The 115343-nt window shown below is 35.8% G+C and carries 102 protein-coding genes and 1 pseudogene (2 of these 103 running past the window's edge); 29 read left to right on the top strand and 74 right to left on the bottom strand.

Annotated features, from left to right (window positions below; genetic code table 11):
• Together ACTJJF_RS10700 and ACTJJF_RS10695 are read left to right on the top strand one after the other, a co-directional pair.
• Nucleotides 1–2375, top strand: partial view of a choice-of-anchor I family protein gene (locus ACTJJF_RS10700; RefSeq protein WP_440699645.1) — the 3' portion only. It extends 664 nt beyond the left edge of the window; only the last 2375 of its 3039 coding nucleotides appear in the window; its start codon lies off the left edge, out of view; it ends in the stop codon at nucleotides 2373–2375.
• A gap of 170 nt (nucleotides 2376–2545) precedes the next feature.
• A complete protein-coding gene (locus ACTJJF_RS10695) occupies nucleotides 2546–2938 on the top strand; it encodes a DUF3060 domain-containing protein (RefSeq protein ID WP_440699644.1) in 393 nt (130 codons plus the stop codon).
• A gap of 226 nt (nucleotides 2939–3164) precedes the next feature.
• On the opposite strand, the gene ACTJJF_RS10690 is transcribed toward ACTJJF_RS10695, so the two are convergent.
• The 3 genes from ACTJJF_RS10690 to ACTJJF_RS10680 all read right to left on the bottom strand — a co-directional run bounded on the left by ACTJJF_RS10690 (nucleotide 3165) and on the right by ACTJJF_RS10680 (nucleotide 5726).
• Complete coding sequence (locus ACTJJF_RS10690; RefSeq protein ID WP_045500144.1) at nucleotides 3165–3413, bottom strand: NifU family protein; 249 nt, start codon at nucleotides 3411–3413, stop codon at nucleotides 3165–3167.
• 45 nt (nucleotides 3414–3458) lie between these two features.
• A complete protein-coding gene (locus tag ACTJJF_RS10685; RefSeq protein ID WP_065398914.1) occupies nucleotides 3459–4568 on the bottom strand; it encodes an Mrp/NBP35 family ATP-binding protein in 1110 nt (369 codons plus the stop codon).
• A 237-nt stretch (nucleotides 4569–4805) separates the two neighbouring features.
• Nucleotides 4806–5726, bottom strand: a complete 921-nt coding sequence (locus ACTJJF_RS10680; protein ID WP_440699643.1) for a hypothetical protein — start codon at nucleotides 5724–5726, stop codon at nucleotides 4806–4808.
• Nucleotides 5727–5936: 210 nt separating this feature from the next.
• Here ACTJJF_RS10680 and ACTJJF_RS10675 point away from each other — a divergent pair, with 210 nt between their 5' ends.
• The 3 genes from ACTJJF_RS10675 to ACTJJF_RS10665 all read left to right on the top strand — a co-directional run bounded on the left by ACTJJF_RS10675 (nucleotide 5937) and on the right by ACTJJF_RS10665 (nucleotide 10202).
• On the top strand, nucleotides 5937–6392 hold the full coding sequence (locus ACTJJF_RS10675; protein ID WP_440699642.1) for a hypothetical protein: 456 nt from the start codon (nucleotides 5937–5939) through the stop codon (nucleotides 6390–6392).
• Between the two features lie 224 nt (nucleotides 6393–6616).
• Complete coding sequence (locus ACTJJF_RS10670; protein ID WP_440699641.1) at nucleotides 6617–9418, top strand: GH92 family glycosyl hydrolase; 2802 nt, start codon at nucleotides 6617–6619, stop codon at nucleotides 9416–9418.
• A 16-nt stretch (nucleotides 9419–9434) separates the two neighbouring features.
• The gene (locus tag ACTJJF_RS10665) at nucleotides 9435–10202 is read left to right on the top strand and encodes a hypothetical protein (protein WP_440699640.1); all 768 of its coding nucleotides are present in this window, start codon (nucleotides 9435–9437) and stop codon (nucleotides 10200–10202) included.
• 48 nt (nucleotides 10203–10250) lie between these two features.
• On the opposite strand, the gene ACTJJF_RS10660 is transcribed toward ACTJJF_RS10665, so the two are convergent.
• Nucleotides 10251–10973 carry a phytanoyl-CoA dioxygenase family protein gene (locus tag ACTJJF_RS10660; RefSeq protein WP_440699639.1) on the bottom strand — a complete coding sequence of 241 codons (723 nt, stop codon included), beginning with the start codon at nucleotides 10971–10973 and terminating at the stop codon, nucleotides 10251–10253.
• Nucleotides 10974–10976: 3 nt separating this feature from the next.
• The gene (locus ACTJJF_RS10655) at nucleotides 10977–12227 is read right to left on the bottom strand and encodes a dicarboxylate/amino acid:cation symporter (protein ID WP_312302324.1); all 1251 of its coding nucleotides are present in this window, start codon (nucleotides 12225–12227) and stop codon (nucleotides 10977–10979) included.
• Between the two features lie 222 nt (nucleotides 12228–12449).
• On the opposite strand from ACTJJF_RS10655, the gene ACTJJF_RS10650 reads away from it, so the two are divergent.
• From ACTJJF_RS10650 to ACTJJF_RS10635, 4 genes are all read left to right on the top strand, one after another.
• A complete protein-coding gene (locus ACTJJF_RS10650) occupies nucleotides 12450–12938 on the top strand; it encodes a BON domain-containing protein (RefSeq protein WP_065398921.1) in 489 nt (162 codons plus the stop codon).
• Between the two features lie 6 nt (nucleotides 12939–12944).
• Complete coding sequence (locus tag ACTJJF_RS10645; protein WP_312302329.1) at nucleotides 12945–13364, top strand: SH3 domain-containing protein; 420 nt, start codon at nucleotides 12945–12947, stop codon at nucleotides 13362–13364.
• A 92-nt stretch (nucleotides 13365–13456) separates the two neighbouring features.
• On the top strand, nucleotides 13457–16174 hold the full coding sequence (locus ACTJJF_RS10640) for a TonB-dependent receptor (protein WP_440699638.1): 2718 nt from the start codon (nucleotides 13457–13459) through the stop codon (nucleotides 16172–16174).
• A gap of 141 nt (nucleotides 16175–16315) precedes the next feature.
• Nucleotides 16316–18175: a CocE/NonD family hydrolase gene (locus ACTJJF_RS10635; RefSeq protein ID WP_440699637.1), complete on the top strand. Its 1860-nt coding sequence runs from the start codon at nucleotides 16316–16318 to the stop codon at nucleotides 18173–18175.
• A gap of 161 nt (nucleotides 18176–18336) precedes the next feature.
• Here the strand turns inward: ACTJJF_RS10635 and ACTJJF_RS10630 are convergent, their stop codons facing one another.
• The 5 genes from ACTJJF_RS10630 to ACTJJF_RS10610 form a co-directional block, all read right to left on the bottom strand.
• Nucleotides 18337–18948, bottom strand: coding sequence for an alpha-ketoglutarate-dependent dioxygenase AlkB family protein (locus tag ACTJJF_RS10630; protein ID WP_312302337.1), 612 nt, complete (start codon nucleotides 18946–18948; stop codon nucleotides 18337–18339).
• A gap of 165 nt (nucleotides 18949–19113) precedes the next feature.
• Entirely contained in the window at nucleotides 19114–20415 is a 1302-nt protein-coding gene (locus ACTJJF_RS10625) for a toxin-antitoxin system YwqK family antitoxin (protein ID WP_440699636.1), read from the bottom strand.
• Between the two features lie 128 nt (nucleotides 20416–20543).
• Entirely contained in the window at nucleotides 20544–21386 is an 843-nt protein-coding gene (locus tag ACTJJF_RS10620) for a bifunctional helix-turn-helix domain-containing protein/methylated-DNA--[protein]-cysteine S-methyltransferase (RefSeq protein ID WP_440699635.1), read from the bottom strand.
• 69 nt (nucleotides 21387–21455) lie between these two features.
• A complete protein-coding gene (gene speB, locus ACTJJF_RS10615; RefSeq protein WP_312302345.1) occupies nucleotides 21456–22316 on the bottom strand; it encodes an agmatinase in 861 nt (286 codons plus the stop codon).
• A 75-nt stretch (nucleotides 22317–22391) separates the two neighbouring features.
• The gene (locus ACTJJF_RS10610; protein WP_440699634.1) at nucleotides 22392–24086 is read right to left on the bottom strand and encodes a T9SS type A sorting domain-containing protein; all 1695 of its coding nucleotides are present in this window, start codon (nucleotides 24084–24086) and stop codon (nucleotides 22392–22394) included.
• 174 nt (nucleotides 24087–24260) lie between these two features.
• Here ACTJJF_RS10610 and ACTJJF_RS10605 point away from each other — a divergent pair, with 174 nt between their 5' ends.
• Complete coding sequence (locus tag ACTJJF_RS10605) at nucleotides 24261–24920, top strand: HAD family hydrolase (RefSeq protein ID WP_440699633.1); 660 nt, start codon at nucleotides 24261–24263, stop codon at nucleotides 24918–24920.
• 204 nt (nucleotides 24921–25124) lie between these two features.
• Here ACTJJF_RS10605 and ACTJJF_RS10600 read toward each other — a convergent pair whose 3' ends face one another.
• The 6 genes from ACTJJF_RS10600 to ACTJJF_RS10575 form a co-directional block, all read right to left on the bottom strand.
• Nucleotides 25125–26519, bottom strand: a complete 1395-nt coding sequence (locus ACTJJF_RS10600; RefSeq protein WP_312302350.1) for an arginine decarboxylase — start codon at nucleotides 26517–26519, stop codon at nucleotides 25125–25127.
• Nucleotides 26520–26641: 122 nt separating this feature from the next.
• Nucleotides 26642–27517, bottom strand: coding sequence for a tyrosine-protein phosphatase (locus ACTJJF_RS10595; protein WP_440699632.1), 876 nt, complete (start codon nucleotides 27515–27517; stop codon nucleotides 26642–26644).
• A gap of 225 nt (nucleotides 27518–27742) precedes the next feature.
• Nucleotides 27743–28372, bottom strand: a complete 630-nt coding sequence (locus ACTJJF_RS10590; RefSeq protein WP_312302354.1) for a thiamine diphosphokinase — start codon at nucleotides 28370–28372, stop codon at nucleotides 27743–27745.
• Nucleotides 28362–28931 (bottom strand): cob(I)yrinic acid a,c-diamide adenosyltransferase, encoded by a 570-nt coding sequence (locus tag ACTJJF_RS10585; protein WP_312302357.1) that lies wholly within the window; start codon nucleotides 28929–28931, stop codon nucleotides 28362–28364. Before ACTJJF_RS10585 ends, ACTJJF_RS10590 begins: the two co-directional genes overlap by 11 nt.
• 190 nt (nucleotides 28932–29121) lie before the next feature.
• Nucleotides 29122–31542 carry a TonB-dependent receptor plug domain-containing protein gene (locus ACTJJF_RS10580; RefSeq protein ID WP_440699631.1) on the bottom strand — a complete coding sequence of 807 codons (2421 nt, stop codon included), beginning with the start codon at nucleotides 31540–31542 and terminating at the stop codon, nucleotides 29122–29124.
• 346 nt (nucleotides 31543–31888) lie between these two features.
• Nucleotides 31889–32473 (bottom strand): hypothetical protein, encoded by a 585-nt coding sequence (locus tag ACTJJF_RS10575; protein ID WP_440699630.1) that lies wholly within the window; start codon nucleotides 32471–32473, stop codon nucleotides 31889–31891.
• Nucleotides 32474–32644: 171 nt separating this feature from the next.
• Between ACTJJF_RS10575 and ACTJJF_RS10570 the strand changes: the two genes are divergently transcribed.
• Nucleotides 32645–33136, top strand: a complete 492-nt coding sequence (locus tag ACTJJF_RS10570; protein WP_440699629.1) for a DinB family protein — start codon at nucleotides 32645–32647, stop codon at nucleotides 33134–33136.
• Between the two features lie 107 nt (nucleotides 33137–33243).
• On the opposite strand, the gene ACTJJF_RS10565 is transcribed toward ACTJJF_RS10570, so the two are convergent.
• The 3 genes and pseudogenes from ACTJJF_RS10565 to lptB form a co-directional block, all read right to left on the bottom strand.
• Nucleotides 33244–34194: a helix-turn-helix transcriptional regulator gene (locus tag ACTJJF_RS10565; protein ID WP_440699628.1), complete on the bottom strand. Its 951-nt coding sequence runs from the start codon at nucleotides 34192–34194 to the stop codon at nucleotides 33244–33246.
• Between the two features lie 62 nt (nucleotides 34195–34256).
• Complete coding sequence (locus tag ACTJJF_RS10560; RefSeq protein WP_312302421.1) at nucleotides 34257–35984, bottom strand: ABC transporter ATP-binding protein; 1728 nt, start codon at nucleotides 35982–35984, stop codon at nucleotides 34257–34259.
• A gap of 504 nt (nucleotides 35985–36488) precedes the next feature.
• A pseudogene (gene lptB / locus ACTJJF_RS10555) lies at nucleotides 36489–37214 on the bottom strand (LPS export ABC transporter ATP-binding protein); the annotation flags it as partial.
• Between the two features lie 154 nt (nucleotides 37215–37368).
• On the opposite strand from lptB, the gene ACTJJF_RS10550 reads away from it, so the two are divergent.
• The 3 genes from ACTJJF_RS10550 to ACTJJF_RS10540 all read left to right on the top strand — a co-directional run bounded on the left by ACTJJF_RS10550 (nucleotide 37369) and on the right by ACTJJF_RS10540 (nucleotide 38701).
• A complete protein-coding gene (locus tag ACTJJF_RS10550) occupies nucleotides 37369–37662 on the top strand; it encodes a TM2 domain-containing protein (protein WP_440699627.1) in 294 nt (97 codons plus the stop codon).
• 73 nt (nucleotides 37663–37735) lie between these two features.
• Nucleotides 37736–38464, top strand: a complete 729-nt coding sequence (locus tag ACTJJF_RS10545) for a hypothetical protein (RefSeq protein WP_440699626.1) — start codon at nucleotides 37736–37738, stop codon at nucleotides 38462–38464.
• 48 nt (nucleotides 38465–38512) lie between these two features.
• Nucleotides 38513–38701, top strand: a complete 189-nt coding sequence (locus tag ACTJJF_RS10540) for a bacteriocin (protein WP_312302380.1) — start codon at nucleotides 38513–38515, stop codon at nucleotides 38699–38701.
• Nucleotides 38702–38812: 111 nt separating this feature from the next.
• On the opposite strand, the gene hemB is transcribed toward ACTJJF_RS10540, so the two are convergent.
• Nucleotides 38813–39802 carry a porphobilinogen synthase gene (gene hemB, locus ACTJJF_RS10535; protein ID WP_440699625.1) on the bottom strand — a complete coding sequence of 330 codons (990 nt, stop codon included), beginning with the start codon at nucleotides 39800–39802 and terminating at the stop codon, nucleotides 38813–38815.
• A 117-nt stretch (nucleotides 39803–39919) separates the two neighbouring features.
• Here hemB and ACTJJF_RS10530 point away from each other — a divergent pair, with 117 nt between their 5' ends.
• The 3 genes from ACTJJF_RS10530 to ACTJJF_RS10520 all read left to right on the top strand — a co-directional run bounded on the left by ACTJJF_RS10530 (nucleotide 39920) and on the right by ACTJJF_RS10520 (nucleotide 42601).
• A complete protein-coding gene (locus ACTJJF_RS10530) occupies nucleotides 39920–40270 on the top strand; it encodes a T9SS type A sorting domain-containing protein (protein WP_312302387.1) in 351 nt (116 codons plus the stop codon).
• Nucleotides 40271–40375: 105 nt separating this feature from the next.
• On the top strand, nucleotides 40376–41287 hold the full coding sequence (locus ACTJJF_RS10525; RefSeq protein WP_312302390.1) for an ABC transporter ATP-binding protein: 912 nt from the start codon (nucleotides 40376–40378) through the stop codon (nucleotides 41285–41287).
• A gap of 3 nt (nucleotides 41288–41290) precedes the next feature.
• Entirely contained in the window at nucleotides 41291–42601 is a 1311-nt protein-coding gene (locus tag ACTJJF_RS10520) for an ABC transporter permease (RefSeq protein ID WP_440699624.1), read from the top strand.
• 240 nt (nucleotides 42602–42841) lie between these two features.
• Here ACTJJF_RS10520 and ACTJJF_RS10515 read toward each other — a convergent pair whose 3' ends face one another.
• The 9 genes from ACTJJF_RS10515 to ACTJJF_RS10475 all read right to left on the bottom strand — a co-directional run bounded on the left by ACTJJF_RS10515 (nucleotide 42842) and on the right by ACTJJF_RS10475 (nucleotide 50916).
• Entirely contained in the window at nucleotides 42842–43513 is a 672-nt protein-coding gene (locus tag ACTJJF_RS10515; protein ID WP_440699623.1) for a porin family protein, read from the bottom strand.
• 16 nt (nucleotides 43514–43529) lie between these two features.
• Nucleotides 43530–44402, bottom strand: coding sequence for a succinate--CoA ligase subunit alpha (gene sucD, locus ACTJJF_RS10510; protein ID WP_034735515.1), 873 nt, complete (start codon nucleotides 44400–44402; stop codon nucleotides 43530–43532).
• 90 nt (nucleotides 44403–44492) lie between these two features.
• Entirely contained in the window at nucleotides 44493–45395 is a 903-nt protein-coding gene (locus ACTJJF_RS10505; RefSeq protein ID WP_276163102.1) for a UDP-3-O-(3-hydroxymyristoyl)glucosamine N-acyltransferase, read from the bottom strand.
• 67 nt (nucleotides 45396–45462) lie between these two features.
• Nucleotides 45463–46029, bottom strand: a complete 567-nt coding sequence (gene efp / locus ACTJJF_RS10500) for an elongation factor P (RefSeq protein ID WP_065398948.1) — start codon at nucleotides 46027–46029, stop codon at nucleotides 45463–45465.
• A 26-nt stretch (nucleotides 46030–46055) separates the two neighbouring features.
• On the bottom strand, nucleotides 46056–46406 hold the full coding sequence (locus ACTJJF_RS10495; RefSeq protein WP_440699622.1) for a hypothetical protein: 351 nt from the start codon (nucleotides 46404–46406) through the stop codon (nucleotides 46056–46058).
• A gap of 1 nt (nucleotide 46407) precedes the next feature.
• Nucleotides 46408–47196 carry an acyl-ACP--UDP-N-acetylglucosamine O-acyltransferase gene (lpxA, locus tag ACTJJF_RS10490; protein ID WP_047095900.1) on the bottom strand — a complete coding sequence of 263 codons (789 nt, stop codon included), beginning with the start codon at nucleotides 47194–47196 and terminating at the stop codon, nucleotides 46408–46410.
• Nucleotides 47197–48594, bottom strand: coding sequence for a bifunctional UDP-3-O-[3-hydroxymyristoyl] N-acetylglucosamine deacetylase/3-hydroxyacyl-ACP dehydratase (locus tag ACTJJF_RS10485; protein ID WP_312302408.1), 1398 nt, complete (start codon nucleotides 48592–48594; stop codon nucleotides 47197–47199). It lies immediately after the preceding gene.
• The gene (lpxD, locus tag ACTJJF_RS10480) at nucleotides 48587–49618 is read right to left on the bottom strand and encodes a UDP-3-O-(3-hydroxymyristoyl)glucosamine N-acyltransferase (protein WP_312302410.1); all 1032 of its coding nucleotides are present in this window, start codon (nucleotides 49616–49618) and stop codon (nucleotides 48587–48589) included. Before lpxD ends, ACTJJF_RS10485 begins: the two co-directional genes overlap by 8 nt.
• A gap of 71 nt (nucleotides 49619–49689) precedes the next feature.
• Nucleotides 49690–50916 carry an HD domain-containing protein gene (locus tag ACTJJF_RS10475; protein WP_440699621.1) on the bottom strand — a complete coding sequence of 409 codons (1227 nt, stop codon included), beginning with the start codon at nucleotides 50914–50916 and terminating at the stop codon, nucleotides 49690–49692.
• Between the two features lie 235 nt (nucleotides 50917–51151).
• On the opposite strand from ACTJJF_RS10475, the gene ACTJJF_RS10470 reads away from it, so the two are divergent.
• The 4 genes from ACTJJF_RS10470 to ACTJJF_RS10455 all read left to right on the top strand — a co-directional run bounded on the left by ACTJJF_RS10470 (nucleotide 51152) and on the right by ACTJJF_RS10455 (nucleotide 55821).
• Nucleotides 51152–52792 (top strand): S41 family peptidase, encoded by a 1641-nt coding sequence (locus ACTJJF_RS10470; protein ID WP_440699620.1) that lies wholly within the window; start codon nucleotides 51152–51154, stop codon nucleotides 52790–52792.
• Nucleotides 52793–52924: 132 nt separating this feature from the next.
• Nucleotides 52925–54469: a bifunctional response regulator/alkaline phosphatase family protein gene (locus tag ACTJJF_RS10465; RefSeq protein WP_065398954.1), complete on the top strand. Its 1545-nt coding sequence runs from the start codon at nucleotides 52925–52927 to the stop codon at nucleotides 54467–54469.
• Between the two features lie 122 nt (nucleotides 54470–54591).
• On the top strand, nucleotides 54592–54969 hold the full coding sequence (locus ACTJJF_RS10460; protein WP_440699619.1) for an MliC family protein: 378 nt from the start codon (nucleotides 54592–54594) through the stop codon (nucleotides 54967–54969).
• Between the two features lie 87 nt (nucleotides 54970–55056).
• Nucleotides 55057–55821 carry an exodeoxyribonuclease III gene (locus ACTJJF_RS10455; RefSeq protein WP_312304203.1) on the top strand — a complete coding sequence of 255 codons (765 nt, stop codon included), beginning with the start codon at nucleotides 55057–55059 and terminating at the stop codon, nucleotides 55819–55821.
• Nucleotides 55822–55890: 69 nt separating this feature from the next.
• Here the strand turns inward: ACTJJF_RS10455 and ACTJJF_RS10450 are convergent, their stop codons facing one another.
• The 39 genes from ACTJJF_RS10450 to ACTJJF_RS10260 all read right to left on the bottom strand — a co-directional run bounded on the left by ACTJJF_RS10450 (nucleotide 55891) and on the right by ACTJJF_RS10260 (nucleotide 99750).
• The gene (locus tag ACTJJF_RS10450) at nucleotides 55891–56262 is read right to left on the bottom strand and encodes a septal ring lytic transglycosylase RlpA family protein (protein ID WP_065398957.1); all 372 of its coding nucleotides are present in this window, start codon (nucleotides 56260–56262) and stop codon (nucleotides 55891–55893) included.
• A 727-nt stretch (nucleotides 56263–56989) separates the two neighbouring features.
• Complete coding sequence (locus ACTJJF_RS10445; protein ID WP_312304207.1) at nucleotides 56990–57721, bottom strand: hypothetical protein; 732 nt, start codon at nucleotides 57719–57721, stop codon at nucleotides 56990–56992.
• 2 nt (nucleotides 57722–57723) lie between these two features.
• On the bottom strand, nucleotides 57724–58464 hold the full coding sequence (locus ACTJJF_RS10440; protein ID WP_440699618.1) for a hypothetical protein: 741 nt from the start codon (nucleotides 58462–58464) through the stop codon (nucleotides 57724–57726).
• 371 nt (nucleotides 58465–58835) lie between these two features.
• Entirely contained in the window at nucleotides 58836–60137 is a 1302-nt protein-coding gene (gene rimO, locus ACTJJF_RS10435) for a 30S ribosomal protein S12 methylthiotransferase RimO (RefSeq protein WP_440699617.1), read from the bottom strand.
• Nucleotides 60138–60231: 94 nt separating this feature from the next.
• Nucleotides 60232–60777 carry a dTDP-4-dehydrorhamnose 3,5-epimerase gene (rfbC, locus tag ACTJJF_RS10430; RefSeq protein ID WP_065398960.1) on the bottom strand — a complete coding sequence of 182 codons (546 nt, stop codon included), beginning with the start codon at nucleotides 60775–60777 and terminating at the stop codon, nucleotides 60232–60234.
• Between the two features lie 20 nt (nucleotides 60778–60797).
• The gene (locus tag ACTJJF_RS10425; RefSeq protein WP_440699616.1) at nucleotides 60798–61760 is read right to left on the bottom strand and encodes an MraY family glycosyltransferase; all 963 of its coding nucleotides are present in this window, start codon (nucleotides 61758–61760) and stop codon (nucleotides 60798–60800) included.
• Nucleotides 61760–62659 (bottom strand): NAD-dependent epimerase/dehydratase family protein, encoded by a 900-nt coding sequence (locus tag ACTJJF_RS10420; protein ID WP_440699615.1) that lies wholly within the window; start codon nucleotides 62657–62659, stop codon nucleotides 61760–61762. Before ACTJJF_RS10420 ends, ACTJJF_RS10425 begins: the two co-directional genes overlap by 1 nt.
• A complete protein-coding gene (locus ACTJJF_RS10415) occupies nucleotides 62656–63912 on the bottom strand; it encodes a glycosyltransferase family 4 protein (RefSeq protein ID WP_440699614.1) in 1257 nt (418 codons plus the stop codon). Before ACTJJF_RS10415 ends, ACTJJF_RS10420 begins: the two co-directional genes overlap by 4 nt.
• Entirely contained in the window at nucleotides 63869–64717 is an 849-nt protein-coding gene (locus tag ACTJJF_RS10410) for a polysaccharide deacetylase family protein (protein WP_440699613.1), read from the bottom strand. Before ACTJJF_RS10410 ends, ACTJJF_RS10415 begins: the two co-directional genes overlap by 44 nt.
• Nucleotides 64714–65496, bottom strand: coding sequence for a methionyl-tRNA formyltransferase (locus tag ACTJJF_RS10405; RefSeq protein ID WP_440699612.1), 783 nt, complete (start codon nucleotides 65494–65496; stop codon nucleotides 64714–64716). The genes ACTJJF_RS10410 and ACTJJF_RS10405 overlap by 4 nt, the downstream gene beginning before the upstream one ends.
• A gap of 6 nt (nucleotides 65497–65502) precedes the next feature.
• Nucleotides 65503–66636 carry a non-hydrolyzing UDP-N-acetylglucosamine 2-epimerase gene (gene wecB, locus ACTJJF_RS10400; RefSeq protein ID WP_440699611.1) on the bottom strand — a complete coding sequence of 378 codons (1134 nt, stop codon included), beginning with the start codon at nucleotides 66634–66636 and terminating at the stop codon, nucleotides 65503–65505.
• Entirely contained in the window at nucleotides 66584–67798 is a 1215-nt protein-coding gene (locus ACTJJF_RS10395) for an O-antigen ligase family protein (RefSeq protein WP_440699610.1), read from the bottom strand. The genes wecB and ACTJJF_RS10395 overlap by 53 nt, the downstream gene beginning before the upstream one ends.
• Nucleotides 67799–67800: 2 nt before the next feature.
• Nucleotides 67801–68919: a polysaccharide biosynthesis C-terminal domain-containing protein gene (locus ACTJJF_RS10390; RefSeq protein WP_440699609.1), complete on the bottom strand. Its 1119-nt coding sequence runs from the start codon at nucleotides 68917–68919 to the stop codon at nucleotides 67801–67803.
• A gap of 1 nt (nucleotide 68920) precedes the next feature.
• Entirely contained in the window at nucleotides 68921–69343 is a 423-nt protein-coding gene (locus ACTJJF_RS10385) for a WxcM-like domain-containing protein (RefSeq protein WP_440699608.1), read from the bottom strand.
• A 13-nt stretch (nucleotides 69344–69356) separates the two neighbouring features.
• On the bottom strand, nucleotides 69357–70391 hold the full coding sequence (locus ACTJJF_RS10380) for a polysaccharide biosynthesis protein (RefSeq protein ID WP_440699607.1): 1035 nt from the start codon (nucleotides 70389–70391) through the stop codon (nucleotides 69357–69359).
• A 4-nt stretch (nucleotides 70392–70395) separates the two neighbouring features.
• Nucleotides 70396–72201, bottom strand: coding sequence for an asparagine synthase (glutamine-hydrolyzing) (gene asnB / locus ACTJJF_RS10375; RefSeq protein WP_440699606.1), 1806 nt, complete (start codon nucleotides 72199–72201; stop codon nucleotides 70396–70398).
• Between the two features lie 3 nt (nucleotides 72202–72204).
• On the bottom strand, nucleotides 72205–72975 hold the full coding sequence (locus ACTJJF_RS10370) for an AglZ/HisF2 family acetamidino modification protein (RefSeq protein ID WP_440699605.1): 771 nt from the start codon (nucleotides 72973–72975) through the stop codon (nucleotides 72205–72207).
• Nucleotides 72969–73586 carry an imidazole glycerol phosphate synthase subunit HisH gene (gene hisH / locus ACTJJF_RS10365; protein WP_440699604.1) on the bottom strand — a complete coding sequence of 206 codons (618 nt, stop codon included), beginning with the start codon at nucleotides 73584–73586 and terminating at the stop codon, nucleotides 72969–72971. The genes ACTJJF_RS10370 and hisH overlap by 7 nt, the downstream gene beginning before the upstream one ends.
• A 4-nt stretch (nucleotides 73587–73590) precedes the next feature.
• On the bottom strand, nucleotides 73591–74739 hold the full coding sequence (locus ACTJJF_RS10360) for an N-acetyl sugar amidotransferase (protein WP_440699603.1): 1149 nt from the start codon (nucleotides 74737–74739) through the stop codon (nucleotides 73591–73593).
• 151 nt (nucleotides 74740–74890) lie between these two features.
• A complete protein-coding gene (locus tag ACTJJF_RS10355) occupies nucleotides 74891–76375 on the bottom strand; it encodes a right-handed parallel beta-helix repeat-containing protein (protein ID WP_440699602.1) in 1485 nt (494 codons plus the stop codon).
• A complete protein-coding gene (locus ACTJJF_RS10350) occupies nucleotides 76368–76982 on the bottom strand; it encodes a CatB-related O-acetyltransferase (protein ID WP_440699601.1) in 615 nt (204 codons plus the stop codon). The genes ACTJJF_RS10355 and ACTJJF_RS10350 overlap by 8 nt, the downstream gene beginning before the upstream one ends.
• A gap of 5 nt (nucleotides 76983–76987) precedes the next feature.
• Nucleotides 76988–78157, bottom strand: coding sequence for a glycosyltransferase family 4 protein (locus tag ACTJJF_RS10345; RefSeq protein ID WP_440699600.1), 1170 nt, complete (start codon nucleotides 78155–78157; stop codon nucleotides 76988–76990).
• 1 nt (nucleotide 78158) lies between these two features.
• The gene (locus tag ACTJJF_RS10340) at nucleotides 78159–79172 is read right to left on the bottom strand and encodes a hypothetical protein (protein WP_440699599.1); all 1014 of its coding nucleotides are present in this window, start codon (nucleotides 79170–79172) and stop codon (nucleotides 78159–78161) included.
• A 238-nt stretch (nucleotides 79173–79410) separates the two neighbouring features.
• On the bottom strand, nucleotides 79411–80613 hold the full coding sequence (locus ACTJJF_RS10335; RefSeq protein WP_440699598.1) for an oligosaccharide flippase family protein: 1203 nt from the start codon (nucleotides 80611–80613) through the stop codon (nucleotides 79411–79413).
• Nucleotides 80606–81301, bottom strand: a complete 696-nt coding sequence (locus ACTJJF_RS10330; protein ID WP_440699597.1) for a CatB-related O-acetyltransferase — start codon at nucleotides 81299–81301, stop codon at nucleotides 80606–80608. The genes ACTJJF_RS10335 and ACTJJF_RS10330 overlap by 8 nt, the downstream gene beginning before the upstream one ends.
• 4 nt (nucleotides 81302–81305) lie before the next feature.
• Nucleotides 81306–82286 (bottom strand): Gfo/Idh/MocA family protein, encoded by a 981-nt coding sequence (locus tag ACTJJF_RS10325; RefSeq protein ID WP_440699596.1) that lies wholly within the window; start codon nucleotides 82284–82286, stop codon nucleotides 81306–81308.
• Nucleotides 82287–82581: 295 nt separating this feature from the next.
• The gene (locus tag ACTJJF_RS10320; protein ID WP_440699595.1) at nucleotides 82582–83874 is read right to left on the bottom strand and encodes a nucleotide sugar dehydrogenase; all 1293 of its coding nucleotides are present in this window, start codon (nucleotides 83872–83874) and stop codon (nucleotides 82582–82584) included.
• 2 nt (nucleotides 83875–83876) lie between these two features.
• Complete coding sequence (locus tag ACTJJF_RS10315; RefSeq protein WP_440699594.1) at nucleotides 83877–86273, bottom strand: GumC family protein; 2397 nt, start codon at nucleotides 86271–86273, stop codon at nucleotides 83877–83879.
• A 7-nt stretch (nucleotides 86274–86280) separates the two neighbouring features.
• The gene (locus ACTJJF_RS10310; protein WP_440699593.1) at nucleotides 86281–87099 is read right to left on the bottom strand and encodes a polysaccharide biosynthesis/export family protein; all 819 of its coding nucleotides are present in this window, start codon (nucleotides 87097–87099) and stop codon (nucleotides 86281–86283) included.
• A gap of 35 nt (nucleotides 87100–87134) precedes the next feature.
• Nucleotides 87135–89063, bottom strand: a complete 1929-nt coding sequence (locus ACTJJF_RS10305) for a polysaccharide biosynthesis protein (RefSeq protein ID WP_440699592.1) — start codon at nucleotides 89061–89063, stop codon at nucleotides 87135–87137.
• Between the two features lie 123 nt (nucleotides 89064–89186).
• The gene (locus ACTJJF_RS10300) at nucleotides 89187–90287 is read right to left on the bottom strand and encodes a DegT/DnrJ/EryC1/StrS family aminotransferase (protein WP_440699682.1); all 1101 of its coding nucleotides are present in this window, start codon (nucleotides 90285–90287) and stop codon (nucleotides 89187–89189) included.
• 54 nt (nucleotides 90288–90341) lie between these two features.
• The gene (locus tag ACTJJF_RS10295; RefSeq protein WP_312304272.1) at nucleotides 90342–90800 is read right to left on the bottom strand and encodes a regulatory protein RecX; all 459 of its coding nucleotides are present in this window, start codon (nucleotides 90798–90800) and stop codon (nucleotides 90342–90344) included.
• Nucleotides 90801–90855: 55 nt separating this feature from the next.
• Nucleotides 90856–92121, bottom strand: a complete 1266-nt coding sequence (gene glyA / locus ACTJJF_RS10290) for a serine hydroxymethyltransferase (protein ID WP_440699591.1) — start codon at nucleotides 92119–92121, stop codon at nucleotides 90856–90858.
• 151 nt (nucleotides 92122–92272) lie between these two features.
• Complete coding sequence (locus ACTJJF_RS10285) at nucleotides 92273–93178, bottom strand: NAD(P)/FAD-dependent oxidoreductase (RefSeq protein ID WP_440699590.1); 906 nt, start codon at nucleotides 93176–93178, stop codon at nucleotides 92273–92275.
• Between the two features lie 137 nt (nucleotides 93179–93315).
• Nucleotides 93316–94842, bottom strand: a complete 1527-nt coding sequence (locus ACTJJF_RS10280; protein WP_440699589.1) for a glycosyltransferase family 39 protein — start codon at nucleotides 94840–94842, stop codon at nucleotides 93316–93318.
• Between the two features lie 220 nt (nucleotides 94843–95062).
• On the bottom strand, nucleotides 95063–96274 hold the full coding sequence (locus tag ACTJJF_RS10275; protein WP_312304279.1) for an efflux RND transporter periplasmic adaptor subunit: 1212 nt from the start codon (nucleotides 96272–96274) through the stop codon (nucleotides 95063–95065).
• A gap of 123 nt (nucleotides 96275–96397) precedes the next feature.
• Nucleotides 96398–97669 (bottom strand): ABC transporter permease, encoded by a 1272-nt coding sequence (locus ACTJJF_RS10270; protein ID WP_312304281.1) that lies wholly within the window; start codon nucleotides 97667–97669, stop codon nucleotides 96398–96400.
• Between the two features lie 70 nt (nucleotides 97670–97739).
• Nucleotides 97740–98969, bottom strand: coding sequence for an ABC transporter permease (locus ACTJJF_RS10265; protein WP_440699588.1), 1230 nt, complete (start codon nucleotides 98967–98969; stop codon nucleotides 97740–97742).
• A gap of 91 nt (nucleotides 98970–99060) precedes the next feature.
• Nucleotides 99061–99750 (bottom strand): ABC transporter ATP-binding protein, encoded by a 690-nt coding sequence (locus tag ACTJJF_RS10260; protein ID WP_312304285.1) that lies wholly within the window; start codon nucleotides 99748–99750, stop codon nucleotides 99061–99063.
• A 424-nt stretch (nucleotides 99751–100174) separates the two neighbouring features.
• Here ACTJJF_RS10260 and ACTJJF_RS10255 point away from each other — a divergent pair, with 424 nt between their 5' ends.
• The 6 genes from ACTJJF_RS10255 (at nucleotide 100175) to ACTJJF_RS10230 (ending at nucleotide 107013) form a co-directional block, all read left to right on the top strand.
• Nucleotides 100175–101149: a ribonucleotide-diphosphate reductase subunit beta gene (locus ACTJJF_RS10255; protein ID WP_076352612.1), complete on the top strand. Its 975-nt coding sequence runs from the start codon at nucleotides 100175–100177 to the stop codon at nucleotides 101147–101149.
• Nucleotides 101150–101272: 123 nt separating this feature from the next.
• Nucleotides 101273–101563, top strand: coding sequence for a hypothetical protein (locus tag ACTJJF_RS10250; RefSeq protein WP_440699587.1), 291 nt, complete (start codon nucleotides 101273–101275; stop codon nucleotides 101561–101563).
• A gap of 55 nt (nucleotides 101564–101618) precedes the next feature.
• Complete coding sequence (locus ACTJJF_RS10245) at nucleotides 101619–103277, top strand: ribonucleoside-diphosphate reductase subunit alpha (protein ID WP_065394915.1); 1659 nt, start codon at nucleotides 101619–101621, stop codon at nucleotides 103275–103277.
• 194 nt (nucleotides 103278–103471) lie between these two features.
• Nucleotides 103472–105616, top strand: coding sequence for a T9SS type A sorting domain-containing protein (locus tag ACTJJF_RS10240; protein WP_440699586.1), 2145 nt, complete (start codon nucleotides 103472–103474; stop codon nucleotides 105614–105616).
• 100 nt (nucleotides 105617–105716) lie between these two features.
• Nucleotides 105717–106607 carry a DUF72 domain-containing protein gene (locus tag ACTJJF_RS10235; protein ID WP_312304304.1) on the top strand — a complete coding sequence of 297 codons (891 nt, stop codon included), beginning with the start codon at nucleotides 105717–105719 and terminating at the stop codon, nucleotides 106605–106607.
• 175 nt (nucleotides 106608–106782) lie between these two features.
• Nucleotides 106783–107013, top strand: a complete 231-nt coding sequence (locus ACTJJF_RS10230) for a hypothetical protein (RefSeq protein WP_440699585.1) — start codon at nucleotides 106783–106785, stop codon at nucleotides 107011–107013.
• Between the two features lie 58 nt (nucleotides 107014–107071).
• Here ACTJJF_RS10230 and ACTJJF_RS10225 read toward each other — a convergent pair whose 3' ends face one another.
• The gene (locus tag ACTJJF_RS10225) at nucleotides 107072–107671 is read right to left on the bottom strand and encodes a hypothetical protein (protein ID WP_440699584.1); all 600 of its coding nucleotides are present in this window, start codon (nucleotides 107669–107671) and stop codon (nucleotides 107072–107074) included.
• 68 nt (nucleotides 107672–107739) lie between these two features.
• Between ACTJJF_RS10225 and ACTJJF_RS10220 the strand changes: the two genes are divergently transcribed.
• Nucleotides 107740–108972, top strand: coding sequence for a hypothetical protein (locus tag ACTJJF_RS10220; protein WP_440699583.1), 1233 nt, complete (start codon nucleotides 107740–107742; stop codon nucleotides 108970–108972).
• On the opposite strand, the gene ACTJJF_RS10215 is transcribed toward ACTJJF_RS10220, so the two are convergent.
• The 5 genes from ACTJJF_RS10215 to ACTJJF_RS10195 form a co-directional block, all read right to left on the bottom strand.
• The gene (locus tag ACTJJF_RS10215) at nucleotides 108969–109613 is read right to left on the bottom strand and encodes an HD domain-containing protein (protein ID WP_440699582.1); all 645 of its coding nucleotides are present in this window, start codon (nucleotides 109611–109613) and stop codon (nucleotides 108969–108971) included. The two genes, ACTJJF_RS10220 and ACTJJF_RS10215, sit on opposite strands and share 4 nt — an antisense overlap.
• A complete protein-coding gene (locus tag ACTJJF_RS10210) occupies nucleotides 109610–110455 on the bottom strand; it encodes an alpha/beta hydrolase family protein (protein WP_440699581.1) in 846 nt (281 codons plus the stop codon). The genes ACTJJF_RS10215 and ACTJJF_RS10210 overlap by 4 nt, the downstream gene beginning before the upstream one ends.
• A gap of 88 nt (nucleotides 110456–110543) precedes the next feature.
• Nucleotides 110544–111434: a ribokinase gene (locus ACTJJF_RS10205; RefSeq protein WP_312304324.1), complete on the bottom strand. Its 891-nt coding sequence runs from the start codon at nucleotides 111432–111434 to the stop codon at nucleotides 110544–110546.
• Between the two features lie 66 nt (nucleotides 111435–111500).
• Nucleotides 111501–112136 (bottom strand): DUF4241 domain-containing protein, encoded by a 636-nt coding sequence (locus tag ACTJJF_RS10200; protein WP_312304326.1) that lies wholly within the window; start codon nucleotides 112134–112136, stop codon nucleotides 111501–111503.
• Between the two features lie 93 nt (nucleotides 112137–112229).
• Nucleotides 112230–114845, bottom strand: coding sequence for a valine--tRNA ligase (locus ACTJJF_RS10195; RefSeq protein WP_440699580.1), 2616 nt, complete (start codon nucleotides 114843–114845; stop codon nucleotides 112230–112232).
• A gap of 127 nt (nucleotides 114846–114972) precedes the next feature.
• On the opposite strand from ACTJJF_RS10195, the gene ACTJJF_RS10190 reads away from it, so the two are divergent.
• A protein-coding gene (locus ACTJJF_RS10190) for a DUF1573 domain-containing protein (protein ID WP_065399013.1) crosses the window boundary here: on the top strand, nucleotides 114973–115343 show its 5' portion. It continues 91 nt past the right edge of the window; only the first 371 of its 462 coding nucleotides appear in the window; it begins with the start codon at nucleotides 114973–114975; the stop codon falls past the right edge of the window.

Genomic DNA, 115343 nt, shown 5'->3' with positions numbered 1-115343 from the left:
CTACAGCTATAAATCCGACAATAGCTTTTAACGAAAATGTAAGACTGACAGATAATTCAGCAATCAACGATTCTAATGCACAAAGCCTTGTAGAATTCCGTCTGGGAAATGCTACAGGTACACAGGTTCCCTTCACCACTGCTTTCAGCAGCAATACCATCACCATAATTCCTGCATCCGGCTTAGTGCCGGGACAGACTTATTATGTAGCACTTAAACCCAATGTGGTTGAGGATTTCAGTGATAATGGAGTAACGTCAGTGACGTCCAGTACTTTTACCACAGCAGGTACCACCATCTCTTTAGATAAAAATTTAATTAAAGTCAATGAAAATGCAGGAAATCTTGCATTTAAAATCAATATTGCAAACCCTTCAGCTGCTACAGTCAACCTTGTTGTAAAGCCGGCTCCTTTCAGCACGGCAGATAATAATGATTTTACATTAGTGAATCAAACGATCAATATTACCCCTTCCACCAACAGTTATACCGTTAATATTCCTATTATTGACGACAGCCTGGAAGAGCAGCAGGCTGAATATTTCGTGGTAAGCCTTGAAAATCCTGCCGGAGCAACCATTTCCGGAGATAATTCCGCAACGGTTTATATTGTGGATAATGATAAACAGGCACCTGTACCTTCCCAGCAGATCCAATTGAATTATATCGGAAGTTTTGATCCGTCTGGAAACAATAACAGCTCTACTGAGATTGTTGTTCATGATCCTGCAACCCAGCGTTTATTTACGATCAGTTCACTTACAGATGTTTTTGATATTATTGATTTCAGTACACCTGCCACTCCATCTGTTGTAAAAACAGTCAACATGGCTGCTTATGGAGGCATTACAAGTATTGCTGTAAAAAACGGAATCATTGCTGCCGCTTCCCCGAATACCAATCCGCAACAAAACGGATCTGTCGTATTCTTTGATATCAACGGGAACTTTCTGAAGCAGGTTTCTGTAGGAGCTCTTCCGGATATGGTCACCTTCACACCTGACGGTACAAAAGTAGTGACGGCCAATGAAGGAGAACCGAATGATGCCTACACTACAGATCCTGAAGGAACCATCAGTATCATCGATATTTCAGGAGGAATCGGAAATCTTACCCAGTCTGACGTGACCACTCTTAATTTCAATAATTTTGATTCTCAGGTGGTAGCATTAACGGCTACAGGATTAAGAAAGGTAAGAACCAATAATACACTTTCCCAGGATCTGGAACCGGAATATGTAACCATCAGTGCAGACAGCCAGAAAGCATGGGTAACGCTTCAGGAGAACAATGCTATTGCTGAGGTTAATCTTGCTACAAAAACAATTACAGGGATCTGGGGATTAGGTAAAAAAGATATGAGCCTTCCCGGTAATGGCTTCGACGCTTCAGACAATAACGGAGAAGTATTGATCGCCAACTGGCCGGTAAAGGCTTATTACGTTCCTGATGCCGTACAGAATTACAAGGTCGGGAGTACCCAATATATCGTAACGGCTAATGAAGGTGATGAAAAAGACCTTTCAGGATACAGCGAAAGAACAACTATAGGGGCAAACAGTTATATTTTAGATCCGGCAATTTTCCCTAATTCAGCAATATTAAAAGCTTCTCATAATTTAGGAAGATTCAGGGTTTCTTCTGCTACCGGAAATACGGACGGAGATACGGACTTTGAAGAGATATCAGCATTAGGAGCCCGCTCATTCTCAATTTTCAATGCAGATACCAGGCAGATTGTATATGACAGTGGGGACCAGTTTGAAAGATATATTGCAGCCAACCATCCTTTGCTGTTCAATGTTGATAATGAATCCAATGCCGTTAAAAACAGAAGCCGTGCAAAAGGACCGGAACCGGAAGGAGTGGCATTAGGAACCATTAACGGACAGACTTATGCTTTCATTACCCTGGAACGAACCGGAGGAGTAATGGTTTACAATATCACAGATCCGAACAACCCTACCTTTACAGATTACAAACATTCCCGTTCTACCTCTGCATACGGCGGAGATAACGGCCCGGAAGGTATCATTTACATTGCTCCGGAAAATACCACAACCCATAAGGGCTATGTCATTATTGCCAATGAGATCAGCGGAACATTATCAATGTATGAAGTGGCAATGCCGCCTACTTTAGGGACAGCTGAAACAAAATCAGAAACAGCAACCTTCAATATATTCCCGAATCCTGTAAACAAAGGAAATACACTTTATTTCAACAGAAAACAGGATTACGAAATGTACGATATGTCAGGAAAGCTGATCGGAAAAGAGAAAAATGCTTTAACAATCAATACTACGGATCTTTCTGCGGGTGTTTACCTTGTAAAAACTTCAGAAGGGCATTTGAAGAGAGTCATTGTAAAGTAAGGTTATTTTATAATTTAATTTTTTTAGCTCAACCGATGTACTGAAAGTAATCCGGGAGACGATTGAAAATTTAACTTCGTAAAATTCAATATTTAAGATGATTTAACTTTTGATTTACAAAACTTAATTTATTTTATGTCTATATTTATCCCCACAAAACCAAATTCATAATGAAAAATATTAAAACGATAGGCATTCTTGCCTTTTTGCTGACAGGAACAGGAGTCGTATTTTCTCAATCTACCAAAGTAGAATCTATAAAAGGCGTTGCACAGACCGACGGCAATAAAAAAATAGAAGTGGAAGGCGTAGGCCATAAACTTAATTATACTCTTAACGGAGGAATGGTAGAAGTTTCAGGAGGTGATAATACCGTAACCGTTAAAGGAAGTGCTAAAAAGGTTTCCGTTTCAGGAACGGGCAATAAGGTCTATATCGACAGAGTAGATAAAGTAGCCATAGAAGGAGGTGGCAATACCGTCTACTACAGGACTTCAGGAACAAAATCAGGAAAACCGGATGCTTCACTTACAGGAGTGGGAAATAAGGTAGTGAAACAATAAAATACAATAAACAAGGCTTGGATTAATGATCTGAGCCTTTATTTTTATATTTAATATTGAAAATCTCTGATCTATAAAACCTAACAGGTTTCAGAAACCTGTCAGGTTTATTTTTACTGCTATCCAGAAATATTTCAGATGATTAACACAAAGGAAGTCATTCTTGAAACAAAAAAAGACAGACCTTAAAAAAAGCCTGTCTTTACAAATATCTCAGTCGTAGTTTTTACTCTACGTTCACTACTTTTTCGATTTCCGGAGCATGTTGCTTGATTGTGTTTTCAACACCCAGCTTCAGGGTTGAAAAGTTCAGTGAGCATCCGGAACAGTTACCTAAAAGCTTTACAAAAACCTGATTATCTTTCACATCAATAAGCTCAATATCACCGCCGTCTTTATTCAAAAACGGTCTGATGCTTTCCAGAGCTTCCATTACTCTTGTTACTGTATCTTCGTGCGTTATGTTTGTTTCCATATTTTTTCAGTTCAATTCGGTTTTTTCAAATGTAATTGAAATTAATTATTTTTTTGCTTTTGGCGAGCATCCTGCCATCGTTGAGATCTTCACCGCTTCAGTAGGAGGCAGGTTTTTATTTCTTTCCACTAAGCTTTCAACCATTTTTCTTGCTGTCTCAGTATAGATTTCTGCAATTTTAGAGTCTTCCTGCAGTGCAGCCGGTCTTCCAACGTCTCCTGCTTCTCTGATGCTTTGGATCAATGGAATCTCTCCCAGTACAGGAATTCCCAGATCCTCCGCCAGATATTGTGCTCCCTGGTTTCCAAAGATATAATATTTATTGTCAGGAAGTTCTTCCGGAGTAAAATATGCCATATTTTCGATCAATCCAAGAACCGGAATATTAATGCTTTCCATCTGGAACATGGCAATACCTTTTCTTACGTCTGCTAAAGCTACATGCTGAGGAGTACTTACGATCACCGCTCCTGTTACAGGAACTTCCTGGATGATGGATAAGTGGATGTCACCTGTTCCCGGAGGAAGGTCGATTAATAAGAAATCAAGTTCGCCCCATGCAGCATCTCTGATCATCTGGTTCAGTGCTTTGGAAGCCATTGGCCCTCTCCACACCACTGCCTGGTTAGCTCCAGAGAAATATCCTATCGAAAGCATTTTCACACCATAATTTTCAATAGGTTTCATCAGATTTTTACCGTTTACTTCTACAGAAATCGGTTTCTGACCTTCTGTATCAAACATTGTAGGCACTGACGGTCCGTAGATATCAGCATCTAATAATCCTACTTTAAAGCCCATTTTAGCTAACGTTACCGCCATATTTGCAGAAACGGTAGACTTCCCTACTCCTCCTTTACCGGAAGCAATAGCGATAATATTCTGAATACCCGGAATTTGTTTTCCTTTGATCTGACTTTGCTGAATTTCACTAGGTTCCGGAGAAACAATCTTAAGTTTCAGATGAATATCTTCTCCAAACTCACTGGCAAAAGCCTGCTTCATGGCAGCTTCCAGTTTTTTCTTTTCATGCATTGCAGGTGAATGAGCTGTCATATCAATATAAACATCATTACCCATGATCTGAAGATTATTTACTAAATCGTCTACTTCTATTTCTTTAAGGAATTCCTGAACCTTTTCTTTCGTCAACATATAAATATAAATTGTTTACAAATTTACGGATTTTTTACCTATTTAGAATAAGTAAACACAATCATAGATAAATTCTTTTGTAAACACAGGGCTTCAGGATTTTATCCATCAGAATATTCTTATCGGAAACCGTTCCCGAAAAGATATTTTCATCCGTTTTTTGTTGAATTTTTAAAGGTGGAAAAGAGTATGAAGAGACTTCTTAAAACGCAACTTCAGATAAAAATATAATCCATATCATGGTGTTTGTGTCGGCTTACCCAGCGTTCTTATATTAAGGATCCTTTTCAGCAGATCAAACCAGAAACCGGATCCCAGACTTATGGCAAAAGCAGTCAGGAGGAATCCTGCTATTCTTAGAAAAAGTCTCCGATCTTCCTTCTCTGAATTTTCCCAGCCCAGGAGATGATGAGATTCATTAAGCAATTGATAATATTCTTCCTTTACTTTTGTATTTAAAGGATCTTTTGAAATACTGCTGTTTCCCTGGGGATTGTTTTTCACATATTCCGATGCAGACTGTACCAGCTCCTTTCTTAATTTCTCATCATGATTCAGCTGATCAACCATTCGGAGTGTATCTGCATTGACTGCAAAAGCAATGATAAAGCCTAATACCAGTATGATATACTGTACTCTCCTGGAATACCATGTATTGGCACGCTCCATACATTCCTCAAACCAGTGGATAACCTCCTGTTTAAAACCGGCAATATTTCCTTGTGATTTCTGGATCAGAAACTTAAGATGCAGCCGGGTATTCTCTGAAAAAGGAGCCTGTTCTATTTTTTCTTCGATTTCTGCAAGCGAGTCTGAAAATTTATGATCATTGATAAATCCTAAAAGAATGGTATAAAAATCTTCATTTTTGATGTAGCTCGGCAGCTTTTTGAATCTTCCGGCCAGAAGATGATCCAGCCAGGACCAGGTTGATACGTTATCTCCAAGGAAAAGAATGAGAGGCTGATTATAAAGTTCATTGATTTTTTCCGGGTTCTTATCTTTATTAAAAAGCATTTTCTCAATGGTGCTTTTCAGCAATTCTCCCCTCATGCGTAAAAATGTTGAGATGATCTCCATTAAAGTCATGGCAAAAATACTGAGCAGAAGATACACGAAGATAAGTCCGATAGCAATTTCGATTAATTGAAGGTTCATGATCGTCAGTTTTTATTAGTTTAGATCAAATGTAACGAATAAATCATTGATCCCCTAATAACACTTTTGTAGTATTCCATAGCTGCAACAAAAACCTATTTCCGGATTTGTAATCAGCAGAAAATCATTAGATTTGCCGGTATGGGCTCTCTATAAATAATTTTCATATTTATTATTGTGAAAGCTTTCACTATCACCAAAAAACAAGCTATGAAATCTACTACCTATCCATCCAAATATGCTTCTCCCAAAGGACTTTTCACAGTCGGACAAACAAAATTCAAATGGTACGATCTGGCCACTGATCCGGCAGAAATTACGCCACAGGATATTTATAATGCAAAGACCTGCATAGAAAATGCGGCAGAAAACTTTCAGGATATTGAAGATCTGGGATTTGTCATCATGCACCTATGCGGAAAAAATCACCTTCTTCTTGTATGTACCTGGCGAAGTGGAAATGAATTGTGGGAAAGTGTTTACTATGACGGTTCCGGAAATTTTGAAATATGGGACAGAAGTAAAACCCACCTCCCTACTTACTGTGTCTGGGAAATGGGCATTGTATATCATGAATCCCAGGCATGGAAAAAATATTTGGGAACAACAAAGGATGAGGACGATAAAAAAGATTATCTGGCTGATATCTTTGAAGGGGAAGTATGATGTGGCTTTTAATGAGGCTGGAATCTGAAGAAGAAAGCTGGAAGTTATAAACGACGATGATAGATTATTCTGTCTTATTATCAAATTGCAACTTCCAGCTTCTGATTTTAGTTTGCCCCTGCTCTTTTCATCAAATCTCACATACAATCTGTATCTGACAGTATTTCCGGTTTATTAAATCGGTTTGTCCGTTTTTCAATATATTCGCTTTATAAAATCAGAACATGAAAAAAGGGATTCTTGTATTTTCTTTAATGATCACCCAGATTATTTCTGCCCAAAACTATTCACAATACGTCAACCCGATGATAGGCACAGGAGGCCATGGCCATACTTTCCCTGGAGCTATAGTTCCTTTCGGAATGGTACAGCTTTCTCCGGATACCAGAATTGACGGAAGCTGGAACGGATGCAGCGGATATCACTACTCAGATTCGGTGATCTATGGTTTTTCGCATACCCATCTGAACGGAACCGGAGTTTCTGACTACGGAGATATCATGCTGATGCCTGTGATGGGAAATCCGGAACTGAATCCTAAAGACTATTCTTCAAAATTTTCGCATAAAAATGAAAAGGCAGCAGCTGGATTTTACTCCGTAAAGCTGGATAAAAATAATATTGATGTACGCCTCACCAGTACCAAAAGAGTTGGCTATCACGAATATAAATTCAATAATGCAGGAAATGCCCATATTATTCTGGATCTGAATCACAGGGACAAACTGCTGGAAGGAGAAGTAAAAATCATAGATGACAAAACCATTGAAGTATTCCGCAGAAGTGAAGCCTGGGCTGCCAATCAGTATATCTATGCCAGAATTGAGTTTTCAAAACCCTTGAAAATCTCTAAAAAAGACGTCAACGGAAAACAGAAAAACAATCTTTTTACCGGAACAAGACTGGCTCTGGCTTTCTCTGCTGACGTTAAAAAAGGAGAAAAGATCAACGTCAAAGTATCGGTCTCCCCCACCGGATATGAAGGTGCAGAAAAAAATATGCTGGCAGAAGCTAAATCCAATGATTTTGATGCTGTAAAAAAACAGGCCGAAGCGGATTGGGACAAAGAGCTTTCAAAGATTGAAGTAAAATCCGACGACAGAAATAAACTGTCTGTTTTCTATACAGCCCTGTACCATGTTTTTACCCAACCGAACATCAATATGGATGTGGACGGAAGATACAGAGGACGTGACAACAAGCTCTATACAGCCAATGGATTTGATTATTACACCGTATTTTCGCTTTGGGATACCTTCAGAGGAGCACATCCTTTAATGACTTTAATCGACAGAAAGAGAACGGCTGATTTTATCAATACTTTTATCAGACAATATGAGCAGGGCGGAAAGCTTCCGGTTTGGGAACTGGCTTCCAATGAAACAGAATGTATGATCGGTTACCATGCCGTTTCTGTAATTGCCGATGCCATGGCAAAGGGAATTAAAGGATTTGATTATGAAAAAGCATTTCAGGCTTCCAAAAACTCTGCTATGCTGGATATCTTTGGACTGAACGCCTATAAACAGAATAACTATATCAGCATTGATGATGAGCATGAAAGTGTCTCCAAAACCGTAGAATATGCCTATGACGACTGGTGTATCGCCCAGATGGCTAAAATATTAGGCAAAAAAGAAGATTACCGGTACTTCATGAAACGTTCTCAGAACTGGAAAAACCTTTATAATCCCAAAAGTGGCTTTATGCAGCCCAGAAAGAACGGTAACTGGTACGAACCTTTTGACCCGAGAGAAGTCAATAATAACTATACGGAAGGTAATTCATGGCATTATTCCTATTCTGTACAACAGGATATTCCGGGACTGATCGCAGCACATGGCGGAAAAGAAAAGTTTGAACAGTTCATTGATGCTATTTTTGCAGCACCGGATAAAACAACGGGCAGAGAACAGGTAGATATTACCGGATTAATGGGGCAGTATGCTCAGGGAAATGAGCCAAGCCACCATATTGCTTACCTGTACAATTTCGTTGATAAGCCTGAAAAAACAGACGCCAAGATCAAATATATCCTTGATAATTTCTATAAAAACACTCCGGACGGACTGATCGGAAATGAAGATTGCGGCCAGATGAGTGCCTGGTATATTTTAAGTGCCATGGGAATTTATTCGGTAACGCCGGGATTGCCTGAATGGGAAACCACTACCCCTTATTTTGATGAAATTAAAATTCATCTTGAAGACGGAACTACCAGAACAATTACTAAAAGTACGGGCAGAGATACGCTGAAAAAACTGGGATTTGAAACGATAAAGCCTGTTAAAGATTTTAAATATGCACAGCTTACCGCTTCTCCGGTTATTGCTGCAGACCGTATCTTTGATTTCAACGCCAAAGTTGAGATCACTCCGCTCAATCCGGGAGATAAAGTCTATTATATGACAATGGATGAAAGTGACCGTAATAAAAGAAAAACATTTACAGCTTATAAGGGGCCTTTTTCCATCAGCAAAACTACACAGGTTCATGCCTATTCCGAAAGAAACGGTGAGAAAAGTTCGGTAACTACGGCTCAATTCAACAGAAGGCCAAATTACTGGGATATCCATATTCTGTCTAAAGCGACTCCTCAATATACTGCCAACGGAAAACTTGCTCTCATTGACGGGATCAGAGGTGAGGTCAACTGGAGAAAAGGGGAATGGCACGGCTATCAGGGACAGAATTTCGAAGCGATTATTGATTTTAAATCTCCCCAACACATTACAAAACTATCATCAGCTTACCTTCAGGACAGCAAAGCATGGATCCTGATGCCTAAGAAAGTGGAATATTATGCGTCTATGAACGGTAAAGATTTTATCCTTCTGAAAACCATTGATAACGATATTGATCCGAAAGATGAAAAGGTACAGATCAAAGATTTCTCTGCTGAAATTCTTCCGACTGAAGCTCAATATATCAAAGTAAAAGCCTACTATTTCGGGAAACTTCCGGAGTGGCACCAGGGAGCCGGAGGTGAATCTTACATTTTTATTGATGAGGTTTCTGCAAAATAAAAAAGCACAATTATATATGAAAAAACTGTCATTACTATTCTTTATACTTTTAAGTATCATAAAAGTTTCAGCCTGTAAATGTATACATGAAACATTACCCTACAATTATCAGAATGCTGACTTTGCAGGTATTATCAAAATTTTGAAAGTATATGATGAAAACACTGAGCAAAGAACCTATAAAGCAGATATTGAAATTGAAAAAGTATATAAGGGAGCAACATTCAAAACAATGTATGTAAGAGGCCTGATTAGAAATTCCTATTCGGGAGCATGCGAAATTAATGTACAGCCGAATGAAAGATATCTGATCTTTTTAAATAAATACAACAACACATATTCCATTTCATCATGTACTCCGAGATCAGCACTGAAAAATAAACCAACAAAAGATGAAAAATCGTGGCTTAAAAATCTGGGCAAAGCCTTTACGTACTTAGATAATAATAAATTCCGGTTTATAGGCTTACAGTTTACCCGTTGCTATGATGAAACCCGAACCGGGTATAAATCTGACTTATCAAAGATCAGTGGATTCAAACCTAAGCAGCCTTTTGCCATCTATAAAGTAAAAATAGATGACACGTCAAAAATTCAGGAAATTACTCCTGTTACAACTTTTGGAAGTAAGGATGGTATGATCGAAAATATACTGAAAACAAATATGACAGTCTCCACACCAACATCTTTCTGGATTCCTGATCCAAAAGAAGGTCTATTATTTCTCTCTTATCATAAAGAGAATATAAATGATCCATACAGAGATGTCATATCCTGTGATTAATATTAAAATAAACCCTTTCTCAATATCTGGGAAAGGGTTTATTTTTTATCAATTCATTCTTTCAGACCATTTCAGACCTTCAGGAAGTTCCATATCTGAAAATTCAATATGGATGACTCTCCTTCTGTGTCCGTTGGTTGTCCGGTTAGAACCATGAAGGGTCAGAGGTTTCATGATCATAATACCTCCTTTTTCTACGTTACAGATATCTTCTGTTTCTATGGTCCAGTCAATCGTTTCAGGTCTGTAGATTCCTTTGGCGTGGGATTTTGGAACTACTTTTAATGCCCCATTATTTTCATCCGTGTCATCCAGATGGATTCTGATGGTATATATATTTTCCAAAATCTGCAATGGAGGTTGCACGGCAAACTGATTCTGTTTTGTAGTCCAGGGTCCGAAACCAGGTATATTCAGTTTTTTATCAACAGAAACAGTGAGATCCTGATGATAGGCAACATACCAGTTGGAAGTCTCCGGTTTGTCAAAATAAATGCTTTTCACCACAAAATATTTTTCTCCAAAGATCTCTCTGATTACTTTTTGGATCATATCATTAAAAATAAGATCCTTAATTTCCGGAATCTCTTTTAAAAACTGTCTTATTGCAAAAAGATCTTCAGACTTCCTGAAATTTTCTTTTGAGGTATCAATATTCTGAAGAACACTGCTTATTGTATCAATTTCTTCCTGAGAAAAAATATCATTAATAACAGTAAAGCCATATTCTTGAATATGGCTTTTATAGGTTTCTAAGCTTTTTACACTCATCTTTTAAATTTTTTCTATAGGCTCTGTCAGCTGTCCTTCCCATTTGGAAACTGCAGAAGTTGCCAGTGTATTTCCTAATACGTTCGTCATACTTCTTCCCATATCACAGAAGTGGTCAATTGGTAAGATCAGGGCAATCCCCTCCGGTGGAATTCCGAACATAGAACAGGTAGCAACAATGATTACCAGAGAAGCTCTCGGTACTCCTGCAATACCTTTTGAAGTTAACATCAGTACCAGAAGCATTGTGATCTGCTGCCCGATAGTCATTTCAATACCATAAATCTGTGCAATAAAGATAGAAGCAAATGTCATATACATCATACTTCCGTCAAGGTTGAAAGAATATCCTAACGGCAGGATGAAAGATACTACTCTGCTGTTACAGCCGAATTTTTCAAGCTCTTCCACCAATTTCGGGAATACGGCTTCTGAACTGGTTGTGGAAAAAGCAATCAGTAACGGCTCTTTGATTCTTTTTAAAAGGTCAAAAAGACGGTTTCCTAAGATAAAATACCCTACCAGTAAAAGAACCAGCCAAAGCACACCCAGTGCAAAGAAGAAATCTCTTAAATAGATAGCATATACCTTAAATATTTCAAAACCATTGGTAGCCACTACAGCTGCAATCGCTCCCAATACTCCAAATGGAGCAAACCACATGATATAACCTACCATTTTAAGGATACCATGAGCAATAATATCAAAAAGTTTAACAACAGGCTTGGAATATTCTTCTCCCAAATTAGCCAGAGCCACTCCAAACATAATGGCAAATACCACAATCTGCAATACTTCATTGGTAGCAAAGGCCTCAAATAAACTTTTAGGAATCATATGCTTTACGAAATCTTCCATAGAAAAGCTTTTGCTGCTTTTCAAAAGATCTTCCGCAGAAGCTACATCCTGGATAGGCAGCTTGGTCACATGTCCCGGCTCAAGCCAGTTCACAAGAATCAATCCTATGAAAAGGGAAATCAGAGAGGCGGAAATAAACCAAAGCATTGCTTTTGTTCCTACCCTTCCGATCATTTTAATATCACTCATTTTAGCAATTCCCACCACCAGTGTAGTAAAAACCAAAGGCGCAATGATCATCTGTACCAGCCTGATAAAAACGGTTCCGAGTAGTTTGATATTCTTGGAAAAAGGTTCTGCACTTTCCGGATACTTCACATGTACAATTCCTCCTATTCCTACTCCAAGGATAAGCGCAATGATAATTGCTATAAAAAGTTTATTCTGTCCTTTCATATATATAGTTCAATTTGCGCAAATATAATGGTTTTTGAATTGGCAGAAGATTTTCTTCAAAACGGATTAATTTTACATTAAGTTTTTAATCTCTAAAAATTAAAACCTTGGTTTATAAAATATTGTAAAAAATTTAAGAAAGATTTATTGACTTTTTATTCTTTTGGTACAAATTTTATTATTACATTTGATTGTATAACAACATTAAAATAAATATACAATATGAAAAAAACTATCGCAATGGCTGCATTAGCTGTAGCTGTATCTTTCGGAGCAGTTTCTTGTAAAAAGAAAGTTTCTGATGCCGATCTTCAGACTCAGGCTACCACTGTAGTAACTTCTAATCCCAATGCTTCTGTTGAAGTAAAAGAAGGTGTAGCACACTTAAGCGGAACTTTCGCAGACCAGCAGTCTAAGGATGCAATGATTGCCCAGTTAAAAGCAATCAACGGAGTAAAAGACGTAATGGATATGTCTACTATAGCAGCAGCACCTGCGCCTGCACCGGTTGAAACAACTTCTGCTGTAGACCCTGCAGTTCAGAAAAAAGTTCAGGATGCTGTAAAAGATTTCCCATCTGTAAAAGTGGAAGTAGTAAACGGACAGCTTACTCTTACAGGAAATGTTTCTGGCCAGCAGGCGAGAAAGATCAAAGAATCTGTAGATGCTTTGAAAATCGGAAAGTATAACAACAACCTAATTGTAAAATAATTTAAGATGAGCGAATTACAAGATAAATATTCAAGTGTAGTTTCAGCAGCACAGTCTGCAGGAATTTCAAACCTTCAGGTTCAGGAGCAGGACGGGATTCTTTATGTTTCCGGAAGTGCTTCCAATACTGCAGCGAAAGATGCTGTATGGAATGCTTTAGGTGCTATTGATTCTACCTATTCTGCTTCAGATATTAATATTGACGTACAGGTTGCAGGTCTTGCTTCAGGAGCTTCTTTAACTGTAGCAACCGATGAGTCTAACCTGAACATCAGACAGGAGCCTTCTACTGAAGCTGCCGTTGTAGGTAAAGCTGCAAAAGGTTCTTCTGTCACTTTAATTGAACAGACTTCTGATGACTGGTGGAAGGTAAAAACTGCTGACGGCCAGGAAGGTTATGCTTATTCAAGATATTTAAGAGCATAATTTTTATAAATAATAATAAATTTTCACAAATTTATCATAGAAGCATCCCTAAAAAGGGATGTTTTTTTATTTTTACACCTTTGAAAAACTCAATGAAGAAAATCTTACTGCTGTGGGTGCTGATAGGCAATATTTTTATTCTACATGCTCAAAAACTGTATATCAACGGAAAAGTATCCGATTCAGAAAAAAAACCTATAGAAAATATTACAGTATATCTGCTGAAGGCAAAGGATTCATCTATTGTCAATTATACGGCAACCAATAAGGAAGGAAAGTTCTCATTAAAAATAGACGAACAGGAAGCGCCGTCTATCCTGAAAATTGATAACGAAAAATTGTCTTACTCCAGGACTTTTGAAAAAATTGATAAACCTTTATTACTGGGAGATATAGAACCTGAGCCAAAAAAAATAATCAATATTGATGAGGTAAAAATTTCCGTTTCACCGGTAAAAATAAAAAATGATACTGTAGAATTCAACGCATCCTCTCTTAAAGTACGGCCTGACAGCAATATAAAAGAACTTCTGAAACAGATTCCCGGAGTTGACATCAGCAATGATGATAAAATTACAGTAAATGGGAAGACCGTGGACCAGATTACAGTAAATGGGAAAGCTTTTTTTGATAAAGACGGTAAAATCGCCCTTCAGAATCTTCCGGCAGATATTATTAAAAATATTCAGTTTACCACGACCAAAACAAAGGAGGAAGAACTTAGTAAAAAACCTGCAAGATCACAGAATACTACGATCAATTTCAATATTGATGAAAAGAAAAATAAAGGCTTTTTTGGAAAGGCAATGGCTGGATATGGTTCTGATAAGAGATATGAGGGAAATATACAGGCCAACTATTTTAAAGCAGATACCAATCTCAGCCTGATAGCTTCTTCCAATAATATCAATTCAAGAAGTGTTTCTGCCGATGAGGTTTTTGATACTATGGGAAGCAGAGGGGGCGGTTCACAAAGCAGTGGGGGCGGTATTCAAAGATTTTCAAGTGTTGGAATCAATTATAATGATAAATTTTCATCGGATGCAAGTCTGGATAACCTCAGTCTAAGGTATTCAGAATCTAACAGGGAAACCCGTTCCAAAGCTTCTCGAAGTACACTTCTTCCGGGTGACTCCACACTGAAAACCGATTCTGAAAATAGCGGTGAAAATGAATCTAAAGACTATAATTTTAATAATTCAACGGTCATTAAACCGGATTCCAAGACCAATATTTACCTCTCGCCTTCTTTTTCAAGGTCTGAAAGTTCCAGTTCCGGCAGATCTACATCTTCCACCTCAAAGGATGGTAAGCTTCTGAATGAAAGTAATTCTTTGAACAGTATGAATGGAGAAAGCAATGCTTTCAGTCCTAATATCTATTTTTCAAGGAACCTTAAAAAGAAAGGGCGTGCCATCTCTGCTACGATTAACAGTACTGTTTCCGAATCCAAAACCAATACTGTTAACCAGTCACAGAATACGTTTTACCGGGAATCCGGAATCACTACAGATAACCGGGATCAGCTGCAGAAGAACCGGAACCAGGTCAATAATTACACGTTCCGGGCAGGATATACCGAACCGATCTCAGATTCTGCAATGGTAAGTTTTGAGGTCAGCTACAGTTCAAAACTGTCTCGGGATTTCAGAGATATCAGCGATTTTGATGCTGCTACCGGAAATTACTCCAATTATAATATTGCACTCTCAAACAGCATGCAGCAGAATATCAGTCAGATCACCCCTGAAATATCTTTTTCTATTTTTAAAAAGAAATTCAATGCCTGGAGTACTGCCAATCTTGAGATTTCGGATATGAAGGTAAACTCGGTCTTCAAAGGTCAGCAGTATGAGCTTCAGAAAAACTTTGTACTTCCAAGCTATTCAGTGAATTTTCAATATGCTTTTTCTGAACGTAAAAGGCTAACGTTTGCCAATTCTTCAAGCTTTGGTATTCCCGGAGCGGAAAGGTTAATTCCTTATAAAGACGAATCTGATCCCCTGGTCACCTATACCGGAAATCCTGATCTTAAAAACTCATGGATGAACAGCAGCACTATTTCTTTCAACAACTATAATATTGTGTCTAACTTCAATTATTTCCTAAATGTAGGTTTTATCTACAGGAATAATGATGTCATCAATTACACCAGATATGATGATGCCGGAAAGCAGATCGTAACCTATGATAATATAAGCGGAAATAAGAGTCTGAACGTCAATGCTTTTTTTAATAAAACCTTCAAATGGGAGGATAAAAAACTATCCATCAGCCCAAGGTTCGGGATGACCTATAATTTTAATAACAGTTCTGTGAACGGACAGCTGATCAAAAGCAGAACTTACAGTTTAACGCCTGCATTAAATTTAAGTTTCGAAATTAAAGATAAATTTACGATAAAGCCGTCGTACAGACTCGGATATAATTTCTCCAAATATTCCAATTCGGATATCAACAACATCAATACGGCCAATCAGTCTTTAAAGCTGGAGCTTACCAATTATCTGTTCCAGAGCAGTCTGGTTTTCGGAAATGATTTCGAATACAATACCAATTCGAATATTGCCCCGGGGTTCAAAAAGGATTTTTATTTCTGGAATACCAGTCTGGGCTACTCCTTCTACAAAAAGCAGCTTACAGCAAAAGTGAAGATCTATGATGTGCTGAATCAGAATCAAAGTGTAAGAAGAAATATCACCAATACTTATTTTGAAGATCGTGAAGAGCTGATCCTGAAACGGTATATCATGTTTTCATTAAGCCTGAAACTCAATAAATTCAATGGTAAAAAGATGAAAAGGAAATAGTCTTTTATTTTGAGAGCACTTTCTTTATGGTTTTTGCAGTCAATTCTGAAAAACGCAGCTGATTCTGTTTTTAAAATAAGATTTCTCTGATAAAATGCTGCAGCAGCATTTTTATGATTAAATTAGCTGCAAATTTTTTTTATGAAAATCCATATTTCAGTTTTATTGATTCTTTGTTTCATTCTTGGGAAATCCCAAAAAACGGAACAGAAAGATAATTTCGTTAAAGACCATTTCACCAAGAAAGAATTTTATATTCCGATGCGTGACGGAGTGAAGCTTTTCACTGCCGTTTATATCCCGAAAGATATTTCTAATAAGAACAAATATCCTTTCCTGATGCAGAGAACCTGCTACAGCATTGCTCCCTATGGAGAAAATGAATACAAAACAAAGGTTGGTCCCAATACATATCTTATGAAGGACAAATATATCTTCGTCTATCAGGATGTACGCGGAAGATATATGAGTGAAGGCACTTTTACCAATATGACCCCGCAGGTGGAACGCAAAACCAAAAAAGATGTTGACGAAAGCACAGATACCTACGATACGATTGAATGGCTTTTGAAAAATGTAAAAGACAATAATGGAAAAATCGGACAATTCGGAACTTCTTATCCCGGATTTTATACTGCTGTAGGAACACTGGCACAGCATCCGGCCCTGGTTGCCTCTTCTCCACAGGCTCCGATCTCTGATTTCTGGAATGATGACTTCCTTCACAACGGAAGATTTATGCTGGGGTACTTCAGGACTTTCCCTGTTTTTGGAGTTCAGAAAACCAAACCGGAAAATAAAGCATGGTATATGGATTCGTTCATTAAACAAACTTCTGAAGACGGTTTAAAATTCTACAGAGAGATGGGAACCCTGAAAGACGGCTATGAAAAATATTATAAGAACAATTTCTTCATGACAGAAATTATGAATCATACCAACTATGATGAATTCTGGCAAAAAAGAAATTTACTGCCTCATCTTAAAAACATCAACCACGCTGTAATGACTGTTGGCGGATGGTTTGATGCAGAAGATCTTTCCGGACCTCTGAATATTTATAAAACAATTGAAAAGAAAAGCCCTAAAGCAAAAAATACTATTGTAATGGGACCTTTCTCTCATGGCGGATGGTCTCAGGAGCAAGGGAAACATTTCCACAGTGAAACCTATTTCGGTGACAGCATTGCTACCTATTACCAGAAAAATATTGAGACGAAATTTTTCAATCATTATCTGAAAGGAAATACCAAACAAGATGCCGGGCTTCCTGAGGCATTGATGTATGACACAGGAGCCAAAGAATGGAAAGAATTCGCTTCTTATCCACCAAAAAATGCACAGAAAGTTAATTTCTACCTGTCTGATAAAACATTGAAAAATACTTCCGGACAAGGATATTCTGAATACTACAGTGATCCTAACAACCCGGTTCTAAGTTCTGATCATTTAAAGGATTTCAATGGTTTTACCCCTAAGAATTATATGTCGGAAGACCAGAGATTTGCAGAAGGAAGACCTGATGTTTTGACTTTCACCACTGATGTTTTAACGGATGACATTACTTTTGCCGGAGAAATCATGGCTAAACTGAATATTGCCTCTTCTTCTACCGATGCTGATTTTGCTGTAAAGCTGATCGACGTATATCCTGAAGATTTTAAACCTGCAGAAAAGAAAGACGGTGTGATCTACGGAAATTATCATCAGATGGTAAGAAGCGAGATTATGCCTGCAAGATTCAGAAATACAAGAGAGAAAGGAGAAGCCCTGGTTCCCGGTCAGAAAACAGCGGTCAACTTCAGACTGCAGGATGTAGTTCATACTTTCAAGAAAGGACATAAGATCCAGATCCAGATCAGCAGCACATGGTTCCCGCTTTTTGCCGTGAATCCTCAAAAATTTATGGATAATCCGAATTTTGCATCGAAGGAAGATTATACAAAAGCATTGATCAAAGTATATGATGACAGTTCCATTGAAGCTGAAATTCTGAAATAAAGTAAAACGCTGTTCATCTGAACAGCGTTTTTAGTTTTTGATTCTCACGGCCTTTTTAGGTTTTGGCTAAAGCCAGAGGAATTTAATTTATATTTTGAAGTGGGCTAAAGCCCACTCCTATTCATAAAGCTCAGTTTAGTCACTCTAATATATAATTGTTTTTATTCTTCAATGGTCCTGAACGTAAGGTTTACTCTTGGCGTTTTCACTTTTGTTGTAGGGGGTAACCTGTGAAGCCAGTTGTCCTGAGTTGTTCCCTTCATGATCAGCAGGCTTCCGTTTTCAAGGAATATTTCTACTTTTTCTTTTGTTTTCTTATGTTTAAACAGGAACTTTCTTTCGGCTCCAAAAGTCAGAGATGCAATGGCACCGTGTTTTTTCAGATCGGTTTCGCCATCGCTGTGGTAAGCCATTCCCTCGCTGCCGTCATGGTATAAATTAAGAAGGCATGAGTTATAGGTTTCGCCTGAGACTTCTTCACATTTCTTTTTCAGTTCCAACAATTCAGGAGTCCAGAATTTTGCAAGTTTTGTTCTCTTTGAATAGGTATACTCAAAAGGTTTCTCTCCAAACCAGGCTACTTTTCTTTTGGTCAGGATCAGTTTTCCAAAAATCATTGCTTCATCATTTTCCCAAGGAACCTGATTGAGTAAATAATCATAATAAAAACCGGATTTGTCTGTTGAAAAAATTTTTCCATAGTAATGAACGGTTCCGTCGTGTGGAAGAATGTTTAAGGGATAATCTGATGTATCATCGAACAGGCTTAGCATAATAAGTGAAATTTTTGGTGTTAAATTGATTTAAATAGAATCGTATAGTAGTGATTTACAGTGTACTGAAATATATCATAACAAGTACAATCACTACAGCAAGCAACAGCAGCTTCAGTACCCTATATATTTTTTCATCTCTCTTTATTTTAAAAAGCCCGGCATCTAGTTTTTTATTTTCAGATTTTTTTTTTCAGTCTCTTTTTTCTTTTCCTTTATTGCATTTTCATACCCTTCAGCTGAATATTTCAAAATCATCTCCTCAGTCAAAGGAAATTTAATAACCTGATTTTTAAAAGTATATTCTATGTATTCAATCTCTCCTGATGTCTTCCATCTTTTGCGAACCAATGGAAATTTATCTTTATAAATATACTCGTATTGCATCCATCCTTCCTTTGCTTCAGAAGGCAAGACGTTTTCATTTATTTCATGTGTTGGAAAGTAATATATCCACTTATTGATCCTTTTCCCCAGTGCATAATTTCCTACAATTCGCAGATCTCCGTTATTATACCAGTATTTATATTCACCATCTTCCACATCATTGATGTAAAATACTTCAGCCATTTTTTTATCATCAGGATAAATAAAGGTGATAAAACCGTTTTTGAAATGCTTTTTGAGCAGACTATCCGGGTTATTTTCTAAATAATCCCGTTTACGGTATGCACTCCAGGTATTGTAGTAATGGCTGAACTGCCAGGGATACAAAATTTTACAGATACGATCCATATCCATTTCTATTTCTGATTTCTCTTCCGGAAAAAACTCAATAATAGCAAACAGAGGTTCTATTTTCAGGTTTCTGTAAGCAATAAGTTTATGATGCCCGTCCAGAATATAGTCGTGGAAATAATCTTTCTCTCCATATTTTCCTTTCAGAATAACAGCAAAGGGTCTGGCTCCGGATAAGATAAGATCTGTATAATGTTTTACAAGATCCGGGTCAATTTCTTTTTCAGACTTCCAGGCAATAAAAGGGTATTCGTATATATTGAAATGACATGTATCTGCGTAAACGGTATAAGGTTCATAGCTGTAGATGAGGTTTTGTGATAATTTCTCATCATACTTCCTGATCTCTTCCTCTACTTCCTTTTGATCCAGTCTTTCTTCTCCAAATACGGCTGTATTGCTATAAATACTCCATGCTTTATCTTCAGAAAAACTTAGTTTATAATTTCCCTTCTGCATTAAACCCAACAGGGGCTGTAAAGCCTGAAACAGATCTTCTGTTCTATCAGTATAATCTACATTAAAATCAACGCCTTCAAGAGCCTTATTAATACGGTTATAATTGTCTTCCTTTATGGAAAAAAGCACCATATTTTCATCTCCCGGATCATCACAGTCATCCCATAAAAAAAGAGCCGGCTCCTTTCCTATTGTCAGACATTCACTATATCGGTTGAAATCATATTCAAGAGCGATTAATCCCTTGCCATCTGTAATTTTAAAATTCATGGATCTGTTAAAAGGCATTTCCTCAGATACAATACCTTTAATCAAAGATAAGATAAAACATAAATTTCCTAAAGGTTTTTATCAATAAATAAAACAGGATAGAAATAATAGGTATATAAAAATAAGCTCTATGAATAGATCTGTGAACCTTCCCATCCTACAATCAGCTGTTTTCTTTCATTTCCCCAGCGGTAACCTCCAAGGTGTCCTGTAGACTGAATGACACGATGACAGGGAATGAGAAATGCAACCGGATTACTTCCTATAGCTGTACCAACGGCTCTGAACGCTTTCGGATTTCCGATTTTCTCTGCAAGGCTGCCATAAGTAGACAATTTCCCCATGGGAATCGTTAATAAGCTTTCCCAGACCTTTAACTGAAAATCAGTTCCCTTTAAATGAAGTTTGATTGTATTGAGCTTCGTCCAGTCTTTATCGAATATAGACAGTGCATTTTTTTGAAGAGCATCCTGTTTTTCAAAAAAAGAAGCATTAGGGAACTTATGTTTCAGATCCCCTAATGCTGTATTTTTATCGTTTTCAAAAGCCATATAGCAAATTCCTTTTTCTGTAGAAGCTACCAGGATATTTCCAAACGGACTTTCTGAAAAACTATAATTAATGGCAAGGCTTTTTCCACCGTTTTTATATTCTGCCGGAGACATTCCTTCTATTTTTACAAACAGATCATGAAGTCTGCTTGTACTGGAAAGTCCAGTTTCATATGCGGTATCGAATAAACTTGCTTTTTCTTCCTTCAATAAATTTTTAGCATGTTCAAGGCTGATGAACTGTAAAAATTTCTTCGGACTTGTTCCTGCCCAATCCGTAAAGATTTTCTGAAAATGAGCCGGACTCAGGTGAATATTTTCCGCCACTTCCTCCAAAGTTGGCTGAAGCCTGAAATTGCTCTGGATATATTCTATCGCTTTGGCAATTCTGTTATAATCTATTTGATTTTGTGTGGACATTTTGTATTGTTTTTACCTCACAAATTTCCAAAGAATATACGGCAGAAAAAATCCGATTCTTGCGGAATATTAGTTATTGTTGTTATAAATATCGTTATAAGCAAGCATTTTATAATATAACTTAGCTGCAAGGAAAGCGGTAGGCTTAGCCATTGGAGAATCCATTAATTCTACAATATCGAATGCCACTACGTTACATTTTTCGAATACTTTTCTTAATAATTCCAATGTAGGATACCACTGTAATCCGCCTGGTTCTGGAGTTCCTGTAGAAGGGGCAATAGAAGGATCAAAAGCATCAAGGTCTATCGTAATATATACGTTTCCTGAAACTTTATCCAGAACATCATTCACCCAGTTCTCATTGTGAGCAATTTCGTGAGCAAAAAATACTCTTCCCTCCGGCAGATATTGAGCTTCTTCAGCATCCATAGAACGGATTCCCACCTGAACCAGGTTGTGTTTCTGATTGGCTTCAAACACTGCACAGGCATGGTTAGAAGTAGACCCGTGGAATTCAGGGCGTAAATCTGTGTGGGCATCTAACTGAAGAACGGTAAGATTTTCAAATTTCTCCCCTACAGCACGGATAGAACCGATAGAAACAGAGTGCTCCCCTCCAAACAAAGTAAATACTTTACCTTCATTCTTCAAAAGCTCTTTTGTTTTCTGGTAAACAGCTTCCGTCATTGCTTCAGGAGTAGAATTTTCAGAAACCTCTCCTGCTAAATATACTCCCTGAAGATAAGGCTCAGTTTGTGTTTCAATATCGTAAAGCTCCATGTTTTCAGAAGCATCTAGGAATAATTCAGGGCCTTTATCAGCTCCTTTACCCCATGTTGAAGTTCCGTCATAAGGAACCGTTACCAACATTACTTTCGAATTCTCTAACGTTGCATTTTCCTCGGGAATTCCTGCGTATGTTTTCATACTTTATTTTTAAATTAAATGATTGAAATATTCAGGACAAAGATACTAAGAATTTCCTCCCTTTAAAAAGGTCTATTATTCTTTTGTAATTGTTTTATTATATACCGTATTGTCTTTAAATTGTATCTGTAGAATATAATTACCCTTGGAAAGATCGTTCAAATCAACTTTATCATTTTTGAATGTGAGCTCTTTTAGTTTTCTTCCTGCAAAATCAGCAATATTAATGTTATTAATCTTCTTTTTTGAATTAATCATTATAAAATCTTTCGTTGGATTAGGATAAATGATTACCCCATCATTATCTTTCTGCACTTCTGAAGTACCCAGTACTCCACCAGGAGTAGTAAAAAGGATCGTGTAGCAGGCATTATTAAATTGTTCAGATTGATAATTATAACCGACTACACGATAAAAATAAGTCGTACCAGGTTCTAGAGGAGTGGTTAGCTGATAACTAGACACATAGCCAACATCAAAATTATCTAAAACATTATTTGTACTATTTGGACCAGTATATTTTCCTAAACTCAATCTAAATCCCCCTGTAGGGTGAACAATATCTTTAGTCCCCCAGCTCAATTTGGGAGTTAGTGATGAAATCACGTAACCATTTGGTGAATGAAAAGCAAGTGGCGCACATGGCATCTGAGTCTTAAAACCTTGTGTAGTACAATTAATAGATTCACCAGACGCATTGTATGCTTTAACAGTGAAATTATAAGCAGTATTAAAAAAAAACGGTACAGCTGGTTTGAATGAAGTAACATTCCCTACATCAACATTGTTTAAAATATCATTAGTTTGTGGTGTTGTACCAGCAGTTATTCTATAACCCGCAGCATCCGGAACAGAGCTCCAGGCAAATTGACTGATAGCTGAAGCGGATTGAGTGTTAGGAGTTAAATAATATGGGCATAGTAATTTATGAGTTGTAAAATCAGAAGTTATACTACACGAAGCATTTCCAAAGGAGTTGTATGGAGTGATTGTTACAAAATACTGAGTAGAATGATGTAAGCTGGATATAAAATAATGGGTAGAATTTCCGATATCTAAATTATTTATAATATCAGTTCCTCCCGGAGTGGTTCCTAAACTAATATAATATCCCGTTGCACCTTTTGCAGGATACCATTGAATATCTGTTTTTAATGGTTCTGTGGGATTAGTAAAATATACTTGCGTATTTTCGCATGATGGAATTTCCGTTGGTGTCTGTTCAAGTTTAACATCATCAATACCAACTGTCTGATATGAATATGCTGGATTAGTTGCTACAACAGTATTTTTTACCATTACTCTAAATTTAAATTCTGATCCTGTAGGAATAGTACCTGCCGGTATTGTTCCTGAAATTAAAGTACAAGGAATAGCTGTTCCAGCAATCGGTACTAAGAATGTTATAGGACTTCCTAAATTAATCCATGAAGTTCCTCCATCTAAAGAGTAACTTGTTGTAATAATCCCGCCTGAACTATAATTAGCCATCGATTCAACAAAATATTTAAATGAATATTTTAACTCAGTACCATTTGAATGGTTTGTTGTGTATATTAAACTAACAGACTGATTTCCAAAAGTATCAATGAAACTTTTATAGGCCTTTGTCCCATTACAGGATGTAGAACCAAGTCTTAGGGAGCTCCATCCATATACTGATGTACCATATCCCGGTAAATTATACCTTTCAAAATCTTCGTATACTGTAATCTGAGCATTTGTAAATGTATAAAGCATTAACATAATAGACAAAAAAAATTTTTTCATAATTTATTAGTTTTATTTTTTGTAAATAGCAAAGTTAATTTTTTTATAAAAGAAAAAAACACATGATTACAAATAATCAAATACCCTTGTTAGTCTTCTTCTAATTGAAATCCTTATTTTTTTAAATCTTTTACCGTTTAAATTTTAAAGGTTATTTTTGTAAAAACTTTAAATATGTCTTTAAAAGCTGTTCTTTTCGATATGGATGGGGTGATTGTAGACACAGAACCATTGCATAGAAAAGCTTATTTCAAAACGTTCGATGAATTGGAAATTGCAGTTTCCGAAGATCTGTATACCTCTTTTACAGGAGCTTCTACCAAAAGGGTTTGTGAAACACTGATCAGTCAGTTTGATCTGAACCAAACCCATGAGGCCATCGCCAGCATCAAAAGATCTCATTTCAAAGATTATTTTTATAATGATGATGAATTTGATCTGATTCCCGGGGTAAGAAAGCTGATTGAGCATTATCATGAAAACGGCATTAAGCTTATACTGGCTTCTTCAGCTACGATGACTACGATCAATATGGTTTTTGAGAAATTCGGGCTTGAGAAATATTTCAGTGGAAAGATCAGCGGAGCAGATTTAAAGGAATCAAAACCTCATCCTGAAGTTTTCTTATTGGCAGCAGATATGGCTGGTGAATCTTTAGAAGACTGCATGGTGATTGAAGATTCCACCAATGGAATTCTGGCAGCTCACAGGGCAAAAATCTTTTGTGCCGCTTACCGAAGCCCACATTCGAAAAATCAGGATTACACTTTGGCGGACACTGTGATTTCTGATTATGAAGACCTAGAACTGGATAAAATTTCAAAATATTTTTAAATATAAAAAGCTCTCAGAAAAACCTGAGAGCTTTTGTTTTGAGTATTTTGTCATCTGAACGAAGTGAAGATTCTTAACTTGGCTTAACTCTTAATCAAAAACTTAATGGTTAAATTTTAAAACATTAAGATTCATTCAGTGATTAAGATTATTAAGATGAGATTGCTTCGTCACCTTCGTTCCTCGCAATGACAGATTAAAGTCTTATTTATAACCAAGAAGTTTCAATATATCTTCCGGTTCCTGTTTCTCACGGAAAATCTCATACTGCAATTCTCCATTTTCATCCTTCTGAATCAGGACGTGTCTTGGCTGAGGCATCAGACAGTGATGAACTCCCCCGTAACCTCCGATCGTTTCCTGGTAAGCCCCTGTATGGAAGAATCCGATATACAAAGGTTTCGTATCACTGAAAACCGGTAAATAGATGGCGTTGGTATGCTGTTCAGAGTTATAATAGTCATCTGAATCACAAGTTAATCCGCCCAGGAATACCCTTTCATAAGTATCTTCCCAACGGTTAAGCGGAAGCATGATAAAGTGTCTTGAAATCGCCCATGTATCAGGAAGGGTTGTCATGAAAGAAGAGTCGATCATGTTCCATTTTTCTCTGTCATTCTGACGTTTCTGGGAAATGATTTTGTAAAGGTTGGCTCCACTTTCTCCAACGGTAAAGCTTCCGAATTCAGTATAGATATTAGGTTCTTCTACTCCTTCTTCTTCGCAGAACTTCTTGATCTGGGAAACGATTTCTTCCACCATATACTGATAGTCATAATCAAAGTTCAGAGACGTTTTGATTGGGAAACCACCACCGATATTCAGTGAATCTACTTCCGGAGCAATTTTCTTCAGACGGGCGTATACACGAAGACATTTGTACAATTCGTTCCAGTAGTATGAGGTATCCTTGATTCCCGTATTGATGAAGAAGTGAAGCATTTTCAGTCTTGCATTCGGATGTTCAGCAATTTTCTGGCTGTAATAAGGAATAATATCTTTATATCCGATTCCAAGTCTTGAGGTGTAGAATTCGAATTTCGGTTCTTCCTCTGAAGCGATTCTGATTCCGATATTGAATGTTGAATCAATACTTTCTGTAAGTTTATCCAACTCACGGTAGTTATCCAGAATCGGCGTAATATTTTCAAAACCATTGTTGATCATGTCTGAAATCTTTGCCAGATAATCATCCGTTTTGAATCCGTTACAGATCACTTCAATGTTTTTGTCTACTTTCTCTTTTTCATAAAGAGATTTTACAATGTCCATATCATAAGCCGAAGACGTTTCTATTGAAATATCATTCTTTAAAGCTTCTTCCAACACGAAATTGAAATGACTGGATTTTGTGCAATAGCAGTAGGTATAATTCTTTTTATATTCGGTTTTCTCAAAAGCTTCTTTAAACCAGCTTTTCGCTTTCTGAATATTTTGAGAAATTCTCGGCAGGTAGCTAATCTTTAGCGGGGTGCCAAATTGTTCAACAACATCCATTAAAGGAACATCGTGAAACAACAAATTGTTCTCAGAAACATTAAACTCCTCTGTAGGAAAATATAATGTCTGATCAATAAGTTCCGAGTACTTTATTTTCATTTCTAAACAAGTGAATTAAGAAATGCAAAATTGCTAAAAAAGTTTGATTTTTAGGTGTTAAAATTATTATAATTTTAAATAAAGACCCAATATTATATCCTGGAAAAATTTATCTCTGATAATCAATAGGTAAACTTCTGAATATACGCACTTCTTTTGGTGTCTGAAATTCCCAATACCTGCTGAATATAGACTTCTGTAGACCCATACTTTTTATTGATCTCCTCAAAAGCGGCATCAAGGTATCTTTTTTCTACCCAGCTCAGTTTTTCCAGTACCTGTAAATCCATTTTAGGATAGAGAAAATGTAAGGTATTGGCAAGACGAAGTCTCTTCTGAACGAGGTCTTTTCTGTAATTATTGGATAAAAGATATTCGTTGTAAATAGTCTCTTTATCAAATTTCAGAATGGTAAGAATTAATGCGGTGGTAATTCCGGTTCTGTCTTTTCCTGCCGTACAATGGTAAAGAATCGGGTCTTTGGATTCCAGAATTTCTGTAATAATCTTTTTTATCGTTTCCGGGTTTTCTGTCACATACTCACGGTAGAAATCAATCATTCTTTTATCTGCATCGGAAGCGTTTACTTTACCTTTAAGAACAAGTTTCCTGGCCTGAGCCAATTGATCTCCTTCATCTTCAAATGCTGAATATTTTTTGTAAACTGTTTCTAGAGGTATCTGATCTGGTTTTTCAGCAATTTCTTTTGAGTTTCTGAGATCGATGATTTCCTTTATTCCCAGCTTTTCAAGATCACTGAAAGATTTCTTTTTCAGCTGGTGAAGATGGGCACTTCTGTATAGCTTACCTGCTTTTAAAGTTCTACCTTCTGTATTTTTAATATTTCCTACTGTCCGGAAATTAGCTACTTTTTTGATACCGATTACTTTTTCAGTTTCATTTCTTCCATATTCCGGGTTTTCAAAATGCTGTGTTTTGCATGAGAAAATACAGAATAGTGAAAGGGTGACGGCGGGTATTTTGATTAGTTTATTCAATAAGTTTTATTTTTTGTAGTCATAGAATCCATAAACAAAGCGATTTTTAATCAGCATAAGTGATTTGGAGCTTTATTATAATGGGATGAAATTGTTTAACCACCCCGTCAAAAATTCTTTGAATTTTCGCCACCCCTCCAGAGGAGGGGAATATTGGCAGTGTTAATTGTTTTGGCTAAAGCCTGTTTCTATTGAATGACTTGCCTGGTTTTATTTAAAATTCTGTTACAAATAATTTTTCCCGATAAAAATCAGCAGATCTCCCTTTTCATAGTCAATGAAAACCTCATCTTCAACGGCAAAGTTGCGGGTTCCGATTCTTGAGGTAATGCTTAAACTTCCGTTCGCCAAAGGCCAGTTCAATCCTTTGGTTGTAATATTTTCTACGGATGGAAATGGATACAGTGACACCATCTTGTCTCTGACGTCTTTCAGTTTAACATTTTTCGGAACAAAATAATATTCGGAAAATTCGTCATAAAATTTCAGATCCATTTTATCTTTAAAAGCATAAGCTACCGTAAGGTTTCCTAAAAAATGATCCTGCTCTCCTCCACTTCCTCCAAAAACATCTACTTCCTTATATCCTTTTCCGGCAATAATATCTAACGCTTTGTAAAAATCCGTCTGGTCCTGATCCGGTGTATGGATAAATTTTTCATGATAAATATTTTCATCAGCGCCGGAATGTGAGTCAAAATCACCGGAAATAAAATCCAGTTGATCTAATGGAAAATTCATTCTTTTCAGATAATGGAAAGCGCCATCGGTACAGGCAATTAATCCGTATTTCTTCAGATCCGGAAATGATTTTGGAGCGTCTCCGTTGATGAAAAGTAATACTTTATCTTTCATTCGGGTTCCAGTAATCTTCCTGTTCGTTGTTTAGTTTTGAAACATATCTTGCCAGCACGAAAAGATAGTCTGATAATCTGTTTAAATATTTGATCAGTTCTGGACGTACTTCTTCAGACTCATTCAAAAATACCAGCGAACGCTCTGCTCTTCTGCAAATCGTTCTGGCAGCGTGTAAAAACGTAGCAGATTTTCCACCTCCGGGAAGAATAAAATACTGAAGCGGTTCCAGTTTTTCATCAAAAGCATCCATCCATTGTTCCAGTTCTTCAATTTCTGTTTCTGAAATAATGATGGGAAGACGTGATTTTCCGTTGGCCAGCATCAGCTTATCTACTGGCGTTGCTGCTTCTGAACCTACAGTGAATAGATCGAACTGGATTTTCTTCAGCTGTCTCAGCACTTCTTCATCTTCGATATGACTTTTCGCAATTCCGATGAATGAATTCAACTCGTCTATATTTCCATAACTGTCTACTCTTGCACTGGCTTTGGAAACCCTTGTTCCGCCGTATAATGCAGTCTGACCTTTATCTCCTGTCTTTGTATAAATTTTCATAGTACTAAAATACCTTTTTTTGTACAATGTAAAAAGTAAAATGTACTAATAACTTCCTGTTCTATCTGAAAAAAATTACCTGACATTAATAAACGTCAGGTAATTTTCACATAAGTTGGTTGTATATCTTTTGAAATTGCTTTCTCATTGTGAAGCATGACAGGCAAATTCCAATTCCTTTATATATAGATTAAAAAGTGTAATTAACATTAAGCTGAAAAGTGGTTCCGTTAAATCCAAACTGGTTTACCTCCCAGGGATATCTGAACCTTCCTCCAAGATCTGTTACCACATCTCCTTTGCTGTCTATGACATCCGGATAAATATTAAATAAATTATTTACAACTCCGGAAACTTTAAGGTCATTCGTGATTTTATAGGTTAAAACGATGTCTGTAACTACTTTACCAGAGAATGTCTGATCTTTGGCCGGATCAGTGGCGTGCTGCCATGTCACTGAACCAAAATAGGTATTATTAAGGTTAAAATTAAACTTTGTAATATCATACGAGAGACTCAGAATCGTTTTTGTTTTCGGTCTTGCGGAGATAATTCTGGATTGTTCTTTTCGATCAAAAAAGTTGTCTGAGTAACCATTTTGGGCCAAAATAGGCGGAACGGCAATATTATCTACTATTTTAGTTTCGTTATAATTGAAAGCCGCAATAATTCCCAGTTTTCCTTTGCCAATAGCAGAAGTATTATAATTAGCAACAAAATCTACCCCCTGAGTCACTGTATTCACAGCATTGGTGAAAAACTTCAGGGAAGTTATTTTATTATTGTTTAATATTACTTCTACAGGGTTTGTCAGATCCGGACTTCCCGGAGCGCCAGTTTTATAACCAATATCTCCTGAGAAAAGTACTCTGTCTTTAATTTTTATTCTATAATAATCTGCTGTAATAGTAAGGCTTTTAAATGGTTTTACGGCTAATCCCCCGGTAATGTTAAAGGCTTTTTCAGCATTTAATTTAGGAACCCCAAGGTCAGATCTTATAATTTGAGAGTCATTATTAAAAGTACCCTGATTCGCTACTGTATTTCCTGTAATTTTGGTTTGAACATTGGAATAATAAATCTGGTGTAATGAAGGGGCACGGAACCCTGTAGAAACAGATCCACGGAAAACCAATTTATCATCCAGCAATTTATACCTTGCATTTCCTTTCCAGGAAACATTATTTCCGAAATCACTGAAATTTTCATACCTCACCGTTCCTCCAACTAATAAGTTTTTTGTAATATCCCATTCCGCATTCAAATAAGCTCCGATATTCTGACGGTTTTTATTGACTTCATTTTGAGGCTGCAGCCCCGGAAATGATTCTGCACCACTTCCTATATAAGAGGCTTCTTCTCCTGCTCTTGCCTGATAGTTTTCGTTACGCACTTCAGCTCCTGCTCCTAAAACAAGCGCACCAAAATCCCGGCTGATATCTATATTTCCTATAATATTACTGAACTGGTGACCACCAACTTTAAAATAAGTTGGGGAATTTGCACCTAAAGAAGTATTAATGGTATTTGCTACAGCATAATCTACTGCATTAGAACCAAAGGTTGCACTCCCATCAAAACTCCATTTTCCAAACATCCCTTTCCATCCGGAGGTTAAATTATAATCATAAACATCTGTTTTAAATTGCGGTTGGAATCCGTTGTAAGCTTGTCCTTTTGGAGTTAATAAACCAAAATCTGAAGTTACCCAATAAGGTGTTCTGTATAAAGCAAAACTGGTCCCATTTCTGTAGGTTGTCCCCCCAAAAGCATAAAATTTGCCTGTTTCACCTGTTGGGAGTTCAAAATTCACAAACATATTACCCACTTTGGTCTCCGGCTGCCCTATAATCATTCCTAAACCGGGATTGGCCTGAGTCCAGGCATTATCCACACCAAAAAGATCATCTTTTGTAATAGATCCGGCACGATTCGTTTTATTTTGAGAGGAAAATCCGAAGGTAAGATTCAGACTTCCTGTTTTTGCTACTCTGATTCCAGTATTAAAATCTGCTCCGATATTAAAACCATCTCCTTTTGAAGTAATTCCTGAGAAAAGATTGACTGTGCTTTTTCCAACACTGTTCTTAAGAATAATATTAATAACTCCGGCAATAGCATCAGATCCGTACTGTGCAGATGCACCATCCCTCAATACTTCTACGTTTTGCAAGGCTGCTGAAGGAATACTTTTCAGATCTGTACCTACTTCCCCTTTTCCCGGGGTATCATTTACATAAATTAAAGCACTTTGATTTTTTCTTTTACCATTCACCAAAACCAAGGTTCTGGAAGGCCCTAATCCTCTTAAATCTGCCGGATCAAAGTGAGCTGTTGCATCAGAAACGGTTTGTTGTGATGAATTGAAAGAGGGAACGGCATAGGTTAAAGCTTTATCAAAAGTTACCTGTCCTGTGGATTTTAATTGTACGGCGGAAATATTATCAATAGGAATTGCTGAGGTAATGATGGTTCTGGGCTTGGTTCTACCCGTGGTAACTACCACTTCATCTATTTTATTTTGTTTTATGCTGTCCTGAGCATATCCCATTGCACCAGCTCCGCTTAATACTAATGCATAGATTTTTCCATTAAATAAATTATTTCTCATACCAATTATTAATTATTCAATAAATCTAGTAAAAAAATCAACATTAAATATGAAAATAAAAAATATAATATCAATTCAATTTCATATTTGCGAAAATTATACCATTTCATTAAAACAATAATTAATATACAAAACGTAAAGTAATTTATTAATAACGTGAAAAAAAATAAATCAATAGCATCACATTTGTATAAAAAAATCAATTAGTTGACATCTGAAATAAACATGATTTTAGTCGTTCTGATAAAATAGTTTTCAACGGGTTGAGATTGCTTCGCCTGTGGCTCGCAATGACTGGAAATGCCTGGGAAAAAAAAATGGCCGGTAAAAACCGGCCATATCCAAATTATTTATTTACCTCTACGTACTGTATGATGGTCTGATTTTTTGGGTTGTAGATGATTGTACTACTATTAGGAAATCTCTTCAGTTTATAATATTCAATATTCTTATCATTCTTAATATCTTCCAGAAGACTGGTATCAAAGGTATTGTCAGGAAGAAATTTTGATACAAAACTTAGTTTATCCACAATACTTTGCCCATCAATTTTACGGGCTTTCTTATCAGATTTATTTTCATCTGCAGTAGGCTGCCCTTCCAGAAAAGGAAGCAATACGGCAATATCAGCTTTGTATTTGAATACATATCCTTCAGGTCTCCCGGGAATTTTAATTTTCTTTCCCTTTTCTTCTGAAACTATAGCGTTTCCTGTATTGGGGAAAACCTCGTTGAACTTCACATCCTGGGAATTGGTTAAGGAATTGATAGATTCATTGACCGTATTTTTTACTGTTTCCTCTACTGCCTGCTGGGCTTTTTGCTGCACAGTTTCGGTTGTTTTCTGAACGGTTTGGTCTATTTTTTCTTCAATTTTATTACACGATACTAATAAAAGAGTGGTAATAACAGGCAAAATATACTTCTTCATAATTCTAATTGATCATTTCTTTTTATTAATATACCCTCTTCTAACGGAAAAGTAGTCAGGTATATTTTAGCAAAGGAAAAATATTTTTTTCAATACTCAAAATACTACTGACAAACTGTTGTCATAACTCCCGATTACCTTTGTATCAACAACAAACAAAAACAATACATTATGACAACTACAGCAACAGCCACAAAACAATTCATGACCACTGATCAGTTATTAAAAGACTGGCAAGGACACAGAAATCTGACAAGAAGAGTAATTGAAGCTTTCCCTGAAAAAGAATTATTTGAATTTTCAGTGGGCGGTATGAGACCGTTTGCAAAACTGGCAGTGGAGCTTATCAGCATCGCCGGACCTGCATTAAAAGGAATTGTAGAAGGAAATATGGAAGGATATAACGAAGAAGGTTTTAATCCGAAGACAAAAGAGGATATCTTAAAAAAGTGGGACGAAGAAACAGAAGTAATCAATCACTATTTTAATCAGATCTCTGAAGATCGTTTCCAGGAAACGTTCAATCTGTTCGGTCAGTATGAATTCCCGGTGTATGAAAACGTCCTTTATTTTATAGACAACGAAATCCACCACCGTGGCCAGGGATATGTGTATCTGCGGGCATTAGGAATTGAACCGCCTTTCTTCTGGGAGAGATTTTAATTAAGTTGAAACGCCAATTTATTGATCTGCTTTCCTCTTAGCTTTTAAACCATTTCATCTATTTGCATAACTCAGTCAACTTAACCTCAGCAGGAATCTGTTGGGGTTTATTGATGTCTTTCCGTCATTCTTACAAGTAGTTCATTGAGTTTTGTCCGAAGGCTTTCCGGCTCCAGAACTGTGGCATAATCTGCGAAGGTAATCAGCCAGCGTGGAAATCCGTCTGCCATCCATTCCGTTTCAAAGGTCAGTTCTACACCATGTTCTGTTTCCACTTCTTCTACCAGGCCATAATATCTTTTAGAATTTACAAGGTGACCCATGATTTTCTTGTCGACCAGAAGTTTAGCCTTCACTTTATTTCCATGCGATTTTCTATAATCATTGATCTGGCCGTATTCCTGTAAAAAAGGAGTCTGTGTTTTGGAGATCTGCTGAATTCTGTCTACCCTGAATTGCCTGAAGTCTTTTCTCAGGATACAATATGCCATGGTATACCAGAAATTGAACTCAAAGAAAATTCCTACCGCTTCTATGGTTCTGTTGGTCACTCTGCCATCTACCGTCTGATATTCTATATTCAGCTGGGTTTTCTCTGCGATACTTTCCAGAATAATAGGAATAACATTTTTAAGAGAATCTCCCGGACTTGAATGAGCGCTGAAAACATCAATCTGTTTTTCAATATTCTGAATCAGACTTTTATCTGAATACCTCAGTACTGAACGGACTTTCTCCATAGCTGCCTGATAATGATTCCCTAAACTTTGATGCGAAAATTTCTGCATCAGTTTTTCCGCCGTAATGAAACTCAGTACTTCTTCTTTGGTAAACATAATGGGTGGCAGTTTATAGCCTTCCATTAAAGAATAACCATTCCCGGCTTCTCCTACAATAGGAATACCTGCATTTTCCAGGGTTTTCACATCACGGTAAATGGTTCTGATGCTCACGTCAAATTTGTCAGCCAGATCCTGTGCCCGCACAACTGGTTTAGACTGAAGCTGGGTAAGAATAGCCGTTACCCGGTCCAATTTTTTAAGATAGTGATCGTTCATATTGCTTCACAAAGCTAAAATTCTTTTTTGAGGTATGACTTATCCTACAAAGGCTTTTTCAATTAATTTTCCTTATAAGTATTGACCAGTTTATCCAGATTTAAACTGCGGGCAGATGCATCAAAAATTTCACGGTAGGTTCCATCTTTATTATAAAGTTCATCATGGGTTCCGTTCTCCACCACTCTCCCTTTTTTCATCACATAGATGGTATCCGAATCCAAGATCTGGGATAAAGAATGGGAAATTATGATTACAGTTCGCCCTTCTTTAATAGCATCCAGAGAGTTTTTGATCTGCTCTGTGGCAATGGCATCCAGACTTGCTGTAGGTTCATCCAGAAAGATAATCGGGGGATCTTTCAAAAATAATCTTGCGATGGCAATTCTCTGCTGCTGACCACCTGAAAGCTGTGTTGCATCATGTTTATAGCCATCAGGAAGATCCATAATCTGGTCATGCAGATATGCTTTTTTGGCAGCTTCCTCTATTTGTTCAAAACCTGCATTCATATCCCCATAGCGGATATTGTCTTCAATACTTCCCTGAAAAATATGATTACGCTGTAACACCAGCCCCAGATCACTTCTCAGAAAGGTATTATTATAATCATTCAGATTCACGTCGTCAAGTAAAATTTCACCGGAATCCGGAAGATAAAATTTGCATAAAAGATTAATCACTGTTGATTTTCCCGCTCCGCTCAGCCCTACCAAAGCAGTTGTTTTTCCGTTTTCAATTTTCATAGAAACATTATGAAGCGCTTTTGTACCGTTGGGATAAGTAAAATCAACATTTTTCAGTTCAAAAGTTCCCCGGATCGCTTTTTCTACAAAGTTTCCGTTCGGTTCTGTTTCGTCATCAGCATTTAAAATATCAAAATATCCTTCGGCATAAATCATGGCATCATTCATATCATCATAGATCCTGTGCAGCTGGCGGATAGGTGCCGAAACATTGTTGAACAGCATAATATGAAGCATGATCGCTCCAATGGTCATTTGCTGATCCAGCACCAGGTAAACGGTCAGCAGAATGATCAGAACCACTCCGAACTGTTCAATAAATGTCTTTAAACCGTCGTAAATAAAATTGGTCTTTCTGGTGAACATCTGGCTTTCCATAAGTTGCATCTGAAGGTCATACTGCTTTTTACCTTCAAATTTTTCCCGGACAAAACTTTTAATCACCATAATAGAATTGATCAGATTCAAAAGACCTGAAGTTTTTTTCTCCCGTTGATTTCTAAGCTGTCTTCGGACTCCGCTCAGTTTTTTAGCCTGTAAAGAACTTATGTAAAAATAAATAGGAACAATAATCGTAGAAACAGCTCCTACATAAACATTCTGCATATACATAATGATAAGCGCAATAATCGCATTGGAAAACAAGGGAAGAATATCTATAAAAAAATTTTGAACCAGTCTGGTAAGACTTTCAATCCCACGGTCTATCCTGATCTGTAATTTTCCGGATTCATGATTTTCATCGTTAAAATAGGCAACTTTATACGTCAGAATTTTGTCAATAGCAGATTGTGCCAAAACAGAACTTACATTGATCCTGATCTTTTCCCCATAAAATTTCTGTCCGAAATTGATAAAGATGTTCAACAATTCTTTTCCCAGTAAAATAATGGAAATAACAATCAGGATATGAATACCCTCTGTCATCGGATGTGGGAGATGGGTAAGGTTGGTCACCTCATCTACGGTATACTTCAGAACAATTGGGTTGACCTGTGCTGCAAGAGCTCCCAAAAATGTAAGGAACAACGTCCCATAAATCATGGGGCGGTAAGGTCTGATGAAAGGAACTAGCTGCTTATAAATTCCGAATAAAGTAACGGTTCTGTTGAATGGTTTTGCCATAGGAATTATTTAAACTGAAAAACGTACCGTTTTCAAAAGAAAAAGGTACGTTTTTATTATGATTTTAAACTGTTAAATGTTTAAATTTTATCCTTCATACATGTAGGTTGTAAGATAATGCAGTTCCGGCTGGCTTACTTTTTTGGATTCTGCTTGTGCCTGCTCCAGAGAATATTGTGAATTGATTTCTTTTTTCTGGAAAACAAATGAATTGTTTGCATTTTTATCCACTACCTCGCTGAAGATATGCTCGATCTCTGAGTTTCCTAATGAAGCAAAACTTACATCTTCAAAACCATACATCAGTCTCAGATTATCATACTCCCTGAAGTTTTCGTCAACAAATCCCTGCAGGTGAGTTTTTGAATCAAAATTCCCTGCCCAGATATTGTAGGCATACCTTTTCTTCTTTGGTTTATCTAAAATACTCTGATAGACGAAGTTTTCACCAAGATAAGCTTCTCTTACCTGCGGATCGTTTGCAAGATCTTCCGGAAGTCCTTCTTTCAGGATCTTTCCTTCAAACATGATATAGGTTTTGTTGGTAATCGCAAGGGTCTGCTGTACGTTGTGGTCGGTAATCAGAATTCCGATATTTTTATCAACCAGGCTTCTTACGATTTTCTGGATATCTTCTACGGCAATCGGGTCTACTCCGGCAAACGGCTCATCCAAAAGAATAAAGTTCGGGCTTGTGGCAAGACAACGGGCAATCTCCGTTCTACGTCTTTCCCCCCCGGAAAGAAGATCTCCTCTGTTTTTACGGACATGCTGTAAAGAAAATTCTTCGATCAGCTCATCACATTTGATCTGCTGCTCACGCTTTGAAAGCTTGGTAAGCTGCAATACGCCCATAATATTTTCTTCTACAGACAGTTTTCTGAAAACGGAAGCCTCCTGTGCCAGGTATCCGATTCCCTTCTGAGCCCTACGGTACATGGCATCGGTAGTAATCTCCTGTTTATCCAGGAAAATCTTCCCTGAAGTGGGCTTAACCAACCCTACGATCATATAAAACGATGTGGTTTTTCCTGCTCCGTTCGGACCCAGCAAACCTACAATTTCTCCCTGTTGAACCTGTACAGAAACGCCTTTTACAACTTTTTTAGGACCGTATTCTTTGATTAAGTTTTCTCCTCGTAAAATCATAGGGCAAATATATCAAAAATATAAACTTCACTTATATGTTAATGTAAACTTGTTTGCGTTATATGTAAACTTATTCACTTCCCAATCACTGTAACTTTTCGTGATTTCCAACTACTTATTATGAAACAAACCAATTCATTATAAATACTAAGAAATGGAAAATTACGGTTATACGAAAACAGAAAACACAGGAAATCAGCAAACCAATATCCCATACCGTTCGGAGAAAAAACTTCCTGCTGCTATATTGGGAATTCTTGTAGGATGGCTGGCTTTGAATAAATTTTATCTGGGATATACCAAAGAAGGTATTATTCAGCTGATCCTGAATGTGGTTACTTTAGGTGCAGCATCCATTATTCCTTTTATTGAAGGTATTCTTTATCTCTTTATGAGTGATAGACAGTTTGATGACACTTATGTTTACGGAAGAAAAGGCTGGTTATAAAAAACAGTTTTCTTTTTATTGTCAATTTTTATTTCCATAATTTTAATCAGCATCAAATCAAGAAAGAATTATTATGGAAAATAATCAGGAACTGACAGATCTGCTGGCATTGGATCTGGGAGTCAGTATTACTAATCGCAGGCCTTATGCAAAAGAAGTGTTCAAATGGCAGGACATGGATCTTCTTCCTCATTCTTCTACAGATACCCTGCTTTGTGAGATTTTTGAATGGAACGGGCGAAACTGGAGAACTACGGGAAACAATCTTATCGGATATCTTTTTTCTGACGGAGCTTTAAATACCGTAAAGGAACAACTGATCAATACTCCAAAACATCCTGCCCTGATCCCTGATTTCGAATTTACCAGAGAAAGTATGATCGAATACGGTCTGTCACTTCCCTCTTTATTCAACATCGGAGTAAACGGAAATATAAAAAATGCAAAAAGTTTTTCCGTAAGGGTAAATAATGTAACCAAATCAAGAATAACGAATATTGATTCTCCCGGAATTGAAATTCTGAAAAATTATTCTCTTTTTACCCAATCAAAATCTAAGACATACAGAAAGAATATTAAGTTTAATTACCTGAGTACCTCATTATTCTATGCCGAAAGTGTGGAAATTTTCCTGGAAAAAGAGGCTGCCTCCGGATTAGACCTCAGCTTTCAGACCAAAGATGTAGAAATTGATGCCAAAACAGATACTGATACCCAAAAACATTTTGTTTTAAAATACTCCGGAAATCAGGCTCCTTTTGCAGCAAAATTCACAAAAGGAAAGGATTTCAACATAATGTGATATTTTTTTATTACTTTAGGATCGCTAAACCCATAAAATTTTAAATTAATGAAAAAATTAACGAAAAAAGATCTGAAGAACATTAATGGTGGAAGTTTAAGATTCCCTGATGCAAATGGAAACTGCCCGGCAGGATGGTATCTGTGTCCTACCAATATTTGTGTAGATGATAATGGCGGACAAGACCCTATTCATGAGGGACACCGTCATTACACCGCATGCTTTGGGAACGGTTAATCAGAAAAAAGGAGGTTGTTTTTATTACAACCTCCTTTCCTTTTTATACTGAAATCATTAGTCGATGCTCTGTTATGCATGGATATATCCGATTCCGTAATTTAATGCTTATTATTTATTCAACAGGATTGCAGCTTCTTTTGCAAAGTAAGTAAAGATCATGTCTGCTCCTGCTCTTTTGAAACAGGTCAAACTTTCAATGATCGTCTTGTCATTATCCAACCAACCGTTCTGGGCAGCAGCTTTTACCATGGCATACTCTCCACTTACGTTGTATACTGCAATCGGAAGATCAATAGCTTCACGCACTTTGGAAACAATATCCAGATAAGGAAGTCCCGGTTTGATCATGATCACATCTGCTCCTTCTTCAATATCCTTAAATACTTCATTCAATGCTTCACGGGTATTGTGGAAGTCCATCTGGTACGTTTTTTTATCTTTCGGAATTTCCATATCATCTTTCGGAGCACTGTCTAAAGCACTTCTGAAAGGACCGTAGAAAGAACTTGCATATTTGGCAGCATAGCTTACAATTCCTACATCTGTAAAACCGCTTTGTTCCAGTGCTTCACGGATCACCTGTACTCTGCCATCCATCATATCACTTGGTGCCACAAGGTCTGCACCTGCTTCTGCGTGGGATACTGACATTCTTGCCAGAGCATCATTGGTTGCATCATTTAAGACTTTTCCGTTTTCAATGATTCCGTCATGGCCATAGATCGAATATGGGTCTAAAGCTACATCCGGCATAATAATCATTCCCGGAACTGCATCTTTGATAGCTTTTATTGTATTCTGCATCAAGCCGTCTTTGTTCCATGCTTCTTTTCCTGTATTGTCTTTCAGATGTTCTGACACTTTCATGTACAAATTGACAGCTTTTACGCCTAAAGAAAATAATTCCTTACATTCCTTCACTGTCAAATCTATACTCCGCCTAAAAATTCCCGGCATAGACGGGATTGCCTCCTGCTTGTTTTCGCCCTCCATTACGAAGATCGGCATTACAAAATCATCAGTTGTAAGCACATTTTCTCTTACCAGACTTCTGATAGATTCATTAACTCTAAGTCTTCTATTTCTTGAATGTATCATTTTGGAATACTTTTTGAATAAGTTCTACAAATTTAATATAAGTTCTATAAAAAACTATTGTATGAGATTATAGAATTTGTTACATTTGTTATATATATTCGAGAAATTATAAATTTGATGAAAAAATTTTTACTTTTAATTTTATTTGTAGGCACTTTTGTTGGTTTTTCCAACAATTTACAAGCTCAGCTTAGAGAGCCGAGTTCCACCACCCAGAAAGCGGATGATGGAGTGTTGCTTGCCTATCCAAATCCTGCAAAGGACTACCTTATCATTAAGGCAAAAGATTCTTCTTTAAGAATCAAAAGTGTGACTTTTTATTCTATTTTGGGTATGCAGGTCGCTAATTATACAGTGAATATGAATTCCGGTGAGATCAATATTGAAAAACTGAAGCCCGGAAAATATATGATCCGTTATATTTTAAGTGACAATACGCAGAAAGTTACCCAGATCGTAAAACAATAAATTAAAATCCTGATAATCATCAGGATTTTTTCTTTTCCCTTAATCTCGTTTAATATTTCCGTAACTTTAAGGACTTTTTTCTACTAATTGTAAAAAAATAACTTAATGCTAAGAGCTGAACATATTAAAAAGACCTATAACGCCGGAAAAAAGGTTGCACTGGATGATTTCAGCATCCATGTTCCCAAAGGCAGTATTTATGGCCTTTTAGGACCCAACGGAGCCGGAAAGACTTCTTTCATCCGGATTATCAATCAAATTACCCAAGCTGATTCAGGAGATATCTTCATTAACGGAGAAAAGCTGAATCCCAACCACATCAAAGATATCGGCTATATGCCTGAAGAAAGAGGGCTTTACAAGAATATGAGCGTAGGTGATCAGATCCTTTATTTCGGAGAATTGAAAGGAATGAGCAAAAATGATGCACTGAATGAAGCCAAAAAATGGTTTGATAAACTGAATATTGATCAGTGGTGGAAGAAAAAACTGTCTGAACTTTCTAAAGGAATGGCCCAAAAGATCCAGTTTGTAGTAACCGTACTTCACAGACCTCATCTTTTAATTCTTGATGAGCCCTTCTCCGGTTTTGACCCTGTAAATGCCAACTTAATCAAAGATCAGATCATCGATCTTAAAAATAATGGTACTACAATCATTCTTTCTACCCACAGAATGGAAAGTGTGGAAGAGATGTGTGACTACGTTGCTTTGATCAATAATTCTAAAAAGATCATTGACGGAAGGGTTTTTGACGTAAGAGAAAAGTTCAAGAAAAATATTTTCGGGGTTACACTTTCTGATGTCAGCAATGATCAGTTTGAGAGTTTCAAGGGTAAATATGAGATCTTTAATTTTTCAAATGAGAACAGCCTTGTTTCTTTTGATCTGAAAAATGAAGCGGATCAGAATAATATTCTTCTTGATCTTGTACATGTAGGAAAAGTAAGATCATTCGATGAAAGAATTCCTAGTATGAATGAGGTGTTTATTAATGCTGTAAGTAACCATTCCTAATTTATGAAAAATATTTTTTTAATTACAAAGAGAGAATTTCTTACGCAGGTTAAGAAAAAATCTTTCATTATACTGACTTTACTGGCACCTGTTATGATCATTGCCTTCGGTGCTGTGATCGGGTTAATGTTCAAGGCCAATGAGTCACACAGTATCATAGAGGTGGTTGACAAAAGCGGACTTTTCACGAATAAGCTGAAATCGAATGACAAGCTGAACTATGTATTTGTTTCTGCTGCCGATGAAAAATCGAAGATCAATAATTTAAAGGGCAATGAATCTCTGGATGGTATTCTGATCCTGCCTGAACTGAAAGACCAGAATTTCGATGCACTTGAAAAAGATACAAGGCTGGTCATCAATACTAAAATAGGGTTTGATACCAAGCAAAGGATCGTTTCTGACATCAGTGATGTTGTGAAAAAAGAAAAGATCAAGCAATTGGGGATTCAGGAAGCTCAGCTGAATGACCTGGATAAAAGTTTCAGCCTGAAAACCATTAATGTCAGCAACAATAACAAAGAGGATTCCGATCTTTCTTTCGGGGTAAAATCAGGCCTTAGTATGGTACTGATGTATGTAACATTCATGTTCATTATTATTTATGGAGTGAGGGTAATGCGAAGTGTTCTTGAGGAAAAGAACAACCGTGTTGTGGAAATTATCATTTCTTCTGTAAAGCCTTTTGAGCTGATGATGGGAAAAATCTTAGGAGTAACTTTTGTTGCGCTTACTCAGTTTGTGATCTGGATCACCATGTCTGTCATCGGAGCGCTGGTTCTGAATACAGGTTTCTCGCCGCTTCAAAAAGGTATTCCCGGAGGCAATGATGAGATTGCCAGCAAACTGGATATGGGGCAGCTTGCCACTCAGATCTCCCATAGCCTGCTTGAGCTTAATTTCCCATTGATCATCTTTGTATTTATCGTCTTTTTTCTCTTGGGATATATTTTCTACAGTTCAGTGTACGCAGCCATCGGCTCAGCAGTGGACAATGAAACTGAAACACAGCAGTTCACTTTATTTGCTATTTTACCGCTAACATTAGGAATGTATGGAAGTTTTACCTTAATGAATAATCCGGATGGGCCGTTAGGTTTCTGGTTATCTATCATCCCGTTCACATCTCCTGTTGCCATGATCGCCAGAATTCCTTTTGGAGTACCTGCGTGGCAGATTGCATTATCTATTGTATTATTGCTGGGAACAACGATTTTCATGATCTTCCTTGCCGGAAAAATCTACCGTGTAGGTATTCTGATGTATGGAAATAAAGCAACCCTGAAAGAGCTTTGGAAATGGATCAGAGGATAATCTGAGCAAAAGCTTAATATCAAAAAATAAAAAAGAGCAGATTCGCATCATGGCAAATCTGCTCTTTTTGTTTAAATATCAATTTTGATTTCTAATTATAAAGCAAGGGATAAACAAAATCTGAATGGTTTTGCTGAATGATTTTTTAATGCTCCTGCTTCCTACTTCAATTGATGCACCGTCCTTAAAAAGAGAAATCCCGGAAATAATTCCGGGATTTTATATTCTGAATAAAAAATTCTAATTGAATATATAGCTTAAGGTAAGTGCTAAAACCTGTTCTGATTTTTTCTTATCATTACCCTTAAGTTCTTTTTTAAGACCAGGATAAGTATCACCCAGACCTAAGTCATATTTAAGAGCAACTTCAAGCTGTCTCTTGTAGCTGTACCCTATTCCTAATCCTAGTCCCCAGTTAAAGGTTTTTGCTTTCCCATTCACGCCTGAAGGTTGTGAAGGGTCTGTAACGTCCGGATCATAATACGGTCTGGCAAGAGGAGCGTTTTTAACGTCCTGGCTTAGCAAGAAGTTAAATCTCGGACCTATCATTCCAAAGAATTCCGATTCAGCTTCTGAAAAGTATCCTTTGAAATAAAGAGGCACACTCAGATAGTTATTGGCATATACTGCGTCATAACCGTCTCTACCTTTAGCATCTTTATCTTTCCCGGTTTCTCCTGCACCGTAATACAGGACTTCAGGTTGTATAAAGAACTGATTTGCCTTCCCCACGGGGATTAATGCCAGAGCTCCACCTTGAAAAGTGTATCTCGGACCAGAGGGATTATGGGCGTTGGCTACTCTTGAGTAGTTTAAACCTCCTGTAACCCCAAATCTTGTACTTCCCCATTGCACCTGGGCAAAGGATAAAGCAGACAGGGTTAAAGCTGAGGCTAATAAAAGTTTTTTCATATGTTTTGGTTTTATATTATCCTAGAACTTTAGCTACAGTAGCACCGATGTCAGCAGGAGAATCAACAACGTTGATACCGTTTTCTCTCATGATTTCCATTTTTGCCTGAGCTGTATCTTCTGCACCACCTACGATAGCACCAGCGTGTCCCATTGTTCTTCCTTTTGGAGCTGTTTGTCCGGCGATGAATCCTACAACCGGTTTAGTAGATCCGCTTGCTTTGTACCATCTTGCCGCTTCAGCTTCAAGACCTCCACCGATTTCACCGATCATTACAACCGCTTCAGTTTCAGGATCGTTGATGAATAATTCCAAAGCTTCTCTTGTAGTAGTTCCGATGATTGGGTCACCACCGATACCGATTGCAGTAGAAATACCGTAACCTGCTCTTACAACCTGGTCAGCAGCTTCGTAAGTAAGGGTACCTGATTTTGAAACGATACCTACTTTACCTTTTTTGAAAACGAAACCTGGCATAATACCAATTTTAGCTTCTTCAGAAGTAATGATTCCAGGGCAGTTTGGTCCGATTAATCTGCAGTCTCTGTCAGCGATGTAAGATTTTACTTTTACCATATCAGCTACAGGAATACCTTCAGTAATACATACAATTACTTTGATCCCTGCTTCAGCAGCTTCCATGATAGCGTCTGCTGCGAATGCCGGCGGTACGAAAATGATACTTACGTTAGCTCCTGCTTTTTCAACAGCGTCAGCTACTGTGTTGAATACCGGCTTTCCTAAGTGCTCGCTACCTCCTTTTCCCGGAGTAACACCACCTACTACGTTTGTTCCGTATTCAATCATCTGACCAGCGTGGAAAGTTCCTTCGTTCCCTGTAAATCCTTGTACAATTACTTTAGAATCTTTGTTTACTAAAATTGACATTTTATTGTTGTTTTAATTTATTTATTATTTTATTAATGCTCACAAATTTACTCAAATTTCTTTGATTTTGGATAAAACCTTTGGAATTGTTTATTTGAGATTTCTCAGTTTTACTTCTTTTTTCAGGTAAGTCTTGAAATCTTCGGCAAACATCCCGATATAGGTACCTTTTTCAAGATCTCTGTTGACCCCGGTTTTTCCAAGAAGTACAGATCCACTTTCAATTTTATTCCCTGAAGCAATACCCACCTGTCCCCATAATGTAACTTCATCGCCAATGATGCAGCACCCGGCAATTCCGACCTGAGAAGCGATCAGGCATTTTTTCCCGATGATGGTATCATGTCCGATCTGAATCTGATTATCCAGAACTGATCCTTCGCCAATCACTGTGGAATCTGTAACACCTCTGTCAATGGTACATCCGTTTCCAATTTCCACATTATTTTCGATCACTACGTTTCCTACTGAAATCAAACGGTCAAAATTTCCGTTCAGCTTTCTGTAATAGAAGGCATCTCCGCCCAAAACGGTATTGGACTGAATAACGACATTATCACCAATCTCGGTTCTGTCTCCAATCACAACATTAGGGAAAATTAAGGTATTTTTCCCGATTTTCACATTATTTCCAATGACTGCGGAATGGTGAATTCTTGTTCCCTCTCCTATTTCAGCATCGTGAAGTTCTTCCGTGAAATTATAGATTCTTGTAAAATGGGTATTGATCCTGTTAAAGTCCCTGAACGGATCATCAGAAACCAGAAGTGCCTTGCCTTCCGGACAGTCTACTTCTTTATCGATCAAAATAATAGTGGCTGCAGAGTTTAGTGCTTTATCGTAGTATTTCGGGTGATTTACAAAAACAATATCACCTGGTTTCACCATATGAATTTCATTGGTTCCCAATACTTCAAAGTCTTCCGGACCAACAAACTGTGAGCCTATCAGATCTGCAATTGTTTTAAGCTTTTGCGGAGAATGGAATCTCATAACAATAGATTTTCTTATAAAACAAAATTCGGACTGCTGATGCAAACCGAATTTATGTAGATTGTATTTATTCTTTTACTCTTTCTAAGTAGCTTCCGTCTTCAGTGCTTACTTTAATTCTGTCTCCCGGTTCAATGAACAAAGGAACCATTACTCTTGCACCTGTTTCAACGATTGCATTTTTAAGAGCGTTTGTTGCAGTGTTTCCTTTTACACCCGGATCAGCTTCAATTACGTCCAGATATACAGACTGAGGAAGTTCAGCAGAAAGTGGAGTTTCATCAGCTTCCTTAAGGATGATGGTTACTTCTTCACCTGCTTTCATAAACTGAGCATTTTCGATCATCTCTTTGTTGATGTATAACTGAGAGAAGTCTTCATTGTTCATGAAGTGGAACCCGTTCTCATCATCATAAAGATACTGGAACTTTCTTGTGATTACTTTTACTTCATCAATTTTATGTCCTGCAGAGAAAGTATTATCAATTACTTTACCGTTAGTTACTGACTTTAATTTTGTTCTTACGAAAGCAGGTCCTTTTCCTGGTTTTACGTGAAGAAACTCGATTACTTTATAAATATCATTGCTATACTCAATGCACAGCCCTTTTTTGATATCGTTACTTGTTGCCATTAATTTATTTATATTACTTTTTAATTCTATTTGTTCAGAATCATATTCAGATAGGATTCCATGAGATCACGGGTAACTGATGCATTCAGTTTTATTTTCCCAAATTCGTTTGCAAAAACATTTTCATCCGATTTAAAATAATCTGTTTCTTTTTTAAAACCGTTATTTTTAATAAAAAGGGTATTCAAGCTTTGACTGATACTCAGATTTATATTCTTTTTTGAAAATGATTCTGTCTGATTATTCTGCTGTTGATCCAAACCTGATAATTCCAGTTTTTTACGATCATGGTTCAAGTTCAGCTTACCTTCCACCTGTCCGGAAACATAGCCGGAAGAAAGAAACAGGCCCATGAATATCAAAAGCGTTTTTTTCATATTATTCTTTTCCGGTTCCGTATCCTTTTACGATACCTCTTGGAGAGTTTTGAATAAACTGTAGAATTTCATCTCTTTCAGCCGTTGGCAGCATTTCTTTCTCAATATGGGAAATAGCCTGGGAAACGTTCATCTTCATCTGGAAAATTGCTCTGTAGATTTTCTGGATTTCGAAGATCTTTTCATTTGTAAATCCTCTTCTTCTCAAACCCACAGAATTGATCCCCGCATAAGACATAGGCTCTCTTGCTACTTTTACATAAGGCGGAATATCTTTCCTTACCAGAGTACCTCCGGAAATCATTACATGTTTTCCGATTTTACCAAATTGGTGAACCGCTGATAAACCTCCCATTACTGTATAGTCTCCAATCTCCACATGTCCTGCAATACCACACCCGTTTACGATGATAACGTGATCTCCAATAACGCAATCATGTGCAATATGCGAAGTAGCCATAATAAGGCAGTTGGCTCCTATTTTAGTATATCCTAAAGCCTTTGTACCTCTGTTTACCGTGACACACTCTCTGATTGTTGTATCATCACCTATAATTACCTGGGTATCTTCACCATCAAATTTCAGATCCTGAGGAATTGCAGAGATTACTGTCCCGGGAAAAATCCTACAATTTTTCCCTATTCTTGCACCATCCATGATGGTTACATTAGGACCAATCCATGTTCCTTCTCCGATTTCTACATCCCCTGCAATGGTAGTGAAAGGTTCTACGATTACATTTTTGCTGATTTTCGCACGTTTATCTACGGCTGCTAATTGATGAATCATTTAATCAACTTTATTTTTTGCAACTTGAGCCATAAGCTCTGCTTCTACTGCCACTGTATCTCCTACATATCCATACCCCTGCATATGAACAATTCCTCTTCTGATAGGCTCTATCAATTCAATTTTGAATATAAGCGTATCTCCTGGAATTACTTTTCTTTTGAATTTCACCTTATCAATTTTGATGAAATAGGTAGAATAGTTTTCAGGATCGGGAACACTGGCCAGTACAAGGATTCCTCCTGTCTGTGCTAATGCTTCTACCTGCAGAACACCAGGCATTACGGGTTCTTTAGGGAAGTGTCCTACGAAGAACGGCTCGTTCATCGTCACATTTTTCAAACCTACTACGTGTGAGTCTGAAAGCTCAAGAACTTTATCAATTAATAAGAACGGAGGTCTGTGAGGCATCAGCTTCATAATTCCGTTGATATCGAATACCGGCTCCTTTGTCAGGTCAAAATCCGGAACGTTTTTCTTTTTTTGCAATTTCCACTGTCGGTTTAGTTTTTTCGCAAACTGGGTATTCACATAGTGTCCCGGTTTGTTGGCAATAACTTTACCTTTTATTTTTACTCCTGCCAGAGCAAGGTCACCGATTACATCAAGTAACTTGTGTCTTGCCGCTTCGTTAGGATAGTTTAAGTTAAGATTATCAAGAATACCGTTTGGTCTGATGGATACATTGTCTTTTCCAAAGGCTTTCTTTAATTTTTCGGTTGTTTCAGGAGTAAGATCTTTATCTACATATACGATTGCATTGGAAATATCTCCACCTTTGATCAAACCATGATCTAAAAGCATTTCCAATTCATGCAGGAAGCTGAAAGTTCTTGCTGATGAGATCTCGTCTTTAAATTCTGAAATATTTTTAAGAGTGGCATTCTGGGTTCCTAAAACTTTAGTCCCAAAATCTACCATGGTAGTTACTTCGTAAGTATCTGAAGGAATGATTGTGATTTCCGAACCTGTAGCCGGATCACTGTATGTAAGAACTTCTTTTACCACAAGATATTCTCTTGCTACACTTTGTTCTGCTACTCCAACACTTTCGATTGCTTCAACAAAGTACTTTGAGGATCCATCTAAAATCGGAGGCTCGGAAGCATCCATTTCTAAAATTGCGTTGTCAATATCACAACCTACTAAAGCTGCTAAAAGGTGTTCGCAAGTGGTAATCTTTACCCCTAATTTTTCTAATGTAGTTCCTCTTTCTGTAGCTACAACATAATTTACATCTGCTTCTACCTGAGGATGTCCCTCCAGGTCTGTTCTTACAAATACAAAACCTGTATTTTCTTTGGCAGGTTTAATGGTAAGTTTTACTTCTTTACCCGTGTGAAGACCAATTCCAGAAAGAGTTACCTCTTCCTGAAGTGTTTTTTGCATATCACTCATTAGTATTATCTTTTGAGTTATTCTCAAGATTATTTATTCTGTTTACGATTCCAGGCAAGTTCCTGAAATGAACATAGCTTCTCAAATAGTCATTATAGCTGATTGCCGGCGAGCCATACAATGTTTCCCTGTCATTAACGCTGGAGTTTACACCACTCTGAGCCTGAATTTTCACCTGATTGCCTATTTTGATATGTCCTACAACGCCTACCTGACCTCCGATCTGGTTCCAGTCACCGATCGTAGTAGAACCGGCAATTCCCGCCTGGGCAGCAATTACGTTGTTCTGACCAATTTTTACGTTGTGGGCAATCTGAATCAGATTATCGATTTTCGTTCCTTTTCCAATGATGGTAGAACCTATCGTAGCCCTGTCTATACTACAGTTGGAACCAATTTCCACGTCATCTTCAATAATAACGTTTCCCAGCTGCGGAATCTTTTTGAATCCTTCAGCGGTTGGCTGAAATCCAAATCCGTCACCTCCTACTACCGTATTGGAGTGAATCACACAGTTATCTCCGATGATACAGTAATCGTAAATTCTGGCACCACTGTCTATTTTACAGTTTTTGCCGATCTTTACGCCTTTTCCTATATACACATGCGGATAGATCTGTGAACCTTCCCCGATTTTAGCTTTCTCAGAAACATAGGTAAATGCTCCGATATAGGCTTTATCACCAATCACAGCTGTATCATGGATGGATGAACCATCTTCAATACCTTCTTTTCTTCCTTTCATTTCCTGATACAAATTCATCAGAATCTGAAAAGAAAGGTAGGCATCCTTTACAACGATTAAGGTAGGGATATAATTATTTTTGTCCAGAAGTTTTTCCGAAACGATGATAACAGAGCACTTTGAGGTATCTAAAAAGTGAGAAAACCGATCTTGTGCGATAAAAGACAGATGTCCTGATTCCCCATTTTCAATTGGTGAAACCCCTGTAATAAGTGCATTCTCGTCACCTATTATTTTTCCGTCAATAAAACTTGCAATTTGCGAAGCTGTAAATTCCATATTCTGCAAAGATAAGAAATTCTATAATTTGCAAACATTTTTTGGTTTCAGATCGTAAATTTTAATATTATTTAAGAGTCTATCCGGGAGATCTCTCTTGGAAACATAAGAATGTGACGGGTTGTTTTATTGATCATAAGCCCTGATAAAAGCTGATCTTCAGACTCATGAAGTTTCATTTTTTTACCATTTTTCTGCAACAGGTAAATCGGTTGCTTTTCGGTATCATAAGGTAAAAGTTTCCTTTTTATTTCATATACCAGTTCCTGCCCGTTATCAATTCCGAAAAATTTGTTGGTATTTTTCACTTTCTCAGCAATAACTTCCTCATGAAAAGGTTGTGATGAAATGATGGTTTTGGGTAAATTTCTCTGGATCACACATTGGCACCAGTAGGATAATACAAAATCTTCCGAGTTCTGCCATTCTTTCATAGCCTGAATCACATCGTTATCATCAAGTTTTGTGAATCTTTCTATATCTTCATCTGTTGCGGCACTCTTACCACGGTACAGAAAGTATTTCAGATGATCTGTTGCCGGAAGTTCAGCCCCCCGGGAGATCAGATATTTTGCTCTTTCAAGAATCTTCACCAGAAGAAACTCTGCCAAAGCTGATGTTTTATGATAATACACCTGCCAGTACATGAACATTCTGGCGGTAAGGAAATTTTCAATAGAGTAAATTCCTTTTGCATCAATTACCAGTTCTCCTTCCTCACAGACATTCATCATCGAAATAATTCTTTGGGTATTTATATTTCCTTCCGATACGCCGGTAAAAAAGCTGTCTCTTTTCAAATAATCCAACCGGTCTACATCCAATTGAGATGAGATCAGCTGATTAAAAAATTTTCTGTGGTATTTCCCCTGAAACATTTCAATAGCCATAGACAACTGCCCGTTGAATTCCTCATTCAGCTTATTCATCAGCAATAAAGATAATTTTTCGTGGTGCCAGTCATCCATCAGCATACTTTCCAAAGCATGGGAAAACGGACCATGACCAATATCATGCATCAGAATAGCCAGCATTGCCCCTTTTTCCTCTTCCTCAGAAATTTTCACCCCTTTCTGCTTCAATGTCTCCAAAGCGGTAAACATAAGATGCATTGCTCCTAAAGCGTGATGAAATCTTGTATGAGTAGCTCCCGGGAAAATCAGATTCAAAAGTCCGGTCTGCCCTATCCTTCTTAATCTCTGAAAATAGGGGTGCTCAATGATATCAAATAAAATTTCGTGGGGAATTTTGATAAATCCGTGAACGGGATCATTGATGATTTTTAGCTTATTCTGCATTGAAACGTCAGTATTAGTAAACAAAGTTAGGCATTTTAAAATATAAGCTTTTATTAAATTACCATTAAAATATTACAATGAACAATTCCAGCCCCTGATATTTTTAATAAAAAGCCCTTTCATCTTCTTTCAAAATTCTGTAACCATAGAATCTTCAATACAAGTTTTTTAGAAAACCTTTTTGCTACTGTTGTAGTAAAGAATTATCTTTGAGAGAAAACACGATATTCCCTTCATGAGACACCTCTCTGTTTTCCTTTTACTATTTTTAAGTTTAAACTTTTCTGCTCAAACTGTAACTGAAACACAAAAGCTTGAATCCCTGTGCAGAATCTGGGGATTTTTAAAATATTACCATCCTCACGTTGCAAATGGAAATCTGAACTGGGACAAGCAGCTCTTTCAGAAAATGAATGAACTTGAATCTGTTTATGATAAAGAAACATTGAATACGCTCTATTCCGACTGGATTAAAAGTCTTGGGGAAGTTCCTCCGTGTAAAGAATGTTCAGTAAAAGATGAGAAAGTATATTTTCTCAAAAACTTGGATCTGAGCTGGATTGACAATTCTCACATTTTCTCTGATAAAGTATCTAAACAACTCCGATATATTGAAAACAACAGAAATCTTGGAGACAACCATTATTTTGGAAAAGGTGGAAGAAAAATATATTTCAGGAATGAAAAATCTTACGGTTCAAAATTTACTTCCAGGGCAACCGGCCTACTGGAATTATTCCGATATTGGAATTATGCAGAATATTTTTTTCCTTATAAATATGAAACAGATCAGAACTGGAATGACGTTCTGACAGAAATGATTCCTAAGTTTCTTATGATTGATAATGATAGAGATTATCACTTAACATTAGCAGAACTTGTCGCCAAAACGGATGACTCTCATGCTTATCTTTCTTCAAAAGAGATTCACAACAGTTTATTCGGTAACCGGAAAGTACCTGTGGATTATTCCTATGCCGAAGGAAAACTAGTCATTACTAAAATCAACAGCACAAAATCCAGAGATAAAAGCCCCTTCCGTAAAGGAGATGTCATTTACGATATTGAGGGTAAAACCATTCCTCAAATAATGAACAGTCTGGGAAAATATATTCCTGCGTCCAATTCCTGGGGGAAGGTAAACAAGATAAAAGATAAGCTTCTCTTCAGCAATAATGACTCTCTTTCTGTAAAGATTGAAAGAGAAGGCCAGAACCTGGAAATCAAAACTAAAACTTACTTCTTAAAAAATATTCTTCACGAAAAAGCAGTGGCCCTGCAAAAGTGGAAATTTATTGATCATGAAAAGAAAACCGGATATGTTAATATGGGAATAATTGAGAAAGAAGATCTTGATGACATGTACAGCAGTTTAAAATTGACAAAATCCATTATCTTTGATCTCAGAAATTATCCGAAGCAAACCATCATCCCTTTAAGTTACCTTTTACTTCCGGAACCTTCCGTATACTATCAGTTTACTTTTCCCGATACCAGCTATCCCGGAAAATTTTACAGCAGAAAAAACAGTACCGGAAGAAAAAATCCTGAATACTATAAAGGAAATGTAATCGTTTTAGTAGATGAAAATACCCAGAGCCAGGCAGAGACTACCACAATGATGTTTAAGCAGCACCCGAAAGCTAAAATCATTGGCAGCAATACTTCGGGAGCCAACGGAGATGTCATTATGTTTAAAATTGCTGATCTTGAAACCAGGTTTACAGGTCTTGGCGCATACTATCCGGATGGAAGGGAAACACAAAGAATAGGCATCATTCCCGATATCATTGTAAAACCCACTGTTGAAGGGGTGAAAAGCGGAAAAGACGAAGTACTGGAAAAGGCTTTGGAATATATAAAAAGTACCAATTAAATGGCGACTAAGTGTGAAATATCTGAGGGAATTTCCATTTAACTAATATTTAACTTTTAATATTTCGATTTTGTGAGATTTTAAAAGGATTTGGTCAACATTTTGATACAATAATCATGTAAAAAATAAATTATGTCAGAAAAGATATTATGGATCGATGATGAAATAGATTTACTTAAACCTCATATCGTATTTTTAGAAAAGAAAGGTTACCAGGTAACCCCGGTTAATAATGTGAACGAGGCTTTGGAACTTATGGATTCAGAGAAATTTGCTTTAACACTTATTGATGAAAATATGCCGGGTATTTCCGGGCTGGAAGCTATTCCCATGATCAAGGAAAAAGATAATTCCCTGAAAATTGTAATGGTGACCAAAAGCGAAGAGGAACACATTATGGAAGAGGCTATCGGATCTCAGATTGCCGACTATATATTAAAGCCTGTAAATCCTAACCAGATTTTACTGTCCTTAAAGAAAAACCTTCAGCAGGATAATCTTGTGGAACAGAAAACGATTTTACAATACCAGCAGGAATTCAGGAACCTTTCTATGGAGCTTTCTTATTTGAGAACGTACCAGGAATGGGCTGAATATTATAAAAAGATTCTTAGCTGGGAAATCAAATTTGATAAAGTAGCAGACAATGAATTTGCCGATCTTCTGCAGTCTCAGAAGGAAGAAGCCAATATTCAGTTTGCCAAGTTTATTGAAAAGAATTACGAAGACTGGCTTACAGATTCTGATAAGCCTATGATGAGCCACACGCTTTTCAAGGAAAAAATAAAACCTGAGGTTGAAAAGGAGAAAGTATTGCTACTAATGGTTGATAATCTTCGCTACGATCAGTGGAAAGTAATTGAACCGTTGTTTACAAAATATTACAACAAGATATCCGAAGATTATTATTACAGTATCCTTCCTACAGCCACTCAATATGCCAGAAACTCTTTCTTTGCCGGACTGATGCCGTCTGAGATTGAAAAACGTTTTCCGGATAAATGGTTCAATGATAATGAAGAAGGTAATAAGAATGAATTTGAGCGTGATTTCCTTGAAGATCAGATGAAGAGAATTGGTCTGGGATCAAAATCAATGAAATATCTGAAAGTCCTGAATGCTGATTTTGAAAGAAAGATCTACGATGATTTCAATCAACATAAAAACAATGATCTTCTGGTAATTGTTTACAACTTCATCGATATTCTTTCTCATGCGAAGACAGACAATCATATTGTGGACCAGCTCATCCGTGATGATAAGACCTTCCGCTCACTGACATTCAACTGGTTTGAAAACTCTTCTCTGCTAAAGATTATCAAAGCAGCAGCCGAGAACGGTTACAAACTGGTCATCACCACAGACCACGGAACAGTATACGTTAAAAAGCCCAGTAAAGTTGTAGGTGACAGGGAAACCTCCACTAATATCCGATACAAGACCGGTAAAAGTTTGACGTATGACGACAGTGATGTATGGGCAATCACCAATCCGGAGAAACTGTTTCTTCCGAAAGGAAATTTAAGTTCCAAATATATTTTTGCGAAAAACAATATATTCCTGGCTTATCCTAAGAACTATAATCATTTTGTAAATTACTATAAAGAAACTTATCAGCATGGAGGAATTTCATTGGAAGAATGTATCATTCCTATCAGTGTATTAGAACCCAAGTAGTTTTTTTCATAGTTTATTTAATTTTGGGTTAAAGGCGGAAAAAATCGAATGATTTTTTCCGCCTCTTTTTTTAAGGCATTCATTTTGCATACTTGAAGGCAACCTTAAATAAATATAATCTTATGAAAAAGCACATTTTTATTGCAGCAGCATTCGCAGCCTTATTTTTAACTTCATGTAATAAAGAAAAGAAAGCAACAGATTCCACACCGGCTACAATAGACAGTGCTGCTTCTACGCCGTCTGATTCAGCAGCTGTTACAGGAACTCAGGATGAAATTGTAAAAAGTACTTCGAAAGACAGCAGTGGAAAAACGTTGGACATGACTTTCAACAACACTAAAAATACGGCTACAGTAGTTTTCAACAATGAAACAATTGAACTACAGGGGCAAAAGCCTGCATCAGGAATATGGTATAAGAATGATCATTATGAACTGAGAGGAAAAGGCGAAGAAATAGAACTGACGAAGGATGGTAAAACAGTTTTTAAAAAATAAATCACTTCCTAAAAATATAAAAAGTCGGCTTTGAAATTAAAGACCGGCTTTTTTATTTCCCTACATTTGAAAAAATTTATTTTGTTTATGAGATTAATCACTTACAACGTCAACGGAATCAGGGCAGCATTTACGAAAGATTTTTTGGGCTGGCTGAAGACTGCAGATCCGGATATTATATCTATTCAGGAAAGCAAAGCCGGAAACGATCAGATCGATATCGAAAGCCTTGAAAAACTGGGGTATCACAGCTATTGGCACTCGGCAGTAAGAAAAGGCTACAGTGGAGTCGGAATTGCGTCAAAAATAAAACCCAACCATGTAGAGTATGGCTGCGGTATTGAAAGCTACGATAATGAAGGCAGGATCATTCGTGCAGATTTTGACGGTTTTTCAGCCATTTCAGTCTATGTACCTTCTGCCTCCAATATTGAAAGACTGGATTTTAAAATGCAGTTCTGCCATGACTTTCTGGAATACATCAAAAATTTAAAAAAGGAAATTCCCAACCTGATTATTTCCGGTGATTTTAATATCTGCCACGAGGCTATTGATATTCATAATCCTGTCGGGTTAAAGAACGTTTCAGGCTTTCTTCCTATGGAAAGGGAATGGATGACCAATTTCATCAATGAATGTGAACTGATTGACAGTTTCAGGTTTTTCAACAATGAGCCGGATAATTATACCTGGTGGAGCTACAGACAAAATTCAAGGGAAAGAAATAAAGGGTGGAGACTTGATTATAACTTCACTTCATATAGTTTAAAGGATAAACTTACCCGGGCTGTTATTTTAAAGGAAGCTGTGCATTCTGACCATTGTCCTGCTTTGCTGGAATTGGATGTATAATATATAAGGCAGAGTTCTAAAACGAAAAACCAGCTGAATCAGCTGGCTTTTTTAATTTAAATCATAAGATTAATCGACAATTTCATATTCAACCGGAATGGTACCATGACTGATATCTCCGATCTCATCGAACGCAGCTTTAGACATGTCTAAAGATCTTGATGAATGGTAAGGCCCTCTGTCATTAATTCTCACTATTACCTCTTTACCATTTTTAAGGTTTGTTACCTTAACGTTTGTTCCAAATGGAAGCGTTCTGTTTGCTGCAGTAAACTTTGAGTTATCAAAGATTTCTCCACTAGCTGTTTTTCTACCGTTAAATTTATCGTGGTAGTACGATGCATAACTTGTTTTTTTCGCATCTAAGGCATTTGCTGTAAACGAGTAAATACCTAAGGTTGAAATCATCATTATGATTACGAGAATGAATCTTTTCATCATTTTGAACTTTTATTGGTTTTGACAGGGCAAAAGTATCAGGAATCTTCACAAGTCCCTATTCGATATGTTAAAAACCGTTAATAAAAGTTTAAAAATATGTTAACGATCACTGCAAGCCCCTATAAACAGGGATTTAAAGACGTATTGTTAAAAAGTGTTAAAAAAACACCGTAAAAGTTAATATAATTAACTAATCCTTGCATAATTTAAAAAACAACAATTTATAAAATATTAATAATCAGCACTATACAAAATATAAAAAGTTAAAATAAAGTCCTAAAATCAATCTTAAAAACTTAAAAGTCTTAAATGACGGATCAGTAAAAAAGTTTCTGACAGAACACGATTGAAGTCACCCAACACTATTCTTAAGATGGTTTTTAACATCCTTTTATTTTGTTAAAATCGATAAATGGATTCATTTTTTACAAAACATGATATTGTACATTCAAAAAATGCACCATTTTACTGCTTTACTATCTTCAGTATCATACCAAGCAACCAGCATTGAACATACATTCTGAATCTTCTGTATGACAAACAGAATGTATAAGCGGATTTATAAAACCCTTATTGATCTCTTATTTTGAATAAAATCCATTTTTAGGGACCTGTTTTAATTGAAATATTGCAATGGCTCTTTTATCAGGAAAACGAAAACCATCCATCTTATAAAAACAAAAACCAATGATTGCTCATTGGTTTTTTTATGTGATTAAATAAAATATTATTTTAAATATTCTAATATGTACTCATAAGTATCCTGAGGATAAACAACTGAAATATTTTGAGAACCTGTAACGGCTGCTCCTGTTGCTATATCATATGAATATAAATCTCTTGCGTAAACCACTTTGTTACCGTTTCCTGTACCTACACCCGCTTTCTTGTAGATTGTAATACCATACATAGAGGTAATACCGGTAGGCGGAGTGATCGTTACGGCAGTAGAACCTGCTGTAGTTGTAAACTGTCCTTTAATAGCATAAACCTGAGTTCCGTCAACCAATGTATTAGTTGCCGTTCCTGTAGCAGCATTTGTTACGTTGAATTTAGGGTCTACAGCTGTATTGAATGGCTTCCATGTACCTCCGTTAAGATTTGATGTTTTGTTATCGTAGTAATAGAAACCTGGCACCACAGAAACTCCGGCAGTACCGGTTGCAGCAGTACCTGTTGCAGTATTATATACAATCATACCATCTAATAAGGTAGGAAAAGCAGTAGGCAATCCATTAACCGGAGCTGCTAAACTTGTCATTGACACCAGATTGGTTCTTGGGAAAACCAGACCTTTACCGTTATTCGTACTACCGTTCCATGTTGTAGAAGATGAAGCATCTAAGAAAGCTGTAGTTGAAGTAACAGCTCCGTTGGCAGGTGTCAGGTTATTTCTTAGCTGTGCAGATAGGGAAACACTAGCAATAGCTAAAACTGTTGTAAATATATTTTTCATCATTTTTAAAGTGCGCTTTTAGTTATCCAAATTGTACCGTTTGAGATAATACAGGTACCATATCCTGGCTGTGCATTTCCTCCGTTACCTAAAGCTCCTGTATTTAGAGTAGCAGTTTCTACATAGAAGCATAATTCACGTCCCTGCTCTGTAGCAGCAGCAGGAAGCGTTACAGTTCCTCCAGAACCAGTATAGTGAATCATATAGTCACCAGGCTGAACCGAAAAGTTAGCATTAGGCTCTACCCTGATGTTTGTATACTGAGCCCCTTTCAGATTACTTGTTCCGTTGACAATAAATTGTCCTGTGCCTGTAGTAAAAGTCAAATTATTATTAGACTGGTTTACAGTTCTAGGACCAGCCAGAACACCATCGCCGGCATAAATACTGGTATCCACTGAAGCACCACCACCTAGTGGTTTCCATGTAGTAGACGGAGAGTCATAGTAGTAAAAACCTACAGCTGTAATATTGGCAGTTTTAGTACTTGCAGTACCGTCAATAGTAGTAACGAAAGCAAGCGCTCCGTTTTGTGCTGCAATATAAACCGCATCTTTAGCTGTAAGCTGAGCTCTTGTCAGACGAGGGACTAGTAAGGCATCAGGTTTAGAAGTATTAGTAGGATCTGCTACTACATCTAAAGTTGTGGCAGGTGTGGTTGTGTTAATCCCCACTCGCCCTTGCTGAGCTTTGGAAATTGCCGTGAAGCAAACCAGCATAGTTGCTGTTAATAAAATTTTTTTCATAAGTTTTTAAAGATTTTAATTATTTTTTTTCATCAATATTTCCAAAGAAAAACGCATCTCAACCTGTGAATATTACTTCTTGACTAAAAGCGGCTCTAAAATATTTTATTTAACCGGATTTTAGTGTGTTTTCAATAGTAACTTATTGAAAGCATATGTTTTAAAAATATTGCCTATGCCGCAAATTTAACATTTAATTTTCTAATTCAAATACTCTGTAAAAGAAAATTAGAGAAATACATCAACATTCGACCATAACAACCTGATTACCAATTATATAAAAATTTTAAAATCTTACTATATATTATGTTAAATTTTCTTAATATTTATTTTTCCAAATTCCTTTTATTCTGATTAATAGATGCTTATATTTAGACCAATTCTCCATATAAGTCAAATTCTTCAGCAGAAGTAATTTTGACATCTGCGAACTCTCCTATTGAAATATAAGTGTCTTCAGCAGAAACCAATACGGTATTATCTACGTCCGGAGAATCATACTCAGTTCTACCGATAAAATAGTTTCCTTCTTTACGGTCAAAAATACATCTGAATACTTTTCCTATTTTCTCCTGGTTCTTTTCCCAGGAAATCTGAGACTGAAGTTCCATGATTTCTTCTACTCTTGCTTCTTTTACCTCCTGTGGAATATTATCTTCCAGAACATGGGCGGTCGTATTTTCTTCATGGGAATAGGTGAAACATCCTAGTCTGTCAAACTTCTGTTCTCTCACCCAGTCTTTAAGCTCCTGGAATATTTCTTCTGTTTCTCCAGGATATCCAACGATAAGCGTTGTTCTGATCGCCATATCAGGAACTTTCTCTCTGAATTTTCCTAGCAGAGCATCTGTTTTCTCATGGGTAGTTCCTCTCTTCATAGATTTCAACAAATCTGAATTGATGTGCTGCAGAGGAATATCTATATAATTACAAACTTTAGGTTCTTCACGGATAATATCAAGAACATCTTCAGGGAAACCGCTTGGGAAAGCATAGTGAAGACGGATCCATTCTACTCCTTCTACTTTTACCAGTTCTTTCAGAAGATCTCCCAATGCTCTCTTTTTATAAAGATCCAATCCGTAGTAAGTAAGATCCTGAGCGATAAGAATCAATTCTTTGGTTCCTTTTTTTGCTAATTTCTGAGCTTCAGAAACCAGTTTTTCGATAGGTGTTGAAATATGGCCTCCTCTCATCAAAGGGATGGCACAGAAAGAGCACGGTCTGTCGCAACCTTCTGAGATTTTAAGGTATGCATAATGCTTAGGAGTGGTTGTAAGTCTTTCCCCTACCAATTCATGTTTATAATCAGCACCAAGGTGTTTCAAGAGAATTGGAAGGTCTCTTGTTCCGAAATACTGGTCTACATCAGGAATTTCTTTTACCAAATCCGGTTTATATCTTTCTGAAAGGCATCCGGTAACGAATACTTTTTCTACTTCGCCCCTGTTTTTTGCTTCTACATAATCAAGGATGGTATTGATGGATTCTTCTTTGGCATTATCAATAAATCCGCAGGTATTGATGACCACAATGTCCCCACGGTCTTCGTGAACCACTTCCTTACCATTGGCTTTCAGCTGGCTCATTAATACTTCAGAATCATATACATTCTTGGAACATCCAAGAGTGACTACATTGATTTTCTTCTTCCCTACAGATTTTGTACGCATCTTTTTGATTTTGAGTCTGCAAAGATACGAAATATTAAAGAGTTCGTATTAAAAAATAAAAACCACTTTAGAAAAGTGGTTTTCAGTACATTCTTTAAAAGTTTTTTTCTCTGAAGCCGGGGGCATTCTGATCTTTATCTGATAATACAGCATCTTTTTCATCAACTTTCCAGTCTATATTGAGATCCGGATCATTGAATTTTACACTGCCTTCTGATTCTTTATTGTAAAAGTTATCGCATTTATAAGAGAATACGGCATGGGTACTCAATACAGAAAATCCGTGTCCGAAACCTCTTGGTACATATAGCTGCAATTTATTTTCGGCAGTAAGTTCAATCCCGAACCACTTTCCGAATGTGGGAGAATCTTCTCTTAGGTCTACCGCCACATCCCAAACGCTTCCTTCAAGACATGAGACCAATTTTGCCTGCGCATGTTCTCCTTTTTGAAGGTGAAGACCTCTTAATACTCCATAGGATGATTTAGAGATATTGTCCTGTACAAAATGGCCATTCATCCCGGTGAGTTCTTCAAATCTTTTTTCGTTGAACTTTTCAAAAAAGTAACCTCTTTCGTCTTCAAAAACGGTAGGCTCTATGATGTAACAATCTTTAAGCGGGGTTTCTTTAATTTTCATGATTTATTTCTAACAAGTTTTTAAAGATTATACTGTTTTTTAATACTCCATTTCAATCCTAAATATATTCCTCCTACAGGCAAAAATATAATAAGGACAACTGCCCAGACCGGTAAAGTAGAACTGATCAGAAATGCATTGACTATCAACTGAAAAAAAGCATACACAAAACTAATCAGCAAATGTGAAACTTTTTTCTCGTTGGCAAATAGCTGATACAGATGCCTTCTGTGGGCTTCGAAAATGTTTTCTTTAAGCAATAGTCTTTCTGTAATCGTCAAAACAACTTCCATCCCGTAAATAGATAAGAGAAGAATGTATTTGTACTCCTGAGTTCTCATGATCAATAAGGTAATCAGGCCTATTACCCAAAAACCTATTCCCATACTACCTACATCTCCGGCAAAGCATTTTGCTTTTTTTCTGAAATTAAAGAACAGAAATACAATACATGCCAGAACAGGATAGTATATAAAATTTTCATCTGTAAACGAAATAATTTCCTTATTAATATATGCTAACGAGAATAACGTGATCAAGCTATATAATCCTGTCATTCCATTAATCCCATCCATAAAATTATAGGCATTCAATGTACCTATAATCATGATAAAAAGAATGGGCCATATCCAAAACGGCATCAGATCAAACGCTCCGGTAAAATATAATAACAGAATTACAGAAAAGAGATGCACGGAAAGCCTTATCCTATTAGACAAAGTTTTAACGTCATCAATGAAACTTATGGTACAAATCGCTAAAAGTCCTGTTCCGAAGGACCAATAATTATGTATTGCTTCATTGAAATTAAAAAGGCAAAAAAGGATAAAAGCAACCGGAAATATAATACCTCCTCCTCTTAATGTAATCTGTGTATGGGCACTTCTATGATTAGGTTTATCAATAATATTGTATTTATCGGCAATTTTGAAATATACCAACATTGAAACCAATAGAATTAGTGAAACAAAAATATACTCCATCAATTATTAAAACTTTTTACTGTTTTTATTAATCCATCTTTAGCTGTGAATGGCAGTTGATTAACTTCTAAAGCAGTTTTTATTTTATCATTGGATACTATTCTGCTTTGAGTAATTTTCCCTAACGTGCTTGAATTAAAAGGTAGTTTAATAGCGTCTCCTATCTTTGCCATCCCTGTAAACAGGAATTTAGGTATGAACATTTTCCTTATTTTTATGCCTCCATATTCTCCAAAGCTATCAATAATCTCTAATGTAGAGAGCCCCTGATCATCATTAACATTGTAAATTCCTGATTTAATAACTTCTTTTTTAGCAATAATCCCATTGATTAAGAAAATAAGATTATCAATAGCTAAGAAACTTCTTATATTATTGAATGAAGCAAATGGATAAGGAATTCCTTTCTTTAAAAAATTAAATAACTGGAAAATGGTACCTTTATCCTGAGGACCATGAATTCTTGTAGGTCTCAGGATGATAATTTTCTTATTGGCTGAAGACATTTTTTCTATTAAAAATTCTTCCGCCTTCCTTTTGGTAATACCATAAGCTGATATAGGATTGCATGGTGCATCTTCATTAAGATCATTATCACTCATCAATTCTTCTACCGCAGCTATACTACTGAAATGGATCAATAAGCTTGCTTCTGACTTTTCAAAAAAATCATAGAGCTTAACTACTGAGTTATAATTCGATGCGAGATAACTATCATATGAAACATTTTTTTCACCATCCCCTGTTTTTCCTATACAGTTTATAATAACATCCGCTTGAGCAAAATCTGCTGCTGATGCATTTCTCAGATCCGGGGTAAATATCTCATGATTTTCACCAAGACTTTCTTTTATGTATTTCCCCAGATACCCAGTGGCTCCGGTGATGTATATTTTCATATTGTATTTATAAATTTATTAAGAATAATTTCTTCGGAAAATTGGTCCTCCGCAAGTTTTCGGGCATTGGCTCCTTTCTCAAAAATGGAAGCAAGTTTATGGCCATCCAAATTATTGAAAAAATGAAGTAGCCCATCCTGATCACCGGGATCAAATTGATATCCTATATTATATTCTTTAATCAACAACCCAACTTCAGAGTTTTTATCTCCAATATATAAAACCGGCTTTCCTGCTGCAAATATATTGTAGGTCTTGGATGGAACTCCTAATCCCAACATCCTATTTGATAATGTAACGATGGCAATATCACAGGAATTCAAAATATTATTTTGTTCGCTTCTCGGGTATGGAGGGTTAAAAACAACATTTTTCAATTGATGTGTTGATACATAGTTTTCTAAATAGGGTTTCATTTTACCATTCCCAACAAATTCAAAGGTAACATTTTCATTGTTGACTTTGCCTATCGTTTCAATAAGAGTATCAAGACCCTGGATTGAACCCAGGTTTCCTGCAAACTGGAAATGAATTTTATCAGATGTTGAGTAGATTTCTTTTTTTTCAGGAAAAATATTCGTAATGTCTGCCCAGTTTTCAATAATACTTATCTTTGGTTTTTTGCTAAAGGGTTGAAGCTTCTCAGTAAAAACTGTCTCCATATCCCTGCCCAGCACAATAATATGATCAAATGTAGAGTAAGCTTTATTAAAAATATTCCTCACCAGTTTATATTTAAAGCTCTTTTCATTATTTATCAACCCTGCAGCAAGTGTATTTTCTGGAAAAACATCATGTACAAGAATTGTGATTCCAATTTTTTTAAAAATTTTTGTAATGGAAGCAAAGACAAGAAAAGTAGCAGGATTTGTGACAGTAAAAATCCGGTCTCCCGATTTTACTTTAAATAATAAATGATAGAAGAAACCGAATGAAAGGGATAGAAGTTTTAATATTCTTGAACTGGTTTTATCTTTATCTCCTTTATAACTTTTTATCCGTTTAATTCTTACTCCCGGATCCAGCGTAAGATAATCCTTATCTATGCTTTTATCGTAAGATGGATATCCACAAACAACCTCTACATCATACTTTTCAACCAATTTGTTAGATATCTTGGTCATAATATATGATGTAGAAGTTTCTTCCGGATAGAACAGTTCAGAATATACCCAAAGCTTTTCTTTTTTCTGCGTCATTTTAATATCATTATATCTTTCCGGTATAAAGATCCCTAAATGTAACAAACTCATAGCCATTCTGTTTCAACATACTAATGAGTTTATGCATTTTCTTTTCCACTGATTTACGTCCTGTATTAAAGCGTAGTTTAGTTTTAAAGTCGGTATTTTCTGGAACTGTTATATTATAATTTTTTGAAAACTCAAACGGATGGATATAAAAGAAGTAATTACCGTTTGTTTTTATATACTTTTTGAGTAGTGCTTTAGTTAGAAACCACGGAAAAATTCTAAGATAACCTCCACCCGAAACCGGCAAGTTTTTTCCAAATATTTCTACAGTACTGGCTTCAAATTCTAAAAACCGGTCTTTTTTGTAAATATCTTTAGCTAAAGAATCAAAGTCATTGAGTTCTATTCTTCCATAGAGATCATGCGAATCAAACTTGATCTTACTGGAATCATAAGTAAGATTAAATTCATTTTTCAGAATATCCAGTCTTTCTCTATCCAAACTAAAGCAAGGTGCTCTATATCCATCCGGCTCTACATTAAGTACCTCTTTCATAATATTCAGTCCTTTTTGAGTATCTTCTCTAAACTCTGATATGGAAAGATTTAATGGTCTGACATGGGAATATGAGTGAAGGGCAATTTCATGCCCATGTTCAATAATGAGATTCAGTTCATTTTTATATTTAGAGACAAGTTCTCCTACAACAAAGAATGTTGTTTTAATCTCATATTGTTTTAGAAGGTCTAAATAAACCATAAGCCCATCCATTGTAGACTGGCTTGTGTTACATTCTTCTTTATTAAAATAATCAAGATGGAACCAGTCTTCTACGTCCATTCCCAGAACTGCATATTTTTTCATATTAGTCTACCTCCTTTCTTTTTAAAATCTTTAAAATCATCAACTGTAGGCCAGGTAAAATAACTTCCTTCATGAACAGGATTATCTTTTACCTCTATGGTACCATTATTAATATTCTCAATAACCTTACACATTACATTTCCGCCTACTTCTTTTGTTTTCTCAATAAGCGTTTTCATTGTTTCGTCAGGGCTTATCATTACTTTTTCCTGTCCTAATATTTTACCATTATCAATTTTGGTATCCATATAGTGAACGGTAACCCCAGTCGATTTCTCATTTTTATAAAGCGTCCAGAAACTAGGCATTACCCCTGCATAATGAGGAAGGTAAGAGCAATGAAGATTAATACATCCTTTTTGAGGAAGCGTTAATAATTTGTCTTTAAATACTACAGGTGCAGAATAAGAGACAATGATATCAGGAGACAAAGCTTTTATTCTTGATAAAAATGCTTCATCATTAGGATTAGAGATGATATTAAATGGAATATTATATTTTCTGGCTACTCCTTTCAGACTTCTTGGCTGAACTTTCAACTTATATCCAAAAATAGAGTCTGCCGTATTGATAATTTTATGTCCTATCACCGTCATTCCCATCTTTATTGTCTGTCCCCAGCCAAATCCTTTGATAAAAAGATCTTTCTTATTTACCAGACTGGATTTAGTGCGGATATCTATCACTTCGACAATTTCAACGAATCCTAGCTTAATAAGTTTCTCAATATTCCTGGGAACGGAAAAAGAATCTTCCTGTGTTAAAATAATTATTTTCATCTTTTTTTATTTTCTCCAGACTACTCTATTGATATAATCTGTATAACTTAAAATAATTCTTACCATTTTCTCAGAGACATTCGGCATTGAATAGTCTGATACGGGTCTGTAATTTCTTTCTTTTCCTACTTTCTGTTGCTGAAGCTGAACCAGTCCCTGCAGAATTCTTTCAGGAGAAAGTCCTACCATCATTACGGAAGCTTCTTCCATTGCTTCCGGTCTTTCGTGGGCTTCTCTGATATTAAGTGCTCTGAAGTTCAGGATAGAAGATTCTTCAGAAATTGTCCCTGAATCTGATAAAACAGCATAACTTCTCATTTGAAGTGCATTATAGTCATGAAAGCCCAATGGTTTTAAAAACTGGATTTCCGGTCTTACTGTAATCTGTTTTTTATCAATCATATTTCTTGTTCTTGGATGGGTAGAAACAATAATCGGATATCCAAACTTTTCTGCAATTGCATTCAAACTTTCCATTAACCCTGTGAAGTTCTTTTCAGAATTAATATTTTCTTCTCTATGAGAGGAAACCACAAAGTATTTTCCTTCTTCTAAATTAAGTCTTTTAAGAACATCTGAGCTTTCTATCTGAGGTAAATAATGATTTAAAACCTCAAACATCGGAGACCCTGTTTTGATGATTCTGTCTGCCGGCAAACCTTCTTTCAACAGGTATTCACGAGCAATATCAGAATAGGTTAGATTAACATCTGCAGTATGATCAACAATTTTACGGTTGGTTTCCTCCGGCACTCTCTGATCAAAACATCTGTTTCCTGCTTCCATATGGAAAATCGGAATCTGTCTCTTTTTAGCAGGGATCGCACAAAGACAGGAATTCGTATCTCCTAAAACAAGAAAGGCATCCGGCTGTAATTCTTCTAAAAGCGGATCAATCTTGATAAGGATATTACCTACTGTTTCTGTAGCTGTTTTTCCTGCTGCTTCCAGAAAGTAATCGGGTTTTCTCAATCCAAGATCTTCAAAGAAAATCTGGTTAAGTTCATAGTCATAATTCTGTCCTGTATGGACAATGATATGTTCTACAGCTTCAGAAGCATCCAAAGCTGATAATACTCTTGATAATCTAATGATTTCCGGCCGTGTACCCACGACTGTCATTACTTTTAATTTTTTCATTATAACAAAATAAAATTATCGATATAAATACTGCTCCAAAAGTCCAAAACTCCATATTGGCAAAAATAGTATATGAGGTAAGAACTAAAACAAAGTATTGTATAAAAAATAAAACAAATGGTAAATAATATATATTTTTTTCAATATAACTTATTTTGAATTTCCATATATCCTTAAAATACAAAAAAAATAAAATCATCCCTGCTATTCCCATGCTCATCAATATTTCAATAAAAATATTATGAGGATAAAGCCCGTCTTCAAATAAAACACGACCTCCCAGAGGAATATTGTTTTTAAAAATCTCCCACCCTTTTGCTAAATAATAGGATCTACCATATGCATTCCCTTCAAAAATAGCAGCATACATTCTGGTAACAAATTCAAAGTTTGCTAATGATGTTTGTTTCAAAATGTAGATACTTATTATAAAAAGTAGAACTGAAGAGGCTAATGCAACCCAGTATTTTAACTTATTTATATACAATAATGCAAGCAATAAAATGATTAATATTGCAAGCCAAGGACTTCTTGCAGAAGAACAAAAAAAAGTAAAGCAGCCTATTAATATTCCTGAAATAGATTTAAATTTTTGAGATGATTTAAAATAATAGAAAATTGAAATAATCAATAAAGATAGACCATAATGTCCAGTACTGATATAATACCCAGCAAATATTCCACTTGATTTTTCAAAGCCTCTGTACACAAATATTGTATATAAACAACTTATTCCTAATATAATCAATAAAAAATTAAAGATCAAAGCACTTAGCTTTACCGTAATTTCTTTTGAAAAGTTAATACTTAAAACGGCTATATAAGGAATTAAATTCAGGCATATAATTCTTAAATAAATTTTTTCTTCATTATTTAAAACTTCCTGCTGATAGCTATCGTGTTTAAAACTATAAATAGTTTTCACTAAATAAAACAGCCAAAAAAGAGCGGTAAAAATAACCGTTAACTTCCTTCTCTTTATATTTTCAAAGTTAATAAATATAATATAACAACTTACCAGGAATAGAATAACACGAAAAGGAACAGAAAAATATTCATTGGGGAGATCTAACTGGCGGGAAAATGAATAGAAGAAAATATACCCAAAAGTCAGGAAAAAAATAAAAAGAAATTCAATATTATATTTCCTTGTTCTCTCCATATCTAAACATTTAAAAAGTAGGTGTCAGCATCCTCCGGGTTAAAAGGTTCATTGATCCAAAAAATGGTATATAATTCTTCGTCTCCTATATTCTTAATATTATGCGTATACCAGATAGGCATATCTACGTAAGCCGGCTCACTCCCATCCAGATAAAAATCCAATACTTCATCTGTATCAATTTTTCTTAGCTGTATAAGGGCTTTTCCTTTTATTACAGCAAACCTTTCTATTTTTCTGGTATGAAAATGATTTCCTCTGGTAATTCCGGGAACAGTAGTAGAAAAAGAGCATTGCCCGCCAATTCCTAAACGGATTACTTCTACAAAAGCACCTCTCGGATCTGTATGTTGTGTAAATTTTACAGGGTAATGATTTTTAATATCAAAGTAACACCTGAAAGTATTAAACAGATTTAGATCAAATTTGGTTTTTAATTCAGGAATTTCCCCGTTATCAAAATAAAGTTGCTTAAAGTTTTCCAGTTTTTCCAGTACTTCTGAAACTTTATTGACTGAAGTATGGGAAGCTTCATATAATTCTCTGGTTTCTCCGCTTTGGATATTATTTATAATTTCCTGAACAAGCTCTCCAACATAAATAAGTTTTACTTCTCCATCATTATCAATACTTGGAGTTTCTCCATGAGTAAGTTTATAGCAAAACGTTGCTATAAAAGAATTATAATTAGGCTTTCCAAAAGGTCCGAAAACATTTGGAATAATCATCCCGGTAAAGGTTCCTCCGGATTTTTTGGCCCATTCAGAAAAAAGTTCTCTTCCTTCTTTTTTAGATTTTCCGTAGAGATTATCCTTTTCTTCCTGAGAAGATGATGAAAACAGAATATGAGCTTTTGATTCAGTTCTTTCCAAAGAGGCTATAAGCTCTTTAACCAGACTGATATTATTATTAAAAATAACTTCCGGATCAGAATGACGATTCATTGCCGCCAAATGCACAATAACATCACACTGTTTTACAAAATGGTCTAATTGTCCTGAATCATTGAAAAATTCTTTTTCAAAATCAATTCTTTCGAATTTTTCAGGCTGCAGACCTAAAGTATTGTATAAATGAGATCCTACAAATCCATTTTGTCCTGTAATTCCTATTCTTTTCATCTTATAAATTTTCAAAATAATCTATAGGAAAACGATAATCATCGTCTATTTCTCCTAAAGAATAATTTGCCATTACTAATAACTTTGCCCCTTTTTCGTCAGCTTGAATAGCACTTGCATATCCACTGGGAACATGGAGTACATCCAATTTTGCAGCACTAAGCTGATATTCTAAAATTTCCAATTCTTTAGCAGGACTCTCCCAGTTATCAATTTTAACTAATCTTATTGTAAAGCTTCCCTGCAATGCAGAAAACCAGCGCTGTTCAATCTTATGTCCAGTCCAGCCTCTTATAAAATTTACATCTGCATTTTCTATGCAATATATCCTTTTAATCTCAGAAGCCTCAAAATTATTATTAAAAAAGAGACTCCCTCTCATATCTGAATGTTTTCCGCCTTCAAAAATCTCAGGTGTATTCATTAAATCATATTTTTTAATCAGGATATTGCATTACATCTTCTCCCAATACTTCTTTTCGTATAAGAGGAAGTTTCAACAACAGCTTTTTCATTCCTTCTACATCCTGTTGCTCTGTATTATGAGAATGGTAGTCTTCAATTTTAGATATATCTTCTTCTCCTTCGGAAAAATACTGTGCATAATTCAAGTCTCTGTTGTCTGCAGGAATTCTGTAGAAATCACCCATATCTTCTGCTTTCAGCATTTCTTCACGGGTACACAAAGTTTCATAAAGCTTTTCACCGTGTCTTGTTCCCATTATTTTTATTGGATTCTCTGCCTTGAACATATCTTTTAATGCCTGAGCAAGATCACCTATAGTTCCTGCCGGAGCTTTATTTACAAATAGATCACCAGGATTTCCGTGTTCAAAAGCAAATAACACAAGGTCAACTGCCTCTTCCAATGACATCAAAAATCTGGTCATATTAGGGTCTGTAATCGTAATGGGGTCTCCATTTTTAATTTGTTTAATAAATAATGGAATTACAGAACCTCTGGATGCCATTACATTACCATATCTTGTAAGACAAACTACTGTTTCTTCAAGATTTCTGGATGCGGCTACAGCTACTTTTTCCATCATTGCCTTGGATATTCCCATTGCATTAATAGGATAAGCAGCTTTATCTGTACTTAAACAGATTACTTTTTTAACATTATTTTTTGATGCAGCATCAATAACATTTTGTGTCCCCTCTACATTTGTTTTTACGGCCTGCATAGGGAAAAATTCACAAGAAGGAACCTGTTTCAGTGCTGCAGCATGAAAAACATAATCTACACCTCTCATGGCAGGTTCTATACTATTAAGGTCTCTTACATCTCCGATATAAAATTTCAGTTTATCATTTTTAAACTGATTTCTCATATCATCCTGTTTTTTCTCATCCCGTGAGAAAATCCTGATTTCTTTAAAATGGTCTGTATGTATGAATTTCCTTAAAACAGCAGTCCCAAATGAACCTGTGCCACCTGTAATAAGGAGGATTTTATCTTTAATTTTCATATTTTTAATTCGTTATTTTCATATTAAATGCTTCTTCCCAAATAGCAATATTATATAACTTCCATTGCATTTCCCTATTCCTTAAGCTTTTAATTTTTTTTGAATAAAGCTCCTGTATAATTTTCGATGTATTAATTTTTTCTAAAATCGTTTCTGAGTATGGCCACCATTCATCAGTGGGAGCATCAAATCCTATCTTTCTTTTTCTCCAAGTAATTTTATCAGGCAATTTCTCTGATAAATTTTTTCGAAGAATATATTTAGACCATCCTTTGTAAATCTTAAAATGGTTATTAATAGATAAGCAAGTTTCTACAAATTTATAGTCCAAAAATGGTAATCTTGTTTCTATTGAAAAAGCCATTGAGTTTTTATCTTCGAATCTTAATAATTCTGGAATTTGTGCCCAAAAAATTTCAATCCTCTGCATTTGAAATATATTGGAATATGATTTGGTAAGGTTTTTCATCAATGTAAAATCAATAGAATGCTTATATTTTGCTTTCAGGCCTCTAGCTCTAAACAGTATCCCCATTTTTCTGATCCAATAAACACTAAAATAAAGATAGTAAAGCCCGCCTTTTAATATTGAAATATCATAATGGCTTCTCAGATTCAATAGAAATTTACTATTCTTAAAAAATGAATGATTTCTTAAATAAGCAGCAGTATAACGACTATAACCTAACAAAATTTCATCGGCACCCTGCCCATCTAACAATACTTTAATTCCCAGCTTGTTCGTTTCGCTCATAAGAAAGTTCTGCATATAAATTGCAAGTCCTCCAAACGGTTCCTCCTGGCTAGTAATTACTTTTATTATGGAATCTTTAAAATCTTTCTTATCGGGATATATTAAATCTTGAGTTAAATGCAAATATTCCGAGACCAGTTTAGAATACTCACTTTCATCATTATCAGGATTTCTTGAACCCACTGATATGACATTAAGTTTTTCATTTCTCTCTGAAAGAATTTTTGAGCTTACTGTCACTAAAAAAGAACTATCTAATCCTCCACTTAATGCAGCTCCTATATTTACATCGGATCTTAATCTCAGTTTTATAGCTCTTTCAATTTCTTGTTGAAAAAGTTTGGCAGATTCTTCTAAATTTAATTTAGAAATGTCTTTATGGAAAGGAATATCATAATATTTATATATTTCAAAAGTATTTGTATTTAAGCAATATACCAGATTATGAGAACCTTGCAGTTTATAAATACCTTTAAAAAAAGTCTCATTACTCTGCTCTGTAAGATTAACAGCAATAAACTGAAGTAAAGTTTGTAGATTAACTTCAGTTATTTTTTCTATTTCCAGAATAGCTTTTATTTCAGAGGCAAAAATAAATTTTTTATCATCCGTAAAATAATAAAAGGGCTTTACTCCAAATCTATCACGTGAACAGAATATTTTATTTTTTGCAGCATCGAAAATAGCAAAAGCCCACATGCCATTAAATTTTTCGACACATTTTTCTCCCCAGTAATCATACGAAGCTATTAAAATTTCTGTATCACAATTCGTATGAAAAATATACCCTTGTTTTTCCAGCTCTGTTTTCAGCTCAATATAATTATAGATAGCGCCATTGAATGTGAGTACTTTATTTTTAAATAAAAATGGTTGATTTCCAGAATTGCTTGTATCAATAATAGCAAGTCTTCTATGACCAAACCCGAAATTTCCATTCATATAGAATCCTTCAGCATCCGGTCCTCTGTGCAACATTTTATTGGTCATCTTCTTTAAGATTTCCTTCGTTACAGAAGTTCCTTCCTTATATATTATACCAGCAATACCACACATTAATTAAAAATACTTTTTGATAAGATTTTCTTTATCTGCAAAATTAGGATAGTTAATTAAAACAGCTTTTAATTTTCCTTTGAAAACAAATAAGCTTCCAGCTGCTGCGCCGATAATTCCAAACTTATTAATGAGTTCGCCTATATCTTCCATTTTACCAGCACCTCCAATAGCTGTAAGGGGCAGGGTTGTTTCTTTTCTTGCGGCCTCAATAAGCTTCATATCATATCCTTTCATCTCGCCATCTTTATCAATAGAATTGATAACTATTTCACCTGCACCAAGCTGTTCAAATTTTTTAATCAATTCATATGGAGATTTGCCTGTTGATTTTTTTCCGTTATGGGTGTATACTTCATAACCACCAAATAGTTTTTTCTTAACATCCAAAACGACCACAACACTCTGGCTTCCTACTTTTTCCGAGATCTCTCTTATAATTTCGGGGTTATTGACCGCTCCTGCACTAAAAGCTATTTTCTCTACACCTAAAGCAAAAATTCGTTGTGCCTGCTCAACAGTGGTTACCCCACCGCCATAACATAAAGGCATTCTGCATTCTTCGGCCCAGTGCTCAATCATTTTGAAATCAGGACCTCTTCCTTCTGCAGTGGCATCAATATCTAAAATAATCAGTTCATCAACTTCCTTCTCATTAAAAATTCTTACCGCATTCATTGGATCTCCCAAATATCTTGGATTTTTAAAATGCTCGGTTTTTACCAATCCTTTATCATGAACCAAAAGGCAAGGTATAATTCTTGGTCTTAACATTTTTCTGCAAAGTTCTTTAATAGTTGAATTCCAAAATGATGACTTTTCTCCGGGTGGAATTGAGCTCCGAAAATATTGTTATGATTAACAGCACTTGTAAAATTGATTCCATAATTGGTTTCCGCTATGGAATCGTTTTCATTATTACATTTAAAATAATAACTGTGTAAAAAATAATATCTTGGATCAGATTCCAGATCTCTCAGGAGTGGAGTATCTTTTACAATCTTAATATCATTCCATCCCATATGAGGTAAAGGCAGTTTGGCAGAAACCTGAGAAGCATCGAATTTATGCACATAAGCATCTATCCATCCCAATCCGGGAAGACTTCCCTCATCACTTCCTTTGGCCATCATCTGCATCCCTACACAAACTCCTACTACGGGAAGTTTCTGATTAACTACCAAATCATTTACTTTAGCAGCCATACCAGAATCATTAAATCTCTGCATTGCATAATCAAAATGCCCTACTCCCGGAAGAATAAGTTTGGTTGCCTGATCCAGATTTTCAACTGTCTTTGCAGTAGTTGCAGGAATATTAAGTTGTTTATATATATTCAGAAAAGCGTTAATATTACCAACGCCATAATCAATAATTGTAACCATATTATTATTTAAACGCTCTTTTTTCAAGACCTAACATCTGCATCACTTTCGTTCCCAGTTGTATCAATTTATAATTATTCTTATAGTCTCTGAAAGTCTTATTGGGTCCATTGAAATACCCCCAAAGTTCATCAACGGTAAAATCCAGTTTTTTAGCAACATATTCAAATTCTTTCATCAGCTCATCTTCAGGAAGCTCTGGACTAGACACTCTCTCTAAGGCAGCCTCTCTTGTCAGCTGGCCTGTAAGGATCAAACTTGATAAGTGATTTTTTCTTTTATCATATCCAAATTTTCTTGGTAACCAGAAGGCTTCATAGAATCTTGTAAATCTTGACTCATGGTGCTTATGCTTGTACCTCTGCCATCCGAACTTTTCTTCTAAGAGATCTTCAGCTTCTTTTTTAATAAACCTGACATGGTCAAGAGGTTTTACAACTCTTACTCCATTAATTAATCTGTATTGGATTTTGTATTTAAATATATCGCATCTAGGGAATGTTTTTAGTTTTCTTTCCCCAAACTTACTATGGATATCATTAACGTATTTCATATCCGTTTGATAGTAAGCTCCCCAGTGAAGTGGTTCTCTTACACATTCCGTAGAGAAATTACCTCCGGTTAAGATATATTTAATACCATTTTTAGCACAATAGTTATAAAGTGATGAGAAAAATACCAGATCCTGAGGAGTATCAATATCCGGAACCTGAGATTTTATAAAAGCTCTCTGAAGATCCTTCATTTCTTCCCAATTGATAACATCAGTATAAAGATCCAATCCTAATCCGTCAACCAGATTTTTGATGTTATTGGTAGAAACATCAGAGTTCCAACCTGCATCTACGTGGTAAAGCATAGGTCTTAATCCCCATTTTTCAATGGCCAGATATACAAGATATGAGCTGTCTAAACCACCAGAAATACCAATAATACAATCATAATCTTTTCCTTTTCCTTCTTCTTTGATTTTATCGATTACCTTTTGGATTTCCTGCTCTCCCTGTTCGTTAGGGTGCCAGTTTGGCAAAATATTGTTGTAATAGTTACCACAATAATCGCATACTCCTTTATCATCAAATATAATAGTTTCATCTGTAGTGTCCATAATACAGTTAACACACACTTGTACAGATTTTCCTGAGTTTTCCATCTTTTATTTTTTAGTTTGCAAAGATATAAATAATATAAAGCTAAATAGAATTTGATTTTTTTATTTCCACTAGCGAGTATCAAAAACTGTGCTAGTTCAAATTATTTCCTGTTGACTATACAACATGCAGCTTTTTTACTTGTGCTCGTATTTATTTTAAATTCTTATTTTTTCTGATCAGATTACTTCCTATTTTTTCCTCCTTAAAAGAGACTAAATCTTCAGATCTTTTAGTATTTCCTATAATTTCATTATTCTCAAATATATTACCACTTACTTTATTTCCCATATATTTTTTCGAATTATCAGCTTCTGTTCCTGCAAAATATAATATATTTCCTTTTGTATAAAACTTATTATTTTTAATAACGAAATTTTTTCCTGTTTCCAGATTTAAATATTTGTCTGTTTGCATCTGATCTTTAATATACTGCAAGGATGTATTTTGAAAGTAACCTTTGATAACAACTTCTCCAATATTCTGAAATGTATTTCCTGAAATCTCACTATCATTCATATTGATAAAATAAGCCCCTGATTTCCGAATATTTTTTACCGTATTATTAGTAAATTTTGAATTGAAACTATAATCACTTACAATTCCATACATATATGAGTCTTCTACGATATTATCCGATACAAGTGTTCCCGGTGAAATGCTTACGGAAATAGCTCCTGCCCCTAATGTTTCTTTTTCATCAGAACTTTTTAAAACATTATAGACCTTATTTCCAATAATTTTTGAGTTCTGAGATTTCATCAGATATATCCCCATCCCCTTGTATGTCTTAGCTCCCGGCCAGTTTCCAATGTTCTCAACAATATTATTTGTAATTACGGTACCTGATAATGATTTATCAGTATATACCGATTCATATGCAATAATACCATAATGTCTAAAACCCTTTATTTTATTATTGGTAATATTATTATCTCTTCCATGTCCGATAATTCCGATTCCTATTTTGGGAATATTATTTCCATCTATTACATTGTTATCAATAACATTATTGGAATGAAAGTATCCATCTCCTGAATACCCCAGTAATATTACAGCATCATCTCCTGTATTTTTTGAAGTCTCTATTTTCGGATTCGTAAAGACATTGTTTTTTACAATATTGTTCTGGCACCCTTTAATATTATTAGGTAACATCAAGATATTGATTCCGGATATATTGTCAAAACGGTTATTTCTAATAATACATTGTGAAGTTCCATATAGCAAAATTCCATAACCTTCATAATAAGACTTTGCACTTTTCCCTGTTCCTGAAAAAGTTCCGTTTTCAATAATACATGAATTTTTATTGATTAGTAATCCTGAAGTTTCATTAACAAAAGACAACTTTGAGTTTTTATCAAAGGATAGAACAGTATTATCTCTGATGGTTGCAACCACTGTATTAATCTGAAAATTTCCTTTCAGCACTATTTTTAAAACTCCTGTTGAAACTTTAGTACTCAATGCATTTTGTAAATTTCTGGTATCTATGGAAACGTTATCGGTACCTTTTAATTCTACCCTTATAGTATCTGCTACAGATTGATATTTCCCCTGTAGCTGTTGAATCGGAGTTTTCGCAAATGAAAAACCAGATAACAACAATACAATTAAAACCGGATATTTATTCATTGATTTTTTTTATAAATAATGGCACATCATTAAAATAAGGTGCATATTTTTTAATCTTATCATCATTCCAATTGTACCAATCAGTTTGTAAAAGCTGCTGAGTAGTTTCATCATCAAATCTTTTTCTGATGAGCCTTGCAGGATTACCTGCCCAAATTTCATAAGGTCCTACATCTTTTACTACTACACTACCCATTCCGATAACCGCTCCGTTTCCAATTTTAACACCAGCCTTTACCTGCACATTATTTGCAATCCATACATCATGACCAATATGAGTTTCTACAAAAAGATCAAACTTATGGTGTGAAAACTTTTGCTTTAAATGATCTATATTTTCATTAAAAACAGGGGAAGTTGATACCCAGTCGATACTATGCGAAAGGCCTCCGATAACGATATTACCTCCTAACGAACAAAACGAGCCAATATGGGTATTGATGATTATACAATCATATCCAATGTCAGAATGTTTTCCCATGGTAACATTAACCAACTGAGATCCCGAACATATTTTGGATGTAGCATGAATTTTACTGCCTACAACAGCTTTAAATCTGATTTTCTTCAGAACTTTATTCCAGATATATTCTATTTTTCTTAACATATATTTTAGCTAATTGCCCTTTTTGCTATATTATCATATGAAAACTTTTCCAGTCCTTTATTTCTGGCATTCTCTAACATTTTATTATATTCAGCCTTATTATTGATAAGGACCTTTTTCAACTCATCATAAATCTCATCAGCAGAATCCTTATATAAAAATCGACAATTGCCCCCCACATCTACATGTGTCATTCCATACCAATGCTTAAAGAAAGCAGGAGTTCCACTTCCTACTGCCTGTTCCCAAAGTACAGAATGGGTTCCCGGAAATACTATAAGATCTGCCAAAATAAAATAGTCTAAAATATCTTCTGCTGAAAGCCAATTTACAAAAATAATTCCACCATTGGATTCTTGTATCAGTTTTTCAAATAGGTCTTTTATTTCCGGATTTACAGTGCCAAAAACAATGAGTTTTATATTGGGAACTTCCGTGTTTAAGCGGTTAAAGGCCTCCATAACGAGATGAATATTTTTAAGATAGTCAATTTTCCCGCCGGTAACAATTACAAAATCATTGTTGAGGTTATATTTTGCCCGTAGTTTCTCTTCTATATTTTCCGTCATTTTTTGTGCAAAAACTACATCGTCAATTCCCATTTCCAGTAATTCTACTTTTTTAGGATCTATTTTATAAGCATCACGTAAAAAATCAGAACGTAATGGAGTAACTCCGTAAAATTTTGTAACATATGGAGATAAAAGTTTACCAAAATATCTCCAGATAATATGATGAAATATATTTCTTGACACCCAACTTTTAGCACTATTTATGTAATCTGTATGGCAGTCTACATAAACTTTTACATTTTTATGTTTTTTCAGATATTTCAGAACAACAGTAATATCCATAAAAGAATAATCGTGCAGAAAAAGCAGATCAGGTTTTTCTTCGTACAGATATTTATTAAGATTTTTATAAATACGTATAAAACGATTAAATTTATAAAACGGTTTTTTATAATCAATCCTAACTACCTTATAGTTATCCTTACATATTTTGGATGATTCTTCAGTGAGAAAATCCTGCTGCCCTTTTGAATTAAATGTTACCATAGATGCAAGAACAGTAACATCATGTCCTTGTAATGTATGATATTTAGGAAGCATATTCTCCTGGTAAGAATAATCATCAATATAAACACTGGATAAACAAAGATGGACTATTTTCATATTATTTACTTGATTTAAAGAATATAAAATACAAATTTAAAAAGATAAAACCACCACTCAAAAGAGAGGTAAACAATCCCACATTTAAAATAATAAAGCAGAATGGTATAAATAAAAGCCCTAGCAATAATCCGTTAGAACTTGAAATCTGCGATTTTGTAAATGCAAAATATAAGCCTAATATGATACAGATAAAAATAACTCCGGGCAAACCAAAACTGGCCATACCATCTGTTGCTATAAAATTAGCATTCGCATTGGTAACACCATCTCCAACAAAGTATTCCGAAACCTCCATACCAAGACTGTTCTTATATTTATATCCTCCGGTAATTGCATTTACAATATTGATATGAGACAAATAAGTTTTCTCATGAACTTTAAAAAACTCATTATACTGATAAGTAAGTAATCCTGCAATTCCAAAAGTCCTCATAAGTATTACCGCTGAAAGCAAAAAGAACTGATGGGAAATAGCCATAAAGAATAAACACAGACCACTGAAAGAAAGCCCGAGTGTATTCATAATTGAAGTCTTAGGATGTTTTTTATATAAATAATAAACGAGATAAATAACCAGTGGTATGAATAATGTAATCTTACTTGCGCTCACTCCATAAATAAATACCACAGAGAAAAAACCATAAATAATCTGCTTTTTATTTTTATTAATCAAACCAATAATAAAAATAAGCGGACCAATAAAATAGCTGATCCAAAGGATCAAATAACCACTCAACAGGGAAGATTCACTGGCAACATCTCTTTGATCATATACTTTATCAAAACTTACAATAGAGTAAACATCCCTGAATTCAAACATGATATAGAGAATAATAAAAAATGAAAGAAAGTACAGAACTCTCAGATTCGGAGTTGGAAGTTTTACCGTTGATGTAACTTTTGGAAAATTAATTCTGGCCACTAAAAAGATCAGAATAAAGCCAATAAAAACCGGCACCTGATTGATTAGTCTCTCATACCAGTCTCCGTAATGATACATAAAGGTTATCATTATAGGAATATATAAAAGATAATAAAAAATGGTAAATGATACTTCTATAAAGAGATATTTTCGCTTTTCAATTAAGGCAATCGGTATAAGAATCATCAGATAAGTGATGATTAAACTAAATGTATCAACATCTTTTTTTATATAGCCCAGGTAATCAAAATACAGATAGAGATACTCCGTATGAATATATTGATATACGAAGCTAAAAAGAAGGACTGAGAAAATTTCTTTATACCGTCTAAACATTTTTTACTTTTACAATTCTCACAAAACAATAGCACGAAATAATTGAAAATATCATCATAGCTATTGATAAAATAACAAGGAAAGTTTCAAACTGCCATTTAAGCAGATATGCTCCTAAATATATCATCAATGTCAAGCACAGTTGAATGATATTAAGCTTTAACAGAAGTTTTTTTCTGTCAAATACTAAAGGAATATTACTCAGAGGAATAAAGAAAAACTGAGATACCGCATAAAAAATAATAAGTACGGAGATATGTTCTATTCCATTCCACTTAGAAATATTCACAAAATTCTTAAGCTGAAACACAAAAAATTCTAAAATGGGAAAGCAAATCAGGCAGCTTATGAAAAGCCATAACAGAATTTTTTTAATTTCTTTATTTATTAATTCATATTCATTATTAAAATATAATCTTGACAATGTATTTCTTAGCAATGCACCTGTTACGGTTCCTATAATAATAGACGGTAACAATAATATTCTTAATGCAAAAGAAAACAAACCGACACTGGTACTATTGTAAAGATAGGACAATAATATAGGATGAAAGTACATAATCAGAATCGTTGCAATAGAGCTTGGAAATATATACTTTACAAAAGAGATATTTTCATGGAAAACCTTCTTTAAAGATTCAAATGTCAATATAAAATACTGCCTTCCTTTTTTAAGCATCCAAAAAATATAGAGGGCAGTGATAAGCCATGAAGATAATATATAAGCAAATATTAGAGCATTATCACCTTTCAGCAATAATAAAAAGATTAGATTTAAAACAGCGGTAAGAACCGGCAAAATACCATTAAGTTTATGATTTTCTTCAAACAATACGTATTGCTGAATGCTACCATTCATTGCAATAGTGGTAGACATGATAATCAGTATAAATAACTTGATATTGGGTTCGAAGAGAAAATATATTACAGATAATAAGATATTAAGAAAAACACTCACAAAAATAGTAAGACTAAGTTTTTCAATAGCCGATTTTGAATCTTTTGATATAGCAACAGAAAGTTCAAATTTCAGAGTTGACAATGAGCCTATAATAGAGGTAACAGAGAGTACCAGACTAAAGTATCCAAAATTTTCAGGTGAAAAATTGTATAAGATATAAAGAGTAGTAAGCAAAGTAATGACCTGAGACAATGCTGTTCCTGCGTAGTAAACAAAATTATCTTTATTAATCATTTCCGAAGTTTTTGTTAAAGAAAGTCTCGTTCTTTAATATTTCACTTTTATCCCACTCCCACCATTTGGAAGCTTCTAATTCGTTTATTGATTCTTCTCCAAATCTCTGACGTATTTTTTTTGCAGGGTTTCCTGCAACAACGGCATATGGTTCCACATCTTTTGTTACTACTGACCCGGCACCTATTATGGCCCCTCTACCAATCTTTACTCCAGAAAGGATTACAGAATTGGATCCAATCCAAACATCATCTTCAATAATGATACTTCCTTTAGAAATTGCATCGCTTTCATTGCCACCAAAAAAATGGGCCTGCATATTATAAGTAGTAGCAAGATCATAATTATGATAAAATTCCTGTATCACAACATTCGACGCTATTGAACAAAAAGAACCTATAATAACCTGATTGACCTCCGCACAGATTCTTGTGGAGGGTCCGCTTATACTTGTATATTTTCCGAGAACTACCTTTCCAAAAACCTCAGGTTTATTATAAAAAGTAACTCCGTCATTCAGTGTAATGCCGGTTCCGAGAACGGCATCCCTTAAATTGACCTCTTTAAAATTATTCTTAATCAGATAAAAAAATACATTATGTGACATACTCACATTAAAGCTGCATTTTACTTTTTTAAAGATATTGATAAAACAGGCAAAAAAAAGGTTAGCAATAAATCTTTTCATATCATTATTTCTTTAATGCGTATATCCTTTCTATTATGTCTACAATTTTTAATCCTTCCAGAGCATTGGTAGTAATTGTATTTCTATTGTTCAAAACATCTACTACGTTCTCAATCACAAAATGATGGTTTGCAGAATCCGGGCTGGGAAGTTCAGGTAAAGAATAATCTTTTATATTACATATTTCCACTTTGTCCATATACTGTCCTCCAATTTTGACAGATCCTTTTTCTGCAATAATAGTCATAGAGCTTTCCAGGTTTCCATTCCAGACAGAAGTAGAATAATTAAGTGTACCCATACCTCCATTAACAAAATCAAAATTGATGAAACCCGAATCTTCAAAATCTGTTAAAATCTGATGATTAAAGTCTGCAAATTTTGCATGTATATTGGTAATATCACCAAATAGCCAGTAAATCATATCTATGAAGTGAGAAAACTGAGTAAATAAAGTTCCTCCGTCAAGGTTATGTTTCCCGTGCCATGAACCAGATTTATAATATCTTTCATCACGATTCCAGTAGCAATTAACCTGCACCATGTATATTTCTCCGAGAATTCCGGAATCTATTATTTCTTTGACCCAAACAGAAGGTGGAGAATAGCGATTCTGCATAACAACAAAGATATGTTTCTGCTCTTTCAGCGCTTTGAAAACAAGTGTTTCAGCATCCTGTTTATTCAGAGCCATGGGTTTCTCGATCACAACATGCCTGCCATTGTCCAAAACATTGGAAGCCTGTTCAAAGTGAAGACCGTTTGGCGATGCAATAACAACAACATCTACCTCTATATTTGAGTTCCATAAATCATCAAGTGATTTAAAAGAGGTAATTTTACGGTCATCACCATCAAATAAATCAGGTTCTTTACAGTCTACCACTGCAACCAGTTCGCAATCAGGATTTTCAAAAATCATATCTGAATGCTTTCTACCTATGTACCCATATCCTACAATCGCAAATTTAACCTTGTTATTCATTAATTAAATTTTGAGTATTGCCCGTTTTAGTCATGTAAATATTTTTATGATTCCTTAAATATTTATAATGTGGTTTACATTCCCAAACATTTAAAGTTATATGTCTGCCGAATAACTATGTGAAATTTTTTATCAGAAACATAAATAGAAATGAAAATATGAAATAATTTCATATTTTCATTCTAAGCAGTATTTTCCTTTCTTCCAATCAATGTATGTTATTAATAAACATTTTGCCTATCTCCCATTAAAAAGGTAAAGTTCCATTTATTTCAAAGAAAGCTGCTGGTTATATTTATAACCTTGCATCAACCAAACTTCTGTCCAGACATGCTTTTGTATCAAAAACAACAGCGTTCTCATTTTTTATATTGTCCAGATTCATTGAAAGAAATTCATTATGAGAAACAGCTATAACTATCGAATCATATTTTTTGCCATCCTGCAGGCCATCTAAAATATCAATTCCATATTCATGTTTCACTTCTTCTTTACTCGCCCATGGATCATAAATATCCACATTTACTCCATAGTCTGCAAGCTCTCTGTAAATATCAACAACCTTGGTATTTCTTACATCCGGACAATTTTCTTTAAATGTGATACCTAAGATTAAAGCATTGGAATCTTTGATCACTCCTCCTTTAGCAATAAGAAGTTTCACTACTTTAGAAGCAACAAATTTAGCAATTGAATCGTTTACACGTCTACCAGATAAAATAACATCTGGATGATATCCTAACTGTTCTGCTTTATGAGCTAAATAATAAGGATCTACAGATATACAGTGACCACCTACCAATCCTGGTTTATATTTAAGGAAATTATATTTTGTTCCGGCAGCTTCCAATACATCATTGGTATCAATACCTACTCTATCAAAGATTAAAGCCAACTCATTAACAAAAGAAATATTAACATCTCTCTGTGCATTTTCAATCGCTTTAGAAGCTTCTGCTACTTTGATGCTAGGTGCCTTATGAGTACCTGCAGTAATAATTTTTTTATAAAGATTATCAACTTCATCGGCAATCTCATCTGTAGAACCTGAAGTTACTTTTTTAACACTTGTAAGGGTGTTTACTTTATCTCCCGGGTTAATTCTTTCCGGAGAATATCCTACAAAGAAGTCTTCATTAAATTTAAGCCCCGAATATTTTTCAAGAACCGGCACACATTCTTCTTCAGTACAACCAGGAAAAACCGTTGACTCATAAATAATAAGGTCTCCTTTTTTTATAATTTCTCCAAGCATTTTAGAAGCAGAAATAAGAGGATTAAGATCCGGAGCGTTATATTTATCAATAGGTGTGGGAACTGTTACAATAAAAACGTTAGCATTTGAAATCTCAGATAATTGGCTAGTTGCTTTATAACCAAGCTTACCATTAGATTCATTATATTTTTTCAGCCCTTCATTTAATTTATTAAGGTCTGCTTCTAAGGTTATATCTTCTCCATTATTAAGTTGTTCCACACGTTGTGCATTAATATCAAATCCTAAAACAGGATAATGATCTGCAAACTCCAGTGATAAGGGTAGACCAACATATCCTTGTCCTATGACCGCAATTTTATATGTTTTCATTGTTAGCTGAATTTATTTTTAATTTTTTGAAACCAAGATTGTTCATTCTGATTATTGTATCCATAACCATATTTATTGCTGTACCCTAAATTATCTCTGCTCACATCATTAAGTACAAATCCGACATTCTTGATTTTCTTCTGATCGATGTTGGTATTCGCAAACTCCAATAATGCTTTTTCTGTATATCTCGATCTGGATACATAGATTGTGACATCAGCCAGTTCTGCAATAAGGAATGTATCAGTAACCAAAAGTAATGGTGCTGTATCCAGGATAATGTAATCGTATTTTCCTCTTAGTTCTTCCAAAAGCAATTCGTAGCGACCGTTAGATAACAATTCTGTTGGGTTTGGAGGAATCATTCCTGAATAAATAACATCCAGATAAGGGTTAAAAGAAGATACGTGAATAATTTCCTCCAATTTTGTATGATCACTATACAGATATTCCGTAAGTCCGGTAAGACCTCTTCTTGCAGGATTATACCTTTGAAGCTGTGGATTTCTGATATCGGATCCTATTATAATTGCTTTTTTCTTAGGATTAGCAAGTGTTAAAGCGAGGTTAACAGAAGTAAATGTCTTTCCTTCACCTTTCACTGTAGATGTAACAAACACAACTTTTCCTTTTTTATCTTTTGAAAGCATAAAATTCATATTGGTGATAAGAATTCTGAATGCTTCTGCCATAGGAGTGATATCATTTACTTTCACGATTTCCGAATCTCCTTTTTCAAGACTTGGTAATTCGGCAATAACAGGTGCATGTACCAATTTTTCAAGATCATGTTTAGTAACAACCTTGTTATTAAGAAGCTGTGATAAATATATAATACCAAATGGTACAAGTATCCCCAGAAGTAAAGCAATCATAAGAACTGCACCTCTTTTAGGAGATACCGGAACAGGAAAAGAATATGCTGCATCAACTACTTTTGCCTTGGGTGCAACAATAGATTGTGCTATAGCTGTTTCTTCTCTTTTCTGGAGCAATAGAAGGTATAAATTCTCTTTAATCTGCTGTTGCCTCTCAATACTTCTGAACATTTTTTCAATAGAAGGCAGTTTTGAAATTTTTCCAGTAACTTTATTCTGCTCTCCCATATACTCATTTCTTGCCAGTTGAAGTCCAACCTGATTTCGTTGAAGACTCTGCATTATAGAACTACGCAACAAGTTGATTTGTTTAGTTACATCTACAACTGCCGGGTTTTCGGGTGTCGCCGATTCAAGGAGTCTGTTTCTCTGTAATACTAATTGATTATAAGTAGAAATTCCTGCTACAGCTTCCGGACTGTTCAAACCTACATTGGCAGGCAAAACCTGATACTGACCTTGCTTACTAACATACCCGATTAAAGCATTAGTCAACTCCAATTGAGCATCTACATCCAGTTGCTTAGCTCTTGCCGCTGCAGAACTTTCTAAATTAATTTTAGCTTCAGTTTCAATGTCTGTAATATTATTTTTTGACTTAAAACTTTCCTTTTGATTTTCAACATCACCCAGTTCTCCAGATAACTTCTTAATTCTATCTTCAATAAAATCAAGAGTCTTTTTTGATTCTGAACTTTTATCAGAAATAGCATCATTGTTATAAGCAACTACTAGGGTATTTAGAACATCTTTGGCTTTTGAAATCTGTGGATATTTTAATCCCAAATTAACTACAGTAGCATCCTTGCTTGCAAGAATCACTTCCAACGCTCCCTGAAGACTGTTTACCTTTGCGTCTGTTGTAGAAATCTGAAGCTCAAGATTACTTATATTTATTCCTTTAATTTCTGCCGGTTTAAATTTTGGATTCTTTGTAATAATAATATTTGCAAATGGCAGACTAATTGTTTTTCCATATGTAGTAATGATATCTTTTGGCAAAATATCAGAACTAATTCTTAAATTTTCACCCTCTAATCCTAATTTTAAAATATTCGTAGGAAATTTATTTTCTTTTTCTGTAATGATATGGACTTCAATGGGTGAGGTTTCTTTGTACAGTTCAATACTTGTCACCTTACCTTTTGCAATGATGTTTGTCTGAAGGTTTTGGTTTATAACTACCTCACGCATCATTTTTTTCGACTTAAGAATCTCTATTTCATTGGCTATACTATTAGTCTTTAATCCGCCAAGTCCTGAAAGATCCGGTAAAATTCCAAGATCATTACCCATTCCTACAGGTGACGAAGAATTTTTAGCGTCTTTAATAAGTATTGTAGATTGTACATTATAAACAGGCACCATAAATTTTAATGAGATATAACCTATAAACAAGGCAATCAAGGCGCTTAGCAAAAACCATGGCCATCTGCGTACAAAAGGTTGTATAATCTCACTGACACTAACACTGTTTGAATTATTTTCTTCTGAAAATTGTGAAGTTTGCTGGTTATCCATCAATTTTTTATTTCTTAAATAAACTTACTACTACTGCTATTGCTGTAACGGCTATAGATATACCGGTTAGGATAAGTCCAGTATTTGGGTTCTGTTTAGCGATAACATCCTTTGTATTGTTGGATGATACTATAATAGCATCACCTTGTTTTAGATTATAATATGGTGAATTTATAAGGTTAGCATCTTGCAAATTAATACGTCCATGGGTAATATTACCATTTTCGGTTCTGATTACAAGCACATCTTCCCTCTTCCCATATGATGTAAGATCTCCTGCAAGTCCTAAAGCATTAAGTATCGTACCTTGTCCATTTGCCAGAGTATAATCCCCTTGCCTGTTTACCTCTCCAAGTATTGTAACCTTAAAGTTAGCCAATCTTACATTTACTGTTGGGTTGATAATATATTGGGTCAGCTTTTCTCTAACTTCATCTTTAAAATCTACCAATGTTTTATCAGATGTATTTAATTTACCCAATACTGGAAAATCAATATTCCCATTGCTGTCTACAATATAAGTAGGCCCAGAAAGAATCGTAGTGCCCTGATTAGGCATATTACTACCTGCAAGAGTATTAGTCTGAACAAGTTCAGATGAAGAATAATTTTGATTGAATGGCTTTACGACATCCATATCTTTTGCCGTAATCATAATAATCAGCTGATCGCCTGACTGTATTGTAGATTTAGAATTTTTCTCTGATGCTGCTATAGCAACTTTTTCTATATTCTGCATATAGTTCAAGTCATTGGGCTTGGATTGATTAACCTTACAGGAAACCAGCATCAATGCCAGAGATATTGCTAATATTTTTCCCTTCATATTTTTAAATTGTGCAAATATACATTTATATTTTACTATTTATCTAACGCCTCATAGATAGAATTATTACTTCTAAATTCAGGCACAATTGTTTTTAATATTTTTACTACTTCCACCTTATCTCTTCGTAAAGATGCCTTAGTAATCTGCTTTGTCAGTAAATCTATTTCTTCGAATCCTATTGACGGATCTTTAGAAACCATAATCTTATCATTATGAGTAGGAAGTGTTTTTGCATTATCACTTAAGAGTTCTTCATAAAGCTTTTCTCCCGGTCTCAATCCTGTATAAACAATCTTGATATCTATATTCGGTTCAAACCCTGAAAGCTTAATCATTCTATTGGCAAGATCCAGGATTTTAACAGGTTCCCCCATATCAAAAACAAAAATTTCCCCTCCTTGCCCCATTGTGCCTGCCTGTAAAACCAGTTCGCAAGCTTCCGGAATGGTCATGAAATACCTTACAATGTCCGGATGGGTAATCGTAACGGGACCACCTGCCTCAATCTGTTTTTTAAAGTGTGGAATCACTGAACCGTTAGAGCCTAAAACATTACCAAACCTCGTTGTAATAAATTTAGTTGTATTACCCTCTAAATTCTGAAGCGATTGTACAAAAAGCTCTGCAGCACGTTTGGAAGCTCCCATTACATTTGTAGGATTTACTGCTTTATCAGTAGATATCATTACAAATCTGTTGACTTTATACTTACTGGATAGTCTTGCAACAATCTTTGATCCTAAAATATTAACAAAAATAGCTTCATGAGGGTTTTCTTCTACCAGTGGCACATGCTTATAAGCTGCAGCATGATATACCATTGAAAAATTATACATCTGGAACAGAGCCTCCATTCTATGCTGGTTCGAAACATCTCCCAAGACAAACTTAAATGCAATGTGAGGGAATTTTTCTCTCATTTCAAGTTCAATTTCGTAAAGGGGTGTTTCTGCCTGATCCAATACAACAATCAATGAAGGGTTTACCAAAGCAACCTGTCTTACAATCTCACTTCCTATGGAACCAGCACCTCCTGTTACCAATACTGTTTTCTCGAAATGTCTGCTTTGAATTTTTTCATTCTGTATCTTAATAGGTTTTCTATTTAATAAATCTTCAATCTGGAGATTTTTAATAGATCCTCCTAAATCACTGTCTCTGAGTTTTTGCACAGAAGGAGCTTTGAAGACATTCAGATCTTTTTCCAGAAACAGATTCACCCAGCTGTTCATTTCATCTCTGGCCATCATTTCTTTAACGATGAGAACCCCATCAATAATAAGATCATCTTTGGTACTTTCTTCAATCTTTTGCTTCTCATAAATAGGTTTCCCCAATAAAGAAGCTCTTTTGGAGTCTGTTCTTTGGGTTAAAAATCCTACAACCTGATAAGGCAAGCTCGGATTATCCAGAATTGCCCGTGCAATAGCGATAGATTGTTCGTCAATTCCCAATACAAGAATTCTTTTTTTCAAGGCACTTCTCCTGTATTCTCTTACAATATGAAAAAACTCTTTTACATAAAGCCTGAAAAGAAATAGCCCCATAAAGGAAATCACGAAATACAGAATCAAATAAGGTGTAAGAATAAACTTACTTCCGGTAGCCCAGAAATATAAGATATTGATTGTTCCTATTGCAAACATGGTACAAAAACAGGATACCAACAGCTTGAACAGGTCTATAAATGTTGAATGCCTTATAATACCGGCGTAGGTCTTAAAAAGATACATGAAGATCGTATTCACTGCAATAATAAAAGCAAAAACAATACTTTTATCATTATGGTAAATAAACTCTCTTTGAGTAATTTTTTCTATGATGTAGGTTGAAAGGAATAGTGAGATAACCAGAATGATAATATCTATTATAAGTATTATCCATCTGGGAAGATATCTTACGTCTGAGAGATTGACAACATTATCTCCTCCAAATATTTTTTTCCTAAGAGAATTATACATTGTCTTTATTTGCGTTCATAAATTGTTAGTACGACTAGTTTAGTTATTAGTTTTAATGCCTATAAAGCATTCCTGCAAAATTAAAATAAAATATCATCTATACTCTAGATTTCAAAAATAAATTTAATTTCTTATGTTTATCAGAATATCCTTAATTCTGATCTTATCATCATCATTCAAATTAGTTCCGGACGGTAAACATAAACCTTTGTCAAAAAGTGTACCACAAACATTGCTCCCAAAAAAAATGAATTTTGTAAATAAGGGCTGCAAATGCATTGGCTTCCACAAGTATCTGGTTTCTATATTATTCTCTGAAAATTTATTTTTCACAATTTCTTTTGTGATTCCATAATCATTCTTTTCTATGGTAATGGTGTTCAGCCAATAATTAGAAAAAAAGTCTTTTCCGGGTTCTTCAAAAAGCTGGATAAATTCAAGTTCTTCACATATTTTCTGATAAAAATGATGATTTTCTCTTCTTTTTGAGATCCTTTGTTCCAGAACATCCAACTGTCCTCTTCCTATTCCTGCAGAAATATTATTCATTCTGTAGTTATAACCAATTTCAGAATGGCTGTAGTATTCTTTATTTTCTTTTGCCTGTGTGGCCAGATAAACAGCCCGTTCTTTATCTCTTTGGGATCTTGAAATTAAAATACCGCCTCCCGAAGTTGTAATAATCTTATTTCCATTAAAACTAATTACAGATAAATCTCCAAAAGACCCACATGGCTTATCTTTATACTTACTGCCTAAAGCTTCAGCACTGTCTTCAATAATCGGAATTTCATATTTCCTGGATATTTCCTGAATTTCATCAACCATAAATGGCATACCATATAAGGAAACTGTAATGATTGCCTTAGGCTTTCTGCCTTGTTTTAAACAGTATCTGATTGCATCTTCTAATGCATTTGGGCACATATTCCAGGTGGAGCTTTCACTGTCTACCAGGACAGGTATTGCTTTTTGGTAAAGAATAGGGTTTACTGATGCTACAAAAGTAAATGACTGACAGATTACAAAATCATTTTCTTCAACATTCAGTAATCGCAGGGCAAGGTGTATTGCTGCTGTACCGGAAGACAAAGCGGTCACAAATGAATTATTTCCAAGAGAGTTTTCAAGAGTTTTTTCAAACTCATCTATATTGGAACCAAACTGAGAAATCCAGTTGGTATCGAATGCTTCCTGTATGTAATTCAATTCGTTTCCTCCCATATGCGGAGGGGACAACCAGATTCTTTTTTCTTCCAATCTTCCTGTGTTTAATTTTTAGTCAAAAATATCATTTATTTTCTCATATTCAAAACCTCTGCTCATGAGATATTTTATAGTTTTCGATTTTTTTTGATATTCCTGTAATCCTTTTTGTTTAGAAGAGTAATCCTCATATATTTTTGTGATGGTTTTGATGTAGTCATCTTCGTATATTTCATCAAAGCACGAATTGATCAGTTTTTCAGATATCTGCTTCTGTTTCAGATGCATTCTGATTTTATTCTTTCCCCAATGTTTGATGTAAAATTTACCTCTGATATAACTTCGTGTAAAGCGTTCTTCATTTAAGTAGTTTTCTTTGAGGAGATACAGAATAATTTCTTCTCTTGCTTCATCAATCAGCAGGAATTCTTTCATCTTCTGCTCTACTTCGGCATGGCATCTGTCCTGATAAACACAATAGTTAACCAGTTTCTGCTTGATTTCATCAAAAGTAAAAGATTTTTTTTCCATTGTATAAAAAAAGAATGGGCTCACGCCCATTCTTTGTATGATATTATAATATCTGTTAGTAATTAAACAGAGCTTTACCTTCCATTAATTCATTCACTTTCTTTCTTACAGACGCAAGAACTTCTTCATTTTTGATATTATCTACTACTTCAGAGATCAATCCTGCAATAGTATCCATATCATTTTCTTTAAGCCCTCTGGTTGTAATAGCGGCAGTTCCCAATCTGATACCAGATGTAGTGAACGGAGATTTATCATCAAAAGGAACCATATTTTTGTTACATGTAATATCAGCAAGCACTAATGCTTTTTCTGTTTCTTTACCGTTTACCCCTTTGTTTCTAAGGTCTACCAGCATCAGGTGGTTGTCCGTACCTCCACTTACGATATCGAAACCTCTGTCGATCATCGCTTTTGATAATGCCTGTGCATTCGCTTTAACCTGTTTAGCGTAAATTTCGAACTGCACATCCAAGGCTTCTCCGAAAGCTACTGCTTTACCGGCAATCACGTGCTCAAGTGGCCCTCCCTGAATACCCGGGAATACAGCACCATCCAACACCTGGCTCATCATTTTGATTTCTCCTTTTGGAGTTTTGTGACCGTAAGTGTTTTCAAAATCTTTCCCCATCATGATCATTCCTCCTCTAGGACCTCTTAAAGTTTTGTGGGTAGTGGTAGTCACTACGTGGCAGTGTTCAAATGGAGAATTCAATAATCCTTTTGCTACCAGACCTGCAGGGTGAGCGATATCTGCCCAAAGAGTTGCGCCAACTTCATCTGCCACCTCTCTGAATTTAGCATAATCCAGATCTCTTGAATATGCTGAGAAACCTGCAATAAGCATTTTTGGTTTTTCTCTCAATGCCACTTCTCTCATCTGATCATAATCAATAAGACCTGTCTCCTGCTGAACTCCGTAAGAAACTACGTTATACTGGATTCCAGAAAAATTCACTGCAGAACCGTGAGTAAGGTGTCCTCCCATTGAAAGGTCCATTCCCATGATCTTATCTCCTGGTTTCAAAACGGCAAGATAAATGGCAGCATTCGCCTGAGAACCGGAATGTGGCTGAACGTTCACATAGTCTACTCCGAAAAGTTCTTTTGCTCTGTTGATAGCCAGTGTTTCAACCTCATCTACTACTTCGCATCCTCCGTAATATCTTTTTCCGGGGTATCCTTCAGCATATTTGTTTGTCAGTACACTTCCCATTGCTTTCATCACATTTTCAGAAACAAAGTTTTCTGATGCGATAAGCTCTAATCCATGGGTTTGTCTTTGTCTTTCCTTTTCAATCAGGTCGAAAATAATATCCATTTTACTTTTAGTTTTTGAAATTTATCCCTCCAAATGTACGGAATTTTCACCGAGATTTTGGCATTAAAAAAATGATTTTTAAACACTCAAAAGGGAAATGTAAAAAGTAGATTTATTATTTCTGCTGTTATTATTTTCACCAAAAAACAAATTAAAACTCTTCATCAGAAAGTTCTTTATTGACCATAGCTCCTGCAAAATTTCCTTGTGCTACAGCATTGGCTACGGATCTCATCATGGTCACATTATCTCCACAGGCAAAAACTCCGGGAACATTTGTTTTCTGCATAAAATCTACTTTGATAAATCCCTGTTCCGTCAGTTCACACCCCAGATCATCAGATACATTGATATTCTGCTCAAAAGGAATTTTCGCATACAAAGCCTGCAACGGAACTTCCTTTCCGTTTTTAAAAATTATTTTTTGAATGAAACCATTTTCATGTTTTACTTCTTTGATTTCATCTTCGTTAAGGATGATATTATTATTCTTTAGTTTTTCAAGTTGTCCGTCACTAAGAACAGCTTTTCCATTGGTAAATAAAGTGAGGTTTTTAGTCAGATTAAAAATCAGTTTTGAAAACTCGTAGGCCATCTCTCCGTTGGAAAGAATTCCGGTGATTTCATTTTTCACTTCATAACCATGACAGTATGGGCAATGGATAACAGAAATCCCCCAACATTCTGCAAATCCGGGAATATCTGGCATAATATCCTTCACTCCTGAAGCAAGTATGAGCTTTTTGGTATTAAATTTTTCTCCGGATGAAGTTTGAATTTCAAAACCTTCGGTTGTTTTTGCTGTTTTTACGACTGTTCCATTATAAAACTGTACAGTGTCATACTTTTCTACATCTTCTTTTGCCAGCTTTGCAATTTCCGCAGGTGTTTTTCCGTCATGAGTAACAAAGTTATGGGAATGCGGAGTCTGTCTGTTGCAGGGTTTTCCGTTATCAATAATCAGAACATTTCTTAAAGATCTTCCTAAAGACATTCCTGCAGATAATCCAGAATAGCTTCCTCCTATTATGATAACATCAAGGTTTTTGTTTTCCATAGCTCAATTGATAGTTGATGATTGATAATTAATGATGCAAAGATAGCCTAAAATCAATTAATGCAATAAAGTTGCAATAAAATTTATCTATTAACTTTATCCTGTCTGCAAATCATCTTTTCCAGCTTTATTAAAAACTATTTCCATTCATTTTTAACTTCGATAATTTCATCCTGAATTCTTTTATTGACATCTATTTTTGCTCCCTGTAAACTAAAAATTGCGGTTCCTCTTTCTCTTGCATACGTATTGGTAATAGAATCTTCCAATTTTGCAACTTCAAAAAAAGAGCCGGATTCTTTGAGTTCTTTCCCTGCTTCAGAGGCATCTTTGACTCTGATAACATTTTTATATTTCTTACTTAAGTCAATCCAATTAATATAGTCTGCGTGAAATGACATCGCTGTTACTCCAGCTTTGGAATAATAATTAATTGCTCCTGTCTGTCCATAATTGTCACACAACACCATTGTATTTCCGGTTTTTGATAGCCTGGAATATTCTTTATCTACCTTTTGAGCCAGTTCTTTCCAACCCTGCATATCGGCAAAATCCTGTGGCAGCAGATGATCTTTTCCATCTTCCCAGCGAAGCAGGCCTAATTTTTTGTACTGGCTTTGGTGGGATACGATATATTCAGGACTTTTATTTGGAAAAGCCACATTATACAAAGGCAGGAATAAAAGTACAGGAATGAGAAGACATACGGGTTTCAAAAATCTCTTCCAGCTTTTTTCAAATACATTTCCGAGAAAAACAGCACCAAAAGCAATATACACAGGATAGAGTCCTATCGCATAGTAGTCTTTCGCTTTAAAAAACAAAAACAAAGTAATTGTAAAGATATAGCTCCAGAAGAAAAACCTGAATTTCTCAAAGGGTTTATATAGTAATAGAGCTCCCCAGCCTGAGATCAACACAAAAATAACTCCGACAAAAAATAAAATCTGAGATTTCATAAACTCAGTCCTGCTGACATGTACCAGTTGTCTTTCTGAGAGCTCTTTCATATGATGAATGACCGGAAACTGATTCTGATACTGCCAGAGAAGATTGGGGGAAATAATTATTAAAGCTAAAAGAGCTGCCCAGTACACATGAGGCTGCATAAAAATCTTCCTCTGCTCCGTCAGCAATAATGCGGGAATAAGCCCCAATAATGAAAAAGCAATATTGTATTTGTTTAACATTCCTATTCCGACAATAATGGCGCTTATATACAACCATTTTACTTTTTGGGAATTGAAATATTTAATCAGACTGTAGTAAAAGAACAGCCAAAGGAAAATCTCCAAAGAGGTGGGCTGGAATAACATATTTACCCGAAGAAGTACTGAAAATAATATCCCCAGAGAGGCCAGTATTTTAGCAAACAGGTTTCCATTAAGCTCTTCAACCACCTTCCATGTAAGCACTATGGTCAAAGCTCCGAATAAGGCTGGAAAAAATTTAACCCAAAATATGGAATTCCCTAATATTTTAATGATCCAGGCCAGCCAGGAATTGACAGGCGGAACTGAAAGATAGCCCCAGGCAAGGTGATTTGCCTGATCTAAGTGCAGGTATTCATCTCTGTGAAGTTCATACTCCGGGCTTATCAGTGAATACTGAAGTATAAATTTAGCAAGAACAAAAAGAACAAGAATCCAATAGTTTTTTTTCATAGGTTATCGTTTGGATTACTACTAAGACAATTTAAGCTCTTCTTATGTGACATCTCCAAAATCTTCTACTTTAAAAAACAACTTAACCTATCTGATGATTTCAGGTTTACCCAGTTCAAATGTAGGAATTATTTGGCTCCTGATGCTTAGCTGATAATAAAAAGATCCCGAAGAAATATTCCTCCGGGACCTAACAGTTTAGTAGTTTATAGTGAGTTTATTATTTTGCCTTAGACTTTTCTTTCAACTCTTCTTTATCTTTATCAGACGGGTTCCAAACTTTAATTTCAGAATCTTTTGTGATCTCAGATCCCGGAAGAATCTGAACATTGATTCCATCGCTGGCACCCAGTTTCGGGTATACTTTTTTAAATTTGCCGTCCTTTTGTTTTACTTCCACAAAAGGAACATCTTTTCCTTGTTTCTTTTCGTACTGAACTAAGGACTCATCCATTAATAAAGCATTTTTCTGAGAGCTTAATACAATTTCACCATTTGCGGAGAAACCTGCTCTGATGTATTCATTATTAGGGTTATCCACATTTCCTTCTACCGGAAATTTAATGGTACCTGCGTTATCTTTTCCTTTAGGAGCGATCATGGTAAGCTTTCCAGGGAAGGTTTTATTCTGTAATGCACCGATCACGATGTTCATATCCATCCCCTGTCTCAGTTTTCCAGCCTGAGCTTCATCTATTTCTCCTTTAAAGATCAGAGAGTTCAGATCTGCTACGGAACAGATCGTTGTACCGGCATTGAAGTTATTGGCCTCAATTACCTGGCTACCTAATTTCACAGGAACTTCAAGAACGGTTCCTGAAGCTTTAGAACGGATTTGTGTAGTCGCCAATCCTTGTCCCTGAAGTTCAGGTGTAGCACCTGTTTTAGCAATCTGTAATCTTTTCTGGGCGGTGTTCAACTGCTGCTTCGAATTTTTAAGGGTTTGCTGCTGGGAGTACAGCTGTTGCTGTGAATTCAGGTATTCCTGCTTAGAAGCTACTCCTTGTTTATAAAGCTTTTCCTGCATCTCAAACTGTTTCTGCATATTAGCAACGTTCAGCTGTGCATTACTGATCTGAAGCTGAGCGTTCTGAACTTCCTGCTGAGCAGCATTTACCTCAGAAATACTCGGAACAATTTTCACTGTAGCGATAAGCTGCCCCACTTCTACTTTATCTCCTTCTTTCACTAAGATTTTATCAATGATCCCTGTAATGTTGGGCTTAATTTCAATTTCTTCCTTCGGTACAATTTTCCCGGTAGCCATCACCTTATCATCCATATTCTGAACGGTAGGTTTGCGGGTAAGGAAAGCCTCATCTTCTTTAGAATTCGATTTAACAAGATAGCCAATCCCTGAGAACAATGCCACTGCAAATAAAAGCCCCAACACTATATAAATGGCTTTTTTCCAAGTGAATTTCTTTTTCATATGTATAGTTTATTTTTTATTTAAAGGTTGAAAGATTTAAAAATTAAAAGATTGGTCAATCGTATATTGATGATCAGTCATTTTTTATTTCCAAATTTTCAAAATATTTCATTTTCAAATTAATTATTCTGTTCTTAGTGCTTCAATTGGCTTGATCTTTACTGCTCTCTGAGCCGGAATCATTCCGATAATCAGCCCTAAGATTACCATTACGGCCATTGCTGCAAATACATTTCCATAATTAACAGTCGGATTATAGAATGGAAACGAATCCTGCCCCTGCGTCACAGCATTTAAAATCATCAGCACAAAAATTCCAAACATAAAGCCCAGTAATCCTGACGAGAGCGTGATCACCACACTTTCAAGCAATATCTGATTTCTTACCTCAGCTGGTTTTGCTCCCAAAGCTCTTCTGATTCCAATTTCTTTGGTTCGTTCTTTTACTGTAATCAATAAGATATTTGAAATAGCAATAACTCCTGCGAGAATAGTCAGGGTTCCCACAATAATGGTCAGCAGCTGCATCCCGGTAAGAAAGCCTGTCAGTTTTTTAAATTCTTTTCCTAAATTGAAGCTTCCGAAAGCATTGGTGTCTTCAGGGGAAACTTTATTTTTATTTTTCAGCACCTGCTTTACATCTTCTTCTACGGAATTAACGTTAGCATTAGGCTTGCTTACGATAGCAAACAGGTCTATCTGATCTCCTGCATTATACATTTTGGTATAAGTGGAAAGTGGGATAAAAGCTGTCTGGTCATTTTCAAAACCTCCTCCTTTTTTTACACGGAAGACCCCGATAACATTAAAGAAAATACCTTTAATATTGATAGATTTCCCTATTGGATTTTCTTTTTTCTTAGAGTCGAAAAAGTTCTTGTAGATCTCTTCTCCAATAACGACTACATTTTTATTTCCGGAAACATCGGCATCATTGATGTAACGTCCGAAAATAAGTTTCTTTTCTGAAATTTTGTTTCCTACAGCATAATCGCCGGTAAGTGAATAGGTCCCGTTTTTACCATTCCTTGACATCGCTTCCCCAGGTGTTCCCGTAAAGCTTCCTCTTGCATTTTGAGGGGAAATATAGTCTATAGCGGTTACTTTTCTCTTCAGCATATCCATATCATTTAAGTTCAGGTGAACTTCTCTTCCTTTAGGGAATCCTTCGTATGGAATAGATGTTTTCTGTGCCCACAGGAAAATTGAATTGGTGGCAAAACCGGAAAATAATTTATCAAAACCATTTTCCATTCCTTTTGCTGCTCCAAGAAGGCTTACATACAAAAACATTCCCCATCCCACACCGATCATGGTAAGAAATGTTCGGAGTTTATTATTCCTCAATGAATAATAAATTTCCTGCCAAGTATCTTTTTTAAATATGATATTCACCTTGTTGAATTATGAGTTATAAATTATGAGTTATGAATTCCATCAACCTGCATTTTTGCTTCTGTTTATATTATTCCGTCCTCAGTGCTTCAATCGGTTTGATTCTTGATGCTCTGTATGCGGGTACAAATCCTGCGATCAGTCCTGAGAAAATCAGTGCAATGAATGCCATAATAATGGATCCCCAGCCTACACTTGGGTTTTTAATAAAAAACTCTTCAAGGCTGTTTCCGATAAGGTTTAAGGTTAAAACACCTATTCCGACTCCAACGAGCCCAGACACTACTGTAATCACAACACTTTCCTGAACGATCAGCCCTACAATTCCGCCTGGCTTTGCCCCAATAGCTTTTCGTACTCCGATTTCTTTGGTTCTTTCTTTAACGATATATACCATAATGTTGCTGATCCCAATGATTCCGGCAAGCAGGGTTCCTAATCCGATAAATCCTACAATCGCCGTAAGTACTGCCATAAACATAAATGTATCGTTCATGTTTTTCGCATTATTCCAGACCCGTACTCCATTTTCATCATCAGGAGAAACATTTTTTCTGGCTTTAAATTTATCTCTCAGCTCATCACCGTATTTGATTGCCTGATCCGGAGTCAGCTTATCATCATAAGTGATGTATGCTATGTTCACCGTATCAGATCCCTTTTTCATCTGCTGTAATGTTGTAATAGGAACTGTAATATGCCTTTCATCCCTGTCTCCTCCGTCATCAGAAAAGACTCCTACCACCTTATACATTGTTCCATTAATATCCAGCTCTTTTCCAATGGGACTTCCATTTTTGATCAAATCCCGCTGAACCATTCTTCCGATTACTGCAACATTTAATTTCCTTGTCAAATCCATAGAGGTCAGATAACGGCCATCAATAACTTTTCTATTTTCAATGATCTGTTCTCCAGGCTCAGCACCATTGATCTGATAAAAGCCACTCTCTTTCCCATATTTCACCATTAAACTGGCACTATATCTGGGACTTGAAGGACCTACTTTTTTCTTATCTGCATTAATCAAAAAATCATAGTCTGCATTATTCATTGAAATATTTCGATCAGACTGCAAGCCTTTATAAGCTAAAGTGGCTTTTCCGGTTGAAATAACAATAAGGTTCTTAGCATCTCCGGCAAATCCTTCAGAAAATGCATTTTGCAGCCCTTTTCCTATTCCGAAAAGAACAATAAAAATAAATAATCCCAAAGCCACCGTAAATCCGGAAAGCACCGTCCGAAGTACATTACTGCGGATAGAACTGAATATTTCCTGCCAACGATCTAGATCAAACATTTTGTATTGGTATTAAAAGATTGAAAAATTTAAAGATTAAAAATTGAACCGTTAAATTTTCAAATTATCTCATTTTCAAATTATCAAATTCCTAAAGCACAATCTGCTTAATAAACTCATCACTTTCAATGATTCCATCCTTCAGGATTACATTTCTTTTGGTCTGTGCGGCAACATCCGGTTCGTGCGTTACCACAATGATGGTTTTACCTTCATTGTTGATATCCTGAAGAAGTTTCATAATATCGTGGGTAGTTTTCGAATCCAGTGCTCCGGTAGGTTCATCCGCCAGTACAACTTTCGGATTGGTGATCAGGGCTCTGGCAATGGCTACTCTTTGTTTCTGCCCTCCTGAAAGTTCACTAGGCAGATGGTTTGCCCATTGTCCCAACCCTACTTTTTCAAGATACTCAAGCGCTTTCTGATTACGTTCCTTTCTGGGTACATTCTGGTAATAAAGAGGTAACGCTACGTTTTCTAAAGCTGTTTTATAATTGATTAGGTTGAAAGACTGGAAAATAAATCCTAAAAAACGGCTTCTATATTCTGCAGCTTTTACTTCAGATAAATGTTCAATAGGAACACCGTCCAGTTCATAAGTTCCTGAATCTTTTTCATCCAGAATCCCAATAATATTAAGAAGCGTAGATTTTCCGGAACCGGAACTTCCCATAATAGAAACAAACTCGCCCTCTGAAATATTCAGATTAATTCCCTTGAGAACATGAAGCTTGCTTTTTCCCGTATCGTATGACTTATGTAAATCCTGAATTACTAACATTAAGTGATGTATGTTTTATACCCAATAAGTAGATGATATTTTCAAATTGTTACAAGAAAGAAAATTTATTCAAATATTTTTTTGTTTAACTCATTAAACCTTTATTTATAGCAACTTACATTTAATTGTTTAACTGTAACTTCAGATTTGTATCCTTTTATCTTCAATATTCCCTTCCAGCCTATTATTCGAGCCTGTTTCATGTAAATGTGGAAAACTTTTCAGGCTAAAAGTCAGCCTATTAGTATTTACCCCTTTCAAAATCAGTTCTTTTTTTCGAACTTTGTATTTAGTTCTTTACAAGAAATACGAAACTGAAAAAGTGAATAACTTTTATTCACAACCAGCAGAAAAACAAAAACTTAAGTATTTCCGGAACATTATCCACAGAGATCTAAATTATTTAATTATAAAGATATTTAATATGGGAATTTTTGATAAAAGAGTAAGTTATAAGCCATTTGAATACCCGGAGGTTCTTCAATTTGTAGAGGCAATCAACAAATCGTTCTGGGTACATTCGGAAGTGGACTTTACTGCAGATGTTCAGGATTTTCATTCGCAGTTGGAACCACATGAAAAGCACGCTGTGAAAAATGCGCTGTTAGCCATTGCACAGATCGAGGTGTCTGTAAAGACATTCTGGGGAAATTTATACAATCACCTGCCAAAACCGGAATTCAATGGATTAGGATCTACTTTTGCAGAATGCGAATTCCGTCATTCTGAAGCCTATTCCCGCTTATTGGAGGTATTGGGATATAATGACGAATTCCTTAACGTTATTGAAATTCCTGCCGTAAAAGGAAGAATCGAGTTTCTTGGAAATGCTTTGAAACATGCTAATTCCGCAACACCTAAAGAATACGTTTCAGCATTGTTATTATTCAGTATTCTTGTAGAAAACGTTTCTCTTTTCTCGCAGTTTGCCATCATCCTTTCTTTCACAAGATTCAAAGGATTCATGAAAAATGTTTCCAATATCATCGCATGGACTTCCGTGGATGAACAAATTCATGCCAATGCAGGGATCTACCTGATCAATAAAATCCGTGAAGAACAGCCGGACCTATTGACAGAAAGCGACATCGAAGATATCTATACTCTTGTAGACGAATCTATCGAAAAAGAAGGCGATATCCTGAGCTGGATCTTTGAACTGGGTGAAATCGACAACGTATCTAAAGAAGATCTGTTAAACTTCATGAAATACCGTGTAGACGACAGTTTGAAGAAAATCAACATGAAAACAAGATACAACATCACCCCTGAACAATACAGACCAATGGTATGGTTCGAGGAAGAAGTTTTCGCCAATTCATTGGATGATTTCTTTGCAAAAAGACCGGTAGACTATACAAAACACGATAAGAGTATTACGGCCAACGATTTGTTTTAATGTAGAGCGCGAGCGAAGCGAGCGTCAAAGCAGATAGTATTAGCATAGTCATGCTGGAAATAAGTTCATCGCTTATGAACATATGACATTAAGTTTTTACGTAAACAAACACAAATATAAAAGATGATTAATGTAATCGTAACCTATACGGTAAATCCCGGATTCGTTTCCAGCAACAAAGCGAATATTCAGAAATTCTTGGAGGATTTTAAAAAATTAGATCCCTCTACTTTTGAATACAAAGTTTTTGTAAAGGAAGATGGTGTTACTTTTGTACACTATTCAAACTACATTAATGAAGAAGTTCAGCATGAAGTTTTGAACGTACCATCTTTTAAGGAATTTCAGAAATTAAGGGACGAAAGCGGATTGAATGGTTCCCACAAAGTAGAATTTTTACAATCAATATTATAAAAAAACAAAATTCCGGGGTGCTTATCTCATCCCGGAATTCGAAAATATAACATCTATGGAAGAGCAAAATTCAAATATATGGTGGCTCAATGAAGAGTCTGAGCAGATGTTGAACAGAGGATATCTGTTGAAAGGTGAAACGGTAGATGGAGCTATCGACAGAATCACCACTGCCGCTGCAAAAAGGTTATACAAGCCGGAACTTCAGCCCGCTTTCAAAGAAATGATCACAAAAGGATGGATCAGTTTCTCTTCTCCGGTATGGGCCAATATGGGAACGGAAAGAGGCCTTCCGATCTCTTGTTTTAACGCTCACATCCCGGACAGCATTGAAGGAATTACTCATAAAATGGGTGAAGTGATCATGCAGACCAAAATCGGGGGTGGTACTTCAGGGTATTTCGGAGAGCTTAGAAACAGAGGTACTGCTGTAACAGATAACGGAAAATCTTCCGGAGCAGTTTCATTCATGAAGCTTTTTGACACAGCAATGGATGTTGTTTCCCAGGGAGGTGTAAGAAGAGGGGCTTTTGCTGCTTATCTTGACATTGACCACGGAGATATTGAAGAATTTTTATCCATTAAAGATATCGGTAGCCCGATCCAGAACCTGTTCACAGGAGTATGTGTTCCGGATTACTGGATGCAGGATATGATTGACGGTGATATGGACAAGCGTAAGGTTTGGGCAAGAGTATTGGAAAGCCGCCAGCAGAAAGGACTTCCTTATATTTTCTTTACCGATAATGTCAACAGAAACAAACCTCAGGTATATAAAGATTTAGGAATGACGGTAAACGCAAGTAACCTTTGCTCTGAAATCATGCTTCCATCTACCATGGAAGAATCATTTATCTGCTGTCTGTCTTCCATGAACCTTGAGTTATATGATGAATGGAAAGATACAGATGCTGTTAAACTAGCAGTATACTTCCTGGATGCCGTATTATCTGAGTTTATTGACAAAACTGAAGGTAACTACTACCTGCAGGGAGCGAGAAACTTCGCAATGCGCCACAGAGCACTTGGATTAGGAGTTTTAGGATACCATTCGTACCTGCAGAAAAATATGATTCCATTTGAAAGCTTTGAGGCTACTCAGTTCAATGCAAGAGCATTCAGACATATTAAAGAGCAGGCTGAGCAGGCTTCAAGAGAATTAGCTAACATTTATGGAGAGCCGGATGTACTGAAAGGGTACGGATTGAGAAATACCACTACAATGGCTATTGCTCCTACCACTTCAAGTTCTGCCATCTTAGGACAGACTTCTCCGGGAATTGAACCATTCTCTTCCAACTATTATAAAGCAGGTCTTGCGAAAGGAAACTTTATGCGTAAGAACAAATACCTGGCGAAACTATTGAAAGAAAAAGGGTTGGATAATGAGGAAACATGGAGAACAATCATGTTGAACCATGGATCTGTACAGCACCTGAATGAGCTGACTCCTGAAGAAAAAGCAGTCTTCAAAACATTCAAGGAAATTTCGCCGATGGAGATCATTTCTCAGGCAGCACAAAGACAGCAATACATTGACCAGGCACAGTCTCTGAACCTTCAGATTCCTTCTACAATGCCGGTAAAAGATGTAAACTACCTGTATATCGAAGCTTGGAAAAAAGGAGTAAAAACGCTTTACTACCAAAGAAGTTCTTCTGTTTCGAAAGAAATGATGGTGAACTTTGTATCATGTTCAAGCTGTGAAGCATAGGATCAAGTAATAAACACGCTATATTATTTACAAAAGCATGCCGAAAGGTGTGCTTTTCTTGTTCCGTTAAAAAAATAAGTTTAGGCTTACAATATTAAAAATCCATTTATCTCAAAAAAGATATTATATTTGCATGATCAGATTGTACAGCAAGGGATTTGTAAATAATCTTATATCAACAAAAAAACTCAAATATGAAAAAAATTTTTCTTACTTTATGTGTAAGCGGATTTTCTATCGCTTACGCTCAGCATCTTAATTTTTCTGATGCAAAATTTAAAGCTTTACTTCTAAGTTCCAATGCCACAAATCAGATCGTACAGGATTTTAATGGAAACTCCATTGCTATAGATACGAACGGAGATGGAGAAATTCAGCTTTCAGAGGCACAACAGGTGAAAATTCTGACAATCAGACTAGATCGTAACCAGGCGTACATTGATCCTAACGGGAATACATCTGATCCTGCTAACATAAAAACGGCCTATTACAACAGCCATCTGCCGGACGGAATTTCAGATGCTCAGCTATTCCCTAATCTCGAAGAGCTTTATTTCTGGAATACCAAAACGGCTAACATCAGCTTTACGAATAATACTACAATAAAGAAAGTACAGGGAAGGCCTTTTTATTATGACTTATCACAAGGAGGCCAACATATGGCTTCTCCTATTAATCTGTCTTTTGATAACTGCTCAGGAATTCAGAATATTGCAGACGTTATCGCATATCAGATTTCCGGTAATCCTTGGTCTCCGGATGAAAATAGCTTAAGGATCAAAAACTGTCAGCAAATCAACGGCAATGCATTGATCAGTTCTGCAGAACTCAGAGAACTATATATTGAAAATTCCAGTATTCAAACAATAACTTTTGATTCCTGTAAATTTTTGGAAAAGATTGTTGTTCCTCATCTGAATACACTTACAAAAATTGCGATAACAGGGGGGTATTTTCCTTCCGCTACACCAAACTCTAATCAGAATATCGAACTTATAGCAAATAATTGTACCAACCTTCAGGAAGTCATTGCTGATACAGATCACTATGAATCAACCGGATCTTATTTCTCTTCAATAAACCTTAATGGCTGTTCATCTTTAAAGAAAATAAAAGGTTTAAACACTCCATCGGTTGATTTCAGTGCTGCAGGATTGACCAGTCTTGAAGAATTAGACTGCTCCTTCTACAACAGAAATATATACAGTACCACTTCCGGAGTCTATTTCGGGGATGTAAATACATTAAATCTAGCAGGCCTACCCAAGCTTAAAGTTTTAAAAGCCTTCAATCAGAAGATCACCAATACTGTAAATTTCAGCGCTGCCCAGGCTCTGGAAAACATTGATATCACAAGTACCTGCGGATATATGAATACAGTAGATGTGAGTAACCTTTCTCATCTGCATACTTTAAAAACAGACCGTTTTATCACCAGCAATACGCAAGGGCCGGCAAACCTTCAGAATATTGTTGCTAAAAACTGTATCGCACTCACGAATTTTGAATTTGGTAATAATCAGGATTTAAGAGAACTGGATCTGGAGAATTGTCCGGGGCTACAAAATTTATCCATCGGGTATATGTTCTCCAACCTGGAAAAGATCAACCTCAACCAATGTACCGGTTTTAAAGATATTAAAGTAAGCAATACAAAAATAACATCTCTGGACACCAAAGACTGCGTTGCTCTGCAATCTTTGACCCTGTATGAAAATAACCTTCTCAATTCAGTCAATATTACAAACAATACCAATTTAGAATTTTTATCATTGGCAGATTTACCTTTGCTGACTCAGATAAGTACTTCTGACAATATTAATCTAAGCAATGTACGTGTAAATATGTGCCCTCAGATTCATCAGCTTGACTTTTCCACCTCATCACATCTGGAATCGGTTGCATTATTGAATATGACTAATCTTACTTCTGTTAATCTGAGAAATGGCTCCATAGAAGAATTCGTTGATTTCAGCAATAACAATTCCAATTTATCAGTTTGTGTGGATGATGCACAGCTCAGCGATCTTCAGGCCATGTATCCTGATATTACATTTACCACCAACTGCGGAAATTCTTTTCTGAAAAGTGATACTGCAAAAATCAATACAAAACAGATCAAGATTTTCCCTAATCCTGTGAAAGACATATTACAGGTAAGCTCTGATACTCCTGTAAAGAACATACAGCTTATTGATTCCCAGGAAAGAATTATTCTTAACAGAGATTTTAATCAGGATCTTGTAAAAATTGACCTTTCGGGCTATCCTACAGGTGTTTATTTTATAAAAATTACAACCGGTAAAAAACAGGTTACTGAAAAAATTATAAAAAAATAAGGACTTACGATACCATTATTTTCACAAAAAATCATAGAACTTTCTATGATTTTTTTGGTTTATATTTGTGTTTATTGTTTAATGCTATAACACAACAGATATGAAATTCGGACAAGTAGAAGACCCATCAAAAATAGATTTCACCCTTCCTGAAGATCATCCCAGAACCAAAGAAATTTTAAGCCGGAATAAAAAAGGGCTGGAAAATATTTCTATAGGATGTGCGAAATGGAATAAAACCGACCTTAAGGGTTTCTACCCTAAAGGAACGAAAGACGAACTTACCTATTATGCCACGCAATTCAACTCTATTGAGCTGAATGCCACTTTTTACGGAATGCCCACACCTGATCAGGTAAAAACTTGGAAAGAAAAAACTCCGGAAAATTTTAAGTTTTTCCCTAAGATTACCAATACCGTTTCCCACTTCAGAAGATTGATTGATGTGACAGATCCTGTTACTCAATTTGCTTCAGCAGTCATTAATTTTGATGAGAAATTAGGAATGGTTTTTCTTCAGCTCCATGATAATTTTAAGCCTAAAGATTACGACAGGTTAGAAAAATTTGTAAAAGAGTGGCCAAAAGAAGTTCCTTTGGCAATAGAACTCAGAAATACGGAATGGTTCACAGATGAAGAAATTCTTAATACGACCTGTGAGCTTTTTGAAGCCCACAATATCACCAACATTATTGTAGACACTGCCGGAAGAAGAGATATGCTTCATATGCGTCTTACCACTCCCAATGCTTTTATCCGCTATGTAGGAGCCAATGCGGAAAGTGATTACGAAAGACTGGATGACTGGTTGAAACATTTAACAAAATGGAAAAAGCAAGGGCTTCAAAATATCTACTTTTTTGTCCACCAGAATATAGAAAAGGCATCACCTCTCCTATCCGCCTACTTTATCAAAAAACTGAATGCGGATTGGAAGACTGATCTTCATATTCCACAAATGGCAACGGAAAGTACGGGAACCCTGTTTTAAATACACTGATATTGGCAGCGATTATTCAAAATCTAGCAATTATTCAAGCTTAAAAAAATTAAATAGACTCATTTTAATTTAGTCTTACAAAAGCTACAAACCCTTTTCATAACAGATTTTTCCTTACATTAGAGTATACCGTATTTCACTAAACGGTTGTATAAAAAAATTAGACATGGAAAAGGAAATTTGTAAAATCAGTATCGCCAGCAGCTGGCTCGGTGATGAATATATCTTTTATGAGAATCATACCATCAAAAGAGTATTCGATAATCACAGCTTGAATTCCAATAAAGTTGAATGGCTGGAACCCGGCCAGATCAGCAAACAAAATAAAGATAAATTAGTCAGGAGCTGTCCTGAAGAATTTAAAGAGCGGATCATGCAGATCCTGGATTATCCCTGATCCGTAAAATAAAATAATGAGCCATTGAAATCAATGGCTCATTATTTTTACAAGATCTTTATGTAGTTTTATTTTTTTTCAGAAGCAATACCAGATTCAAAAACAACAGCAGGAAATCTAATGCAATCCAGATTCCCAGCTTTACATTTTCATAATTATAGGCGTCTACCTGCTTCTTTGCTGCATCAGAAAGTTTCATACTCTGATTGATATAGTTCTGTACTTCTACAATCTGATCAATATTTTTATTGGGCACAGAATGCTGGGAAAAATAGACCAGATTTTTTTTCCCGAGATATCCGGCAATCCAGTATTCGTCAGATTTATCCATCTTCAGGTATTCTATTCTGTAGTATTCCGGTCGTATTTTTCCGATATGTTTAGGCTGAAGTGTAACATTATTATCTGTTTTATTGACATTGATCAGATAGAAATCCAGTGTCTGAGGGAGCTTATTGATCACCTGCAGGCCAACGGAATTATCTACAAACGCCACTGCACTTTTCTTGATAAACCAATAGGTAAAAACGGAAATTGAAGAAACCACCGTTACAATACGAAACAATTTTGCCCATTTCGCCATTCCTCCGGATTTTACCTTAAAAAGGACCAAAGAAAGAACGGAAGCCAGAAATATTATAAAAATAATGAGTGTCATATTTTACAAAGATACTTCTTCTCTGTATTTTATCTATATTTGCCACCGAAATTTTAACTCAAATAACCATGAAAAAAGCATTGACAGGCTTCTTTTCCTTCTTCATTATTGCCATCTGTGCACAGATTAAATTTGAAAAAGGCTATATCATCAGCAGTGATAACACTAAAAAAGAAGTACTCATCAAAAATCTGGGATGGGTAAGCAATCCTAACAGCTTCGTGTATAAAACAGATGAAAAATCTACCGAAACTACAGGTACCCCATCTTCCATTAAAGAATTCGGAATCTATAATGATGTAAAATATATCACTTACAACGGGGATATTGATTACTCATCTGATAATATCGCAGATCTTTCTTCAGACAAAGAACCGGAATTAAGAAAAGCATCTGTATTTTTAAAAGAAATAGTAACGGGTAATAAAAATCTATATTCTTATCAGGGGCAAAATGTAATAAGATATTTTTATGCTGATTCAGGCTCTTCTGTTCAACCGTTGATCTACAAAAAATATTTCTTCAACGGAAACAGTTCTCAGATCGCTGTAAACGAAAAATATATTGATCAATTGAAAACGATCTTTCCTGACGACAATAATGTGCAGATACAAGCTGGAAAAATAAAATATACAGGTAGTGACCTTAAGAAAATTTTCAGGGCATACAATGCCAAGGTTTCCGGAACTTCTGAAGAGCAGTCGTCTTCTGATTCCACAAGGAAATCAAAATTCAACTTAAATATCAGACCGGGACTTAATTTCTATTCTCCTGTAGACATCGCTGGAGCTTACCGTAATGATGGTCTTCCTTCAAAAACAGGATTCAGAATAGGAGCTGAAGCAGAATTGGTATTGCCATTTAACAGAAATAAGTGGTCGGTTGTCGTTGAACCCACGTTCTCTCTTTACAACAACAAGGCAACGATCAGGACTTCTGATAATCTCTATAATATGCATGTGGATAATTATTCATTTATCAGTATTCCGGTAAGTATAAGACATTATATGTTTATCAATGATAAAGCAAAAATTTTTATTAATGCCGGTATTAACTTTCTTACACTGAAAACCAGTTCTTCTAAAGACTATGCAGTAGACTATGACGGCTATGTATTTGACAGATTGAAGTTATCATCATCCCAAAGTTTCAAAAGTGCTGTTTTTGGGATAGGATTCAATTATAACAACAAATACAGTATAGAAGCAAGATGTAACACCAGCATTAATATGTTGGAGGAAAAAGGGCCTTATGCCGATCTGAAATATACTTCCTTAATTATAGGATACAATATTTTCTAATCTACATTCCACTCTTTATAAAACTGGTCGAGGAAATTCAGCATATAATTGTGTCTTTCTTCGGCCATTTTTTTTCCCTGTTCTGTATTCATCAGATCTTTCAGAAGGAGTAATTTTTCGTAGAAATGATTGATGGTTGTACCATTAGACTTTTTATATTCTTCTTTGGACATTCCTAAATTGGGCTGAACCGCAGGATCATACATCGGATTATTTTTAAAGCCTCCGAAGTTGAATGTTCTGGCAATTCCAATGGCTCCAATGGCATCGATGCGGTCTGCGTCCTGTACTATTTTAAGCTCAACCGGTGGGTTTTCCGGGGCCTGACTTCTGTTTTTAAAGGAAATATTTTCAATGATAAATAAAACCTTTTGTATTGTTTCTTCAGAAACATTCTGACTTTCGAGAAATTCTCTGGATATCTTCGGAGCGATGGTTTCATCACCGTTATGGAATTTAGGATCTGCAATATCATGAAGAAGTGCCGACAGCTCTACTACGTCTTTATCACAATTTTCGGTTTCAGCTATTTTGGCAGCCAGTTTCCAGACTCTTTCAATATGGAACCAGTCATGTCCTGCTTCAGCTCCTTCTAACTTTTCTTTTACAAATTTTACGGTGTTGTCAATCGTACTTTTCATTGATCTTTCAGTTCATTTAATATAATATCCCAGAGTTTACTGTTATAACTTCTAAAAAAATTAATATGTCCGATTTCCTTTTTATCAGATTCGGAAGTTTTCACCAGTCTGTACTTAGGTTTAAGATTAGGATAGGTATTGTTCAGTAAGCTCAATACCCCTTTTTCCGTCAGCCATACATCATCTTCGGCACGAATGACAAATACATTCTGTGTTAAATTTTTAGAATAGTCCTCAATTTTTTCCAACAGTCTGTTGGTGGATTTCCTGTTTAAAATTAAGGTTCTCCAGTCATATGCACAATTTTTTGGAAGACTTTCTCCAAGTCCGAACCAATGTGCGGGAAAATATCCTAATAATGAAGTGGTTAATGGCTGAACAATTCCAAAGCCCAGATAGGCTTCAATCTTTGTTTTTAGTCTCAGGTTACCGACAAAAGCATTTTGTGTTCCCACAAAAACAAATTCATCAAACATTGTGGAATCTTCATTCATTCCTAAAATTAATGCTCCTACAGAATGCCCCAGGCAATATTTCTGATATTCCGGGAAATTTGTTTTAATATATTGAGTCAGTGTTTTATAATCTCTGGAACCCCAGATTCTCATAGAGCTGTGGAAGCCTCTCATCTCTTTTGGCTTGGAAAGTCCTATTCCACAGTAGTCATAGGTAATAACCGTGAATCCTTGCTCAGAAAAATAGCTGGCAAAGGAAAAATACACCTGCTGTCTGACGCCTGTTGCTGAGTTGATAAGTAATAGTTTTTCGTTACTTTTTTCCGGCTTAAAAAGATGGACAGCGAGCGAAGCATGGTCTTCTGTAGTAAGTATTAGTTTTTCCATAGTATAAAAGAAAAAATCCACTATAAAAGTGGACATTTTAAGTATATCTTTATGTTAAGTTTCGGACTTTTGATATGCCGTAAATAGCTTAAGAAAGAAAATCTGAGATCCTCGGCAATCCTGTTTGAGATCCTTTACCTCCGGAAACTCTTGATGATACCTCATTTCCAAACTTCACACATTCCTCAATAGAATTCCCATGGCAAAGTGCTATGGCAAAACCAGAAGTGAATGCATCTCCCATTCCCATCTTATAAACAGTCTCGTCTTTATCATTCCTGTAATACTTCATCTCTGTACCATCAAAATAAATGGTAGAATTGGTATCGTCCCTTACAAATACTTTATTGAAATATTTTTTAAGAACATCTTCTCTCTTTTCTTCCCCAAAAATAGTATACAACTCACTGCTTTTGGCCACAATGAAGTCTACCTGTTCCAAGATATCTTCGCTCACCCTCATCGCAGGAGAAGCATATAATCCTACTTTTTTACCATATTTCTTGGCTTTTCTGACGGTATATTCTACAACCGCCATAGACACTTCAAGCTGTACAAGTACTAAATCTGCGGTATGAAAATATTTATCCGCCTCGTCAATATGATCGTTATTAAGGTATTTATTGGCTGCCGGAACTACAACAATGGCAGCATTCCCGTCAGAAGTGGTTACATAAGCTGTTCCAGTGGATTCCCTATCTGTTTCATGAACAAAACCTACGTTTACATTTTCACTTACCAGATTCCTCATGATCTGCTGCCCAAGAGGATCCATTCCCACACATCCTATAAAATAAACGCTTGCCCCGAGCCTGGCAGTTCCTACCGCCTGATTAGCTCCTTTTCCTCCGAAATAGCTGTCTGAATTGACGGCTAAAACCGTTTCATTGGGTAAAGGAAGTTTTTCAGTTTCCAGGACCAGGTCTATTGATGAGCTACCTACAACGATGATTCGGGGTTGTTCTGATGAGAAATTCATTGTGTTTTATATTGGCATTAAAGTTTAATATTCTAAAAAATGGCAGATCAAAAATAACTATTTTAATTAACTTATTTCTATAAATTCAGTAATTATCTTTACCGGTGACTGATCCTTGTCATAAGCAATATAACTGGCATAAAAACCTTCTCCATATCCTGTTTCAAATGCAAATATAGTTCCGGGATGGTCTTTTGCCGGCTTCAGAAAAGCGTATTGATCTATAGCACCGTTTTCATCAAAGAAATAATCATGGAAAAATTCTTCATAGATGCCCATGAAATCTCCTCCTTTATTCTGATAGAGCCTTTGCTCCAGCTCATTGAGACTGTTTTGCGTATCAACATCCATGAAACATCCCATTCCGCTTTCTACAGGATATCCGAAGACTTCGCCTTCCGCCAGCTCTTTCAGGTTCTGTCCCGCTGTAGTTGCCAGTTTCCAGTCTTTTATTTCTGCATTACCGAATATAATTTCGGCGTAGGCCACACAATTACTTTCTCTTTCCTTATGCAGCATTACAGAAAAATCTCCTTTGGGAAATTCTGTAGTAAAAGGGAGCATATCATTGGTGATCAGCGGATCACAGGCTAACAGTTTTCCACTGGAAAGATAAATTTTCCCTACCTCAAAACTTTCTAATAACGGGCTTTCTACAAAATCCCTTGAGAATAGTTTTTTTATGTTTTCTATATGTGTCATTTTATTTATTCTTTAAACCATCAGGCTGGATACAAGTATTCATCTGTATCCAGCCTGAGATTATGACAAAATTAATAATTGTCTATGTTTTTATTACAAACTTTTCAGTTTCTCTTCCAGGATCGCAATCTTGTCAAGAGCATCTTTCTGTTTCTTACGCTCCACCTCAACAATTTCAGGTTTTGCATTAGCCACAAACTTTTCATTGGAAAGCTTTTTATCTACTGAAATTAAAAATCCTTTCAGATATTTCAATTCTTCTTCGGTTTTAGCTTTTTCTTCTCCCAGGTCTAAGTTTTCACTTAAAGGAATAGAAACTTCCGTAGCTCCCACCAGGAATGTAAAGCTTGGTTTATCTGTTTTCTGTCCGAAATGAATTTCGGAAACATTCGCCAGCTTTCTTACGATCGCCTCATTGGTAAATTCAGAGGCATTGGTATAAACTTCTGCAGCTTCTCTTGGTGAAATTCCTTTGGTCTGACGGTAATTTCTAATACCTGAAATCAATTCTGCAGTGATTTCAAAGTTTTTAATGATCTCTTCGTTAAAGCTATCTGCATTCTTCTGCTGAGCAATCACAAGGGCCTCATCAATGCTTCTTTCTGAAATCAATTGCCAGATTTCTTCAGACTGGAAAGGCATAAACGGATGAAGAAGTTTCATCAATTCTTCAAAGAAATATACTGTTTTGTCATATACTTCTTTAGAAATACCTTCTCCGTAATTAGGCTTGATCGCCTCAAGATACCAACCACAAAAATCATCCCAAATTAATTTATAGATCAGGTGCAATGCATCAGAGATTCTGAACTTCTCAAACTGATCATTGATTTCAACAATTGTTTTATTCAATTTATTTTCAAACCATTCGATTGCCTGGTGATCTGTAGCAGCAGCCGGCTTATCTTCGTGGTTCCACATATTGATCAGACGGAATGCACTCCAGATTTTCGTCATGAAGTTTCTTCCCTGAAGCATTAAATCTTCATCAAAAAGAAGGTCATTTCCAGCAGCAGAGCTCAATAAGATTCCTACACGTACACCATCCGCACCATATTTTTCCATCAATTCGATCGGATCCGGAGAGTTTCCTAAAGATTTCGACATCTTTCTTCTCTGCTTATCTCTTACAATACCTGTAAAGTAAACGTTTTTGAACGGAACTTCTTTTTTGTATTCCAATCCGGACATGATCATCCTCGCTACCCAGAAGAAAATAATATCCGGTGCCGTAACAAGGTCTGAAGTAGGATAGTAATAGTTGATATCTTTATTATCAGGATCCAAAAGTCCTTCAAATACAGACATTGGCCATAGCCATGCTGAGAACCAGGTGTCTAATGTATCCTGATCCTGTTTCAGGCTTTCTGCCGTCAGTTCGTTGTTTCCAGTCTTCTGTTTTGCCAGTTCCAGAGCCTCTTCAGCAGTTTCTGCCACCACGAAATCTTCATCACCGGTTCCATAATAGAATGCAGGAATCTGCTGTCCCCACCATAACTGACGTGAAATATTCCAGTCACGGATGTTTTCCATCCAGTGTTTGTAGGTATTTTTAAATTTCTCAGGGTAGAATTTCACCTCATCATCCATTACTACGTCCAGAGCAGGCTTAGCCAGTTCAGACATTTTCAGGAACCACTGTACTGAAATCTTAGGTTCAATAACAGCTCCTGTTCTTTCAGAAGTTCCTACTTTATTTACATAGTCTTCTGCTTTCAGTAAAAGATCTTTTTCTTCTAATTCTTTAGCGATCTGCTTTCTTACGTCAAATCTGTTTTTTCCGGCATAGTGAAGACCATGCTCGTTCAGGTTCCCGTCGTCATCTAAAGCATCAATCATTTTCAGCTGATGTTTCTGGCCGATTTCGTAGTCATTGATGTCATGTGCAGGGGTAATTTTCAATGCTCCTGTTCCAAATTCAATATCCACATATTCGTCTTCAATGATAGGAACTACCCTGTTTACAATCGGAACGATTACATTCTTCCCTTTCAGGTGTGCGTATCTTTCATCATTAGGATTGATACATACTGCAGTATCCCCGAAAATGGTTTCAGGACGTGTAGTAGCTACCGAAAGGAATTCTTCCGAACCTTCAATTTTATATTTAAGGAAATATAATTTCCCGTTCTGCTCTTTGAATATTACCTCTTCATCTGAGATATTGGTTTTTGCTTCAGGATCCCAGTTGACCATTCTGTACCCTCTGTAGATCATCCCTTTATTGTACAGATCAACAAAACTGATGATCACCTGCTTTGAAAGGTTATCTTCCATAGTGAAACGGGTTCTGTCCCAATCACATGAACATCCCAGTTTCTTTAGCTGCTCAAGGATAGTACCTCCGTATTTGTGAGTCCAGTCCCAGGCATGTTTTAAAAACTCTTCACGGGTAATATCAGACTTATTGATTCCTTCAGACTTCAGTTTAGCAACAACTTTAGCTTCTGTAGCGATGGAAGCGTGATCTGTTCCCGGAATCCAACAGGCATTAAACCCCCGCATTCTTGCACGACGGACCAGAACATCCTGAATGGTATTATTCAACATATGCCCCATGTGTAAAATCCCCGTTACGTTTGGCGGAGGAATTACCACAGTATATGGAGGTTTATCATTCGGTTCTGAATGGAAATACTTGTTTTCTAACCAGTATTTGTACCATTTCTGTTCTGTTTCCTGTGGATTATATTTTTCTGAAATCTGCATAAATTCTATTTCTTGGCTTACAATTTGCAAAAATAGTCTAAAGAAAAAAAATTTTAAGCATGAATTAAAATAATTTTTAACTTTGTTTCACAAAATTTATCTAACAAACATATTAACATTCAAGAATATGAAGAAATTAATCGCAGGAATTGCATTATTCGGAACATTTGCTCTGGCATCTGCACAAACTATTACGTTTGATAAAACTACTTTTGATTACGGTACAATCAAGCCAAATGCTGATGGTACAAGATTCTTTACAGTAACTAACTCAGGTGACAAACCTTTGATCCTTTCTAATGTAAAACCTTCTTGCGGATGTACGACTCCTGAATTCAGCCAGGATCCGATCATGCCAGGAAAATCTGCTAAAATCAAAGTAGGATACAACACAGCGATTGCAGGACCATTCAACAAAATGATTGAGGTTTTCTCTAACGACCCTGCCAACAACAGAAGCGTAATCTATATCAAAGGTAATGTAGATGCTAATGCTCC

The sequence above is a fragment of the Chryseobacterium sp. 22458 genome, assembly GCF_052044975.1.
Classification (GTDB): Bacteria; Bacteroidota; Bacteroidia; order Flavobacteriales; family Weeksellaceae; genus Chryseobacterium.
The sequence above is the reverse complement of the archived record's forward strand: the minus strand, read 5'-3'. Positions and strand labels throughout refer to the sequence as shown.

What these genes read in the sequence shown, in the direction of transcription:
- ACTJJF_RS10220 (WP_440699583.1), top strand. Translation starts at nt 107,740, where the DNA reads ATGAAAAAAGCATTGACAGGCTTCTTTTCCTTCTTCATTATTGCCATC.
- ACTJJF_RS10590 (WP_312302354.1), bottom strand. Translation starts at nt 28,372, where the DNA reads ATGAAAGATAAAGTATTACTTTTCATCAACGGAGACGCTCCAAAATCA.
- ACTJJF_RS10525 (WP_312302390.1), top strand. Translation starts at nt 40,376, where the DNA reads ATGCTAAGAGCTGAACATATTAAAAAGACCTATAACGCCGGAAAAAAG.
- ACTJJF_RS10285 (WP_440699590.1), bottom strand. Translation starts at nt 93,178, where the DNA reads ATGGAAAACAAAAACCTTGATGTTATCATAATAGGAGGAAGCTATTCT.
- ACTJJF_RS10545 (WP_440699626.1), top strand. Translation starts at nt 37,736, where the DNA reads ATGGAAAATAATCAGGAACTGACAGATCTGCTGGCATTGGATCTGGGA.
- ACTJJF_RS10215 (WP_440699582.1), bottom strand. Translation starts at nt 109,613, where the DNA reads ATGAAAAGTACGATTGACAACACCGTAAAATTTGTAAAAGAAAAGTTA.
- ACTJJF_RS10300 (WP_440699682.1), bottom strand. Translation starts at nt 90,287, where the DNA reads ATGGGAGGAAACGAATTGAATTACATACAGGAAGCATTCGATACCAAC.
- ACTJJF_RS10395 (WP_440699610.1), bottom strand. Translation starts at nt 67,798, where the DNA reads ATGGAGAGAACAAGGAAATATAATATTGAATTTCTTTTTATTTTTTTC.
- ACTJJF_RS10390 (WP_440699609.1), bottom strand. Translation starts at nt 68,919, where the DNA reads ATGAAAAGAATAGGAATTACAGGACAAAATGGATTTGTAGGATCTCAT.
- ACTJJF_RS10670 (WP_440699641.1), top strand. Translation starts at nt 6,617, where the DNA reads ATGAAAAAAGGGATTCTTGTATTTTCTTTAATGATCACCCAGATTATT.
- ACTJJF_RS10325 (WP_440699596.1), bottom strand. Translation starts at nt 82,286, where the DNA reads ATGAATAACAAGGTTAAATTTGCGATTGTAGGATATGGGTACATAGGT.
- ACTJJF_RS10505 (WP_276163102.1), bottom strand. Translation starts at nt 45,395, where the DNA reads ATGAGATTCCATTCTCCGCAAAAGCTTAAAACAATTGCAGATCTGATA.
- ACTJJF_RS10460 (WP_440699619.1), top strand. Translation starts at nt 54,592, where the DNA reads ATGAAAAAGCACATTTTTATTGCAGCAGCATTCGCAGCCTTATTTTTA.
- ACTJJF_RS10515 (WP_440699623.1), bottom strand. Translation starts at nt 43,513, where the DNA reads ATGAAAAAACTTTTATTAGCCTCAGCTTTAACCCTGTCTGCTTTATCC.
- ACTJJF_RS10540 (WP_312302380.1), top strand. Translation starts at nt 38,513, where the DNA reads ATGAAAAAATTAACGAAAAAAGATCTGAAGAACATTAATGGTGGAAGT.
- ACTJJF_RS10205 (WP_312304324.1), bottom strand. Translation starts at nt 111,434, where the DNA reads ATGAATTTCTCATCAGAACAACCCCGAATCATCGTTGTAGGTAGCTCA.
- hemB (WP_440699625.1), bottom strand. Translation starts at nt 39,802, where the DNA reads ATGATACATTCAAGAAATAGAAGACTTAGAGTTAATGAATCTATCAGA.
- ACTJJF_RS10295 (WP_312304272.1), bottom strand. Translation starts at nt 90,800, where the DNA reads ATGGAAAAAAAATCTTTTACTTTTGATGAAATCAAGCAGAAACTGGTT.
- rimO (WP_440699617.1), bottom strand. Translation starts at nt 60,137, where the DNA reads ATGCGTACAAAATCTGTAGGGAAGAAGAAAATCAATGTAGTCACTCTT.
- ACTJJF_RS10605 (WP_440699633.1), top strand. Translation starts at nt 24,261, where the DNA reads ATGTCTTTAAAAGCTGTTCTTTTCGATATGGATGGGGTGATTGTAGAC.
- ACTJJF_RS10570 (WP_440699629.1), top strand. Translation starts at nt 32,645, where the DNA reads ATGACAACTACAGCAACAGCCACAAAACAATTCATGACCACTGATCAG.
- ACTJJF_RS10690 (WP_045500144.1), bottom strand. Translation starts at nt 3,413, where the DNA reads ATGGAAACAAACATAACGCACGAAGATACAGTAACAAGAGTAATGGAA.
- ACTJJF_RS10415 (WP_440699614.1), bottom strand. Translation starts at nt 63,912, where the DNA reads ATGAGTTTGTTACATTTAGGGATCTTTATACCGGAAAGATATAATGAT.
- speB (WP_312302345.1), bottom strand. Translation starts at nt 22,316, where the DNA reads ATGAAAACATACGCAGGAATTCCCGAGGAAAATGCAACGTTAGAGAAT.
- ACTJJF_RS10655 (WP_312302324.1), bottom strand. Translation starts at nt 12,227, where the DNA reads ATGAAAGGACAGAATAAACTTTTTATAGCAATTATCATTGCGCTTATC.
- sucD (WP_034735515.1), bottom strand. Translation starts at nt 44,402, where the DNA reads ATGTCAATTTTAGTAAACAAAGATTCTAAAGTAATTGTACAAGGATTT.
- ACTJJF_RS10520 (WP_440699624.1), top strand. Translation starts at nt 41,291, where the DNA reads ATGAAAAATATTTTTTTAATTACAAAGAGAGAATTTCTTACGCAGGTT.
- ACTJJF_RS10225 (WP_440699584.1), bottom strand. Translation starts at nt 107,671, where the DNA reads ATGACACTCATTATTTTTATAATATTTCTGGCTTCCGTTCTTTCTTTG.
- ACTJJF_RS10530 (WP_312302387.1), top strand. Translation starts at nt 39,920, where the DNA reads ATGAAAAAATTTTTACTTTTAATTTTATTTGTAGGCACTTTTGTTGGT.
- efp (WP_065398948.1), bottom strand. Translation starts at nt 46,029, where the DNA reads ATGGCAACAAGTAACGATATCAAAAAAGGGCTGTGCATTGAGTATAGC.
- ACTJJF_RS10680 (WP_440699643.1), bottom strand. Translation starts at nt 5,726, where the DNA reads ATGAACCTTCAATTAATCGAAATTGCTATCGGACTTATCTTCGTGTAT.
- ACTJJF_RS10610 (WP_440699634.1), bottom strand. Translation starts at nt 24,086, where the DNA reads ATGAAAAAATTTTTTTTGTCTATTATGTTAATGCTTTATACATTTACA.
- ACTJJF_RS10235 (WP_312304304.1), top strand. Translation starts at nt 105,717, where the DNA reads ATGAAATTCGGACAAGTAGAAGACCCATCAAAAATAGATTTCACCCTT.
- ACTJJF_RS10200 (WP_312304326.1), bottom strand. Translation starts at nt 112,136, where the DNA reads ATGACACATATAGAAAACATAAAAAAACTATTCTCAAGGGATTTTGTA.
- ACTJJF_RS10660 (WP_440699639.1), bottom strand. Translation starts at nt 10,973, where the DNA reads ATGAGTGTAAAAAGCTTAGAAACCTATAAAAGCCATATTCAAGAATAT.
- ACTJJF_RS10245 (WP_065394915.1), top strand. Translation starts at nt 101,619, where the DNA reads ATGGAAGAGCAAAATTCAAATATATGGTGGCTCAATGAAGAGTCTGAG.
- ACTJJF_RS10675 (WP_440699642.1), top strand. Translation starts at nt 5,937, where the DNA reads ATGAAATCTACTACCTATCCATCCAAATATGCTTCTCCCAAAGGACTT.
- ACTJJF_RS10265 (WP_440699588.1), bottom strand. Translation starts at nt 98,969, where the DNA reads ATGTTTGATCTAGATCGTTGGCAGGAAATATTCAGTTCTATCCGCAGT.
- ACTJJF_RS10240 (WP_440699586.1), top strand. Translation starts at nt 103,472, where the DNA reads ATGAAAAAAATTTTTCTTACTTTATGTGTAAGCGGATTTTCTATCGCT.
- ACTJJF_RS10485 (WP_312302408.1), bottom strand. Translation starts at nt 48,594, where the DNA reads ATGAGTGATATGCAAAAAACACTTCAGGAAGAGGTAACTCTTTCTGGA.
- ACTJJF_RS10255 (WP_076352612.1), top strand. Translation starts at nt 100,175, where the DNA reads ATGGGAATTTTTGATAAAAGAGTAAGTTATAAGCCATTTGAATACCCG.
- asnB (WP_440699606.1), bottom strand. Translation starts at nt 72,201, where the DNA reads ATGTGTGGTATTGCTGGTATAATATATAAGGAAGGAACTTCTGTAACG.
- ACTJJF_RS10370 (WP_440699605.1), bottom strand. Translation starts at nt 72,975, where the DNA reads ATGTTAAGACCAAGAATTATACCTTGCCTTTTGGTTCATGATAAAGGA.
- glyA (WP_440699591.1), bottom strand. Translation starts at nt 92,121, where the DNA reads ATGGATATTATTTTCGACCTGATTGAAAAGGAAAGACAAAGACAAACC.
- ACTJJF_RS10380 (WP_440699607.1), bottom strand. Translation starts at nt 70,391, where the DNA reads ATGAAAATTAAAGATAAAATCCTCCTTATTACAGGTGGCACAGGTTCA.
- ACTJJF_RS10455 (WP_312304203.1), top strand. Translation starts at nt 55,057, where the DNA reads ATGAGATTAATCACTTACAACGTCAACGGAATCAGGGCAGCATTTACG.
- ACTJJF_RS10635 (WP_440699637.1), top strand. Translation starts at nt 16,316, where the DNA reads ATGAAAATCCATATTTCAGTTTTATTGATTCTTTGTTTCATTCTTGGG.
- lpxA (WP_047095900.1), bottom strand. Translation starts at nt 47,196, where the DNA reads ATGATTCATCAATTAGCAGCCGTAGATAAACGTGCGAAAATCAGCAAA.
- ACTJJF_RS10305 (WP_440699592.1), bottom strand. Translation starts at nt 89,063, where the DNA reads ATGTATAATTCTCTTAGGAAAAAAATATTTGGAGGAGATAATGTTGTC.
- lpxD (WP_312302410.1), bottom strand. Translation starts at nt 49,618, where the DNA reads ATGGAATTTACAGCTTCGCAAATTGCAAGTTTTATTGACGGAAAAATA.
- ACTJJF_RS10650 (WP_065398921.1), top strand. Translation starts at nt 12,450, where the DNA reads ATGAAAAAAACTATCGCAATGGCTGCATTAGCTGTAGCTGTATCTTTC.
- ACTJJF_RS10425 (WP_440699616.1), bottom strand. Translation starts at nt 61,760, where the DNA reads ATGGAGTATATTTTTGTTTCACTAATTCTATTGGTTTCAATGTTGGTA.
- ACTJJF_RS10645 (WP_312302329.1), top strand. Translation starts at nt 12,945, where the DNA reads ATGAGCGAATTACAAGATAAATATTCAAGTGTAGTTTCAGCAGCACAG.
- ACTJJF_RS10250 (WP_440699587.1), top strand. Translation starts at nt 101,273, where the DNA reads ATGATTAATGTAATCGTAACCTATACGGTAAATCCCGGATTCGTTTCC.
- ACTJJF_RS10345 (WP_440699600.1), bottom strand. Translation starts at nt 78,157, where the DNA reads ATGAAAATAGTCCATCTTTGTTTATCCAGTGTTTATATTGATGATTAT.
- ACTJJF_RS10640 (WP_440699638.1), top strand. Translation starts at nt 13,457, where the DNA reads ATGAAGAAAATCTTACTGCTGTGGGTGCTGATAGGCAATATTTTTATT.
- ACTJJF_RS10310 (WP_440699593.1), bottom strand. Translation starts at nt 87,099, where the DNA reads ATGAAGGGAAAAATATTAGCAATATCTCTGGCATTGATGCTGGTTTCC.
- ACTJJF_RS10385 (WP_440699608.1), bottom strand. Translation starts at nt 69,343, where the DNA reads ATGAATACACCTGAGATTTTTGAAGGCGGAAAACATTCAGATATGAGA.
- ACTJJF_RS10495 (WP_440699622.1), bottom strand. Translation starts at nt 46,406, where the DNA reads ATGAAAAAAACGCTTTTGATATTCATGGGCCTGTTTCTTTCTTCCGGC.
- ACTJJF_RS10440 (WP_440699618.1), bottom strand. Translation starts at nt 58,464, where the DNA reads ATGAAAAAAATTTTATTAACAGCAACTATGCTGGTTTGCTTCACGGCA.
- ACTJJF_RS10210 (WP_440699581.1), bottom strand. Translation starts at nt 110,455, where the DNA reads ATGGAAAAACTAATACTTACTACAGAAGACCATGCTTCGCTCGCTGTC.
- ACTJJF_RS10350 (WP_440699601.1), bottom strand. Translation starts at nt 76,982, where the DNA reads ATGTTAAGAAAAATAGAATATATCTGGAATAAAGTTCTGAAGAAAATC.
- ACTJJF_RS10260 (WP_312304285.1), bottom strand. Translation starts at nt 99,750, where the DNA reads ATGTTAGTAATTCAGGATTTACATAAGTCATACGATACGGGAAAAAGC.
- ACTJJF_RS10420 (WP_440699615.1), bottom strand. Translation starts at nt 62,659, where the DNA reads ATGAAAATATACATCACCGGAGCCACTGGGTATCTGGGGAAATACATA.
- ACTJJF_RS10330 (WP_440699597.1), bottom strand. Translation starts at nt 81,301, where the DNA reads ATGAAAAGATTTATTGCTAACCTTTTTTTTGCCTGTTTTATCAATATC.
- ACTJJF_RS10585 (WP_312302357.1), bottom strand. Translation starts at nt 28,931, where the DNA reads ATGAAAATTTATACAAAGACAGGAGATAAAGGTCAGACTGCATTATAC.
- ACTJJF_RS10470 (WP_440699620.1), top strand. Translation starts at nt 51,152, where the DNA reads ATGAGACACCTCTCTGTTTTCCTTTTACTATTTTTAAGTTTAAACTTT.
- ACTJJF_RS10630 (WP_312302337.1), bottom strand. Translation starts at nt 18,948, where the DNA reads ATGCTAAGCCTGTTCGATGATACATCAGATTATCCCTTAAACATTCTT.
- ACTJJF_RS10450 (WP_065398957.1), bottom strand. Translation starts at nt 56,262, where the DNA reads ATGATGAAAAGATTCATTCTCGTAATCATAATGATGATTTCAACCTTA.
- ACTJJF_RS10550 (WP_440699627.1), top strand. Translation starts at nt 37,369, where the DNA reads ATGGAAAATTACGGTTATACGAAAACAGAAAACACAGGAAATCAGCAA.
- ACTJJF_RS10230 (WP_440699585.1), top strand. Translation starts at nt 106,783, where the DNA reads ATGGAAAAGGAAATTTGTAAAATCAGTATCGCCAGCAGCTGGCTCGGT.
- ACTJJF_RS10695 (WP_440699644.1), top strand. Translation starts at nt 2,546, where the DNA reads ATGAAAAATATTAAAACGATAGGCATTCTTGCCTTTTTGCTGACAGGA.
- ACTJJF_RS10445 (WP_312304207.1), bottom strand. Translation starts at nt 57,721, where the DNA reads ATGATGAAAAATATATTTACAACAGTTTTAGCTATTGCTAGTGTTTCC.
- ACTJJF_RS10685 (WP_065398914.1), bottom strand. Translation starts at nt 4,568, where the DNA reads ATGTTGACGAAAGAAAAGGTTCAGGAATTCCTTAAAGAAATAGAAGTA.
- ACTJJF_RS10355 (WP_440699602.1), bottom strand. Translation starts at nt 76,375, where the DNA reads ATGAATAAATATCCGGTTTTAATTGTATTGTTGTTATCTGGTTTTTCA.
- ACTJJF_RS10465 (WP_065398954.1), top strand. Translation starts at nt 52,925, where the DNA reads ATGTCAGAAAAGATATTATGGATCGATGATGAAATAGATTTACTTAAA.
- ACTJJF_RS10315 (WP_440699594.1), bottom strand. Translation starts at nt 86,273, where the DNA reads ATGGATAACCAGCAAACTTCACAATTTTCAGAAGAAAATAATTCAAAC.
- ACTJJF_RS10195 (WP_440699580.1), bottom strand. Translation starts at nt 114,845, where the DNA reads ATGCAGATTTCAGAAAAATATAATCCACAGGAAACAGAACAGAAATGG.
- ACTJJF_RS10340 (WP_440699599.1), bottom strand. Translation starts at nt 79,172, where the DNA reads ATGATAACCTTTATGTATCATTACGGAGACTGGTATGAGAGACTAATC.
- ACTJJF_RS10620 (WP_440699635.1), bottom strand. Translation starts at nt 21,386, where the DNA reads ATGTCCACACAAAATCAAATAGATTATAACAGAATTGCCAAAGCGATA.
- ACTJJF_RS10405 (WP_440699612.1), bottom strand. Translation starts at nt 65,496, where the DNA reads ATGAAAATAATTATTTTAACACAGGAAGATTCTTTTTCCGTTCCCAGG.
- ACTJJF_RS10275 (WP_312304279.1), bottom strand. Translation starts at nt 96,274, where the DNA reads ATGAAAAAGAAATTCACTTGGAAAAAAGCCATTTATATAGTGTTGGGG.
- hisH (WP_440699604.1), bottom strand. Translation starts at nt 73,586, where the DNA reads ATGGTTACAATTATTGATTATGGCGTTGGTAATATTAACGCTTTTCTG.
- ACTJJF_RS10600 (WP_312302350.1), bottom strand. Translation starts at nt 26,519, where the DNA reads ATGAAAATAAAGTACTCGGAACTTATTGATCAGACATTATATTTTCCT.
- rfbC (WP_065398960.1), bottom strand. Translation starts at nt 60,777, where the DNA reads ATGAAAATTAAAGAAACCCCGCTTAAAGATTGTTACATCATAGAGCCT.
- ACTJJF_RS10475 (WP_440699621.1), bottom strand. Translation starts at nt 50,916, where the DNA reads ATGCAGAATAAGCTAAAAATCATCAATGATCCCGTTCACGGATTTATC.
- ACTJJF_RS10580 (WP_440699631.1), bottom strand. Translation starts at nt 31,542, where the DNA reads ATGAGAAATAATTTATTTAATGGAAAAATCTATGCATTAGTATTAAGC.
- wecB (WP_440699611.1), bottom strand. Translation starts at nt 66,636, where the DNA reads ATGAAAAAATTAAAAGTAATGACAGTCGTGGGTACACGGCCGGAAATC.
- ACTJJF_RS10335 (WP_440699598.1), bottom strand. Translation starts at nt 80,613, where the DNA reads ATGATTAATAAAGATAATTTTGTTTACTACGCAGGAACAGCATTGTCT.
- ACTJJF_RS10625 (WP_440699636.1), bottom strand. Translation starts at nt 20,415, where the DNA reads ATGAATTTTAAAATTACAGATGGCAAGGGATTAATCGCTCTTGAATAT.
- ACTJJF_RS10665 (WP_440699640.1), top strand. Translation starts at nt 9,435, where the DNA reads ATGAAAAAACTGTCATTACTATTCTTTATACTTTTAAGTATCATAAAA.
- ACTJJF_RS10280 (WP_440699589.1), bottom strand. Translation starts at nt 94,842, where the DNA reads ATGAAAAAAAACTATTGGATTCTTGTTCTTTTTGTTCTTGCTAAATTT.
- ACTJJF_RS10560 (WP_312302421.1), bottom strand. Translation starts at nt 35,984, where the DNA reads ATGATTTATGGGACGTTGTTCCTTACATTTTTGGGAGCTCTTGCAGCA.
- ACTJJF_RS10410 (WP_440699613.1), bottom strand. Translation starts at nt 64,717, where the DNA reads ATGAAAAAATATGCAGTTCTGGGAATGGACGTAGAAGACTGGTTCCAT.
- ACTJJF_RS10565 (WP_440699628.1), bottom strand. Translation starts at nt 34,194, where the DNA reads ATGAACGATCACTATCTTAAAAAATTGGACCGGGTAACGGCTATTCTT.
- ACTJJF_RS10320 (WP_440699595.1), bottom strand. Translation starts at nt 83,874, where the DNA reads ATGAAAACATATAAAATTGCGGTCATAGGACAAGGATATGTTGGTCTA.
- ACTJJF_RS10575 (WP_440699630.1), bottom strand. Translation starts at nt 32,473, where the DNA reads ATGAAGAAGTATATTTTGCCTGTTATTACCACTCTTTTATTAGTATCG.
- ACTJJF_RS10360 (WP_440699603.1), bottom strand. Translation starts at nt 74,739, where the DNA reads ATGGAAAACTCAGGAAAATCTGTACAAGTGTGTGTTAACTGTATTATG.